Source organism: Rugosimonospora acidiphila (assembly GCF_039543385.1).
GTDB classification, from domain to species: Bacteria; Actinomycetota; Actinomycetes; order Mycobacteriales; family Micromonosporaceae; genus Rugosimonospora; species Rugosimonospora acidiphila.
In genome coordinates, this window is sequence record NZ_BAABJQ010000012.1 from 115,344 (window position 1) to 228,438 (window position 113,095).

The window sequence follows — 113,095 nt, forward strand, 5'->3', positions numbered from 1 at the left end:
GCGGCCAACGGGGCGTTTTCGGTCGACTCGACGGTCTTCGGCGCCCGTTTCAGGTACCCGCAACGCGCCGCCGAGGCAGCCGCGCATCAGGCCTTCTACGCCCGGCTGAGCTCGGAGGAGGCGCCGGGCGAGGACGCCGGGGGCACCCGCGCCGGGTGGCGATTCGTTGCGCCGACCGAGATCAACGAGGGCGAGGGCGACTTCACCTACGTACCGGGGCCGGGCCTGATCCTGGCCGGGTACGGCTTCCGTACCGAGCCGGCCGCGCACGCCGAGGCGCAGGAGGTGCTGGCCCGGCCGGTCATCTCGCTGCGGCTCGTGGACCCGCGCTTCTACCACCTCGACATGGCGCTGGCGGTGCTCGACGACACGACGATCGCCTACTACCCGGGTGCGTTCTCCGCGTCGGCGCAGGCGGTGCTGCGGCAACTGTTCCCCGACGCGGTGGTGGCGTCGGAGTCTGACGCGCTCGGGTTCGGCCTGAACCTGGTCAGCGACGGGCGCAACGTGGTGCTCAGCGCCGAGGCGAGCGACATGGCCGCCCGGCTCGTGGCGGCCGGGTACCTGCCGAGGCTGGTGGAGCTGACCGAGCTGAAGAAGGGCGGCGGCAGCGTCAAGTGCTGCGTCGCCGAACTCCGCGGCTGATCGGCATCGGTGCCGGTCAGGAGACCGGAGTCAGGGCCCGGGCGACCGGGTGGAACACGTACCCGAAGGTGGCGTCGAGGGTGGACACGGCCTTGGGGTGCCGCGCCTTGATCCAGAACCGTTCACGGATGCCGTCAATCGCCGTCGCGGCGAACTCCAGCGACGAGACCCGTGGATCGGGCGTCCAGGTGACGTACGACAGCTCGTGAATCGGTGCGTCCAGGTGCAGCCGGATCCGGCGCGCGAGCCGGCCCTCGTGGGTCACCACCAGCCGTTGCCGGCTCAGTACCAGCAGGTGCTCGCCGGCCAGCGGCCGGTCCGGGCGGATGCACCGGCTGACCAGCAGCACCGCGTCGTTGGCACCTATACAGCGCCGGAATACCGGGATGTGCCGACTGATGATCGGCATGGACAGGCCGGCGTCGCCGGCCGCGGGCAGGAACGTCCGAGTGAACAGATCCATATCCTTACAACGACACGCATCAACACTCTGGTGCGGCGTTCGGTGAAGAATTTCAAGGAGAAAGATCTCGGCCCGCCGTCCATCCGCCCGCCACGCCACGGACCTGGGGCGATGACCTGACTAGCGGGCGCTCAACGGGCCGGCAGGTTCTCGATGATGGTCGCGTTGGCCATCCCGCCGCCCTCGCACATGGTCTGGAGCCCGAATCGCAGCCCGCGGTCGCGCAGCTGAGCGAGCAGGGTGGTCATGATCCGGGCGCCCGAGCCGCCGAGCGGATGCCCCAGGGCGATCGCGCCGCCGCGCGGGTTCAGCCGGTCCGGATCCGCCCCGGTCTCGGCGAGCCAGGCCAGCGGTACCGGCGCGAAGGCCTCGTTGACCTCGAAGACGTCGATGTCGGCGATGCCGAGCCCCGAGCGGTGCAGCGCCTTCTCGGTCGCCGGGATGGGCGCGGTGAGCATGATCACCGGGTCGGCCGCGGCCAGCACCGCGGTGTGAATGCGGGCCAGCGGGGTCAGCCCGTGCGCGGCGGCCCAGTCCGAGGTGGTGATCGCCAGTGCCGCCGCGCCGTCGGAGATCTGTGACGACGAGCCAGCGGTGACCACGCCGTCCGGCCGGAACGGGGTGGGCAGCTCGCCCAGCTTCGCCAGTGAGCTGTCGCGCCGGATGCCCTCGTCCCGGCCCACCACCGCCGTCGCGGCGTCACCATCCGGTACCTCGACCGGCGCGATCTCGCCGTCGAACGCGCCCGCGTCCTGCGCGGCGGCCGCCTTCTCATGGCTGGCCAGGGAGTACTCGTCGAGGCGGGACCGGGACAGGCCCCAGCGCTCCGCGATCATTTCGGCGCCGACCCCCTGGTTGAACGGGATGGCCGCACCGTCGGAGAAGCCGTCCGCCCCGGCGTACCGGGCCCGGACCATCGGGCCGAACGGATTGCCGGCGCCGGCCGAGGAGCCCATCGCCACCCGGGTCATCGACTCGACCCCGCCGGCCACCACGAGGTCGGCCTGGCCGGACAGTACGGCGGCGGCGGCGAAGTGCACGGCCTGCTGGCTCGAACCGCACTGCCGATCGACCGTGGTGCCGGGTACCGATTCGGGCCAGCCGGCAGCGAGCACGGCGCTGCGCCCCACGTTCCAGGCCTGGTCGCCAACCTGCGACACGCATCCCCAGATCACGTCGTCCACGTCGGCGGGGTCGAAGCCGGCCCTGCCGGCCAGGGCTCGTAGCACGTGTCCGGACAGATCGACCGGGTGTACCGGCGCCAGCCCGCCCTTGCGCCGCCCGACCGGAGTCCGGACAGCTCCCACGATGACCGCGTCGCGCATCTGTTACTCCTCGGTAGCTTTGGGCTGTGCCCGATGCTACCCCGGTGCCCGATTCGGCCCCCGCCCGCGAATCGGTGCCCGCTCCGGCCCCCGCCGGCCTACCGGGCGCGGCCCATCGGCGAGCCCGCGCCGGCCCGCTGACCGGCCGGCGCCGGCGGCCGACCGGTACCCGGTAGGCCGAAGATCGCACCGCCACCGCGCGGCCCCACGGCTCACCCGCCGCGCGGCTACGGTTGGCCGGTGGAGATTCGTGGTGCGGCCATGCCGGACGAGCCCGGCCCCGGCGAGGGGCGGCGCGGTGAGGCAGGACGAGGCGGGTCATGGCGCGGTGAGGCGCGGCGCGACCGCGAAATCGGTGACGGGATCGACGGCGCGGGCCCGGACGAGGCCCCGGAGCCGGTCGACTCGGTGACCTACCGCGTGGACCGCCGGTTCTTCGCGGTCAAGGTGGTGGCGGCGCTGGTCTTCGCGCTGGTGGCGGCCGTGCTCCACAGCGACCGCGCGACCCTCGCGTTCGCCGGGATCGCCGCCCTGGTCGCCGGGGGCTACGCGGTTCGCGACGCGATCGCGCCCATCCGGCTCTCGGCCGACCGGGAGGGCGTGACCGTGATCGCGGGTTACGCCGGGCACCACCGGCTGTCCTGGGATGACATCGAGCGGGTGCGCGTCGACCGGCGTCGCCGTGGCGCCCGGTCGGGCATGGTGGAGATCGACAGCGGCGAGCGGCTGTACCTGCTCAGCTCCTACGATCTGAACGCCGACCCGCGGGACGTGGTCGACGCCCTCGACCAGCTGAGCCCGACCCGCCCGACGTCCACGGACTGACCCCGACCGCGACCTGAGGTGCGGCTCCGCGGCCCGGTGGAGAGCCGGCGGCGAGCCCCCCGCGGCCCGACCAGCCGGGCCGGCTCAGCCGGTGATCTGGGTGGTCTGCCAGAGGCTCAGGCCGCCCAGCACGACGACGGCACCGACAATTACCGCGATCTGGATGAGGCCGCGGTTCTTGCGTGGCGCGTACGCCAGCCCGGCGCCCACGACCGCGCCGGTCACGAAGCCGCCCAGGTGGCCGGCGATCGAGATGCCGGGCACGCTGAGCGTGAACAGCAGGTTGATCAAGATGATCGGGAGCACCGCCGTGGCGTTGAGCCCCAGCTTGCGCAGCACCAGGAAGAGCGCCGCGAACATGCCGAACAGCGCGGTCGACGCGCCGGCGGACAGGTCGGCGGGCTGGAACAGGTACGCGGCGACGTCGCCGCCGATCCCGGCGACCAGGTAGAGGCCGAGGAAGCGCAGCGGCCCGAGGAAGCTCTCCAGGGTCCGGCCGAGTACCCACAGCGCGTACATGTTCAGCAGCAGGTGAAGGATGCCGAAGTGCATGAACATGGCGGTGAACAGCCGGTAGTACTGACCGTCACTGATCCCGAACGGGAACACCGGGCCGTTCTGCCCGACCTTGAACTCGCCGATCACGCCGAGCTTGTCCAGCAGCGGCGTGTCGCCACCGATCAGGCCCGCGAAGCCCTGACCGCCCAGCGCCTGGGGGCCGTTCTTGGCCGACGCCAGCGAGATGAGCAGCATGAGCACGTTGATCGCGATCAACGTCATGGTGACGTAGCCCCGCCGACCGGCCACGCCTCCGCCGAAGGCGGTCCTGGTCGGACGCTGGGCGCGGCGGCCCTCGGCCACGCACTCCGGGCACTGGTGCCCGACCGAGGCGGACCGCATACAGTCCGGGCAGATCGGGCGGTCGCAGCGAGTACATCGGACGTACGTCTCCCGACCGGGATGCCGATAACAGACCGGCACCCCGGTCGGCAGGACGTTCGTCATGACACGAGGTTAGCGCTCCACCTCGACCCGCTCGATGACCACGTCACGCAGCGGGCGGTCGCCGGGCGCGGTGGGAGCGGTCGCGATCGAGTCGATGACCTTCTTGCTGTCCTCATCGGTCACCTCACCGAAGATCGTGTGCCTCCGGTTCAGGTGCGGGGTCGGGCCCACCGTGATGAAGAACTGCGAGCCGTTCGTGCCCGGGCCGGCGTTCGCCATGGCGAACAGGTAGGGCCGGTCGAACTGGAGCTCCGGGTGGAACTCGTCACCGAACTGGTACCCGGGGCCGCCACGCCCGGTGCCGGTCGGGTCGCCGCCCTGGATCATGAAGCCGCCGATCACCCGGTGGAAGATGGTGCCGTCGTAGTACGGTCCGCTGCCGGCCGCACCGGTGCGCGGGTCGGTGTACGCCTTGGTGCCCTCGGCGAGCTCAACGAAGTTGCGTACCGTCTTCGGGGCGTGGTTGTCGAACAGCTCGATCCGGATGGGACCGGCGTTGGTGTGCAGAATCGCGACGCTCACGCGAATGCTCCTCACTTCGTGATCTGATCTGTTGGCAATCCTGCCATCTGTCCGTTCCACCCGCGCGATGCCCTCGGACAGGGCAGTATGTCGTTTGAGGCACGGCCCTACGGCCATCGATGCCTATAGGAGGTGGATCACATGCCGCGACGGAGCCAGACTAGACGACAGACCGGCAACCACGGCGGGATGATGCGCGCCGAGTTGGGCGAGGGGATCGATCACCTCCGGCAGGCGGCCACGCACGCGGCGGGCGGCGTCGGCGCGACGGTCGGTCCGCGCCTGAGTTCGGCCATGGACCTCGTCGGACCCGGCACGGAGCGGGTGCGCGATGTCGCGTCGCAGGGGTGGGAGACTACCGTGGCGGCGTTGGCGCCATTGATGGACGCGGCCCGCCTCGGCGCCATCGAGGCCGGCTCGCAGACCGTTCGGGCAAGGAAGATGATGGGCAGTAACAAGAGGTCGAGGTCGTCCGGCAAGCGGACCGGGATGCTGATTGGCCTGCTCGTACTGGGCGCGGCCGCCGGCGCGGTGGGTGCGATGGCCGTGCGCCGCCGCGGCCGCGACCACTGGGAAGAGTACGAGGCCGGCGGGCGCGGCATGGCCGGCGACCAGGCCCAATCCGTGCTCGACTCGACCCGTTCCGCGATGGACATGGCGGCCGGCAAGGCGAGCTCCGGTGACGCGGCCTCCGGCGGGGCGGAGCGGGGCGACAACCGGTCCGGCGGGTCGGACCCGGCGTCCTCGTCGCGCCCGGACCGCTCCTCCCGAGGTGTGGAGACCGCCACCGACAAGGCCACCGCGGTCACCAAGAACAGCCACGGCTGATCCCGCCCGGGGCGAGACCGTGGCGGCCCCGCCCAGGGAGACCGCGACGGCGCGCTCGGGGCCGGGGGCTACAGCCAGCCGCTCTTGCGGAAGAAGCGGTACAGCGCGATCGACGCGATGAGGCACACCAGCAGCACTCCCGGATAGCCGTACCGCCAGTGCTTCTCGGGCATGAAGTCGAAGTTCATCCCGTAGATGCCGGCGATCGACGTCCATACGGCCGCGATACCGGCCCAGGCAGCGATCTTGCGCATGTCGTTGTTCTGCTCGACGCTGACCTGCGCCAGGCGGGCCTGGAGGATCGAGTTGAGCAGTTCGTCGAAGGACTGAATCTGCTCGACGGTACGGGTCAGGTGGTCGTTGACGTCCCGGAAGTACCGGCGGATCTCCTTCGGTACCTCGGGCAGCCGGCCGCCGACGATCGCCTGCAGCGGGCGCTGCAGCGGAACCACCGCGCGGCGGAACTCGACGAGTTCCCGCTTGAGCTGGTAGATGCGCTGGATGCGGCCCTGCCCCTGGCGGCCGAAGACGCTCTCCTCCAACGCGTCGATGTCCAACTCGACGGCGTTGGCGCAGTCCACGTACGAGTCGACGACCCGATCGTAGATGGCGTGCGCCACCGACCAGGGCCCCTGCGGCATCAGCTCGGGCTTGTCCTCCAGGTCCTGCCGGACGCTGTGCAGGGCGGCCGGCGCACCGTGCCGGACCGTGATCACGAACTGCTCGCCGACGAATAACATCACCGAGCCGGTCTCTACGACCTCGGAGAATTCGGTCAGTTCGGTGTGCTCGATATAACGTGTGGTGCGCAGCACAGCGAAGACCATTTCGCCGTACCGCTCGATCTTGGGTCGCTGGAACGCCTTGATCGCGTCCTCGACGGGCAGTTCGTGCAGGTCGAACACTGACGCGATGTTGGCGAACTCCTCCTCCTTCGGCTCGTGCAGGCCGAGCCAGACAAACGAGTTCGGCCGGCGCCGCGCCGCTGCCAGGGCCTCCGGGTAGTGCCAGTGCCCGGGTTCCCGGACACCGTTCACGTACAGGCCGCAATCGACGATGGCGCTGCTGTGAGGGTGCAGATGAGGTAGTTCGGTGTCGGAATGATTGTTGCCCATCACTCGCCTGGTCACGGCGTTCAACGCTCGGGACAGGCCACCGACTTCACGCTGCGCACGCTGATCCGTCATCACCAACCTCCAGGGCTTCCCGGGGCAAAGCTACGCCCAAAGAGGTGGCACCGGGCGGACCGACCGCAGGTGGGGGTGGGGGGAGCGGTCGGCCCACCCGGTGCCGTTGGGGGCGGGGGGTTATGCCTTGGGGCGAATAGATACGCCGGGTTGGATTTTGATCCATCCGGCGCTGAAGAGGGAACCTCTCCGGCGGGACGGCTTTGTGTCAGAAACCCGACAGTGGGCGCCCGCCTCGGGTCAGCCCTGCTTCGCTACCGCCCGTATCGCATCGGCCAGCCGGCGCACCCCTTCGTCGATCTGGTCAGTGGTCACGGCGGAGTACGCCAGTCGCAGAGAGTGATTGCCGCCCTCGAGCAGGAAGTCGCTGCCCTTGACCACCGCCACCCCACGAGCGGTCGCCTCCGGCACGACGAGGTCCACCTCGACGTCGTCGGGCAGGTCGATCCAGAGGAAGTAGCCGCCGTCGGGCTCGGTGAACCGGGCCGCCGGGATGTGCTCGCGCAGCGCGGCGGCGAGCACGCGCTCGCGCTCGCCCAGGGCGTCGCAGACGGTCTGGATCGAGCGGTCGATGTCGCCCGAGACGCAGAACTGGTGCACGATGCCCTCGGACACCTGTCCGGGCGAAATGTACAGGTTCGTCGCAGTACGCGCGATGCCGCCGATGGTCTCGGGCGCGCCGACCAGGTACCCGACCCGGACGCCGGGGCACACGGTCTTGGTGAAGCTGGACGCGTGCACGACCCGACCGTCGGTGTCCATGGACAGCATCGACGGCAGTGCCTCGCCCCGGAACCGGATGTCCGCGTACGGGTCGTCCTCGAAGATGGTGAACCCGAACTCGCCGGCCAGCTCCAGCAGCGTCCGGCGCTTGGCCAGGGACAGCGTCACGCCGGCGGGGTTCTGGTAGTTCGGAATGATGTGCGCGAGCTTCGGGCGTACGCCCGACTCGAGCAGGGAGCGCAGCTCATCGACGTTCAGGCCGTCCGGGTCGAGCCCGACCTGGTGCAGCTCCGCGCCGAGGTTGCGCAGGTTGAGCAGCGTCCGGTCGTACGTCGGCCGCTCCACCACCACGGCGTCGCCGGGCTTGACCAGGTGCTCGAAGAGGAAGGCGTCGGCCTGCAACGAGCCGTTGGTGATCAGGACCTGCTCGGGAGTGACCCCGTGCTTGTCGGCGATCCACTTACGCAGGGGAAGGTAGCCGACCGAGGTCCCGTAGGCGGTGACCCCGACCGGATCGGCGTCGAATGCCCGGCCGGCCGCGGCCTTGAGGCCCTCGACGTCGATGATGTCAATGGACGGCGCGCCGCGGGCAAACGAGATGAGCTGCTCCGGAGTCATGAGCCGTATGCTACGGAGGTGTTTGCCCCGGTTCGTCGGCGGGGCATGATATAGGGCTGCGTCTAACGGCCGCGCGCGGCCGGCCCCGGACGGCCCCGGGACGCCCCTGGCCAGCCCGGATGGGCCCGACCGCGCCGGCGGCCGGCGGGCGGCGGCGCTGCCGGCCACCTTCTCCTCAGACCACGTCTCCCCGAGAGACCCTAATCCCTTAGGAGACCGTGGCGGCCGGGGTGCGTTGCCGGGTCCAGACCCTGAGAATGTCGCGCACCGAGATCACCCCCAGCACGTCGCCGCGGTCCATCACGACCAGGTGGCGGAAGCCGCCCCGGACCATGGCCGCGGCCGCGTCCTCGAGCGTCCATTCCGGGGTCGCGTAGACCACGTCCCAGGTGAGGTGGTTTGCCGCCCGTTCACCATCCGGGTCCAGGCCGCGACCGATCGCGTAGAGGATGTCCCGTTCCGTCATGATGCCGAAGCCCTCGGCGTCCGGGTCGTGGACCACTGCCGAGCCCACCCTCCGATCCGCCATCTGCCTGGCGACCTGTCTGATCGTGTGTTCCGGCCCCACGACCAGTACCTGTTTGGTCATCGCGTCTCGCACCTGCACGGCGCACCACCCCTCGCAACGGACGATACGGACATCGTCCGCGCGCTCAAACAACTTCTCAAGACCCTCTTTCGATACCTTTCGCCGATGATCGCCCAGCTAGCGGATGGTGATCGAGCGTCGGGCTTCGATCTTCATCGGGCGGCGCGAGATCGGATCATGCCGGATGGGCGTGCGGCGAAAAGAGGCGTCGCCGGTGTCGCTTTCGGGGGACTGGCCGGCCCCGCTGCGGGTATCGGCGGTTGATGCGCGGCGACCGGGGGTGGACATCGACCCGATCGGACCGTGTACCTGGTGATTTGAGTGGAATGTCCGTGCAGGCAACCGGGCCTTGGGGAAGCGGTACCGAGAAATTAATCTCACGTACGCGCGCTATTCTGCGACGGTCCATATCCGCCGCCGGAAGGAGTATGGAAATCGTGAACGTGGTCGTGCTGGCCGCCGGCATGGGAACTCGGCTCGGTCGGCCGTATCCCAAGCCACTCACCCCGCTCGCCGACGGTCGGAGCATCCTGCGTCAACAGCTGGACCACCTGCGCGAAACCTTCGGGCCACAGGCCCAGATCACCCTGGTCGTCGGCTTCAAGATGGGCCTCGTCATGGAGGCCGCCGCGGACGACGCGTCATTCGTCTACAACGAGCTCTACGACCAGACCAACACCTGCAAGAGCCTGCTCAAGGCGCTTCGCCTGGTGCCGCCGGGTGGAGTGCTGTGGATGAACGGCGACGTGGTGTTCGTGCCCGGGCTGCTCAACGAGCTGGGCACCCACATCGCCGCGGATCGCAGCTTCGTCGCGGTGAACACCGCCAGCGTCGCCGACGAGGAGGTCAAGTACACCCTCGACGGCGACGGGTACATCAAGGAACTGTCCAAGCAGGTGGTCGGCGGACTCGGCGAGGCCGTCGGGATCAATTACGTGAACGAGGCCGACCGGGTGGCGCTCATCAAGCACCTGGACCGCTGCGCCGACCAGGACTACTTCGAGCGTGGTCTGGAGACCGCGATCGCCGAGGAGGGGCTGCGGGTGACCGCGGTGGACATCAGCAGCTACGACTGCGTCGAGGTGGACTTCGAACCGGACCTGGACCGCGCCAACAGACTCCGCGTGCGAGGGTGACGGTGGCCAGCATTCACAGCTCAGCCGACTTCCGGGCCAAGCACCGGTCCAGCGGACTGTTCACCGAATCGGTGAACCAGTATCTGGGCTCCTTCCTCGCGGTCGCCGCGTCGCGGCTCGGGCTGCCGCCCACCGCGCTGACCCTGATGAACCTGGTCCTCGGCGTGGCCACCTCGGTCGCCGTTGGGGCCCTCGCCGACGACCTGCATCGGGGCCGGGTACCGGCCGTGGCCATCGGGCTGGCCGCGCTCGTGGTCTGGCAGCTCGCGTACTCGCTGGACTGCGCCGACGGCCAGTTGGCGCGGGTGACCGGGCAGTCCAGCCCGGCGGGTGCCCGGGTCGACGTGCTGTGCGACGTCGCGCTGCAGATCTCCCTGGTCGCTGCGGTGGCCAGCGTCGCGCACGCGTACCGCCCGAGCACCCCGGTCTGGTGGTACGGCGTGTTCGCCGGTACCTGGATGGTCAACCTGGTCACCTCCGTGCTCCAGCAGGGCAGCTCGGCGCAGAGCCTGGTCTCCTCCTCCTCCCCGCTGATCCGCGTGGTCAAGCTGATTCGTGACTACGGGGCCGTGATCACCGTGATCGCGCTCGTGCTCGCCTTTGCCCCACAATGGACGGTTTGGGTGATGGTGGCCTTCGGGCTGGTGAACGGGCTGTTCCTGGCCGCCTCGATCGCGTCGGCGGCCCGGGCGAGCGTGCAGCCCAAAAGGCCCGCCACCATCACCGCCCCCGTCGTGACCGTGCCGCACGGAATGCCGGGACGGACCGGCCAGGGGGCCTAGAAGCCTATGCCGATGCGGGGGGCCCGCTGGGTCGGTGCGGGCCTGGCCGACCAGGTGGTGATGGCGGCGGCGAACGCCGCCAACACCCTGCTCCCCATCGGCCTGCTGGCCAGCAGGACCCGGGCCGGCGCACTGGTGCTCTCGGTCGGCCTGGGCTACCTCGTCCTGTCGGTGAACCGGGCGTTCATCGGCGACACGATGCTGGCCCAGGTGTCCCGCCTGGAGGGTGCCGAGCGCGCCCGCCTGGTCCGTCACGCACTCGCGGCGGCGGTCGCCGTGGGCTGCGTGGCCGGGGCGATCCTGATCGGCGTGTGGGCGTTCTGGCGGCATCCGTCGGGAAAGATCGATCTTCAGGATCTGATCTGGGTGGCGCCGTTCCTGCCGGTGATCCTGCTGCACGACACCGGCCGCTACACCTATCTCTCCGAGCGTGAGCCGGCGAAGGCACTGGTCATCGACCTGGTCTGGGCCGGAAGCCAGGCGCTGATCATCGTGCTGATGGTGGTGACCGGCGCTACCTCGCCCGGGCTCCTGCTGGGCAGCTGGGGGCTGGGCGCCTGCGCCGGGGCCACCACGTTCCTGCTGCGCAGCGGGGCCCGGCCGTGGCGGGGCGACCCGCGCCGCTGGCTGGCCGAGACCCGCAAGCTCTCCGGCTGGTTCACCGCCACCACCCTGGTCGGGCAGGTCCAGGTGCAGGCCGTTGGCTTCCTGGTGACGGGCCGGATGAGCGGCGCGGACCTGGCGGTACTGCGCTCTGGGCAGACCGCGCTGCTCCAGCCGGTACAGAACTTCGTGACGGCGATGATGGGCCTGCTGGTACCGCGCTCCTCACGGCTGGCCGCCAGCCGTGAGGCCGGCGGGCTGCGCCGCCAGACGCTGCGGCTGGCCGCCACGTTCGCCGGCCTGGCGGTCGTGATGATCGCCGTGGTGGTACCGGTGGCGAACGTGCTGCGGCCACACCTCGGCCGGTACGCGGCGATCGTCCCGTTGGCGCTGCCGATCAACCTGCAGGCCGGGATCTACCTGCTCCAGATCCCGTTCACCGCGGCGATCCGGGGCATGCAGCGGGCCCGGCTGCTGTTCGCCCAGTACCTGATCTTCTCGATCACCAGCCTCACCGGCCTGGTACTGGGCGCCGCAAAGGGTCATCTGCAGGGTGCGGCCTGGGGCCTCACCATCGGGTCCGCGATCGGCCTGGTCGTGATGATCGGGCTCTACAGCTGGGCCGCGGCCCGGTTGGCTCCGGTCACCGGCTCGTCGAGCCCGCTGTCGACCGAGGTCGGCGAGGCCTGATCCGGGCCGAGGATCAGGAACGCCTCGCCCGCCATCAGGAAGACCCACAGCGTGCCGCCGGTGCCGCCGAGCAGCCAGTCCGCCGTAGCGATGGTGATGACCGAACAGACCGCCGCGAGAGTGAACCAGGCCGGTGGTCGTCGCCGCCGGGAGCCGCGCCGGACCCCGATGAAGGCATGCCAGAGCATGAGCAGCAGGCCCAGCAGGAACGCCAGCGCGCCCAGGATGCCGCCCCGGCGCAGCGAGCCCACGGCCGCGTCGTCGGTGGTCAGATTCGGATTGTCCCCGGTCGTGCTGCTGTCGTCGCGCTTGACGTAGCCGCGCACGTACTTGGCGTCGCCGAAGACCTTCTGTGGCAGGTTGTCGGCCTTGAACTCGTCCCAGGCGACCTTCCAGGTGGCCGCCCGGCCGCTGGTGATGCCGCCGGTCTGGCCGGTGCCGTAGCGCGTCTGGTTCAGGAAGTGCACGCCGCCCGAGCCGATGATGATCGCGAACGCGAGCACGATCGGCAGCACCGCCGAGGCCCAGGCCCCGCGCCGGGTACGGAAGTTGTCCATGCCCTCGATGGGGCGCTTGAAGAAGCGCGAGTACGCGATCATGATCGCCCACAGGCCGGTCGCGAAGCCGAAGTATCCCCAGCCGGTACGCGAGTTCACCAGCAGCAGCAGGATCGTGGTCGCGCCTAGCGCGGCGTAGCGCTGCCAGACCTCGAAGGTCTTGTCGGCGGCGATCCGGATGGCGATCGTGACGGCCACGACCGCTATCGAGTTCGGGTGGTAGAGCAGGTGTGGGCCGCCCCAGAAGCGACTCTGCTGGTGGGCTCCCCACTCGTTGCCCGGCACGTCGTGCACGTTGTCGAAGGCGTTGCCGGAGCCGACCAGGAACAGGGCACCCGACGCGACCAGGAAGGCGGACACGATCCCGACGGACATGTCCCGCTTGGACTTCCGGGTGGCGGCCACCACGGCCAGCGCGCCGAGGCCGAACAGCCCGGCGTACACGATCCGGCCGGCGGCGACCTTGTAGTTCCAGACGAGCAGCGCACCGATGGCGCCGAGAATCCAGTAGGCGAGGCCGATCCAGGCCGAGCCGAGCCGCGGCAGCCGGGCCAGGTCCCGCAGCCACGGGATGGTCCAGATCGCGAACAGGATGCCCTCGACGGCCAGCAGCAACCAGACGACCCACCCCATGTCGGTGTAGGTCCAGCTGAGGATGCCGGCACCGATGAATAACCCGCCGAGCAGGAAACCGGGCAGGGTCAGGCCGCGCAGCGACAGCGCGAGCCCGATCATGGCCACCCCGATCAGGGCGGCGAGGAAGGCGCGCGTCGCCTCCGTGCCGGCGGTGTTGGAGTTGGTCTGGATGCCCTCGACGAGACCGGCCACTCCGGCGACGAGGAGGCCGACGATGAGGAACCAGCGGTGTCGCGAGGTCCATCGCCGTGGATCGAGGAGGGGCTCGCCCTGGCTGGCCGCGGTACCCGGGTTGAATATCCGGGCAATGACGCTGCCTGAGCCGGTGTTGGCGGGGCTGGGCTGGTCCGACAGGTCGGAATAGGGGTCTGGCCGTCGCGATTCTACGGTTGAGGAGTGGCCCATGGCCCTGAAGGGTATCTGTTCACCGGCTGCACTTCTTCCCGGCGCCCCCCGTTTACCAAGCCGGAGTAGACGGCGAGTAGCCGCTTCATGAGCACATCCGGCGTGAAATTCGCCTCATAACGGGCCCTTGCCGCCGCGGACAGGCCGGCAGCGCCCGCCGCGGCGACCGGAAGAGCCGCGGCCAGCTCGTCAACGCTCGGTGCGACAGTCCACCCGGCGTCGCCGATCAGGTACGGAATGCCACCCAAAGCGGTACCCAAGACCGGCCGTCCGTTCGACAGCGCCTCGATGATCACGGTGGGCAGCACGTCGTCCCAGGTGGACGCGGCCACCACCACCGCGGACTCGCGCATGGCCGCGCGTACCCCCGCCTGGTTCTGCGGGCCGAGGTAGACCACGTCGGAGCGGGCAGCCGCGGCGGCCTCGACCACCGGGCGCAGCGGACCGTCGCTGGCGACGCGCAGCACGCCGAGCGAGCCGACCGGGTGCCGGGACCACGCGTCGAGCAGCAGCTGCAGCCCCTTCTCCGCGGACAGCCGGCTGGCGAACAGGAAGCCGGAGCCGACCGGCACGGGAGTGCCGGGGTCGGCGAGGGCGTTCGGCTTGACCGTGATCCGCTCGTCCGGGATGCCGTAGTCGCGCAGATGGTCGGCGATGCCGCCGGTGAGTGCGAGGTAGTGGTCGACGCTGTGCCAGGTGCGCCGGTTCACGGCCAGCGAGGTCGCCATGATCGCGCTCTGCGCCTTCGAGCCGCGGTAGCAGCTGTGCCGGATCGCGGGCAGCGCGAAGGCCCGGCCCCGGCAGTCGTGGCAGATGTGGCCGTCCCGGAAGTACAGGCCCGGGGCGCAGACCTGGCGGTAGTTGTGCACGGTCTGCAGGACCGGGAGGCCGTGGGCGTGCGCGGTACGCACGATCCCCGGCGAGAGCAGCGGGTACGGGTTGTGCAGGTGCAGCAGGTCGGGGCGCTCGGCGCGGATCAGCGCGGCGAGCGAACGCTGGGCGGCCGGCGACCAGATCGGCGCCACCGGCAGCAGCGCCTTCTGCGCCAGCGGCAGGCTGCCGATCTCGTCCGAACTGCGCAGGAACGGCACCACCTCGACGCCCGCCGCCCGGAGTTGGGCGATCTCGGCGTCGACGATCACGTTCTCCCCGGACGGCGCTGCCGAGGAGTACTGGTTGTGCGCGACGACCACCTTCATGGTGCTGCAAGCCTCCGACGCGTACGGACTGGCCGCCGTGTCCGGTTCGGGCGCCGCCTGCTCCCCGGCGCTGTCCGTCTACGGCGTTGTCTGGTTGCGGCCGGGTGCTGTTTCCGGCCCTGTCTGCTTCCGTGCCTGTCTTCCCGTTCCGGTCGTCAACCTGAGCTGATGCCGGTGGATTGAGGTTAACTTGTCGTCATGCCGGAACTGCCCGAGGTCGAGGCGCTCGCCGCGTACCTGCGCGAGCGCGCCGCCGGCCACACCGTTGAGCGCATCGACGTCTCCGCGATCAGCGCCCTGAAGACCTACGACCCGCCCGTGTCGGCCGCCGCCGGCCTGCAGATCATCGGCGCCGGTCGACACGGCAAGTTCCTGGACGTGCGCCTGGGCCACGGCCCGGCCGCCGCCGGCGCGCCCGAGGCCGAGACCCCCGGCGGGGCGCCCGACGCCGGGGCTGCCAGCGGGGCGCCCGAGGCCGGTGCGCCGGGCGGCGCGACGGCCGGTGACGAGCTGCACCTGGTCGTCCATTTGGCCCGGGCCGGCTGGCTGCACTACCGGGACGCCTTCACCTCGACCACCCCGCTCAAGCCGGGCAAGGGCCCCATCGCCCTGCGGGTCAGGCTGGATGACGGCTCGGGATTCGACCTGACCGAGGCCGGCACCCAGAAGAAGCTGGCTGCGTACCTGGTCCGCGACCCGGCCGAGGTGCCGGGCGTCTCCCGGCTCGGGCCGGACGCGCTGGACGTGTCCCGGGAGGAGTTCGAGCGGCGGCTCAAGGCCCGCCGGGGGCAGGTCAAGGGGGTACTGACCGAGCAGGAGGTGATCGCGGGGGTGGGCAACGCGTACTCGGACGAGATCCTGCACGCGGCCAAGCTGTCCCCGTTCGCGATCACCGATCGTCTGTCCCCCGACGCGTTCGACCGGCTGTACGAGGCGATGCGGTCGGTGCTGGCCGGGGCCGTGGACCGGTCGGTCGGCCAGAGGGCGGCGACCCTCAAGGGTGAGAAGCGCTCGGGGCTGGCCGTGCACAACCGGACCGGCCTGCCCTGCCCGGTCTGCGGCACGACGATCCGGGAGGTGTCGTTCGCCGACTCCAGCCTGCAGTATTGTCCGGGCTGCCAGACGGCCGGCAAGCCGCTGGCGGACCGGCGGCTGTCCCGGCTCGTCCGGTGAGCGGTTCGGCGGTTCCCGTGGTCGCCTGAGCTGTCCGCCGATTCGACCACTCTTCACCTGTTCGCCGACTCGGCGACTCCTTGAGTTTGCCAACTTGACGCATAGATACACATTTGTCGCCATATTCTGGGCCCGTGCTCGCCGAGACTGGGTCGGGGCCTCACTCCCGCAGCGAATCCTTTGACCGAGCGACCCCCGGACGAGGGGGCCGATCCCGATGAGCGTGTCAGCGGCGGCACCCGCCGCCCCGACCGCGATGCGCCCGCCCCGGACCCGGCTGGCGGTGATCGTCGCCGTTCTCGCGTTCTTCTGCATGGGTGCCGGCTGGGCGCTGGCCCTGCCGACCAACGGCACGTACGACGAGGGTGAGCACATCATCCGGGCGTACGGGGTGGCCACCGGGCAGATCTACGCCAGCCACGGCGAGCAGGACGTGCCGCGCAGCCTGCTGCCGCCCAACCGCGGCTGCACGTTGGTCAACCGGGCGAGCGCCGGCTGCCAGACCGCACCGCCGGCCGACCACACGCGGGTTCCGATGAAGACCGGCGCGGCCGGTTACAGCCCGCTGTACTACCTGCCGGTCGGCATACCGATGGTGATCAGCCCGGGCTACGGCGGGATCATCGTCGGCCGGCTGATCTCGGCGTTGATGTCCGCCCTGGTGCTGGGCGCCGCGGTGGGCATCGCCGTGTGGCTGCGTAACCGGCTGCTGGTGGCCGGGTTGGTCCTGGTCGCGACCCCGATGTTGATGAATCTCTCCGGCGCGATCAACCCCAATGGGCTGGAGATCAGCGCCGGCGCGCTGCTGTGGTGCGCCCTACTGGCGCTGCTACGTCCAGATCCGGACAATCTGCCCAGCGAGACCGGAACGCACCGGCTGATCTGGATCGCCGGCGTCGGCTCGGCGCTGCTGATGACGATCCGGCACATGGGGCCGCTGCTGTTGCTCATCAGCCTGCTCGGCGCCGTGGTGATGGCCCGGCCGGGGCGGGTACGGGCGCTGGCCCGCCGTCGCGACATGTGGTGGGCCGCCGGCATTCTGTTCGTCCTCGGCCTACTGGCCGTGGCGTGGATTCTCACCTCCGGCGTCACGGACGTCACCCCGGTCGCCGCGTATGCCCGCCCGTACGGTTTCCTGCAGACCGCCAGATTGATACTCATCGAACGATTCCCGTTTTACCTGCAGCAGGTCGTCGGACAATTCAGCTATGGCGAGACCAGCCTGCCCAGCTGGGTCATCACGGGCTGGTATCTGCCGATTGCGGCACTTGTGCTCCCCGCCCTCCTGTTCGCCGGCCGACGGTTCCGACTGGCGATGCTCGGGATTTTCTGTGCGTGTCTGGCGATCCTGGTCGTACTCGAATTCTCGTTCATTCACACCGCCGGCTGGGCGGCTCAATCCAGGTACGTGATGCCCACCGGGGTGGGCCTGGTGCTCGCTGCCGCGTTCGTCCATCGCTGGCGGGCGGCGCTGGGTCCGGTGCCGACCGAGCGGATGGTCCAGATGGCGGTACTGGTGACCATTCCGCTGCAATGGTGGGCGTTGGCGACTGTCATGACTCGTTTTCAGATTGGCTCAAGCGGGCTGATTGATCCGTTCAGAGGCGGTTCTTGGCGACCTGTGGGAGGGCCCCTGCCAGCGCTCACCACGGAAGTGGTTGGCTCAGTTACTCTGGGTGTGTTGGCATGGCGGTTGACCCGAAGTTCAGAAAGATCGGATCGCACCGTAAAAAGCGCGTATCTGGACTCGACAGCCGTCCCTTCCACGCACTAATGTCAGCCGGTCGACATCGCGCGAGTGGCCGGCCCATGGCACACTGGGGACACCGTGGATGAGTGCTTTCCCAGGTGGGGTGGCTCGCTAGCTAGTTGGCCAGCCCGCACCTCGCGGGACCAAGATGGGCCGACGGGTGGGCGACACGCCGGTCGGAAACGTGTCACGTTCTGGCCGGTGAGCGTGGTGACATGCGTACCATCGCGGCGCGGGAGGACACACGAACAGTGACGACGAGCCTCCATCCACCGGCCACCGAGCCGACCCGGAGAACGATGACCGACACGCGTTACGGTGAGACCTTCGAGATCACGTCGAAGTCCAATGGCGTACCGCGCTCGGCATGGTTCCGGACCCGACGGCTGTCCACCTGGCACCGCGCGTACGCGGGGATTCTGCTGGTGTTGGACTGTGCCGGGGTCATCCTGGCCAATCTCACCGCAATCTCACTGCTGAACAAGGCCAACTCGGGCATCGCGCCGGTCTTGTTCAACCTGCTGGTCTACCTGCTGCTGCCGCTGGCATGGCTGATCGTGTTGTGGGGCAACGGCGCCTACGACCGGCGATACCTGGGCATAGGCACCGATGAGTTCAAACGGGTGTCCCGCGGCTCCCTGATGATGGCCGCGGTGGTCTCGTTCACCGCGTTCGCCGGCAAGGCCCAGCTGTCCCGGCTCTCGGTGGCGGTCGCGTTGGTGGGTGCGGCGGTCTACATCAGCATCCTGCGCTACATCGCCCGTCGGGTGCTCTACGTGGTCCGGCGCAAGGGTGTGGCCACGCACCGGGTGCTGCTGGTGGGCACCCTGCCGGAGGTGCTGGAGGTGCACACCGCGGTCAGCCGCAACCAGGGAGCCGGCCTGGTCCCGGTGGGTATCCACGTCACCGAGGGGTACGCCTCCGCCCGCGAATCGGACACGCCGGTCCCGGTCTACTCGAACCGGGAGGTCGTGCCTCTGGTCCGGGAGATCGGTGCGGACACGGTGGCGGTGTGCGGAGCCGCCAGCACCGAGTCGGGCGAACTGCGCCGGCTGGCGTGGCAGTTGGAGGGCACCGGCGTCGACCTGATCGTGGCGCCGCAGCTGACCGACATCGCCGGGCCCCGGGTGCACATCCGGCCGGTCGAGGGCCTGCCGCTGCTGTACGTGGAAGAGCCGACTCTCTCCGGAGTGGCCTGGCTGTTCAAGACCCTGATGGACCGGGCGGTGGCCGCGGTCATGCTGCTCGTCCTGCTCCCGGTGCTGGCCGGGATCGGGATCGCGATCCGATCCTCGGACAAGGGCCCGGTCTTCTTCCGGCAGCGCCGGGTGGGCCGGGAGGGCAAGACGTTCAAGGTGTGGAAGTTCCGCACCATGTACGTTGACGCCGAAGACCGCCTCGCCGCCCTGGTCGACCAGAACGAGAGCGACGGACTGCTCTTCAAGATCAAGAATGACCCCCGGGTCACCCCCGTCGGTCGGTTCCTGCGGGCCAGCTCGCTGGACGAGCTGCCCCAGCTGATCAACGTGCTGCTCGGCGAGATGTCGATGGTCGGGCCGAGGCCGCTGCCCGCCGAGGACGGCGACTTCCTGGGCGATGTCCGCCGCCGGCTGCTGGTTCGGCCCGGAATGACCGGCCTGTGGCAGGTCTCCGGGCGGTCGGACCTCTCCTGGGACGACGCGGTACGGCTGGACCTGTACTACGTGGACAACTGGTCGCTCACGTTCGACCTGAACATCCTCTGGCGCACCATCGGCGTGGTGCTGGGCAGCAAGGGCGCCTACTGATCGACGCGCCGTGGACCGCCGCACCGCGGTCCACACCGGTGGCTTGTGGCCGCCGCCCCTCCCGGAGTTCCGGAGGGACGGCGGCCCGCCGCGTTTCCGGGCCCGTCCCACCCCGCCATCCCGGGCTCGGCCATCCCGGGCTCGGCCATCCCGGGCTCGGCCGTCACCGCCCCACGGCGTCGGGCCCCAGTGCCACGAGGCGGCGGACATCCCAGATCCAGACCCCGTCCACGAAACGCGGCCGGAACCCGAACAGTTCGCTACCGGTCTCGTTCACGGCGTCGGTATGGAAGCCCGGCACCACGACCACCACCGAGGCCCGCCAGAAGCGCAGGTCGGTCAGCGCGTTGTCCTGCTCCCGCGGCCCGACCTCCGGTATCCGGCCGTTCAGGGCGACACCGTCGAGCAGCAGGGTGGTGGCCCTCGGCGTGGGGCCGAACGCGCCGTTCGGCGCCAGGAAGTACCCGGCCGGAATGGCGAAGCCGACGTTCGTGATCGCCGACCAGCGCTGCGGTTCCAGCCGGCCGAGCGCGGCCGACGGGATCCCTACCAGTGAATGTTCATGGTCCGCGTACTGGTGCCAGGTGCCGTCGGTGATGAACGGCGGTACCGGTGGCAGCGCGCTGGTGCGCAGCGGCACGGGTACCAGAGGTATCAGGACCGCGATCAGCGCGCCGTGCCAGACCAGGTTCCCCGGCCCGAGCGAGTCCCGGGCGTTGATCGTGGCGACCCGGTCGTACGCCAGCGCCAGCAGCACGGCGAGGACCGGCGCCACGTCCACCGCCACCCGGGTCGGCACCACCTGCCGGAACAGCGGCAGGTGCGCCACCAGATCCCAGGGGCCCTCGAAGGTGGTGCGGTGGCCCCCGATCGTCACCTCTGAGCCCAGCGAGAGCGCGGTCAGCACCACCGCCACCACGCAGCCGGACAGATAGACCCGGCTGCGGCGCATGAGCCAGATCATGATGGCGAGCAAGACCAGCAGCGGCCAGCCGAAGAAGGCGTTCTGCTCGGAGATGTTCTGGGCCAGCCGGCCGACGACCGAGGGGCTGCCGGCCAGCGAACTGCTGGAGAACGAGGTGAAGGAGAGCAGGTCCGCCGGGTACGGGCGGGGACCCGCGGTGTTCGCCCCGGTACCGTGCTGCGGACCGCGGAACTCCACCCACAGCGGGTACGCCAGGAGCGCCCCGGAGACGACCACGGCCACCCCGAGGCTGCGCAGGAACGGCAGCGCGTCCCGAGGCACCACCGACGGCCGCATGGCGGCGTAGCTGAGCACGAAGACGATGAGCCCGAGGGCGACGATCAGCAGCACCTCTTCGTTGATGAACGTCTGCCAGGTGACCAGCAGCCCGAGCAGGATCCCGTTGCGCAGCGCGTGATCCCGTTCCCGCAGTCGGATGGTGCGCCAGACGATGAACGGCACCAGGAACTGCGCCACGATGTTCGGATGCCCGTACGAGTGGGAGATCATCGCCGGGGCGAAGCCGGCCAGCCCGCCGCCGACGCCGGCCGCCATCCGTGATCTGACCAGGTGTCGGGAGAGCACGTAGTACCAGGAGGTCGCGGTGGCGGCCAGCGCCAGCACGGCGAACACCACATAGGTGACCGCGGACCCGAACAGCAGGGTGATCGGCGACAGCGGCACGCTGATGCCCAGCACCGAGGTGTTGGCGATCAGGTTCGCCCCGACCGGTGCGCCCAGCCGGGTGGTGAACAAGGGGTCGACGCGGGCGGTCACCACCCGGGCGCCGTACGCGAGTACCCACTGGAAGAACGTCTGGTCCGGGATGTTGGCCTGGACCTGGGTGCCCGGATCGGGCAGCAGCCGCTCCAGCACGTAGATGGCGCCGATCAGGTAGATGCCGGTCGCCAGGATGTCGGCCCGCAGCCGGCGCCGCCGGAGGCCGGCCTCCGCGGACCGCCCGCGTGGCGCCCGCCGGCCGAACCGCCGGCCCGCCCACGGCCCGGTCGGCGGCTGGCTCCGGACCGTCCCCGCCCCGGCGTGCCTCCGATCCGGCTGCCCGGCCCCGACCTGCCCCGCCCCGGCCTGCCCGCCCCCGGTCTGCTGCCCGCCCCCGGCCTGTCCGGCCCGGCGCCGACCGCCGGCCCGGGTACCCGCGCGGCCCGCCTGGTGCACGCCCGCCGCGGCGCCGGCCGGTGTCCGCGCCCTCGCCCGGGCCCAGGACGCCCGGGCCGGCTCGTCCGCCCACACCGTCTGGGACGCCGGGTCCTCGCCCCCGCCCGGGCAGGGGTCGAGCCGCCCGCTCCCGTGCGGCTCGGTGGGCAGTGGCGGCTCCGCGCCGTCCCCGCCCCCACCACCCGGATCGCTACCTGGATCGCCGCCCGGACCCCCGGGCCCACCGCCCGGCCCGGCCGGCCGGTCGCCGCCCGGGGTGCCCGCCGAGCCGCCGTCCCGGGGGCCTGCGCGGTCGCCGTCCCGGCCGTCGCCCCCACGGTCGCCGTCGCCCCCGTCGCCCCCGGCGCCCCCGGCGCTCGCGTCGTCGCCGTGGTCCCCGTCCGGGGGGCCTCCGCCCCATCGGCCACCGGCTCGGCGTCCGCCCGCCCGGGAGGGGCTCGACGGGCCCCAGTCGGGGTGGCCGGAGTCGGTGGGGTCGGAGGGTGCCTTCAGCCAGTCGAAGGGCGAACCGGAGTCTTCCTGCTCGACCCTCTCGCGCCGGTCGGCGTCCTCCCAGTCCGGGCCCACCTCGTCCGGATCGGTCGGTCCCGGGTTCGCCGGGTCGTGGTCCGCCGGATCGTGGCGGGCCGAATTTTGGTCCGCCGGATCGTGGTCCGCCGGATCGTGGTCCGCCGGATCGTGGTCCGCCGGATCGTGGTCCGCCGGCTCCGGGCTTGGTCGGTCTGGGCTCGGCCTGTCCTGCCCCGGAGGTTCGGTGCCTGGCCGATCTTGCCCCGCCTGCTCGGGGCCCGGCCGGTCCGAGCTTGGCCCGCCGGGGGCCGGCCGGGGTTGCCCTGTCTGTTCGGGGCCCGGGCGATCAGCGTTCGTCGGGTCGTGCCACTCGCTGGGCGGGATCGTCTCGGTCGGGCCGTCCGAGTCCCAATCGGGTCGTTTGTCCGAGTCCGCCGGGGTATTCGAGCCGCCGCGAGGCGGGCTGCCGCCGCCCGCGCCGTCCTTCGCGTCACCGCCACGTCCGGAGCGGTCATTGGGCCCGTCACCGTCTGGCTCGGGCGGTTTGCGAATCTCGGCGTGCCGGGCGCGCCGGGCCGCCTCCCAGGCCTCACGGGCGTCCGCCCCGCGGTCCCGCTCTCCGCGTGGCTTGCGCCCGCTGTGCCCGTCCACTCGCCTAATTGCAACAAACCGTCAGGTCCCTGTCTGGACATCCGGCCACCTGACCGAAAGGATTGTCCGCCGTGAGGGCGAACCTCTCGGCCGCGCTCGCCGTGCTCGCGCTGCTCGCCGCGCTCGGCGCGACGGTCTACGGGGTCGCCCGGCTGCGCGCCCGGCGCGGGATCGCCACGGCCACCCAGCGGGCCACCTACGACGTCCTGCACACCGTGGGGCTGGCCGCCGAGCCGCTGCGGGCCGGGCTCTCCCCGCCCAGCGCCGGAAAGGCTGTCCGGCACCTGCGCGCCCTGATCGGCGCCGCCGGCCTCGCGATCACCGACCCGAGCCGGGTCCTGGCCTTCGACGGCATCGGTGAGCATCACCGGGACCAGGTGCTCGCGGCGGCGGCGAGGGCGGCCAGCTCGGGCCGTCCGGCGGTCCTGGCCGGCCGCGATCTGCCCTGCGACCTGCTGGACTGTCCGATCCGGGGGGCGGTGGTGGTGCCGCTGCGGGGCGGTGCGCTCGTCGCGCTCGCCGATGGGCCGCCCGCGCCCGGCTTCGTGCAGGCCACCCGGGAGACCGGCCGGTGGGTCGCCGCTCAGTTGGCCCTGGCCGAGTTGGAGACCTCCCGGGCGCGGCTGGCCCGCGCCGAGGTACGCGCGCTGCGGGCGCAGATCAGCCCGCACTTCATCTACAACGCGCTGACCGCTATCGCATCGTTCGTCCGCACCGATCCGGAGCGCGCCCGCGAACTGATCCTCGAGTTCGCCGAGTTCACCCGGTACAGCTTCCGCGCGCACGGGGAGTTCACCACGCTCGCCGAGGAGCTGAGGTCGATCGACCGGTACCTGACGATCGAGCGGGCCCGCTTCGGCGAACGGCTGCAGGTGCGGCTGCAGATCGCGCCGGAGGTGCTGCCCGTGGGGCTGCCGTTCCTGTGCCTGCAGCCGCTGGTGGAAAACGCGGTCCGGCATGGGCTGTCGGCGAAGCCGGGAATGGGTACGGTCAGCATCGTCGCCCGTGACGCGGGCACGGAGTGCCACATCACGGTTGAGGATGACGGGGTGGGGATGGAGCCTTCGGTGCTGACCGGGGACGGCGGGCGGGCTCTCGCCGGGGCCGCCGGTTCCGTCGCCTTCGGTTCCGAGGCGGTCGCCGGTTCCGGGGTCGCCGCCGGTGCCGAGGCGGCCGCCGGTTCTGAGATCGCGACCGGTTCTGAGATCGCGACCGGTTCCGGGGCGGCGGCTGTCTCCGGGGCCGCGGCTGTCTCCGGGGCCGCGGCTGGCTCCGGTGGCGGCGACGAGTCGGCGGACGCCGGGCAGCATGTTGGCCTGTCCAATGTGGACGACCGGCTACGGGCCGCGTTTGGCGACCAGTTCGGGCTGGTGGTGGAGACGGCGCCCGGCGCGGGAACCAAGGTGAGCATGCGGGTGCCGAAGTTCCACCCGGGCGTACGGGCGGGACGGTCATGAGCGGGCTGCGCGTGCTGGCCGTCGACGACGAGCCCCCGGCCCTGGACGAACTGGCCTACCTGCTGCGCGCGGACTCACGGGTATCCACAGTGCACACCGCGCCGGACGCGACCGAGGCGCTACGGGTGCTGCGCGACGTCGAGGTGGACGCGGTGTTCCTGGACATCAGGATGCCGGGGCTGGACGGGATGGAGCTGGCCCGGGTGCTCGGCAGGTTTGCCAAGCCGCCGGCCGTCGTGTTCGTCACGGCGTACGACGACCGGGCGGTGGAGGCGTTCGAGCTGGCCGTCGCCGACTACATCCGCAAGCCGGTGCAGACCGAGCGGCTGGCCGAGTCGCTGCGCCGGGTGGCGGGGGCGCGCCTGGTGCCGGCGCATCCGGCCGTCGCCGGACGTCGTGAGCGATCCGACGATCCGACGATCCCGGTCGAGCTGGCCGGCGTCACCAAGTTGCTGCCCCGCTCGTCCGTGCGGTGGGTGGAGGCGCAGGGCGACTACGCCCGACTGCACACGGTGGAGGGCTCGCACCTGGTCCGGGTATCGCTGGCCACGCTCGCGGAGCGATGGGCGGACGCGGGGTTCGTCCGGATCCACCGCTCCTACCTGGTGCAGCTGCGGCTGATCTCGGAGCTGCGCCTGATCGGCGGGGCCTACGTGGTCGCGATCGACGATCAGGAGCTGCCGGTGGCCCGCCGTCACACCCGCGAGCTCAAGGACCGCCTGGTGCGCGCCGCCAAGCAGAGCTGGAACCGCTGACCCGGCCGCGTCACAGCACCTCGGCGGGGTCGAGGTCGATGGGGAACGGCTCCTCGACCCTCAGCCGCTCGCCGGGCTTGACGACCGCCGACTCCTCATAGTGCCGGCCGGACTCGTCCAGTCTCAGCACGGTGATCGCCGGTCGCTCCTGGTCGACGATCCAGTACTGCGGGATGCGCGCCGCCGCGTAGTCGTACCGCTTCATCACCAGGTCGCGCCCGGAGCTGCCGGAGGAGAGCACCTCGACGACGAGCCGCACGTCGGTCGGCTCGATGGCCTGGGCCCGCCGATCGAGGGCCGTGCGCCGGAAGACGATGAGGTCGGGAAGGTAGAGGGTGCCCGGGCGCACGCCGAGGCCGAACCCGACGCCGGAGACGTAGAGGTTCGTGGGTGAGGCGTGGTGCAGGATCCCGGCGAGCTCGGTCACGGTGCGGCAGTGGAACGTGTCGGGGGGTGGACTCACCAGCAGACTCCCGTCCAGGAGCTCGTAACGATTGCCGTCGTCGGGCAGGCTCGCGAGGTCATCGAGCGTCCACGGCGCGCCCCACTCATGGCGCACGAGCGGATTGGTCATCGTCATGGCGCCTATCTTGGCGGCGTCGACAGGCTCGTGGTCGGTTATCCACAGGCCGAGTTGACTATCCACAGGGTCAATTTCGAGCTTGACGGTCGGCGGCCGGACCGCTGGCGAGTGCGCCGAGCGGGCGGGGCGGTGGTCGGGGGCGTGCCGGCAGGGGCGTTGCGTCCGCGCCGGGATGGGGACACACTGCGGTCCATGCCCGCCGAGCCGCCCAAGCGAGTCCGCGTCGTGCTGGCCGACGCCGCCCCGCCGCGGGGCGGTGACCACACCCGGACCGAGCTGGAGGAGCAGACAGGCATCGGGGAGGCCCTGGTCAAGGGCCTGGTCCGCACCCAGCTGTCGCTGGCGCTGCGGTGCGCGGCGGTGGTCGCGGTCGGCCTGGGCAGCCTGCCCCTGCTGTTCACGGTCGCGCCGTCGGTCGCCGGTACCCGACCGTTCGGCGTGGTGCTGCCGTGGTTGCTGCTCGGCGTCGCCGCGTACCCGTTCCTGTTCGGGGTCGGCTGGGCGTATACGCATCTCGTCGAGCGCAACGAGCGCGACTTCACCGACCTGGTGGAGAAGCACTGAACGGGTACGCCATCCCGGCCATCGTCGTGGTCACGGTCGCGACGGTGATCATTGGCGCGTACGGCCTGCGGATGGCCCGGACCACCTCGGACTTCCTGGTCGCGTCCAGGGAGGTGAGCCCGGCCTGGAACGCCGCCGCGATCAGCGGGGAGTACCTGTCGGCGGCCAGCTTCCTCGGCGTCGCCGGCCTCGTGCTCAAGCAGGGCGTGGACGTGCTCTGGTACCCGGTGGGGTTCGCCGCCGGGTACCTCGCCCTGCTGCTGTTCGTGTCGGCTCCGTTGCGCCGGTCGCGGGCGTTCACCTTGCCGGACTTCTGCGAACTGCGCCTGGGCTCGGCCCGGCTGCGGAAGCTCGCCACCCTGTTCGTGATCCTGATCGGCTGGCTGTACCTGGTGCCGCAGTTGCAGGGCGCCGGGCTGACCCTGCGGACGGTCACCGGCGGCCCGTACCCGGTCGGGGTCCTGCTGGTCGGGTTGGTGGTGATCGCCAACGTGGCGCTGGGCGGGATGCGGTCGATCACCTTCGTGCAGGCGTTCCAGTACTGGCTCAAGCTGACCGCGCTGGCCGTACCGATCATCTTCCTGGTGCTGCACTGGCAGGCCGACGGCCGCCCCCAGCTGGCCCCGCCGGCCGGCCAGACCTTCGCGCACGCGACCACCGTCGAGTTTGACCACTCCGCGACCCTGGTGCGGCCGGACGGGTCCACAGTGGACGTGCCGGCGCACACCTCGATGGCCTTTCCGGCCGGAGCGCCGATCCCGCAGGTACGCGGCGCCGACGTGAGCACGGGCGCGGACTGGCTGCTGCCCGGCGCGACCGAGCACGGCGGCCGCCGCGACCGTGGGCTGTTCAACGCGTACTCGCTGATCCTGGCCACGTTCCTGGGCACCATGGGGCTGCCGCACGTGCTGGTCAGGTTCTATACCAACCGGGACGGTGCGGCGGCCCGGCGCACCACCCTGGTGGTGCTCGGTCTGGTCGGGCTGTTCTACCTGCTGCCGACCCTGTACGGGGTGCTCGGCCGGGTGTATACGCCACGCCTGCTGATGACCGGCGACACCGACGCGGTGGTGCTGGTGCTGCCCGGGGCGGCGCTGCCGGGGCTGACCGGGCAGCTGCTCGGTGCGCTGGTCGCGGCCGGGGCGTTCGCGGCGTTCCTGTCCACCTCGTCCGGGCTGCTTACCAGCGTGGCCGGGGTGCTGTCCACGGACCTGCTCGGCCGCGGCTCGGTCCGGGACTTCCGGGTCTACGCCGTCCTGGCCGGCCTGGTTCCGGTCGCGCTGGCACTGCGGGCGGACGGGCTGGACGTGTCCCAGGTGGTCGGGCTGGCCTTCGCGGTCGCCGCGTCGAGCTTCTGCCCCCTGCTGGTGCTGGGCATCTGGTGGCGGGGGCTGACGTCGGTCGGCGCGGCGGCCGGCGTCACGGTGGGCGGCGGGGCGGCGCTCGCGGCGGTGATCACCACCGTCGCCGGGCCGCGGCTGTCGGGCTGGCCGGCGGTGCTGGTCGGTCAGCCGGCGGCGTGGAGCGTCCCGCTGGCGTTCCTGGTGATGGTCTCGGTGTCGCTGCTGACCCGGCGAAGGGTGCCGGTGGACGTCGGGTTGACCATGCTGCGGCTGCACGCGCCCGACCCGCTCCGCCTGTGATCCCCGTCCGGACTGTGATCCCCATCCGGACGGCGCGGCCGGAGCGGAGCCTCGCGCTCAGGTAGCACCTGCTTGTCGCGGGCAGAACCCCATGAGCCGTGGAAGCCGGTAGCGTCAATGTCGTGCTCGACGGTACCCAGCCGGCCCTCGCGCTGCGAGGGCTGGTCAAGAGGTTCGACGCCAAGCTGGCCGTTGCCGGAGTCGACCTCGATGTACCCACCGGCTCCTTTTACGGGCTGCTCGGCCCGAACGGTGCCGGCAAGACCACCTGCCTGTCGATGGCCGTCGGGCTGCTGCGCCCCAGCCAGGGCAGGGCCCACGTGCTCGGGCACGACGTGTGGACCGATCCGGTGGAGGCCAAGCGGCGCCTGGGCGTGCTGCCCGACTCGGTCCGGATGTTCGACCGGCTCTCCGGGCCGGAGCTGCTGGCGTACCAGGGACTGCTGCGCGGCATGCCGCCGGCGCAGATCGATGCGCGGTCTCGGGAGCTGCTGGACGTGCTGGGGCTGGCCGACGCCGGCCGGACCCTGGTCGTCGACTATTCGGCCGGGATGAAAAAGAAGATCGGCCTGGCCTGTGCCCTGCTGCACGCCCCCCGCCTGCTGGTACTCGACGAGCCGTTCGAGTCCGTCGATCCGGTGGCGGGCAGCCTCATCCGGGACATCCTGCACCGGTACGTCGAGGGCGGCGGCACCGTGATCTTCTCCAGCCACGTCATGGAGGTGGTGGAGAAGATCTGCAGCCACGTGGCGATCCTCGCCGACGGCCGGATCAAGGCGGTCGGCACGCTCAACGAGGTGCGCGCCGGGCGCGATCTGGAGGACGTGTTCGTCCAGGTGGTCGGCGGGCGGGTGGCCACCGGTGAGGAGCTGACATGGCTGTGATCCCGAGCCGGCCGGTCTCGATCACCGTCTTCGTCCGGCTGAAGCTGCGCATGCTGGGCCACGGGCTGCGCGGCGAGCGCCGGCGGGTGATCGCCTTCGCGATCAGCCTGGGGGTCGGGCTCTGGCTGGCGGTCACCGGCTTTGTGCTGTTCGGCGTCAGCGGGGCGGTGCGCCACGACATCGGGTACCTGATGGCCGCGTTCGGCGGGGCGGCCCTGGTACTCGGCTGGCTGCTGCTGCCGCTGCTGTTCTTCGGCGTGGACGAGACCCTGGACCCGGCCCGGTTCGCCCTGCTCCCGCTGCCCCGGCGCACCCTGGCGGCCGGGATGCTGGCCGGCGCCATGGTCGGCGTGCCCGGGCTGGCCACAGCGCTGGCGATGCTCGGCCTGGCGGTCGCCGGCGGGCTGCGCGCCGGCCCGGCGGGTGCCGGCGTCGCACTGCTCGGCGGCGGGCTGAACCTGCTGCTGTGCATCGTGCTCAGCCGCGCCGTGACCAGCGGGTTCGCCGCGATGCTGAGGTCTCGCCGGGTACGCGACCTGGCCGGCGTGGTGATCGCCCTGCTGGCCGCCTCGATGGGCCCGTTGCAACTGGTGATCTCCTCGATGGTCGGGCACGCCAGCCTGGCTCCCGTGCTGCGGGTCGCCCGGGTGCTCGGCTGGACCCCGCTGGCCGCCGGCTTCGTGGCGCCGTACGACCTGGCGGACGGGAGGCCGCTGGCGGTGCCGGTACGGCTGGGCATCGTCGCCGTCACGGTCGCGCTGCTGGCCTGGTGGTGGGCGGTGACTCTGGAGTCCGCCATGCTGGGCGCGGCCGGCGCGCCGGCCGGCAGCCGGCCGGTGCGCGGCGGCGTGGTGCGCGCGCTGCTGCCCGCCGTGCTGCGGCCGGTCCGGGCCGGTCAGTTCGCCGCAATCGCGGCCCGGGAGCTGCGCTACTGGTCGCGGGATCCCCGCCGGCGCTCCAGTCTCATTTCGATCATCGTGGGCGGAGCCGTGGTACCGGTGGCCCTGCGGCTGACCCCGGGGCACTCGCCGGGCGTACCGCTGCCGCTGGCGGTGGCCTTCACCTCGGTGGCGGGCGCGGCGATCCTGGCCAACCAGTTCGGCTTCGACGGCACCGCGTACGCCGCGCACCTGCTGGCCGCCGTGCCGGGCCGGGTCGAGCTGCGCGGGCGCGCCGCCGCGCTGTCGGTCATCATGGTGCCGGTACTGCTGGTGATCGTGGTGGCGGTCGCGGTCTTCGGCGACGAGGACGGGCAGCTGGTACCGACCCTGGGCACCGCCGCCGCCATGTACGGCGCCTCGATCGCGGTCGCGTCGGTGCTGTCGGTGCTGATCGCCTACCCGGTACCCGACACCCGTAACGCCTTCGCCTCGGCCGGCGGCTCGGCCAGCGCCAAGGGGCTGCTGGCGTTCGTCGGCATGGTGGTGGCCGTGGTGAGCGCCTCGCCGGTGCTGGCCGCCGCCCTGGTCCTGCCGGGTGCGCTGGCCTGGGTGGTGCTGGCGGCCGGGCTGGCCTGGGGGCTGGGCCTGGTGCTGGTCACCACCCGGCTGGTCGGCGACGAGCTGGACCGGCGCGGCCCCGAACTGCTCGCCGCGGTTACCCTTCGGGTCTGATGACTATCCACTCGACCGACCCGTTCGCCTCGCCCGAGCAGGACCGTTCGCCGGTACGCCGGCTGCGCGGCCGGCTGCCGTCACCGGTGACGCTGTGGACCGCACCCGGCCCGGCCGGGCTGACCGTGTCCTCCGCCCTGATCGCCGACGGCGACCCCGGCCGGGTGCTGGGCCTGATCGACGACGAGTCGCAGCTGTGGACCGCGATCGAGCGGGAGGGGCGGTTCACGGTGGCCCCGCTGCGCGACTCCGACCGGCAGCTGGCGGACCGGTTCGCCGGCCTCATGCCGGCGCCGGGCGGGGTGTTCCGGTCGGAGCGGTCGCGGGACACGGATTACGGGCCGGTGATCGAGGGGCTGGACACCTGGGCCGGCTGCCGGCTGACCGGCAGCCGCCCGTACGGCTGGGGACTGTTGATCGAGGGCGTCATCGAGCACGTCGAGATCGGTCCCGAACCCGACCCGCTGGCGCACTACCGCGGGCGGTACCACCTGCTGCGCTGAGCGGCGACCGCCAGCGCCCGGCGGCGGTGCGGCACCACCCACCAGCGCCCGGCGGCGCCGGAGCCTCATTCGGCGCATGGCCGAGCCCGTTGGGCGCAGCCGGCCGACCGGTACCGTCGGTAACCGCGCGGTAGCCCATACGGTGCCGCCATGGCTACCGAGACCCCGGCCCCACCGGCCTCGCCGGACGAAGGTCGACACCGCTCCGTCCAGGATTCCGCCGAGTTCCGCGCGCTACGCAGGGCATTCCGCAGCTTCGTCTTCCCGACCACCGTCGCGTTCCTGGTCTGGTACGCGCTGTACGTGGTGCTGTCCGCCTACGCCCGAGGCTTCATGGGCACCAAGGTCGTCGGGCACATCAACGTCGCCCTGGTGTTCGGGCTGCTCCAATTCGCGTCGACGTTCCTGATCGCGTGGGGGTACGCCCGGTACGCGGGGCGCCGGCTCGATCCGGACGCCGCGCGGCTGCGCGAGGCGATCGAGGAGCGCGCCGATCTGGAAGGGGGACGGCAGTGAGCAGCACCGCCCGCACCCTGACCATCGTCCTGTTCCTGGTGCTGGTCCTGGTGACCCTGGGGATCACCATCTGGGCCAACCGGCACACCCGCGACGCCACGGACTTCTACGCCGGCGGCCGGTCATTCAGCGGATTCTCCAACGGCATGGCGATCGGCGGCGACTACATGTCGGCGGCCAGCTTCCTGGGCATAGCCGGGATCATCGCGCTGTCCGGCTACGACGGCTTCCTCTACTCGATCGGTTTCCTGGTCGCCTGGCTGGTCGCCCTGCTGCTGGTCGCGGAGCTGATGCGCAACTCCGGCCGGTACACGATGGCCGACGTGCTGGCGTTCCGGATGCGGCAGACCCCGGTGCGGACCGCCGCCTCGGTGTCCACCATCGTGGTGTCGATTTTCTACCTCCTGGCCCAGATGGTCGGCGCCGGCTCGCTGGTGGCGCTGCTGCTGGGCATCAAGGAGGGGCAGACCTTCATGGGTATGACCCCGACGACCGCGAAAACCCTGACCATCGTGCTCATCGGCATATTGATGATTGCGTACGTGGTGATCGGCGGCATGAAGGGCACCACCTACGTACAGATCGTCAAGGCCTTCATGCTGATGCTGGGCGCGATCCTGATGGCGCTGCTGGTGGCCGTCGCGTACAAGTTCAACCTGTCCTCGCTGCTCGGCGACGCTGCCGCGAAGTCGGGCAAGGGGGCGGAGTTCCTGCAACCGGGGCTCAAGTACGGCAAGGACATCGCGGGCAACTCCGGTGCGACGCTGGTCAGCAAGCTGGACCTGCTGTCGCTGGGCGCCGCGCTGGTGCTCGGTACCGCCGGCCTGCCGCACGTGCTGATCCGCTTCTACGCGGTACCCAACGCCAAGGCGGCCCGGCGCAGCGTCCTCTGGGCGATCGGCCTGATCGGGGCCTTCTACCTGCTGACCCTCGCGCTCGGCTTCGGCGCCGCGGCATTGGTTGGCAGCAAGGCGATCGCCGCCCAGGACCCGGCCGGCAACACGGCCGCGCCACAGTTGGCCCAGGTGCTGGGCGAGCGGTACCTCGGCGGTTCCACCGGCGGAGCCGTGCTGCTGGCGGTCATCGCCGCGGTCGCGTTCGCCACCATCCTGGCGGTGGTCGCCGGGCTCACCCTGGCCTCGTCGTCGAGCGTGGCGCACGACCTGTACGCCAACGTGATCCGGCGCGGCCGGACCAACGAACGCGACGAGGTCAACGTGGCCCGGTACGCCGCCTTCGGGGTGGGCGCGGTAGCCATCGTGCTGGCCATCTTCGCCCGCGGGCTCAACGTCGCGTTCCTGGTCGCGGTCGCGTTCGCCATCGCGGCCTCGGCGAACCTGCCGGCGATCCTGTTCTCGTTGTTCTGGAAGAGGTTCAACACTCGGGGCGCGGTCTGGGGCATCTACGGCGGTCTGGCCTCCGCCGTGCTGGTGGTGCTGCTCTCCCCGATCTGCTGGGGCGGCGCGAGCGACAACCTGCCGGCGGTCAAGCTGACCGCGGCGCAGGCGGCGGACTGCGGGGTGGCGGCGAGTTCGACCCGGGTCAACAACGCGACCGCGTTGTTCAGCTGCACCGCCACCGCGCCGATCCCGTTCAGTAATCCGGGCCTGATTTCGATCCCGATCGGCTTCTTGGCGGCCTATGTCGGTGCGCGCACGTCGCGCGAGCGGGACCCCCAGCGGTACGCCGAACTGGAGGTCCGTTCCCTCACCGGAGCCGGCGCGGTATAGCGCGACCGGTCTGGGTCGCGGCGCCAGCCGAGCCGAGCCAGACTGGTCGGAGCTGCCGACCGTCCCTCCGACAGGAGTCGGGAGGGCCGGTCGGCAGCCGATCAACTACCCTGACGGTATGGCGGTAGTGCAGCGGTATGGCGATGGTCAACGGGTATTGATCACTGGTGGCGCCGGCTTCGTCGGCTCTCATCTCGTCGACGCGCTGATCGCGCGGGGGGCCGAGGTGGTGGCGTTGGACAACTTCGTCACCGGTGCCAAGGAAAATGTCGCGCATCTGGCGGACAACCCCCGCTTCACCCTTGTCGAGGCCGACATCACCGAAGGGCTGCCGGATCACGAGCCGGCCCTGGCACGGCGTTTCGACGGGATCATGCATTTCGCCTCGCCGGCCAGCCCCACCGACTTCGAGCAGTTGCCCGTCGAAATCCTCCGGGTCGGCTCGGTGGCCACCATGCTGCTGCTGGAGCGGGCACAGGCCGACGGGGCGCGGTTCATCATGGCGTCGACCTCTGAGGCGTACGGCGACCCGCTCGTGCACCCGCAGCCGGAGACGTACTGGGGCAACGTCAACCCCAACGGCATCCGCAGCGTGTACGACGAGTCCAAGCGGTTCTCCGAGGCCGCGGCCATGGCCTACCACCGCTCGCGCGGGGTCGACGTGGGCATCGTCCGGATCTTCAACACCTACGGGCCGCGGATGCGCCCCGACGACGGTCGGGCCATCCCGACCTTCGTCCGGCAGGCGCTCGCCGGCGAGCCGATCACGGTGGCCGGCACCGGCGACCAGACCCGGTCGATCTGCTTCGTCGACGACCTGGTGCGCGGCATCCTGACGCTGCTCGACTCGACCGAGACCGGCCCGATCAACGTGGGCACCGAGGACGAGATGTCCATGCGGGAGCTCGCTGAGACGATCATCAAGCTGGCGGGGTCGACGTCGGCTGTTACGTACATCACCCGCAGCGCGGACGACCCGGAGAAGCGCCGCCCCGACCTCACGCTCGCCCGCACCCGGCTGGGATATCAGCCCAGAGTGGGTAGCGAGGAGGGCCTGCGCAAGACCATCGATTACTTTGCCAACAGGGGCCGTTAGTCCTATTTGTGCCATCGTCCGCCGTGGCTGCATGGGGGACTAGCAGGGCCTACGTACCCTGGGTTGCATGACGACACCCTCCGGTCGAGCGCATGTGCCCAGTTCGCAGGCAGGCGCCAGCGGTCGGGCCGGCGTGCCCACCACGCGCGGCACCACGATGGTGCCGCCGACCAGGCGCCGAGCCGATGAAGTCGGCAACGGGCCCCCTGGCGGTGGTGGTCGCGGCGGCAACGGCGGCGGGCGCGGTCCGGGCGGCCCGTCCGGGCCGGGCGGCGGCGGCCGGCAGTACCGGGGCCGCCGGCGGCCGCACTGGGGTCGCATAGCGCTGGTGATCGGCGCCGCCGTGGCGCTGGTCGCCGTCCTCTCCGGGTTTGGCATCTTCCTGTACTCCCGCCACCTGGACTCCCAGATCGCTCGGACCGACCCGTTCAGCCAGATCACCGGTGGTCGGCCGCCGGTGGTGGCCAAGGGCGCGATGAACATCCTGCTGCTGGGCAGCGACTCCCGTGATCCGGACGAGAAGGCGGACGCCGGTTCGCGTACGGACACGATCATCGTGATGCACATCCAGGCGGACCATAAGCACGCGTACCTCATCTCGATCCCACGCGACACGTACGTCAACGTCCCCGGCCACGGCGACAACAAGATCAATTCGGCGTTCGCCTTCGGCGGGCTGCCGCTGGTCATCGAGACGGTCGAGGGATTCACCGGCGTGCACATCGATCACCTGGCGTTGATCGACTTCGGCGGCTTCCAGCAGGTGACCGACGCGCTGGGCGGCGTGGATATGTACATCGACAAGACGATCACGTCGATTCACCCGCCGTACCGCACCTTCCAGAAGGGCACTCAGCACCTGAACGGTGCGCAAGCGTTGGATTATGTTCGGCAGCGGTACCAGTTCCCAGACGGCGACATCACCCGGGAAAAGCACCAGCAGGAGTTCCTGAAGGACATCCTCGACAAGGCGGCGAGCACCGGCACGCTGACCAATCCCAGCAAGCTGAACAGTTTCCTGTCGGCGCTCACCAAATCGATGACGGTGGACAAGGATTTCTCCGTCGCCGATATGGCCTGGCAATTCCGCAATCTGCGCTCCAGTGACCTAACGTTCATGACCAGCCCATACAGCGGCTTCGGTGAGCGGGACGGTCAAAGCGTGGTGCTCTCGGACCATGACAAGGCCTCGGCCTTGTACGACGCCGTGGCGAAGGACGACATGGCCGCGTACCTCGCCGGCGCCTCGGCATCACCGACCCCTGGCGAGTAGTTGTTCGTTAACCATCCGTAGTAATTGGTGAAAGGTGCGCCGTGCTTATGGCCCGGTGCACCTTTCACGATGGCTTGCGGCAAACTCGGGCTCGCATCTGCTCCGACCCATACGTACAGTGCATGTTGTTCTCGAATGTTTCTCGCGACAGGAGCCCCTAGTGGAGTACGCCTCTGGCGCGGTCCTCGACTCCTCGGGCGACGACCGGTCCTCCGGTGACCGTCGGCGCACCCCCGGACGCCGCGGCGGCGGGCCGCCGCGGAAGGGCGGCAGGGGCGGCCGCGGCAAGAACGGCGGTCGTAAGCGCAAGGATCCGTTGTGGGCGAAGCTGCTGGTGGGCTTCGGGGCGCTGCTGATGCTGAGCAGCGGTGGGCTCATCTTCGGCAGCAAGGTGATCCTGGCCGCGGCGACCAAGAGTGTGACGCAGCAGGACCTGCTCGGCGCGGCCAGCGGCAAGGACCGGGCCCACGCGACGATCAGCGGCGCGAAGAACATCCTGCTGATCGGTGTCGACAACCGGCCCGGCCAGAACCCGAACGACCTGGTCAGGTCGGACTCGATCATCATCCTGCACATCACCGCCTCGCACGACGTCGGGTACATGGTCTCGATCCCCCGGGACACCGAGGTCAGCATTCCGGCGTACAACAACGGGAAGCACAGCTACGCCGGCGGGCGAGACAAGATCAACGCCGCGTTCGCGTTCGGCAGCCAGGGTCTGACCGGCAATGCCGCGCGCCAGAACGGCGTCGAGTTGCTGGAGAAGACCATCCAGGGGCTGCCCGGCATGGCGGGGATGACCTTCGACGCCGGAGCCATCGTCGACTTCACCGGCTTCCAGCAGGTCGTCAACGTGCTCGGCGGGGTGACCATGTACGTCGACGAGACGACCACCTCGATCCACGTCGGCTTCACCAGCAACGGCACGGAAAAGATGCCGGAGCGCATCGACCCCGGTACCGGTGAGCTGCTGGGTCCGGTACCGGGCGTGACCCCGGAGGTCTACACCAAGGGCACTCACCACCTCAGCGCGTGGCAGGCACTGGACTACGTACGCCAGCGCGACAAGCTCGCCAACGGCGACGGCGACTACGGCCGCCAGCGTCACCAGCAGCAGTTCATCAAGGCGCTGTTCAAGGAGATCCTGAGCAGTGACACGCTGACCAACCCGTCGAAGCTGAACAAGGTGCTCGACACGGTTGGCCAGGCGATGACCATCGACACCGGTGGCGTGAAGCTCACGGACTGGATCTTCGCGATGCGCAACATCAGCGCGGACAGCCTGGTGACCATCAAGACCAACGACGGCCAGTACGACAACGGCGAGGAGAACGGGTCGAGCGTCCAGTTGCTCTCCGACACCAGCATGCAGTTGCTGCAGTGCGTGAAGGACGACAACGTGGGCACCTTCGTCCAACTCCACCCCGACTGGGTGGCCGCCAGCTAATCGACCCCGCTCGCCGTACGCATGCGCAGCACATCGATGTGCATGCGTACGGTGCATGCGGGGTCGCCGTTCGTGAAACCTCTTCGTACAGTTGGGTGACCCATCGGTCGCGGCGCCCCGGGAGGCACTACGTCCACCACCGGCTCATCCGACGTCACGCCCGCAGGTCAGCCCACGGAAGACACCGAACTGACGCCTGCGCCGGCCCTGGCCGCCCAGTCGCGGCCCGCCGCTTTGCCACCGGTGACATCGCGGCCCGCCGCCTCGGAGTCCGCGATCTCGCGGTCCGCCGTCTCGGAGCCCCCCGCGAACATCCCGGCGCCCCGCCGCCCGGGTGATGACCAGACGGCCGAGGACCCGTCGCGGCCCGCCGCCGAGTCCACTGTGGACGCGTCGGCGGGCGCGACCCACGAGTCGGCCATTGCCGCCTCCGTTCCCGAGCCTGCCTCCGTTCCCGAGCCTGCCTCCGTTCCCGAGCCTGCCTCCGTTCCCGAGCCTGCCTCCGTTCCCGAGCCTGCCGGGGCCTCGGAGCGCGAGAGCGGTGCCGCGTCCGAGAGCGGTGCCGAGGCCGGGTCCGCCGTCGAGTCCGCGGCCGACGATGCTCCCGCCACCGAGACCGGGTCTGCCGAGGCCGGGTCTGCCGAGGTCTTCTCCGCCGAGGCCGCCGAGATCGAGTCCGGGCCCGACGGTCGGCCCGTCGCCGAGGGCGAGCCCACCGAGGGCGAGTCCGTAGACGCAGGCTCCGCAGACGCCGGCCCCGCAGACGCCGGCCCCGCGGACGCCGAGCCCGCGAAGGGCGGGTCCGCGGACGGCGAATCCAACGGGACCGAGTCCGCCGAGGGCGAGACCGAATCCGTCGAGACCGAGCCCGGTCAGGGTGAGGCTGAGGCGACCGAGGGCGGTGCCGGAGAGGCGGCCGGTACCGAGGCCGCTGGCGGTACCGAGGCCGCTGCCGAGGCCGCTGCCGGTGCCGAGAAGCAGCCGGGCGGTGCCGAGGAGAAGCCGGGCGCAGCCAACGGCGGCCCGCGTGCCACCGGTACTCCGATCGACGTGCCGCCCCCGGCGAGCGGCCGGCGCACGCCGCGGTGGGCGAAGGCGCTCATCGCCGTGGGCGCGGTTCTGCTCGTGCTCTCCGGCGGAGGCGTGGTCGGCCTGCGCTTCCTCGCCGACCGGTACGACCGGTCCGTCCACAAGGCAACGTTGATCGACCCGGGGGCCCGGGTCGACGCGACCCCCGACGGGGGCGGGCTGGTGGCGCCGATTCTCGGGCCGACGATCACCGGGCCGCTGAACTTTCTGCTGCTGGGCTCGGACGCCCGGGACACCGACCCGAGCAACGGCCAGCGGTCGGACACCATCATCTTGGTGCACATCCCGGCCAGCCTCGACCGGGCGTATTTGATCTCGATTCCGCGTGACCTGCGGGTGAAGATCCCCGCTGACCAGGCGACCGGATACGAGGGCGGCCGGCAGAAGATCAACGCCGCCTTCAACTTCGGCGGCGGCGGGGTCGGCGGGTTCCAACTGCTGTCCAAGACGCTCAACCAGCTGGTCGATGTCAGGTTCGACGGCGCGGCGATCATCAATTTCGACGGGTTCCAGTCGGCAGTGAACCTGCTCGGCGGAGTGAACCTGTGCGTTGACGAGAAGACCAAGTCGATCCATACCGGCCACACGTACCAGGTGGGCTGCCAGCACATGCTTCCCTGGCAGGCGCTGGACTACGTGCGCCAGCGTGAGCTGCTGCCGGAGGGCGACTACGACCGCCAGCGCCACCAGCAGCAGTTCCTCAAGGCGGTCTTCCAGGAGGCGCAGGACCAGGGGCTCACCACGAACCCGCTCAAGCTGGATCAGCTGATCCGGGCGGTGGGCAGCGCGCTGACCGTGGACACCAATGGGGTGCCGCTGGCCGACCTGGTCTTCGGCCTCAAGAACATCAACGCGGGATCGATGGTCGGCATCAAACTGCCGTCGGCCCCGGAGACCATCGGTGGGGTCAGCTACGTGGTGGCGGACGATGATGCGACCTCTCTTTACCAGGCGATCTCCTCGGACACACTTGAAGATTGGGTGGCGGCCAACCCTAGTTGGGTGAACTCGATTTAGGCTGCGCAGATGCGCATCCCCGATGTGAGCTCTTCACAGCTGCCCGACGACGCCTATCTCATCGACGTCCGCGAGGACGATGAGTGGCAGGCGGGGCACGCCCCGACGGCGGTACACCTGCCGATGACGCAGCTGCCCGAGCGGCTCGACGAGGTACCGCGGGACGGCGACGTGGTGATCGTCTGCCGGTCCGGGCACCGCTCGTCCGAAGTGGTCCGTTTCCTCCTGTCCCAGGGGTACGAGAACGTCCGAAACCTCACCGACGGCATGTTCGGTTGGGTCGCGGCCTCCCGTCCGCTGGTCAGCGAGGACGGCGGCGACCCCGTCATCCTGTAGCCGGGGCCGTCGTGGCTGAGACGGGCCCGCTGGTCTTCGCGCACCGGGGCTCGTCCGAGGCCCTGCCCGAGCACACCCTCGGCGCCTACCTGCGGGCCGTGGACGAGGGGGCCGACGGGCTGGAGTGCGATGTCCGGCTGACCCGGGACGGGCACCTGATCTGCATGCACGACCGCCGGTTGGAGCGGACCAGCAACGGCCGCGGCGTGGTCAGCGCGCACACCCTGGCCGAGCTGAACCAGCTGGACTTCGGGTCCTGGCACCCGCCGTGGCCGGACAGCCCGGACGATCTGATCCTGGATCGGCGCGGCGGGCACGCCGCGGTGCTCACCCTCGAACGGCTGCTCGACGCCGCGCTGGCCGCCGGCCGGCCGATCCGGCTGCTGATCGAGACGAAGCATCCCGCCCGGTTCGGGCACCTGGTGGAGGTGCGGCTGGTCGCCATGCTGCGCCGGTACGGGCTGGAGCGACCCGGCGAGAGCCCGGTACGGGTGACGGTCATGTCGTTCTCGCCGGGCGCGCTGCGCCGGGTCCGGCAACTGGCGCCGGAGCTTCCCACGGTGCTGCTGATGGACCTGCTGCCGCCGTGGCTACGGGACGGGCGGCTGCCGTCCGGCATCCGCATCGCCGGCCCGGGCATCCGGGTGATCAGGAACCGTCCGCGGCTGGCCGAGCGGCTGCGCGGGCAGGGCAACGAGCTCTACGTGTGGACCGTCAACACGGCCGCCGACGTGGACCTGGTGCTCACGCTGGGCGCCGACGGGATCATCTCGGACCGGCCCCGGTTCGTGCTCGATCGACTCGGCCGCTGATCAGCTCAAATAACGCAGGGGAAACGCCGGGCGTATCGGGCGATGGGTACGCCCGGCCATCGATGGGGGTACGACGGGGGCGCCGACGGGTTCCTTTGCGCGACCCGATTGGGCACACTTCAACCGTGGCGTCGGACATGGAAGGGCTCCTCGCGGAGTTGACCGCGCTCACCGACATGGTCAACGCCGGCGCGCCCGGCCTGACCGTGGTGCAGCGGGCCGTCGAGTTCACCCAGTCCACCGCCGCCGACGCGAACGGCGCCGGGTTCGTCGAGTACAGCTCGGCGGGCGGTCGGGTGATCGCGGCGAGCGGCACGTCGGTGTGGGCCCTGGGCCGCTGCGTCGACCCGGGCCACCCGCTGATCGTGCGGCTCATGTCGGGCGACCCGATCGTCGAGGTCGACCTCGCCGACCTGCCCACCGGCCTGGCCGAGCACATGAAGGACGTCGGGGTCTGCCAGATGCTCGCCTCCAAGATCGAAGTGGCCGGGCAGGTGGTCGGGACGTTGCACGTCTACTTCCCTGACGCCGCGCCCGCCCACGCCGGCCGGCGTAGCGCGATGGCGCTGTCGGCCTCCCTGCTGCGGCACCTCTACATGGACGGCCAGGGGCTCCCGGTCTACGGCGACGAGCCGGTGACCGCCATGCCCGCCGACGCGATAGCGGTGGTCAACTCCGATGGCACGGTGCGGTCCTGGAACGAGGCGGCGGCCACGGTGACCGGCCGCCCGGCGGCGACGGCCCTGGGCCGCCCGATGCCGGTGCGGGTGCCGACCCACGGCCAGGTGCTCGACCAGCGCCTGCCGGACGGGCGCTGGCTCCAGGTGCTCGCCACCGACCTGCCGGGCACCGAGGACCAGCTGGTGACGCTCCGCGACGTCACCCAGGCGCACCGCCGGGAGCAGGCCCGCGACCTGTTCGTCACGGTCACCAGCCACGAGCTGCGCACGCCGGTGACGGTGATCAAGGGGTACGCGGACACGCTGGCCGACCACTGGGACGACCTGCCGGAGGAGGCCCGGCGGGACGCGGCGCAGCGCCTCGGGCAGCGCTCCGGGGAACTGGCGCGGCTGGTGGAGCGGCTGCTGTCGGCCGTCGGCGACGGCTCCGCCCTGGGCGGCCCCGCGGCCAGCCTGCCGTTCGACCTCGGCGAGTCACTGCGTGAGGCGGTACGGGATCTTCCTGTCGAGATTCGGACAACGGTCCGGATGGACCTGCCGGATAACCTCCCGAAAGCGCTCGGTGAACGTGCCACGATCGCTACCGTGCTGTCGGAGCTGGTGACCAACGCCGTCAAGTACGCCGACCCGGACAGCCCAGTCGAGCTGTCTACGCTGGCGGAAGCACGCTCCGTGGGCTTTCGGGTGTCGGATCGGGGCATCGGACTCGCCCCCGAACACGTGGAACGAGCGTTCGATAGATTCTGGCAGGCGGAGTCGGGTAATCACCGTCGGTACGGGGGCGTGGGCCTCGGGTTGTACCTCGTCAGACGGCTCGTTGAGCGACAAAACGGATGGGTGTCCTTACGCCCCCGCGAACTGGGAGGTACGGTCGCAGAAGTACGGCTACCACGTGCGGATCAGGGGCCAGGGGAGGCTAAAGCGTGGTGACGGCGGTAGCGGAGCGTGCATGGTGCGTCGTCGTGCCGCATCATGCCCGGGGGGCACGGCAGGCCCGGCACCGGATCGCCGGTGAACTCACCGGCGCGATCAGCTCCGAACTGTTGGCCGATGCCGTGGCCGTGGTCGCCGAGCTGGTCGGCAACGCGATCCGGCACGCGCGTCCGTTGCCCGGCGGCGTGATCCGGGTGGCCTGGCGGGTGCGGGCCGGGGTCAGCCGGCAGCTGCTGGAGGTACGGGTCACCGACGGGGGCGCCGCCGAGGAGCCGCGACAGCGTCTGGTGGGGCCCGACTCGGTGGACGGCCGTGGCCTGACTATTGTCGATGCGCTCTCGGATCGCTGGGGAGTCGAGCGGGACGGGCTCGGCCAGAGCGTCTGGGCGGAGCTGAGTTTTCCGCACCGTGCACCGCAGGCGGCGCCGGGTGTCTAAGCTGGACGCCCGTGAGCAAGCGTCGAAAGACTTCCCGGTCCGCGTCCCAGCGACCTGACGAAACCAAGCGGCAGAAGCTGCGTGACGTCTTCGTCCCCCGTCCCTTCCAAGGTCTGGCCGACGAGCCGGAGTGGATCGCCCTGCGCGAGCTGGTCCCGGCCGCGTCCGCGCCGCTGAAGCTGGCCCCGTCGCTGATCGAGCAGTACGGCGACCGCCCGGTGACGCTGTCCACCGTGCTGCCGATGGCGCTGCCGGCGATGACCAAGCCGGACGGCCGGGTCCTGATCGGGCTGCAGCGGCACGTGCAGTCCGGAGACGTGTCCCGGGACCTGTCGGTGGCGCTGCTGTGCGCGCTGGAGTCCGAGCCGGGCAGCCAGGTGTCGGTGCCGGCGCTGCCGGGCGAGGGGCCGCGCCTGCAGGACGTGCTGGACGACGGCCCGCTCGACGTCACGATGCACGACGGCTTCGGGTACTGGCTGGACGAGGGCGCGGACGAGGACCCCAACGTCGCGGCCTCGCTCGACCGGGCCAACGCCTCGATCTACCCGACCGTCCGGCTGTCCGCCGCCCATGCCGCCTACTGGTGCCGGGTGCCGGAGAAGTCGCACGTGCGCTGGGTGCTGGCCGAGGACGAGGACGTCGCCATGGACGCCCTGGCCCGGCTGTCGGCCGACGGCTCGCTGCTGCTGGGCGAGGGCACCAAGTTCGCCGGCATGTTCCGGGCGCACGGCCTGCTGGTGCCGGTCTGGGACCTGCCCCGGGAGCCGGAGGCGGCGGAGTGGGAGGCCCCGCTGACCGACTTTACGAAGCGGTACGCGGAGGCGGCCGCCTCTTCCGACCCGCTCACCCTGGAGCAGCGCCGGGCGCGCCAGGGCCTGCTGGGCCGCCAGGTCACCCTGCGCTGAGCGGCCGACCCGCGATCGGGTCGCGGCTGACCGGGCAGGACATGCACCTCGGGCCGCCCCGGCCGGAGCCCAGCTCCGAGCCGGGCACCCGGATCACCTCGATGCCGGCGCGCTCGAGCTGGGCGTTGGTGCACACGTTCCGCTCGTACGCGAGGCAGACCCGGGGCGCGATGGCCAGCGTGTTGTTGCCGTCGTCCCACTGTTCCCGCTCCGCCGTGACCGGATCGAGCCCGGTGTCGATCACCCGTAACTGGTCGATGCCCATCGCCTCGGAGGCCACCGTCAGGAACGGACCCGGTTCGTCGACCTGAGGTTCGTCGCCCTCGCGGCGCGTGATCCGGTACGCCATCAGCGAGTCGGCCAGGTTCGGGTACATCACCACGGCGTCGACGTCGACCATGGTGCAGACCGTGTCCAGGTGCATGGTCGCCCGCCGCTGGGCCACGGGTACGGCCAGCACGGTGTGTGCCAGCCCGGCGGAGAAGACGCGCCGGGCCAGGCGTTCCGCGCCCGCCGGCGTGGTCCGCTCGCCGACCCCGACCGCGATCACGCCGGGGGCGAGCAGTAGCACGTCCCCGCCCTCCAGGTGCTCCAGCCCCGGGTCGTAGAGCAGCGGCGTGCCGGCGAACCGGGGGTGGTGCCGGTAGATGGCCGCGGTCAGCGCGGTCTCCCGGCGGCGGGCCGGCATGGCGAGGCTGGTCACCGCCGCCCGATCGCCGATCCAGACCGACGAGTCGCGGGTGAACAGCAGGTTGGGCAGCGGATCGATGACGAAGTCGTGCCGATCCAGCATGGCGTAGACCAGCCCGGAGCCGGTGCGCAGCTCCTCGTGCGCGAGCCCGCCGATCAGGACGCCGGCGAGCCGGCCGGGGTCGAGGTGGCCGAGATATTCGCCGACCTCTCGGCGTAGCGTCTCGCCCAGCCTGTTGCCGGCCAGTACTTTGGTGGTCAGCTCGGCGCGGGCGGCCGGTATGGCCAGCGCCTCGGTGAGCAGGTCGGCGAGGTAGAGCACCTCGACGCCCCGCTCGCGCAGGGCGGCGGCGAACACGTCGTGCTCCTCCTGTGCCCGGGCCACCCACGGGATGCCGTCGAACAGGAGTGAAGTGTTGTTGCGCGGGGTCAGCCGCATGAATTCCCGACCCGGCCGGTGCAGCACGACGGTCCGGAGCCGGCCGACCTCAGTGTCCGCATTGTGGGCCACGGGCAAAGCCTAGGACCAGGACGGCCGCGTGAATCCCCTATTCATTCCCCCTCATCTGATGCTCACTCCGTGGGCTGATCTGTCTGTGTACCCGATCGAGCACGTACCGTAGTGATAAGACAACTGCATCGAGGCCTTTCGGAGGTAATTCCGATGACCGGATTCCTTGACGCCGGCCGCCCGCCTGGCTTGATACCCACGGACCGCGACTCCGACCACCTGCTCCAAGCGCCGCGCCCGACTCCACTTGAGTGGGCGCGGCGCCGTCGTAACGATCGGGAGGCCCGGCGCGCGGACGCCATCCGCGAGCGCGCGGTGAACAGGTTGTCCCGGCTGGGCGTGCAGTGGAAGGTGATCGACATCGCCGAGCTCGGGCTGCCGGCGAAGAACACCTTCCTCGCGATCGGGCCCGGGGGTGTGTTCTTGGTCACAATTAAGCAACATGGCCGCACCCGCGTCCGGCTGGCCGGCGACGTCGTCCAGATCGATGGCCGTCGCCTGACCTACATCGCGGAGGCCAAGAAGCTCGCCGACCAGGCGGCCAAGGCCATGTCCCGCACGGCGGGCAGTTCCATCCCGGTGACCCCGGTGTTGGCCTTCGCCGGTACCGGCGTGATCGACGTGCACGGGCTGCCGAAGGGCTGCGTGGTGACCTCGTACCGGGAGCTGGACTATCTGCTCGGAGCGTACGGGGAGCGGATCGCGCCGAGTACTGTCAGCAAGCTGTACTCGATCGCCCGGCACCCGGTGACCTGGGCGGATACGGCGCCGCGGGCGCAGGTCCAGTCCTACACCTGGTATTCGGGATTAACGGCCGCTGACAAGAAGGGGAACGGGCGGTAGCGTCTTCGGTGGTGCCCCCTTGACCGGTGCCCTATGGTCCATTGTGGACGGCGAACCCCCGTGCCCATCCCCATGCCCATGCACTGCGGGCAGCGGGTGCGGGCGACGCCTGGCCAAACCGAGGGTTATCGTGTTGGTGCGCAGCGTTGAGCGTGTCGGTGCGCAGCGTTGAGGAGGTGCCGTGGCTCATGTCGAACTTTCCGTCTCTGAACCGTTCGCTGGCGCGGACCGGGACGCCCCGTCCGATCCGGAAGGTTCACTGAGGCGATGGGGTCGCGCCGCGGCGGGAGCGAATGAACCCTGCCTGGTGATCGACGGCAAGTTCGAGATAGTGGCCATCTCGGCACCGGCGTGCCGGCTGCTCGGCTTCCCCGACGAGGAGTCGGCGGTCGGTCAGTCCGTGCGCAGCGGGGTGATTCCGCTGGTCGACTTCACGTCCCCGCCGGTCCCGCTGCCCGACGGCGATCTCGAGAAGATCCCGCTGAGGCTCGCGTACACCTCCGGACGGCTGGCTCGCGGGCTGCTGCGCGTGCAGACCGCCACCGAGGTGCACACCATCGACGCGGTCTCCACTCCGTTGTTCGAGGGCGACCAGCCGGTCGGCTCGCTGACGTTCTTCTCGCGAATCTGACGCCGTCCCCCGAGACGGATCGGGGCTCCGTTCGAGTCCGGGTGAGACGGGGCTCTCGTCGATCTGGGACCGGAGTACCGCGTAAAGGATCGATTGCGTACAGTCGCGGAATGTTGGATCTCGAGGTGTTGCCGGGCGACTACGCGATCTGTCGTCTGCCCGCGGGCAGCCCACTCCCCTCCGGGCTGGATCCGGGCTCCGGCGTCGTCTCGGTGACCTGGACGCCCTACGAAGTCTCGGTGATCTGTCCCCGCGATCAGGCGCCGGCCGAGGCGACCCTGGAAACGCCGTGGCGCTGCCTGAGAGTCGCCGGGCTGGTCGAGCTGACCCTCACCGGCGTTCTCAACTCGCTGACCGGGCCGCTGGCCGAGGCTCGGGTGAACGTCTTCGCGTTCTCCACCTTCGACACCGACTATCTTCTGGTGCCCGCGGTGCGATTGGCCGAGGCAATTGCCGCGTTGAGCGCCGCCGGCCATCGATTGGCGGCCTGATCCACCCTACGATGGGTCGCGTCCAAGAATGGGCTCGAGAGGGTTCACCATGACCGGCCGCACCATCGTCACCGTCCGCCGTGCGCTGACGCTCCTGCTGGCTGGATGCTGCCTGACGGCCTGCTCCCACCGGTCGGCGCCGCGCGCCGCTCCGAGCCTGGGTGCGGCGGCCGCCACGGCGGCCAGCGACGGCCCGGCCCTCTCGCCGACCCCGTCCCCCACGCTGCCCCCGCCCCCGCCGCCCCCTCCGCTGAGCTCCTCGCAGCCGGGCCAGGCGGGCTTCGCCGATGACACCGCGGTCAGCTGCGCGGGCCAGCCGTCGGCCGACCAGGTGATCGGCAAGGTACGCGGGGCCGGCCTGGTCACCGGGGATACGAAGCTGACCGTCCAACTCGGGCCGTTGTGCGCGGGCAGCTGGCAGTACACGATCTTCGAAGTCGCGGACCGGGAGCCGCTGCAGGTGGTGACCGAAGGGCAGCCGTCCGCGCTGACCCTGGTGACCGCCGGCACCGATGTGTGCAGCACGGTGGTGTTCGGCCAGGCCCCGCCCGGCATCATCAATGTGGCCCAGTGCGGCCAGGCCATGCCTCCGGGCTGAGGCGCAGCGCCTAGGCTTGTCGGCATGCCAGGCGTACCGCCGTCCCGCTTCGTCTACCTCGGGCCCGAGGGCACCTTCTCCGAGCAGGCGCTGCTGACCATTCCCGCCGCCGCCAAGGGCAACCGGGCGCCGGCCCGCAGCGTGCCGGAGGCACTGGACGCGGTCCGGGCGGGTGACGCCGACGCGGCCCTGGTGCCGGTGGAGAACTCGGTCGGCGGCCAGGTCGGGGTGACCCTCGACGAGCTGGCCAACGGCGAGCCCCTGGTCATCACCCGGGAGGTGGTGATCCCGGTGGAGTTCGTCCTCGGTGCGCGCGGACCGGTGGCCTTCGACGCGATCCGGTCGGTCGCCGCGCACTCCCAGGCCGCCGCCCAGTGCCGGCGTTGGCTGCGCGACCACGTGCCGGACGCCGTCGTGGTGGACGTGCTTTCCAACGCGACGGCCGCGATCGGCGCCGCCGCGGGCGAGTACGACGCCGCGATCTGCGTGCCGCTGGGCGCGAGCCGCAAGGGGCTGACCGTGCTGGCCGACAAGATCGCTGATCATCCCGACGGGGTGACCCGGTTCGCCCTGGTGGCCCGCCCCGGACCGCCGCCCCCGCCGAGCGGAGACGACGTCACCTCGCTGGCGGTCTACATCTCCCACGACCGGGTGGGCGCCCTGCTGGCGGTGCTCATGGAGTTCGCCGTTCGTGGGGTCAACCTGACCCGGATCGAGTCGTACCCGACCGGCGAGCGGCTGGGCCGCTACGTGTTCTTCCTGGACTGCTCCGGGCACGTCGGGGAGGCCAGGGTCGGCGAGGCACTGCAGGGGCTGCGGCGCATCTGCGCGGACGTGCGCTTCCTCGGCTCGTACCCGAGGGCACAGGCGCACTACGGCCCGGCAAGCCCGACAGTGTCGGCGGCGGATGCGGATTTCGCGGACTCGGCGGCGTGGCTGGCCCGGATCCGGGCGGGTGACCTGCCCTGATCGGCCGGCCGGTGACCGCGTCGGGTCGCGGCGGGCCCGTGCTGATCGCGCTCGGCGGGTCAGCCCCAGCCGAGCGCGTGCAGCCGGGCGTCGTCGATGCCGAAGTGGTGGGCGATCTCGTGCACCACGGTCACCGAGACCTCCCGTACCACGGTGGCCTCGTCGTCGCACATGTCCAAGGTCGGATTGCGGTAGATGATGATCCGGTCGGGTAGCACGCCCGAATAATCCCAGCCGCGGCTGGTCAGCGCGTACCCCTCGTAGACCCCGAGCAGATCCGGCTCGTCCGGCGGCGGATCGTCCTCGACCAGGATCACCACGTTGTCGAGCAGTTCGAGGAGCTGAGCCGGTACCGCGTCGAGCGCGTCACCGACCAGCTCCTCGAACCGCTCCCGGTCCATCCGGACCGGCATGGTCAGGAGGCGAGCTTGGCGGTCAGCGTGATCTCGATGGCCGCCAGCGCCTTGGACACCGGGCAGTTGGCCTTGGCGTCCTCGGCGTGCTTGATGAAGTCGGCCTCGCTCAGCCCGGGCACGTCGCCCACGGTGGAGAGTTCGACCTTCGTGATCCCGGCGGGCATGTCGAGGTGGATGGTGGCGCTGGTTTCGATCGAGTTGGGGGTCAGCCCGGCCTTGCCCAGAACGTTGGACAGTGCCATCGAGAAGCAGCCCGCGTGCGCGGCCGCGATCAGCTCCTCCGGGTTGGTACCTTCGCCCGATTCGAAGCGGGAAAGGTAGGAGAACGATCCTTCGTACGCCCCGGAGGCCAGGCGCATGTTGCCCGCGCCATCCTTGAGCGAGCCCTGCCAGCGGGCGGTTGAGGTACGAGTCGGCATGGAATCGAACCTAGCCGACCGGCGGGTGCCAGGCGACGATTGGGTCCCGCTCGCGAGACGCGTTCCGCGCTCGCGTCCACTGTTGGCGCCCCGGTTCGCGTCCCGGGCAAAGATCTATTCGCGAGCCTCGGCATGTTCAGCCTGGCGTGTCATGATGCGCCAGTGGACACGGTGGAGTGGGGCTCCGGCGACCCGGCCCCGAAACGTCCGGGTCGGGTGCGCTCGCTCGCGGCGGTCACCAGCCGTCGGCGGATGGCCATCGTGCTCGCGGTGCTCGCCATCGCCGCGCTGATCGGCGCGGAACTGCTGCCCTGGGCCACCTTGCATACCACCGCGAGGGCCGACAGCCTCGGCCCGTTGGCGCTCGGGCCCGCCTACGGTACTGGCGGTGACAGCGGGCGAATTCTTTACCAGAATCCGTCCTACTCCTCCCAGCTTGTCGCCCTGCCCGGCGTGCACAGCCTCGGGCTGAGTGAGATCTCCGGCGGCAGCACGCTTGTCTACCGGTTCGGGACCATGCTGCTGCTCGCCCTGGTCGGCGCCGTCCTGCTGGCCCGGCCCGCGCAGCGCCGGCTGGCGTCCGGGTTGGGTTTCGGCGTGCTGGCCGCCCAGCTCGTGGTGGTGGTGGGGATCATCCGTTCGTTCAACAGCACCCAGCTGCCCAGTGGCACCACGACCACCGGCACGGGGTTCCGGCAGTCAACCATCGAGGTTGCCAACAACGTGGCCAGCTCGACCATTGAAACGGGCACTCTGTTCGCGTTCGCCTCGCTCGTGCTGCTGGCTGGCGCGCTGGTCATGTCGGTGCTGCCCGACCAGGTCAGGGCGCGGCTGGTGACCGGGGCCGGCGGACCGGCCGAGCCGGGTTTCGCGGACGAGCCGGCGGACCTGACGGTGGTGCCGTCGCCGTCGCTGGATTTGACGGTCTCGCCGGTGACCCCCGTGGACGCGTCGTACTTCGGCCGGCCCGACAGCGATCCCCGGCAGAGCTTCAGTCGCCCCGACCCGGACGCCGGGAGCGCCTTCCGTCGGCCGGACCGCGACGCCGGCTGACGCCGCCGCCCGCTGAAGCCGGCGAGCGCGATGCCCACGGGACGGGAAAGCCGGGCGCGCGCCGCCCACCGCGGCGGGTAGTCTGCCACTCGTGATTGACCTGCGCCTGCTTCGTGAGGATCCAGACCTGGTACGCGCCAGCCAGCGGGCCCGGGGCGCCTCCGAATCCGTGGTGGACGCGCTGCTCGAGGCCGATGAGGCGCGCCGCGCGGCGGTGGGTGCCTTCGAGACGCTGCGGGCCGAGCAGAACCAGCTGGGCAAGCGGATCCCGAAGGCCACCGCGGACGAGCGGGCGGGGCTGCTGGCCCGCACCAAGGAGCTGTCCGCGGAGGTCAAGGCCGCCCAGTCGCGGGTCGACGAGGCCGAGGCCGGGCTGCGCGCGGCCCAGCTCGCGGTACCGAACCTGATCGAGAACGCGCCCCCCGGTGGCGAGGACGACTACGTGGTGCTCCGCGAGGTCGGCACGCCGCCCGCGATCGACAAGCCCCGCGACCACCTGGAGCTCGGCGAGGCGCTGGGCGCCATCGACATGGAGCGCGGCGCCAAGGTCTCGGGCAGCCGGTTCTACTACCTGACCGGGGTCGGCGCGCTGCTCCAGCTCGGCCTGCTCCAGCTGGCCATGCAGCAGGCGGTCGAGCACGGGTTCATCCCCGTGATCCCGCCGGTGCTGGTCAAGCCGGAGTCGATGGAGGGCACCGGGTTCCTCGGCGAGCATGCCAGCGAGGTGTACCGCCTGGAGGCGGACGACGTGTTCCTGGTCGGTACCAGCGAGGTGCCGCTGGCCGCGTACCGCTCGGGGGAGATCCTGGGCGACCTGGAGCAGCCCCTCCGGTACGCGGGGTGGTCGTCGTGCTTCCGGCGGGAGGCCGGCTCGTACGGCAAGGACGTGCGCGGCATCATCCGGGTGCACCAGTTCGACAAGGTGGAGATGTTCTCCTACTGCCGGCCCGAGGAGGCCGCCGCCGAGCATGAGCGGCTGCTCTCCTGGGAGGAGGAGATGCTCGCCAAGGTCGAGGTGCCGTACCGGGTGATCGACGTGGCGGCGGGTGACCTCGGTACCAGCGCGGCGCGGAAGTTCGACTGCGAGGCCTGGGTGCCGTCCCAGGGCCGGTACCGGGAGCTGACCAGCACCTCGAACTGCACCACCTTCCAGAGCCGCCGGCTGAACGTCCGGTACCGGGACGCGGAGGGCCGCACCCAGACCGCCGCCACGCTCAACGGCACCCTGGCCACCACCCGGTGGATCGTCGCGATCCTGGAGAACCACCAGCAGCCGGATGGCACGGTACGGGTGCCCAAGGCACTCCAGCCGTTCCTCGGTGGTCGCGATCTGTTGGGGTGATCACTCCCCTCGGTTAGCCAGACCGGAGTAACCTTGCTGGCCCACCCCCGGGAGCGGTTCCGGTCCCTACGGGAGCGGTTTCCCCTCTTCCGGAGGGAGTTCCGGCCCCCACGGGAGCGGTGGGGGCCGATGCTGAGCGAGGCCGGCGGGCGGGTCGAGGTCTGAGCGCAACCGCCGGTACGGAAAGTGAGGCGGTTGTGACGGTACGCCCGGGACTGCCCAAGCTGATCGCCACCGACCTGGACGGCACTCTCGTCCGCTCGGACGACACGGTCAGCGCCTACTCCCATGGGGTGCTCGACCGGGTCCGAGCCGCCGGGATCCCGATCGTCGGGGTGACCGGGCGCGGGCCGCGCCTGCTCGACCTGTGCCGGCACGACGTTCCGGAGGCGAGCTTTCTGGTGCTCGCCCAGGGCGGCTGGGTGGTGGACCTCACCGACCCGGATGAGCCGATGGTGCTGCGCTCCGAGACGGTACCGGGCCACCAGGTGCTCGGGCTGATCGAGGCGCTGGAGGCGGCGGTCGGGCCGTTGTCGATCATGGTGGAGGCGCTCGACGCACCGGGGGCTCCGCTGTGGGGCGAACCGAACGTGGTCTGGCGCTACCCCGAGGCGGTGGTGACCAAGTCCCGTACCGAGGCGCTGGCCGGCTCCGTGCTCAAGACGTTCGCGCACTCCGAAACGCACTCGACCGACGAACTGCTCGCGGTGGCCCGCCGGCTGGTCACCTCGGACGGCGTGGCGGTGACCCAGGCCGGGCTGGGATTCATCGAGATCTGCCCGCCCGGGGTGACCAAGGCCAGCGGGCTGGCGGTGGTCGCCGGGTCGCTCGGCGTCGACCCGCGCGACGTGCTCGTCTTCGGCGACATGCCCAACGACCTGCCGATGTTCGGCTGGGCCGGCTGGGGGCGGGTGGCCGTGGGCAACGCGCACGAGGAGATCCTCGCCATCGCGGACGAGGTGATCGGCGTCAACGACGAGGATGGCGTGGCCCGCTACCTCGACCGGTTGCTGTCCGCCCGATGAGCGATCGGATCGCCGAATTCGGCGCGGGCGAGCGCACCAGCGCCGAGCGCGGCGCCGTGGGGCCTGGTGGGGCCGGGCGCGGTGGGACCGGGCGTGGCTCGGCTCGGCTGCCGAGGTTGGTCGCCACGGACCTGGACGGGACGCTGGTCGGGCGGGACGACCGGGTGAGCGAACGCACCGCCGAGGTGCTGAGCCGGATGTCCGCCGCGGGTACCGCGATCGTGCTGGTGACCGGCCGCCCGGTGCGCTGGATGCCCACCGTGTACGCGCACCTGCCGGCCCCGTACCTGTCGGTGTGCGCCAACGGAGGGGTGATCTACGACCCGGCCTCGGACCGGGTGCGCGACTCCTGGGCGATCCCGCCCGCGCTGCTGTCGGAGCTGTGCCTGCGGATGCGCGCCGCCGTTCCGGGCGTGGTGTTCGCGGTCGAGGTGGACGACGGTCGGGCGATGCGCTACGAGCCGGCCTGGCCGGTGCGCTGGGATGTGGGCCTGCCGACCTCGGAATCCGCGCCCCTGGCCGAGTTGACCGAGCGGCCCGCCGTGAAGCTGCTGGCTCGTGCGCCCGGGGTCGGCTCGGACGAGTTCGTCGCGCTGATCGAATCCATAGTGGACGGTGAGGTGGTCCCCACCCACTCCTCGCGCAGCGGCCTGGTGGAGATGTCGGCGCGCGGGGTGACGAAGGCGACCGGCCTGGCGACGGTCGCCGCGGAGCTGGGCGTCGACGCGGCCGACGTGCTGGCCTTCGGCGACATGCCCAACGATGTGCCGATGCTCAAGTGGGCCGGCCGCTCGGTCGCGGTCAGCAACGCCCACCCGGCCGCCCGGGCGGCGGCCGGCGACATAACACTGTCCAATGAGGACGACGGGGTCGCGGCGTACCTGGAACGGTTGTTAGAGCCAGCCCCGTGACCGGGCCGCCTGCACCGCCTCGATGCGGTTGCGGGAGTTCGTCTTGCCGATCGCGGCCGACAGGTAGTTGCGCACGGTGCTCTCCGACAGGTGCAGGCGCTTGGCGATGTCCGCGATCGTCGAGCCGTCCGCGGCGGCGGCCAGCACGTCGCGTTCCCGTTCGGTCAACGGGTTCGGGCCGGCCGACAGCGCCGCCGCCGCCAGCGAGGGGTCGATCACCTGCTGCCCGTCGAGCACCTTGCGGATCGCCGCCGCCAGGTCCTCCACCGGCCCGTCCTTGACCAGGAACCCACTCGCCCCGGCCTCCATGGCCCGGCGCACGTACCCGGCCCGGCCGAACGCGGTGACGATCAGCACCCTGCAGCTGGGCAGCTCCCGGCGCAGGGCCGCGGCGGCCTCCAACCCGGAGCAGCCGGGCATCTCGATGTCCAGCAGTGCGACGTCCGGCTTGGTGGACAGCGCGGTGGGTACCACGTCGGTACCCGCGCCGACCTCGGCGACCACCTCGATGTCGGGCTCCAGGCGCAGCAGCAGGGCCAACGCCCCGCGCATCATGCCCTGGTCCTCGGCCAGCAGTACCCGGATCACCGCGCGCCCACCGGAACCGTGGCGACCAGCCGAAACCCGCCGTCCGGCGCGGCCGCGGCGGCCAGCGTCCCACCGGCGGCGGCCAGCCGCTCCCGCAGCCCACGCAGCCCGTTGCCGCCGGGACCCCCGTCCGTGCCCCCGTCACCGCTCCCGTCGTCGCGGATCTCCAGGGTCGCCGCCTCGTCGGCCCGCCGCACCGCTATCACGCAGTGCCTGGCGCCGCTGTGCCGGATCACGTTGGTGGTCCCCTCCCGTACCGCCCAGCCGAAGACGGACTCGACGATAGCCGGTAGCGGGGTGCCGGCCAGCTCGATGCTCACCTCGATGCCGGCGCCGGACAGGGCCGCGCGGGCGCCGTCCAGCTCGTCGGCGAACGCCCGTTCCCGGTACCCGGTCACCGCCTCCCGCACCTCGACCAGCGCCTGCCGCCCGATCTGCTCGATGTCGCCGCCGGCCGCCGCCGCGGCGGCCGGGTCGGCCTGGGCCAGCCGCCGCACCACCTGCGCCTTCACCACTATCAGGGTCAGCGTGTGGCCGAGCAGTTCGTGCAGGTCGCGGGAGAACCGCAGCCGCTCCTCGGCGACCGCGGCCTGGGCCAGCTCCGCCCGCGCCTTGTGCAGCTGCCCGATCAGCCACATGAACCGCTTCACCACGAGCACCAGCAGGCTGCCCATGATCGTGCCGAACGTGTTGCTCCAGCCGTCGCTCCACCCCTCGTGATACGCCACGGTGAAGCCCACCTGGAGGACGGTCGCGCCGACGATCCACGGAATGACGTAGGGCCGGTACAGCATCGAGGCGCCGGCCGCGCCGATGTACAGCGGCAGCACCAGCCAGTCGTGGTCGGAGCCGCCGTACGCCACCGCCAGCCCGATGCCCAGCGCCGCGAAGCCGAGCAGCGCGGACGCCTCGCGGCGGGCCACCGCGTGGAAGTTGTTCTCGAACCCGGCGCCGATGCAGTACAGGTACAGCACCACGAAGGCGGCCAACCCGATCGCGGCCGGCGCGACCGGGTGAACCTCTCCGCCAATCAGGGCGCCGGCCACACCGAACAGCGGCCACAGCCAGACCGCGGCCCACAGGTACTTGATGAACCCGGGCGGGTTCGGCATGTCGTAATCGGGTTGCACGGCGACCACCGTATGTCAGCGGGTGCCGGCGGAGCGACGGTAGGCGGCTGCGGCCAGCACCGCGAACAGCAGCGTCCAGCCGGCCAGTACGGCGCCACCCATCATCGTGGGCAGGTGCCCGCCCGCCGCGCGCCAGCCCAGCTCGGCGTACCGGTTGCTGGGCAACGCCACGGCGATGTGCCGCAGCCATCGCGGGAGCACCGCCACCGGGACCAGCAGCCCGCCGACGATCGACAGCATGAAGAAGGTGAGGAAGCTGGCCGGCTGCGCGATCTGCGGTGGCAGGCTGTACCCGATGGCCAGTCCGAGCAGCGCGAACGGGATGGTTCCCAGCCAGAGCACCGCCACCACCGCCAACCACCGGCCGGCCGGCAGGTCGACGTGGTGCTGGAGGTGTCCGGTGAGGCACACCGCGAGTACTGACGGGATGGCGATCAGCGTGGCGAGTACCCCCTTGACCACCACCACCTTCATCGGCGGCAGCGGGGTCAACCGGAGCTGGCGCAGCCAACCACTCACCCGCTCGTTGGAGACCCCGCCGCCGACCGACAGCACACCGGTCATGGCACCGTAGCCGGCCACGCCGACCGTCATCGCGGTCGCCAGCGACACGCCCTCGGTGCTGCCGCTCATGTCGCCTACCCCCGTGAAGACGACATAGGAGATGACCGGCATGAAGACTGTGAAGATCAGTAGCCGCGGTTCCCGGACCAGCCGGCGCAGTTCGAAGAGGAAGAACGAGAACATGGTCAGGCCTCCGCGGAAGTCAGGGCGAGGAATGCGTCCTGGAGGCCGGCACCGGTGACCTCCAGGTTGGCGAAGCAGCGTCCGCTGCGGACGAGGGCGGCCACGGTGGCGTCGGAGTCGTCGCTGCGCAGGCTCGCGCGGTCGCCGCGCACCTGCACCGCCCGAACCCCGGGCAGCTGGTCCAGGCCGGAGGTGGCCTCGCCGGCCAGGTCGAACGCGACGGTACGGCCGCCGGTCAGGGCCTTGATCTGTGTTCCGGAGCCGTCCGCGACCACCCGGCCCCGGGCGACCACCACCACCCGGTCGGCGTACTGGTCGGCCTCTTCCAGGTAGTGGGTGGCGAACAGGACGGTGTGCCCGGCCGCCGAGTACCGGCGCATGGCGTCCCAGAACTGCTGCCGGGTGGACACGTCCATGGCCGCGGTCGGCTCGTCGAGCACCAGCAGCCGTGGGTCTCCGGCCAGCGCGAACGCGAACCGGGCGCGTTGCGCCTCGCCGCCGGACAGCTTGTCCAGCCGGCGGTTGGCCAGCTCGGTGAGGCCGGCGGTGCGCAGGATCCGGTCGGTGGGCAGGGGGCCCGGATACAGGGCGCGGGCCAGTTCGACCAGTTCGCGAACTGTCGCGTTCGGCACCGTGCCGGCGTCCTGCAGCATCGCGCCGACCCGGCCGGCCGCCACCGCGCGGCGCGGCGCGGTGCCGAACAGCTCGACGGTTCCGGAGTCGGGGCCGGACAGGCCCAGCATCATCCCGATGGCGGTGGACTTGCCGGCCCCGTTCGGTCCGAGCAGGGCGACCGTCTCACCCTCGGCGATGGTCAGATCGAGCCGGTCGACGGCGCGTACGTCCCCGAAGCTCTTCGAGACTTCGTGGAGCCTCACTGCGTCACTCATGCGAGAGACGCTACGGACGGCGCCGCCGGCCGGGCAGAATCAGCGATCCGTGATTGGCCGGGACAATTGTCCTACGGCCGGGGGGTTACAAGTACTGGCCGGTGCGGCTGCCTCCGTCGGTGGGCTGAGCGCCGCCCGGACCAGCCAGGCCGGGGATGACGCCGGGCGGCAGGGCGGGCCGGCCGCGCATCTGCTCCAGCTGCACGCGGGCCGCCATCTGCTGCGCGACCAGCGCCGCCTGGATGCCGTGGAACAGGCCCTCCAGCCAGCCGACCAGCTGGGCCTGCGCGATCCGCAGCTCGGACTCCGACGGCGTGCCCTGCTCGAACGGCAGGGACAGCCGCTCCAGCTCCTCGCGCAGCTCGGGGGCCAGCCCGTCCTCCAGCTCGTGGATGGAGCGGCGGTGGATCTCGGTGAGCCTCTGCCGGCCCGCCTCGTCGAGCGGCGCGGCGCGCACCTCCTCGAGCAGCTGCTTGATCATGCTGCCGATGCGCATCACCTTCGCCGGCTGCTCGACCAGGGCCGACGGGTCCTCGTGGTCGACCTCGCCGTCCTCCGGCAGGTTCATCGTGCCGACCGGTTGGCCGTCCGGCCCGACCACCACGACGGTGTGCTTCTCTTCAGGGGCGTCGGTCATGCCCTCATCCTTCCCTACTGCCGCCACGCGGGTACGGGTCCTGTCCGGTCCCGTCGTGGAACCTCGACCAGTATCCGGTGTGACGGTCAATTCACACCGCCGACGTTGATTTCCGAATACGGACGTTGATTTCCGCCCACCGGCGCGAATTTCCCGCCTGAGCCATCGAATCGGGTTGCCCGCGGCCAAATTCGGGCATCGGCGCCGGTGCCGCCGCGCCCTGACGGGTGGCGGGAACGGGTCGCGCCGTTGAATTTTTCCGCACGTGGGCGAGGCTAGCGCGGTTGTCTCGGGGACCGGTGTCACGCGGATCGGGTGCGCGCCACCGTGGGGCGGTGATTGTCTGCGCCTGCGGTACGCTGCGGTCGGTTGACGAGGCCCACCAAAGGCGATAGGAACGCGAACGTGCGTGGTCCCCAGCGGTACCGCGAGAGATGATCACCGTGGTGGCGGAAGGGAACTGCGCAAAGTGGTCCAGCTAGCTCGACGAGATGTCCTGCGCTTACTCGCAGCCGCCGGTGCCGCCGGAATCGCCGCTCCCGCACTGGCCGCCTGCGGTTCGAATTCGTCATCGGCGGGCAGTTCCGCACCCATTCGGGTCGGGATGCTGGTGCCGCGGACCGGGGCGAACAAGGCGATCGGTGAGGACCTGACCAACGGTTTCAAGCTCTACCTCGCGCTCAACGGCAACAAGCTGGCCGGGCACCCGGTGAACCTGACGATCGCCGACGAGGGCGACGGCGGGGACGTGGCGAAGAACGCGCTCGACAAGCTGATCAAGCAGGACGGCGCCCAGGTGCTGACCGGGATCGCGAGCGCGGCCACGATGAGCGCGCTGCGCGACCAGATCGAGGCCGCGCAGGTGCCGCTGCTGGGCACCAACGGTTCACCGCTCAACCTGAGCAGCCCGAAGTACATCTGGCGGACCTGCTACGTGGACAACGAGCCGGGTGAGTCGCTCGGCGAGTACGTCGCGGAGAACGTCAAGGGCAACCAGAAGGTCTTCGTCATCTCCGACGATTCGCCCAGCGCACGCGACGAGGTGAACGGATTCGTCGGCGCCTACCAGGACACCCCCGACCAGTTCGAGCTGGCGGACGACCCGCTGGTGGTGCCGCTGTACAGCGCGCCGAAGACCAGCCTGAGCTCGGCCATGTCGAAGATTCGCGAATCGGGCGCGAGCGCCGTGTTCGCGTACTTCGCCGACGCGGGAGCGGCCGAGTTCATCAAGGCGTTCCACAGCGAGGTGCACGACGTCACGCTCTACTGCCCCGGATTCATGACGGAGACGGTGCTGCTGCAGCAGCAGGGCGGCTCCGCGGACGGCGTCTTCACGTCGCTGAACTACTCGCCGGACCTCGACAACGACGCGAACCAGCTGTTCGCCGCCCAGTACCGCAAGTCCTACGGCAAGGACCCGAGCACGTACGCGATGGCCTCGTACGACGCGGGCGCCGTGCTGACCAGCGCGCTGGGGCTGGCCGGGAACGACCTGAGCCCGCAGTCGATCAACGCGGCGATCGCCCAGATCGGTGAGATCGACAGCCCGCGGGGCACCTGGCAGTTCAACCAGAACCGCACGCCGCTGCAGACGTGGTACCTGCGCCAGGTCCGGCCCGACGGCGCGGTGCTGTCCAACGTGCTGCTCAGCGACCTGGCCACGCTGACCTGAGCCCCCTTCGCGGCCGGTCCAGGCGGGTCTAGCGGCCGTCGGGCAGGGCGTAGCCGATGTCGCCGCGCATGTGCAGCCGCCAGCCGGGCGGCACGTAGTACCCGCACACGGCCGGCGTCTCGACGCAGACCAGGGCGTCCACCTGGTTCGACCGCACCGGGGGCAGGTCGGGCACGAGGCTCTGCTCGGCCTCGATCCGGCGGCCCGGCAGCAGGATCCACCACGGGTACTCCCAGGTGTCCGAGTTCTGTACCAGTCCCACCCGGTGCGCGCCCGAGGCCCGTACAGCGGCGGCGGCCCACTCGTACCCGGCCCGCCAACCGGGTCGGCGCTGGAACCGGGCCTGCAGGTCGTCCACGGTGAACACCGAGCCGGTGCCGACCAGCCGGCGTGGCCACCCGTACCCGACGGTGAGCCAGCCGGCGCACCCGCTGACCACCAGCGCCGCGACCGCCAGCCAGGAGGCGGCGCGCCGGCCGGCGCCTCCCGGCCCGACGCCGCCCCGATCGGGCGAGCTGGGCCGATCCGGGGAGCTGGGCTGATCCGGGGAGCTGGGCCGATCCGGCGAACTGGGCCGATCCGGGGAGCTGGCCCGGCTTTTGGGGCTGGGGCGGCGCCGGAACACCGCGTCCAGCCAGAGCCCGGCCAGCGGCGCGCCCAGCACCAGCAGGTAAAGGATCAGCCGGTTGCCCCACGGCTGCCACTTGATCGTCGTCAGGTACAGGATCAGGGCCAGCCAGAACGCCGCCGCGTGCGCGCGCACCGCGACCGCGTACCGGCCCGGTACCCGCCTGGCCGGGCGGGCCACCAGGAAACCCGCGCCGAGCAGGACGAGCGCCCCCTCGACCGGGAATGACGCCTTGTCCTCGTCCGGGTGCCACGCACTGGTCGGGAAGGTCGAACCCCAGAAGGTGATCTCCGGATCGTTGGGGTTGACGCCCACCGCCCGGGAGAGCCGCTCGATCCCGTGCGCCACCGCGTCGTCCAGCGGGTCGAGCGGTGTGTTCAGCGCGGTGTGGCCGATCCGCAGCGCGTTGACCAGGACGGATGGTGCGTCGTGCCGCTGCATCGAGATCGAGTCGCGTAGGTAGACGGGGCCGAGCGGGTTGCCGTACTCGCCGGCGATCCGGGCCAGGAACGGGCCGGCGACGGCGCCGGCGAGCACCAGGATCACCACCGTGGCCGCGACGGTGCGGACCGGTACCCGCAGCCAACGCAGCACCGCCGGACCTATCCCGGCCCGCGCCGACCGGGTGCGCGGTGCGTCCTGACGCAGCTGGGCGACTCCCCAGATGATCAGCAGCGGCCCGGCCGCGAGCAGGCCGTTCTCCTTGGTCAGCGCCACCAGGCCGGTGGCCAGGCCGAGCAGGGCCACGCCGGTCGGGCCGGTGCGGCGGCGCAGCTCATCCAGGACCAGGGTGGCCACGCACGCGACCCAGGCGGCCACCACGAGATCGGTCTGGGTACTGGTCGACTCCAGCACGACGATCGGCGTGGTGCCGACCAGGAACGCGGTCAGCACCTGGGCACGCGGGGAGCCGCCCAACTGCCCGGCGATCCGCGAGGCGACCAGGGCACAGCCGAGCCCGGCCGCGTACTGCGGCAGGTTGTAGAGCGCGTCGCCGCCGGTGAGCAGCCTCAGGTGCAGCAGCAGGTACTCCGCGCCGGGCGCCAGGGTCAGCTGCCGGTGGATCCGGGTGGCGAACAGGTCGACGTCCCGCTGCTGCACCCAGTGCTCGATCCTGGGCAGGTGGTAGGTCTGCGAGTCGTAGTTGTTGGGCGGGGAGACCGCCGCGATCAGCAACTCGGCCACGAACACCACGGCCAGCGCCGCCACCATGATCCGTTCCGGGCGCCCGATGCCCGCCCAGGCCCGCCGTATCCGCTCGCCGAGGGCGGGCGGGTGGCCGTCCCGCAGATACCGTGTGGCCGCCCCCGCCAGGGCCAGCAGCGTCGCGATCGACCAGGTCAGCACCAGGTACCGCGGCCTCAGAGCGTGCGCCGCGCCGAGCCCCTCGACCAGGATCGCCGCCACGGCGCCGATGAGCACCGCCGCCCGTACCAGCGCCAGGCGCAACGGCGCGAAGACCTCGCCGGCGGGCCGCAGCGCGTACCCGGCCAGCACGTACGTCGCGGCCGGCAGCAGCCCCAGGAGCACGAGCACAGAAACGATGATTATGACGATCTGTCGTTGCGCCATGGCCTTTGGATGACCGGACGCCAATGAGGACGTAGTCTATTCCGAGCTTGTAACCGATACCCGGAGTTCGCCGTGAAGCTATCCATTTTGATGCCGGTGTATAACGAGGAGGCTCGACTCGCTAACGCCCTCAAACAGGCGTTGGACGTGGACTACCCCTGCGAGGCCGAGCTGGTGGTAGTGGACGACGGCAGCCGCGACGGCACGTCGGAAATCCTCGGCGCGTTCGATGACCCGAGAATCCGGGTGGTCACCCACCAGCGGAATCAGGGCAAGGGGGCGGCGATCCGGACCGCCGTGGCGAACGCCGTCGGGGAATTCATGGTCATTCTCGATGCCGATCTCGAATACGATCCGCAGGACATTCCCCGGTTGCTGGATCCGGTGCTCGACGGCCGGGCCGAAGTCGTTTACGGCAACCGTACCTTCGGCAGCCACAGCTCGTTCTCTTTCTGGTACGTGGTGGGCAACAAGGCGGTCACCACTGCCGCCAACATGCTCTACAACTGCTACCTGGGCGATCTCGAAACCTGTTTCAAATTGATGCCGGTGCGGCTGTACCGGTCGTTGGAGATCCGGTCCAACGGCTTCGGCATGGAGGCCGAGGTGACCGGCAAGCTGCTGCGCAGGCACATCCGCCCGTACGAGGTGCCGATCAGCTACCGGGCCCGCTCCCGCATGGAGGGCAAGAAGATCACTTGGCGGGACGGCGTGGAGGCGCTGTGGATCCTCGGCCGCGAGCGGGCACGCCGGCCGCGATAGCTGCGCGTGTATGCGCGGCGCGGGGCGAGTAATCTTCCGGACCATGTCCACCCCGATCTCCGACGTCGATCGCGAACGGGCCGCCGAACTGCTCCAGCGTGCCTGTGGGGACGGCCGGCTCACCCTCGAGGAGTTCACCGTCCGGGTCGGCGCCGTCTGGTCCGCCGACACGTCGACGGAACTGGAGCGCACGACCAGCGACCTGTCCCCGGCGCCGCTCGTGGGCTCCAACCAGACCGTCCAGCAGGTCACCTGCGTGTTCGGCGAGAGTAAGCGGATCGGCCGGTGGCGGCTACCGCGTTCGCTGCGGGCGGTCACCGTGTTCGGTGACTCCCTGCTGGACCTGCGCGAGGTGCAGACCGACGCCGATGTCGTGGAGATCACCGGGCGTTGCGTGTTCGGCAGCTTCAAGGTGATCGTGCCGGAGGGCGTCGAGGTTGAACTGCAGGGCTCGGCGGTGTTCAGCGCGAAGGCCATCGAACTGGCGCCGGTGCCGCGGCTGCCCGGCACGCCGCTGATCCGGGTGAGCGTCAACGGGTACTTCAGCGAGATCAAGGTGCGCAGCCAGGGCCCGAACTCCGAATCGCCGCTGGCGCGCTGGGCTCGAGACTTCTTCGGGCGCTGACCGCCCGGTCTCGCGAGGGCCCCGTGCCGTGGCGAGGTCATCGCGCCGCGGCGCCCAACGGGGAGGCGGCGCCGCGGCGCGATCGGAGGAGGCCCGTCCTCCGTTAGGGACTGGTCAGCGCCGCCGATTTGATCACCGGATCGGCCTCGTCCCAGCCGCCGGTGGCCACGTAGACGTGCGCCCAGATGGCACCGTCCGGCCGTCGCATCACCACCGACGTCATCAGGTATGGCCGCTCGTCTTCGCCCATGACCAGATGCTCCGCCGGCCGTCCGAGCAACTGCTCGAGTTCGCGACGCGACAGCCTGGACAGCGTGGTGATCCGCTCCTGGATGATCTGTCCGATCATTCGCCGTTGTCTGCGCACACAACCCCCTCCGGTGGACGTCGCTCGTACGTGGCCAGCACCTGCCTACCGTCACGTACGCGGGGCGGTACGGGTTCACTCGGGCGCCACCGGTGGCTCATGGTGCCGGTACCTCCGCCTCCTCCGCCTCCGCGACGGTGCCGGTCGCGCCGGGGGCCGCCTCGACGGCCGTGCGCTTGGCGGGTCTGGCGGTCGTCCGGGCCGGCTCGGCCGGGGCCGGCTCGCTCGTGCCCAGGAACGACCTCGCGGCGGCCATGCCGACTCGGGTGATGACGGAGTTCTCCTCGACCGGGTCCGGCACGGCGTCGGGGAACACGATGAACGTGACGGGCCCGGCGGTGCCGCCGACGCTGGGATCGGTCTCCACGCCGAGGGCCTCCGCCGTGGCGTACGAGGCCTCGCCGATGATGTCCGCCGGACCGAGGTCGGCGAAGACCGCGTACACCACCTGGTTCTGGTAGATGACGGCGGCGACGCAGCCCGGCTCGATGCCGGCCTCCTCGTAGTCGAAGCGGTAGCTGGGCAGCGGGATCACGAAGTAGCGCGTGAGGTCGGCGGTGAAGTAGTCGCCGGTCGAGGTCTCGAAGTTGGTTCCCTCGGAGAACGACGAGTCGGTGTCCGGATTACATTCGTCTGTCGGCACCCCGTCGCAGTCGATGGCCATATCCGACGTCCAGTAGTAGACCGAGTCGGTCTGGCACACCGCCACCTTCTTGCGCCCGCCCTCCCGCATCGCGTACCGGCCGCGCGAGACCGGATCGCAGTCGCGCGTCTTGGCCAGCAGCTGGGCGGCGGTCGGCACGCCAGGGGCTCCGCGACCCGGTGCGGAGGGCGCGCCCCGATCGGGTCGGTCGGCGCTGTGGCTGGGATGCGACAGCGGGCCGTTGGGCGACATCGCGATGCCCAGCGCCATGCCCGCGGCCAGCACCGTCGCGGCGGCGCCGCAGGCGAGCAGTCTCAGGTGTAGCGGTTTCACGAGGGACTCTCCAGGTGTCGGTCGATCTGTGCTCGTCCGGGGCGTGGTCCGGTCGGAGCGAGGGTCTCCCAGGCGACGGAGAGGTGGCGGATGCGGAAGGGGCGACACTCTACGTGAAATAGGAACGCTTGACGCGTTTGGTCTTGAGCACAGAGTACAAGGTCGGAGGCACGCGTTTGGGCGGTTCCGGGGACGGAAGTCGCGGCCTGGATCCCTTACGCCGCACGGGTGACGGCCCGGTATCCGTCCCCCGAGGGGAGTAGCGCGGCCCGCTGCCGCCGGTGCGGTCGGGTGACGGTACGGGGGAATGGGGATTACCAGTCACTACGGTGGGTAGCTGCGATGGGGCACCGTATACATGAGGGGGTCTCGTGATCAAGAAGTTGCAAGAGATGGGTGTTACCAGCTCGATCGCGTACATGGCGGGAGCTGCGTCCATCGCGATGTCCATCGGGTCCTGGATGGTCTCCAAGAAGGCGGAGCGCGCCGGCACCGACCGGGCCGACCGTTGGGGAATCTACGTCGGGCTCTGGGCGCCGACCTTCTTCGGCATCGGCAACGCGTTGAAGCTCGAGGAGACGCACAAGCACTGACCCGGTACCCCCGAAGGCTTCTCCGCCTTTTCGCGACCGTCGTCGCGCCCGGCCTCCACCCGTGGGTGGAGGCCGGTTTCCATCCACGCTCCGGCGCTCTCCCATGCCCATGACCAGTACCGTTGCTGGCGTTGGCGAACGAGGTTGGGGAGTGTTTCCGACATGAACGGGTTGCAGCAGGGACTGGTCGACGGCATCATCGCGCTGCTCGTGCTGGTCTGGGTGATCCGCCGACAGATGGCGGAACGGCAGCTGACCACGCGACGGATGCTGGCCATGCCATTGATCCTGATCGTGATCGGGCTGGTCACGGACAAGACGCTGTTCCATCGGCTGGACTCGGCCACCGCGCTCGTCCTGCTGGCGACGGGTCTGGTGATCGGTGCGGTCTCCGGTGCCGCCAGGGCCGCCACGCAGCACATCAGCTGGCGCGGCGGGGTGGTCTACACGCGGGGTACCCGCTGGACGATGGTGTTGTGGCTGGCCACCGTGCTGGTACGGGTGGGCATGGCCGCCCTCGGCTCCGTGCTGCACGCCCCCGAGGGCAGCGGCGAGGTGTTGATTTTCCTGGCGGTCACGCTCGGGGTGCAGAACCTTTTGCTGGCGCGCAGGGCCGGCCTGACGCTTTCGGGCGCGCCGGTGGGCCGGCCGGACCCGGCGACGACCGGCGCCCAGTCCTCGAATTTCCCCGGTAACTGAACACCCGCCGCACCGATGGCGGACGCCTCCGGGCGGCCGCCATCTCCGTGTCGTCCGACCCTCTAATGTGGACGATGCAAATCGATCATTGGAATTGCGGACCGGGCCTACCATGGCCGCATGTCCGCTATCAAGCCGTGGCACTTGAGTCTTCTCGGCTGCTGCTGCCTGCTCGTCCTGCTGGTGGTCACCGGGGTGGTGGCGTTCATCGTCCGCCAGAACAACCAACGCGACCAACGCGACCAACGCGACCAACGCGACCAACGCAACCAACCACCGCGGTAACCTCCCCGACCGGATGCCCGTGACCGGTTCGCGGCCGGCCCGCCGAGCCGCGCGGTGATCGGCTCGGCCCGCTTATCGCCGGAATTTGCTTCCACCCCGCCCGCGCGTGATGCGATGAGCGTATGGAGTTGCGGGAGCTGCGGGCGTTCGTCGCGATCGTGGAGGAGGGCGGGCTGTCCGCCGCGGCGCGCCGGCTGCACGTGAGCCAACCGGCCCTCTCGCAGACCGTCAACGCGCTGGAGCGCCAACTGGGCGTCCAACTACTGATTCGCAGCAGCACCGGAGTGCAGGTCACCGATGCCGGAATGACCCTGCTCACCGAGGCCCGTGCCGTGCTGGCCCGACACGACCAGGCCGTGGCGGCGGTGGCCCGGCACACGCCCGCCGCCGGCAGCGTGCTGCGGCTCGGGATCCCGCTGGAACTGCCGTCCGACCTGCTCACGGGCCCGCTCGCCGAACTCGCCGAGAGCTATCCAGCCACCCGGGTACAGGCCCGCCACCTGTCCACCTCCGCGCAGTTCGCCGCCCTGCACGCCGGTGACCTGGATGTCGGCCTCGTACGCGAACGGCCGCCCGGCCAGGAGTTCGACGCGGTACTGGTCGTCGCGGAGCGGCTGGGGGTGCTGCTGGCGGCCGATCACGCCGCCCGGCTCGCCGGCCCCGACGGGGTGCGGCTCGACGCGCTGGCCGGGCTCGACTGGCTCAGCTTCCCGCGCTCCGGCAGCCCGGCCTGGTACGACGAGCTCACCGCGATCCTGCGCAGCCACGGCCTGGACCTGGGCCCGGCCGCACCCGAGGGGCAGGCGTTGATCGCCGAGGTCAAACTGGCCGCGGTGAGCGCCGGGCAGGCCTTCGCCCTGGCCCCGCCGGACTGGCCGCAGCCCCTGCCCCCGACCGTGGTCTGGTGCCCGCTGGTGGGCCACCCGATCGTCCGGCGCACCTGGGCGGTGTGGCCGGCCAGCTCTACCCGCCGGGATCTCGGCAAGCTCGTCGCCTGCCTGGAGAGCCGCGTAGCACGGTAGTGCCGATTGTCCTTATGGCGACCATAAGATGCCTGAATCGCCGATTCGGAAGCCTTTGATGCCCGCGTGGCTTACACCCACCGGTCGATCCGCCGCCCAGTGCCAAGGCCGTGGCGGCGCCGGCCGAAGTAGCTGGTCATGCGACAGAACGGTGAGTAAAGAATCATGACGTCAGAATTGACGGGGACCTCGGCGCTGGTTACCGGCGGCACCAGCGGGATCGGCAGGGCCGCGGCCGTCGCGCTGGCCCGGCTCGGGGCGCACGTGGTGCTGTCCGGCCGCGACGCCGCCCGGGGCAACCGGGTGGTCGAGGAGATCCGGGCTGCCGGTGGCCAGGCGTCGTTCGTGGCCGCCGACCTGAGGGATGAGGCCTCCGCTCGCGAGCTGGTTACCCGCGCCGAGAGACTGGTCGGGCAGGTGGACATCCTGGTGAACAACGCCGGCGTCTTCCCGTTCGGCCCGACCGACCAGATGGCTGAGACGGACTTCGACTCGGTGTTCAACCTCAACGTGAAGGTGCCGTACTTCCTCGTCGCGCGGCTCGCGCCCGGGATGGCCAAGCGCGGCAAGGGCGCCATCATCAACGTCACGACGATGGTCGCCGAGTTCGGCAAGGCCGGCATGGGCCTGTACGGGGCGAGCAAGGCCGCGCTCGTGCTGCTGACGAAGTCCTGGGCCGCCGAGTACGGCCCGTCCGGCGTGCGGGTCAACGCGGTCAGCCCGGGGCCGACCCGTACCGAGGGCACCGCGCCGTTGGGTGAGAACCTCGACCACCTCGCGGCGGAGGGGCCGGCCGGGCGCCCCGGCAGCCCGGAGGAGATCGCTGACGCCATCGCGTTCCTCGCCAGCGACCGGTCGAGCTTCGTGCACGGCGCGGTGGTACCGGTGGACGGCGGGCGCATCGCGGTGTGAGCGGCGCCGGTTGACGCGGGCGGTCTCGCCGAGGACCTCGGCGAGACCGCCCCTCTCGGCGTCGCGCGGTGCGTGGTGTTCGGCCCGCCTGGTGCTGTGGCGTTCGGCCCGGCCTCGTGCTGTGGGTTCGACCCGCCCTCGTGCTGTGGTTTCGATCCGCCCTTCGTGCTACGGCGCGGTCGCGACCTCCTTCGCCTGAAGCACGTCGAGCGCGGGCTCGGGCAGCGGGTTGGCGGGCTGTGGCCACGGCACCATGGGGCAGGTGGGCTTACCGGACGCGCGACAGCCTTCGCGGTGACGGGCCTGCGTCCATTCGTGGTAGGCGGCGTAGATCCTGGCCAGGCCGTCGGGTTCCTGGCGCAGGGCGAGGAATTCGTCCAGGAGTTGGCAGAGTCCATCGACGGCGAGGGCATCGAGTTCGGGCTCCAGCTCAAGGAAATTCTTGGGGCCGACCGGCTCGGTGAGGTGAGCGGCGAGGCTCCACCAGACCAGGTTGTTGCCGCAGCCGATGCGGGTGACCAGCCATTCCCGGAAGCCGGTGAGCAGCGTGCGGGCGTTGCCCTGGTCGCATCCCTCCAGAAACGCGACGACGCTTGGATAATCGGCCCTCGGTAGGTACAGCAGCGGGCTCTTGCGGATCGATGCGAACAACTCCCGGTACTGCTCCAGCATCTTCGCCTCTACAGCCGATCGGTCAGCGGGATTTGATGAACGCATCGTGGCATAGAGGCCGCCATTGGCTCAAATCTTGTGAAACAGGGCACGTGATTATGTGTCCACAGTGGATCGCCAATGGGTTGGGCGTGGTCCGGGGTGTGCTCGTCCGTCAAGGTGGGGCGAAAGCCTCAGCGGGACCAAGCGAAGCACGAGTTGATATGGTCGCGGTGAGGGGAGGTGGACGCGGTGTCGACGAGCGGTTCTCTGCGGGTCGTGGTCCGTCCACATTGGGTAAACGCCTGCCTCCTGGTTCCCTTCGCGCGGCCCTACGCGCGCATCGACGGCCAGGAGTACACCTTGCGCTGGAAGCGGCCCCTGCGGGTCGACGTGGCCGCCGGGCGGCACGCGGTGGAGACCTTCACGCGTTACCGGGGTGCATCCACCGCGTTGGGCACCGGCCGCATCGAGGTCGAGGTCGGCCCGGACCGCGAGGTCGGCATCGTGGCCCGAAACGGCTGGATGAACCACGAGCCGTTCCGGCCCGAGGTGCGGGCGACCGGCGCGTAGCGCTTCCCGGCCCTACGACCCGGATCCAGCCCACCGGGGCCCCGGGGCCGCCCTCCCGCTGGTCCGACGCTGAGCCCGGTTCCATCGACTGCCCGGCACGCCGACGGGGCCGCACCGGCCGATCGGCCGATCGGCCGGAAAGGCCACCTCGACGCGTGGCGCGCCGCGTAGGGCATCGACCCGCCGCCGCGCATGACGCCAATACGCCCCCGAGAACCTTGACGACGGCTCAGCGCCTGATGGCAGGAGGCCGATCAAGGATGGCCTGAATCCGCTTCCCCCTGATACGCCCCGAACAGCGAGCGACCGCAAGCTCCAGTGAGACGTAGCGAGACGTACGACCGTCGCGACGACACCGCCTGCGGGAGCCGTTTGCGCTGGTCCGAAGCCTGATCGAGGAGGTCGGAGCGGAGGGTGTGGGATTCGAACCCACGATGAGTGTCACCACCCATAGCGGTTCTCAAGAGCGCAGTCACTAGCGCTGTGACCTGCACGGAGGCCTTGGCCGGCGCTGGTGACGACACGTATTCGACTCGGCGGACCGGTGCTCTGAAGGCTGGATAGTTCGACGTTGGGCAGGGCTACGACCTCCCGCTTCGGGGCTGTCATTGCCGCCGGGACACTCAGCCACTGCCGCCTGAATGCCTCGCGACATGCCATCCCTGATCATGTCGCAAAACGCCGGAGGGATGTTCATCGCCGTCAGGCGGCGGCACCTGGCCAGACAGTAACGCGGATTTTCCAGCCGCCGTCTGTCGGTTCGACGAATTCCACGAGGGCAACGTGCCGGTTGTCTCGTGTTCGCACGCAGAACTGGCTACCTTTGATATAGGCGGCGCTGACGGTCGCGAAGCCGTTGAGCAGAGTCAAGCAGTCGGCGCGGCCAGGGTTTCCCGGCTGGGTCCACTTCGCCAGGCCGGACCAGATGGGGTAGCTCTGGATCGACCCGGCGCCGTCGTAGATGTCGATGCTCGGATCGGACCCGCCGGCTACGCTCGGCGGGTCGGCGTCGAGGTCCACACCGTTGTTATTGAACAGCACCGTAAACGGCCCGGAACCGGCGTCGTCGGTGGCGATAGGTGCCGACGCAGTATCGGTGCTGGGTGCGATCGCTGGCCCGGTGGCGGCTGCCGGAGGCACGCTGGCCGGGGCGGGACCGGTCGTGGCAGGCTGACCGGTGTTCGAGCCGCTGACCTGGTAGATGAAGGCAGCGACGCCTACCAAAGCGGTGATTAGCGCGGCCCCGGCGGTCATCATACCGGCCATCGATCGCCAGAACGGCTCGCGCGGCGCCTGCGGCGCTCCCCGTTGGACAGGCTCCACACTGCTCCGATCGATCGGGGTCGTGGCGGCATCGATTGTTGCACATCGGTGACACCGATAATCAGGGGCCGTTTCGCGAACTGGTGGCGGGTTGGGGGTTCGAATCTCCCGTAGCTCTCGCGACAGATTTACGAAGAGCGCGAGCGCAACGCGCCGACCAGGAGGTTTTCCAACCGTGCCGCGATCAACGACACGCATCCGACCGGCCTTGTGGTCAGGGGTGTCGCGTCAGACATCCGGCGTGTAGAGGAGCTGACGTGAGACGGAGGCGCAAGCATCGGCGCCTTGCTGTAGGCCGGCATACGTTTGCGAACCGGCAAACTGCATCTCTACGGTGAGTATCCAGTCAGGGTTGATGGCGAGACAGTTGATGTGCCAGCGTGAATCGGCATAGATGTACGTCCAGCCGTTCTTGATTGCGGTCTCCTCCGCGAGCGACTCCGGCAGAGCGTCGACGATCCCCCAGTGCCCGCCTTGCATCGTCACGTTCGACGGCGTGTTGTCCTTCACGCTGCCTTCGACGTGCCTCATCTTGTCCAGCAGCCAAGGCGTCCATGTCGGACCCGCGGCCGTGTCGTCGGCGATGCACTTGCCGTAGCGCACCGCGTCGGCCGGAGTGATTCGGGTTTCGCTCCAGCTCGCTCCGAGTTCGGTCTCCGTCAGTTTGCACGTGGCAATGAGTCGCTTGATCGATGCCAGGCCGCCGTCTGCTTTGTAGACGGTGTTCGCGGCCTCGTCGTTGCTGTCCTCGATCATCGACGTGATCGTTTGCCGCATCGCGGCGCTCAGTTGTTCGTTGCCCAGACGACTCAGATAATCTGCAGCAAGCCAGGGCTTGATCATCGACTCAGTCGTGTTGGGCATGGTGTCCTTGTTGCTCGACCCGGCCAACTGGTTTGTGCGTAGGTCCATGAACGCCCAGCCGAATCGCTCGAAGGCCGGTGTGGCCGGGGCCGTTACCGGGCCAGCCCTCAGGGTCGGTGGCGGAGGCGCGGCCTGCATCGCCATCTTGGCGCGTGGACTCGATGTCGCTTTTGCCTGCGCAGCGTTGCCGAAGAGCTTGGCGCTGGTGCCCGGCATCAGGACTACTATCGCTCCGAACGTAACTGCCACTATCAGGCTGATAATCAAGAGCAGGCGAGATCGCGTCAAGCCAGACTCCAGGGCGGGCGGAAAAGGAACGGACGCTAGGCACGGAATCCTAGCGGATGTCCGCCACACCAAGACATGCCCGGAGAGCACCCGAGGCGGTCGGGGTTTTGCCCGCTTGGTGTGGGAGCGGCTGACGAGTGGCGCCCTGGCAGCAGATTTAAAGAGCCGATCGGAATCCGTTGACCAGCAGAAGGTCTCCGGACGGCCATCGCCAACGCGCATGCGACACGGGCGCTGCTGAACGACCCGGGGACCGGGGATTGGCTGGACCTGGACAAGCATCGGATGCGGCAGACGTCGTGGCGGTGGTGGGGTGACCGGGGCCGCGACCGCGGCACCGGCCTACGCCTACGCGCGGGCCGCTGGATGTTCAACCACCTGTACCGCCTGCACCGGGGCGCCCGATATTGCGGAACCCGCGCAAGCACCCCGACTGGTGCGCCGGGGCAGGCGACCGGGTCACCCACCTGTGCCAGCCCGACCTCGGCGAACGCCGGCGCAGCCAAGGGACGAGCACCCGGAAATCCCGACTGCGCGATTTCCTCACCCCGAACCCGTCGACTCTGTGCCCAACACCGTCCACAGTGGAGGAACCATCGACATGAGTGACACCACGCGAATGTTGGCCGCCGCGTTGGACGCCGCCGGTCAAGGCTGGCCGGTGATCCCGCTACGCCCCGACGACAAGCGACCCGCGTTCCCGACCACACCCCCGACACCTGCACCGGCCGCGACCCGCGCTGCCCGGCCGCCGGGGGACACGTCGGGTGGGAGCCGCGGGCGACCACCGACCCCGACCGCATCCGCCGCGCGTGGACCGCCACAGCGGATATTCGACTTCGTCGACCTAGCGGGGGAGTAGCGGCCCGCCGACACGCATCCGACACGGTAAGCGAGTCTGAGCGGGTACCGGTGAGACTGTATGGGACTCGCAGACCTGAACCGGAGATGGCCTCTGTCCGGCATTTTGGCTGGTCAGTGGCCATCTCCGCTGCTCCCGGGCGGAGGGTGTGGGATTCGAACCCACGATGAGTGTCACCACCCATAGCGGTTTTCAAGACCGCCGCCATCGGCCACTAGGCGAACCCTCCCAGGCCGGGTGAATACCTCGATCGATCCGAGGCGCCCACGCGGCGGGCACCCGTACCGGTCGAGCCGGCGCGATGCCCGGCACCAGTGTGCCAGACGTGCCGCTCCGGGTGAGAACGGCGGGCGCCCGCGGCCCATCGACGCCGCGGACCGGCCCGCCCGTCCGAAATCCGGGATCGCTCAGCCGACCGGCAACTCCCGCCACTTCTCAAACGGAGAATTGCTGATCAAATTGCGTGCACAGTCCAGCGCAAGGTCTTCATCCCGGAACTCGAACCAGCGGCTGCGGCCCTCGGCCCCGCCCTCCCGGGCCTCCACCCACCAGATGCCCGCGTCCTCCGAGAGCAGGATGTCTTCCCGGGCCAGCCGTCCCCACTTGCCGTTCCACCAGTGCTTGCGCCGTTCCATGGCCTCCGACCGTAGTCGAACACATGTTCGACCGGGAAGTGATCCCCTCAAACCGGTGGCCTTGCTGCCCGAGAATCCCCGGTGTCCGTTTCCCTGACAGGGTAGGGGAGGCGGTCTCCGGCCGATGCCGCATGATGGAGCGATGCACGCCATCATCATCCGAGAGCCGGGTGGCCCCGAAGTCCTCACCTGGACCGAGGTGCCCGACCCCGAGCCCCGCCCGGGCGAGGTCATCGTCGACGTGGCCGCGAGCGCGGTCAACCGGGCCGACCTGCTGCAACGGGCCGGCGGCTACCCCCCGCCGGCGGGTGCCTCGCCGTACCCGGGCCTGGAGTGCTCAGGCACCATCAGCGCGCTGGGTGAGGGGGTCACCGGCTGGCGCGTCGGGGACCGGGTGTGCGCCCTGCTGGCCGGCGGCGGGTACGCGGAGAAGGTGGCCGTACCGGTGGAGCAGTTGCTGCCCGTACCGATCGACCTCACCGAGGCCGCGGGGCTTCCGGAGGTCGCCTGTACCGTCTGGTCGAATCTTGTTCCGGTCGGCCGCCTGCGGGCCGGCGAGACCGTGCTCATCCACGGTGGCGGCAGCGGCATCGGCACGTTCGCCATCCAGTTCGCGAAGGCCCTCGGCGCCCGGGTGATCACGACTGCCCGCCGGACCAAGCACGCGGCGCTCATCGCGCTGGGCGCGGATCAGGTCATCGACTACACCGATGAGGATTTCGTCGAGGCGATGATCGGCAAGGCCGACGTGATTCTGGACATCCAGGGCGCGTCCTATCTGGACCGTAATCTCCAGGCGCTGGCCCCGAACGGGCGGCTGGTGATAATCGGCATGCAGGGCGGCCGGCGCACGGAGCTGGATCTGGGCAAGCTGATGGCGAAGCGGGCGAGCGTAGCGGTCACCGCGCTGCGGTCGCGGCCGCCGGAGGAGAAGGCTCAGATCGTCCAGGGGGTACGCGACGAGGTGTGGCCCCTGCTGGAGTCGGGCGCGATCCGGCCGGTGGTGGACCGGACGGTACCGATGGATCAGGCGGCCCACGCGCACGAGATCGTGGCGCAGAACCTACACATCGGCAAGGTTCTACTGGTCGTCGGCCAGTAGCCGGCGCGGGCCGGCGCCGCTTTCGGCCAGCCGGTCGGCGGGGTTGAACATCGTGCAGCTGGCCATCGACAGGCAGCCGCAGCCGATGCAGCCGGCGAGCCGGTCGCGCAGCCGTTCCAGCAGCTGGATCTGTTCGTCCAGGCGCCCGCGCCACTGCCGGGACAGCCGGGCCCAGTCGGCCTTGGTGGGGGTGCGGGCGTCGGGCAGGCTGGCCAGCGCGGCGCGGATGTCCTCCAGGGGCACGCCGACCTGCGCGGAGACTCGGATGAAGGCGACGCGGCGCAGCTCGGCCCGCTCGTACCGGCGCTGGTTGCCGCCGGTCCGGGTGGACCGGATCAGGCCCAACCGCTCGTAGTAGCGCAGCGCGGAGGTGGCCACGCCGCTGCGCGCGGCGAGTTCACCGATGGTGAGGGGCTGCATCTATCGATTCCCTTGACCTAAAGTTAACTTAAAGTTGCACGCTACCTACATGACCGAGATCAAGACAAGCGCGGAGCGGCAAGCGCAGACCGAGCGGTTGCTCGCGCTGATGAGTCGGCTCACCGGGGACGAGAAGCACGCGCCCAGCGCCACGTCCACCCTGGACGCGCTGTGGGTGCTCTACGACCGGGTCCTGCGGGTGAGCCCGCAGACGGTGGACGATCCGGAGCGGGACCTGTTTCTGCTCTCGAAGGGGCACGGGCCGGCCGCGTTCTACGCGGTGCTGGCGGCGAAGGGGTTCATCCCTCTGGACTGGCTCGACGACGTCGGCGATGCCGGCAGCCGGCTGGGCTTCCATCCGGACGGCACGCTGATCCCGGGGGTGGAGATCGGTTCGGGCTCGCTGGGCCACGGGCTCGGCCTCGGCGTCGGGATGGCGCTCGGGTTGCGGGCCCGGGGCCTGTGGCGGCCCAGGGTCTTCGTGCTGCTGGGCGACGCGGAGCTGGACGAGGGATCCAACCACGAGGCCATCGCGTACGCGGGGGCCACCGGCCTGGACTCGTTGACGGCGGTGGTGATCGACAACCAGTCGGCGACGCACGGGTGGCCGGGCGGGATCGCCTCGAGGTTCGCGATGAACGGCTGGGATACGTCCACAGTGGATGGACGGGCCTGGGACGCGCTGGAGCACGCGTTCACAACGCCGCATCCGGGTGCGCCGAGGGTGGTCGTGGCGACGGTCGAGAGGAAATGGTGAGTCCGATGCGTGAGGAGCTCGTCAACACGGCGACCGCACTGCTGGACGAGGATCCGCGGGTGGCGGTGGTGCTCGCGGACATCTCGTCGGACCTGTTCGACGGGGCTGCGCGCCGGCACCCGGATCGGGTCATCAACGTGGGCATCCGGGAGCAGCTGCTGCTCGGGGTGACCGGGGGGCTGGCGAAGACCGGGCTGCGCCCGATCGCCCACACCTACGCGCCGTTCCTGGTGGAGCGGGCCTTCGAGCAGATCAAGCTGGACCTCGACCACCAGGGCGGCGGTGCGGTCCTGGTCAGCGTGGGCGCGTCGTACGACGCGGCCCGGTCCGGCCGCACTCATCAGGCGCCAGGGGACGTGGCGCTCATCGACACGCTGTCGGACTGGACCGTGCACGTGCCGGGGCACCCGGACGAGGTGGGGCCGTTGCTGCGCGAGGCGGTGGGGCGGGACGGGTCGTCGTACCTGCGGCTGTCGACGGAGTCGAACGCGGCGCCGCACGACGGGTACGGGCTGGTGCCGATCCGGCACGGGCGCGCCGCCACGGTGGTGGCGGTCGGGCCGATGCTGGATCCGGTGCTGGCCGCCGCCGAGGGGCTGGACGTGACGGTGGCGTACACGCACACGCCCCGACCGTTCGACAGGGCCGGCCTGCGCGCCCTGGTGTCGGGTACGGACGCGGCGACGGTGGTGCTGGTCGAGCCGTACCTCGCGGGTACCTCGGCGAGCCAGGTGGCCGACGCGTTGGTCGCGGTGCCGCACCGGCTGCTGTCGCTGGGGGTGGGCCGCACTGATCCGCGGCGCTACGGCACGCCGGCCGACCACGCCCGGCTACACGGGCTGACGCCGGACCAGTTGCGCCGAGCGATCGGTGAACTGCTTCCGGCCTGAGTACCCGCATGCTCCGGTGCGGTCGCGGTCCGCGTGGGGCCTTACGGCGTCACGCGGATCGCTCGGGCACCCGGGCGACCGCGAACACGGACTGGCCGAACGGCGGCCGGACCAACCGCTCGGCGCCCTTGGTCAGGGGCAGCACGAAGCGGTCGTAGAACTTCACCATCGGACCCTCGGACGGGGTCAGCTTGAACACGCTGGTCGCCATGTAGTACCCGAGAAGACCGAGGGCATTCGCGTACTGGACACGTTCGATGCGCAACCCGGCGGCGTGCAGCGCCTCGGCCATCGTGCGCTTGGTGTAGCGGCGCACGTGTCCGGTGGCCACGTCGACGGGGCTCATCGCGAACGGGAACGCCGGCACGATCAGGACGATCGCGCCACCGGGGTGGACCAGCCCGCTGATGCTGCGTAGCGCACCGACGTGGTCCTCGATGTGCTCCAACACGTTGTAGGAGACGGCTCCGGAGTAGGTGTTCAACTCGTCGGTGGGCAGCAGCATCTGCCGTACCTCGATGTTGGGGTGTCCGGTCAACCGCTCCTTGAGCGCTACCAGCCGGTCCGGGTCGGCCTCGGTGGCGGTGAACCGGGTGAAGTGCGGCGCCCATTCCAACGCGTAGTCGCCCAGTCCGCTGCCGATCTCGATCGGGTCGTCGCCGAGATAGTCCAACGCGAACTCAACGAACCATCGTCGATGGTTCACCGCCGTCGCAAGCCCCTCCAACACCTCCGACTGAACCTGCTGGTCTCCGGTGATCTCAGACATGGAGCGAACTCCTCTGACTGCTCGGCAGGTCACCTACCAAGCACTCTACGGGATGAATACGTGCCCTCACGACAACACAAGGATTTGCCAGATAGAAGGATGGGAGAAGGGGGACCTCCTATTTCTGAAAATCACCGGAACAGTGATTATGACTGACTTGAGTCCGGGCGAGCCGAGGTTCGGAACCGCCACGGGGCGGGCCAAGTCGCGGCTCCGTCATGTCCGGGTGAGCCAGTCCGACCTCATCGCCTGCGCCCTCCTCCTGCTCGGTGCGCTGTGGACGACCGCACATCTATGGCGTCACGTGACGGGCAGAGTACTCGCCAGCAACCGGGGAGACCACACCCTGTTCGAATGGATGCTGGCCCACGGAGCCCTGCTGGTGACGCATCCGGAGAACCCATTCTTCACCCACAAGATGAACGTGCCGGACGGCGTGAACCTGATGGCGAATACGGCCGCACTCGGCCTGACCATCCCGCTCGTACCGGTGACTCTCCTCTGGGGTCCGGTGGTGTCCTTCGCGGTCCTGCTGACGCTGTCGCTGTGGTTGACCGGGCTCGCGTGGTACTACGTGTTCAGCCGCCATCTGGTCGCCTCTCGCTTCGCCGCGTTCGTCGGCGCGTTGCTGTGTGGGTTCGCGCCGGCGATGGTGGCCCACGCCAGCGGCCAACCCAATCTGGTGGCGCAGTTCGCCATCCCGTTCATGCTGCTGGCCACGCTCCGGTTGGCCGGGAGGCCGGTGTGGCGCGGGGTGTTGCTCGGGCTGCTGGTCACCTATCAGGCCTTCGTGAACGAGGAAATCCTCTTCCTGGCGGGCCTGGCGATCGGCGCCTTCGTGCTGCTGTACGCCCTGTTCGACCGGCAGCGGGCGCGGCGCGAGGCGAGACGGTTCGGGGCCGGCCTGGGCGTCGCCGCGCTGACCGCGGCGGTGCTGCTGGCCTACCCGGTGTACTGGCAGTTCCTCGGTCCGAGGGCGTATCACGGCCTGCCCTTCCCGCCCGGCTCCTACACGCTGGACCTGGTGGCGTACGTGACCTACGCCCGTGAATCTATCGGTGGTCGCGTCGCGGCGCCCGCGCTGGGACCCAGCCCGAACGAGGACAACGCGTCGTTCGGCTGGCCGTTGATCGCGCTTGGTGCGGCGGCCGCCGTGTATTTGTGGCGGCGTAACCCACTGGTGCGCGCCGGAACGGTCACGGCGCTGATCTTCGCGGCGCTGTCGCTGGGCCCGACGATCCGGGTCGGTGGGCACCGGGTCGGGGTGCCCGGCCCGTTCACGCTGTTCCTGCACGTGCCGCTGGTCGACCTGACGGTGCCGGGCCGGTACGCGTTCGTGGTGATAGTGGTGCTCGGGGCGCTGCTCGCCCTGGGGATCCAGCGGGTACTGGACCTGACCGCGGCGTCCCGACGCACCCGGCGACACTGGGCCCCGCTGTTGCTGATCGTCCTGTTGGGCGCCCTGATTCCGGTGCTGCCCACGCCGATACCGACGGCCGACCGGGCGCCGGTGCCGGCGTTCATCACGAGCGGGCAGTGGCGCGGGTACGTGCCGGCCGGCCGGACCGTGGTGTCGGTGCCGTTGCCGGCGTACCGGGTTCCCGACCCGATCCTCTGGCAGGCCACGGCCGGCCTGGACTACCAGATCCCGCGCGGGTACTTCCTCGGACCCACCAGCGCCACCGACCAGTCGGCCCGCTTCGGGGCGCCGCCGCGGCCCACCGCCACCAAGCTGTACGCGGTATACGTGCTGCCCTACGAACCGCGCCCGTACGCGGGTGGGGACACGCCCCTGGGCAGTACGGTGCGTCCGCGCGACGCGCAGGCGGCGCGTACCAGGGCGCTCACGGTCAGCGCGGCGGACCGCCGGGCGGCCCTGGCCGATCTGCGCTACTGGCGGGCGGCGATCGTGATCCTGCCCCCGACCCGCAACGAGACGCTGCTGCGACAGACCACCAGCGCCCTGCTCGGCTTCCAGCCGACCCGGGTCAACGGGGTCTGGTTGTGGGACGTCCGAAAAATCGTTGACTAGCGGCTAAGCTCGCGGCCGATGACCACCTCCACGCCGGAGCCCGCCTCCCCGGGCCGCCCGCCCAGCGCCGCCCCGCCGGCCGACGCGACCGCACCGGCCGCACCGGCCACGTCGGCCGCACCGGCCACGCCGGCCGCACCGGCCACGCCGGCCGCACCGGCCACGTCGACCGACCTGGCCGGGGACAAACCGGCCGGGCAAGATCCGCGGCGGCTCGACGCGTGGGCCGGGCGGTACCTGGACCTCGCGGTCATCCTGATTTACTTCGCGCTCGCCATCACGGTTCTTGGCCGGCTCTGGCACGATCCCGGATCCGTCAACCCCGCGGCGAACAGCTCCGATCCGCCGTTCTTCGAGTGGGCGCTGCGGCACGCCGTTCGGATCTTCACGCACGGCGAGAACCCGTTCGCCACGCCGCGGCTCAACGCGCCGCTCGGGGTGAACCTGATGGCCAACACCGGCCTGCTCGGGCTGACCGTGCCGTTGATCCCGATAACCGTGCTGTTCGGCCCGTCCGTCGCGCTCGTCCTTATGATCACGCTCGGCATCGCCGGCACCGCCGCGGCGTGGTACCTGGTGCTGTCCCGGCACCTGGTGCGCAGCCGGGTCGCGGCCGCGATCGGTGGGGCCGTCGCGGGGTTCGCGCCGGGGATGATCAACCACACCAACGCCCACCCGAACCTGGTCGCCCAGTTCCTACTCCCGTTCATCGTGTGGCGGGCGCTGACCATGCGTACCGTGCGCCACGGCATCGTGCTCGGGCTGCTGGTCACCTGGCAGGCGTTCCTCAACGAGGAACTGCTGTTCCTGGCCGCCCTCGCCGCCGGGCTGTTCGTCGCCGGGTACGCGGTGTCGCGGCCGGGCCAGGTACGCGCGGCGGTACGGCCGTTCCTGCGCGGGGCGGGCGCGGCGGTGGCGGTCGCGGCCGTGCTGCTGGCGTACCCGCTGTGGTACCAGTTCTTCGGTCCGCAGCACTACTCCGGGCTGCCCGACTTCGTCCTCGGGTACGGCGCCGACCTGGCCAGCTATCCGGCCTTCGCGAAGCTGTCGCTGGTCGGCCAGTCGGCCGCGGACGGGCAGCTGGCGCCACAGCCGGAGGAGAACACGTTCCTCGGCTGGCCGCTGCTGCTCGCGCTGTTGGTGATCGTCGTCTGGCTGTGGCGGCGGGTCTCGGTACGCGCGCTGACCCTGGTCGCGCTGGTCTTCTTCGTGCTGTCGCTGGGCGCCACGGCCACTTACCGGGGCCGCACGGTGGTCTCGCACGCGCCGTGGAGCTGGGTCAACCGCCTGCCGCTGTTCGACTCGGTGGTGCCGACCCGGCTCGGGCTGGTGCTGATACCGGTGGTGGCGGTGCTGCTCGGGTACGCGTTCGACGAGCTGTTCCGGCGCCGGTACGGGTGGGTGGGCGCGCTGGCGCTGGCCGCCACCCTGATACCGGTGATCCCCCGCCAGCTTCCGGTATCCCCCCGTCCGGCGGTACCGGCCTTCTTCACCAGCGGCGACTGGCGGGCGCACCTGTCCGGCGACCGCTCGGTGCTCTCGGCCGACACCACCTGGAACGGCAACATCGAGGCGATGAGTTGGGACAACGCGACGGATCAGGGCTACCGCGCGGTGGGCGGGTACTTCCTCGGTCCCGACTCGTCGGGCCGGGGCGGGTACGGGCCGCAGGCCCGGCCGACGTCGGGGCTGCTGGCGAACGTGGGCTACAACGGCGGGGTGCCGGCCATCGGTGACCAGCAGCGGGCGCAGGCCCGGCAGGACGTCAAATTCTGGGACGCCGGGCTGGTGGTGCTGGGGCCGGACGCGCCGCACGCGACCGACCTGCACGCCACGCTGGACCAGCTGTTCGGCCCCGGTCAGCGGGTCGACGACGTCTGGCTCTGGGACGTCAGCGCGCTGGGCTGACCGCCGGCGTCGTCTCGATGCAGCAGCCCCGGCAGACCTTCGGCTCGGGCAGCGTGAAGGCCAGGCAGCAGGTGTGCCGCCGCACCGCCGGCCGCTCGGACACCTCGACCAGGTCCTCGAGCCCGAGCGCGGACAGCAGCGTGTGCGCCGTGCCCGTTATCGGCTCCGGCAGCGCGTGCTGCGCCCGGGCCAGCGCGTACCCGATCCCCGAGGCGAGCGAGCCGAGCAGCGCACGGCGGCTGAGCCGCACCGAGCCGGCCAGCGCGTCGAGTACCGGCGTGAGGTGCCGGTCGACCAGGGTGGTCCGCAGATATCCGGGGAGGTCCTCGACCACCCGCACGTCCGTCCCGCGCAGCGAGGGCCTGCCCGCCCGGCCGCCCGGCTCCCGCCGCACGAGGTGGCCGGCCAGTGGATGGCCGGGCAGCACCGCGATCTGCGGCCGGCGCAGGCCGATCTCCAGGAACGGCGGGTCAACGTGCAGCTTGACCAGCGTGTTGTCGGCCGTCATGGCGGGCACCCGGCGGGCGTAGGCGTAGCCGAGCACCGCCGGCAGGGCCAGCCAGTAGGTGTAGGACTTCCAGGCCAGGGCGGCATTGGCGTGCGGGCTGCCGCCCCACCGCCGCGCCGCGGCGTCGAACAGGTCGGGCAGGGCGCTGCCGTCCGCCAACCAGGTGGCCGGTAGCCAGCCGGTCGGGTCCTCGACCAGGAGGCCGGGTGCGATCCCGTGCACCGGGGCGTCGCCGTGCCGGCGCCGTACGGCGTCGAGGCAGTCCAGGATCGGTGCCAGGGTGGGTGCGGGATTCGCCGTGGTCAGGGAACGTGTGGCGGGCACAAGCGCGGTCAACGGTCCCCTTCCCGACCTGGGCAACTCGCCCACCCTAGCTGGCTAAGGGAAGCCTAACCAATCCGGCCGGTCCGCGCGTCGGCGCACGCATGACCAAATGTGTTACGTGAGTAACTGTCAGGTAGCTGACAGTTATGGTAGATCGACGGATGGCCGACAGAAACTGGAGGCCCGGTGTCAACAACTGGAGCCCGGTCTATATGAGGCGATCGTTCGGATGACCACCTCACCCCTTGACAGGGCAGCTGGTGCCTTCGCTGCCGAACTCGCCCAATGGCGGGCTGAACGAGGGCTGTCGAAGAAGCAGCTGGCTGCCAACATGGGTTTTGACCCGTCCTACGTCAGCCACGTCGAGGGTCGCCGGCACCGGCCGACCGAGGACTTCGCCCGACGGGCCGAGGCCGTGCTGCAGGCCGGCGGCGCGATCTGGGCGCGCTTCACCGAGTACAACGAGCTGCGCCGCAACCGCGCCGGACCGCGGCCGTCAAGCGGCGCACCGGGGCAGTGGCTGCCGCCCGGCGCGGGGCTGGTGGTCGAGCACGAGATCGCCACTCTGTCCTATATGGACGGCGTGTACCACTGTACGATCCGGCGCCACCTCTACAACGCGGGTACCGAGCCGGTCACCCGATACCCGGTTCGCGTGTCCGTGGACAGGTACCCGGGCGAGCCGGAGCGCTCCAACCAGTTCTACCGGGAAAACCCGCTGACCTGGGACGAGCTGAACCTCTCGGCGTTCCATGGCGAGGGACCGGAGAGCCCGGGCGAGCCGATGGAGTGGCGGGCCACGCACGACCGCGACTCGTTCAAAGAGGCGTGGGTGCTGTTCGAGAACGACCAGTCCCGTTTCCCGCTGTACCGCGGCCAGCGCGCGGTCATCCGGTACTCGTACCAGGTCGGCGAGGACAAGTGGGGGCGCTGGTTCCAGCGGGCGGTCCGGCTGCCCACCCGGCGGCTGACCATCCAGCTGAGGTTCCCCACCGCCGTGGCGCCCGCGGTGTGGGGAGTGCAGACCTCGCTGACCGCCGAGTCGCCGCTACGCACGCCGGTGCAGGAGATGAGCGACGGCGACAGCACCATCTTCGAGTGGAACACCAGCAATCCGCCGCTGTCCGCGCGCTTCCGGCTGCAATGGCGCTTCCGCGCCCCGATCCCGGCGCCGCGCGTGTCCATCGAGAACAACCAGTCCAGCCGCATCCGGGCCAGCGAACGGATGCGCGCGGTCGGCATCGTGCAGCGCGGCAGCGACCAGCTGCGCCAGCCGGCCCGGCAGTTCGACCTGCCGGCCGAGGAGCCGATGGCGCGCGAGGTGGTCAACCGGCTGCTGACCGCGCTGGATCGGATCTGTGAGCTGCACGTGTTCGGCAAGGGCATGGGCCTCGCCGCACCGCAGCTGGGGCTGGACTGGGCGGCGGCGGTGGTGCGGACGCCGGAGCCCGACCTGCCGCCGGTGGTCCTGCTCAACCCCAGCGTGGTGGGCGCCTCGTCCGAGGCCGACGAGCAGTTCGAGGGCTGTCTGTCGTTCTTCGACGTACGCGGACGGGTGCGCCGGCCGATGTGGCTGGAGGTCAGGCACCTCACCTTCACCGGCGCCGCCACGATCACCGTGTTCGAGCAGGGGCTGGCCAGGCTGGTGGCGCACGAGATCGACCACCTCGAGGGCAGGCTGTACGTCGATCGGATGCCGCCGGACGGCTCGCTGGTGCCGGTCGAGGAGTACCGAGGAACGGGCAACCCCTGGCGGTACGGCGACGGTTAGCGCGTGTACGGGTCGTACTTGACCCGTACCGAGGGGACCTGCAATTCGGTGAGGCCACGCAGGGTGGTCTTGACCATCGCGGCCGGTCCGGACACGAAGAAGTCGTGCTCGCGCCATGGCCCGTACCGGGTCACCACGTCGCAGATGTTGCCCTGCTCGCCGGTGTACCCGTCGTCCTCGCTGCACGCCGGCACGACCGACAGCCACGGGTGCTGGGCGGCCAGCCGGTTGAGCTCGTCGAGGTCGTACAGATCGTCGCGATTGCGCGCGCCGAAGAACAGGTGTACCCACCGCGTGCGGTTGTATTTGATCAACTCCTGTATCAGCGCCTTGATGGGTGCCAGCCCGGTGCCGCCGGCGACGCACACGATGTCTCTCGTGGACTTGCGGTCCAGGGTCATGGTGCCCATCGGCGCGGCCAGCCGGATCATGTCGCCCGGCTTGATCCGGCGCACCAGCGCCCCGGAAACCCAGCCGGCGCCCAGCGCCCGGACGTGAAAGTCCAGCTCGCCGCCGTCGCTCGGCGCGTTGGCTATCGAGTACGTGCGCCACACCCGGGGCTGGTATTCGCACTCCACGCTGACGTACTGCCCGGCCCGGTAGGGCAGCGGCTGCAACGGGCGGCAGGTGAACACGGCGATGTCGCGGGAGCGGCGCTCGTGGCGCAACACCTCGGCGTGGCACAGCGGCGGGTTGCCGCTGTCGGCCTCGGCGCCGGCCATCATCCGCTCCGCCATCGCCTGGTACGCGTCGCGCCACGCCTGGTCGTACTCCGAGCACCACTGATCGCCCGCGACGATGCGCAGCGCCTCCACCAGCGCGTCGCCCACACCGTCGAAGTGCGCGGGTTCGACCTGGAATTTGCGATGATCCCGACCCAATGAGCCGAGATATTCGTTGAACCGATCGGGGTCCTCGATGCTCTGCACGGCCGTGACGATCGCGCTGAGCAGCCGGGTCCGCTGCACGTCCATCTGCACCGGGAACAGATCGCGAAGCTGGGGGTTGGAGAGGAACACGCGGGCGTAGAAGTAGCCCCCCACCTTGTCCTGCCGGTCCTCGACTATGGACCAGCTCTCTTTCAATAATCGTGACAAGTCGCTCATGACACCCTCTGCGCTCGGGGAAGAATAGCGCTGCGTTCGCGCACGGTCATGCTGCGTAGGTATGTGGTACCAGGGTGACTACTTTGAGTTGACCTCTATCGCACAGTGTGTGCGATCACCGAGTATTCGCGACGGGGTGGCCCCGGTAGGGGTCCAGAGTTGATCTCGGCGGTCCCCCTGGCGGTACCGTGATCGCCGGATAATCTGGCCGCGTGGAGACAGGTTTGCCGGGCCGGACGGCGCCGGACTCGTCCGGCGAGGGTGGGTCGGCCTCGGTCGGCGGCCTGCCGGCCGGACGGGCCGTCCTGCGCAACGAGATCCTGCTGGTACTCGGCGTCTCGCTCGGGTACAGCGCGATCTACGCCATGATCGAAATCGTCGGCCGGCTGACCGCCCGACAGGCGCTCGACCAGCAGTCCGCCACGCTCAACGGCTCCCAGGCGCCTGGCCGGCCGTGGCTCGACCTGGCCCTGCAACTCGCGCAGATCCTGTTCGCGGTGGTACCGGCGCTGCTCGCCGTGCACCTGCTCAACCGGGACCGCGGCGACGCCCAACGGATACTCGGGATCTCGCCGCGCCGGCCCGGCCGCGACCTGGGCGCGGGTGCCGGCCTGGCCGCCCTGATCGGCATCCCCGGCCTGGGGCTCTACCTCGCCGCGCTGGCGCTGGGCATCAACGCCAAGGTGGTGCCCGAGGCGCTGCCCAAGGTGTGGTGGGCGATCCCGGTGCTGCTGCTGTCCGCCGCCCAGAACGGGCTGCTGGAGGAGCTGATCGTGGTCGGGTACCTGGTGACCCGGCTGCGCCAGCTCGGCTGGGCGCTACCGGCGGTGGTGCTGACCAGCGCGCTGCTGCGCGGCTCGTACCACCTCTACCAGGGCTTCGGCGGCTTCCTCGGCAACGCCGTCATGGGAGTGATTTTCGCGCTCTTCTTCATCAGGTTCCGACGGGTGCTACCCCTGGCGATCGCGCACTTCCTCATCGACTCCGTGGCGTTCATCGGCTACGCCACGCTGCACCAGCACCTGTCGTTCCTGCACTGATCCCGCGTCGACCGGTGCCGGTCACTCCGCGGCGGTGCCGGTCGGGACGGTGGCCCGCCGCGGCCGGTACATGGCGACGGCCCGGCGGGTCAGGCCCTCGACCAGGGCGTCGTTGACCAGCACGTCGAGCAGTACCCCGGCACCCGGTACCAGCCGGGAGGCCAGCCGCCGGCCGGCTCCGCGCAGCCCCACGGACAGCAGCCGACCCGCCGACCGGCCCGGTGCCACCCCGGTGTCGCGGGTCGCCGCCAGCGCCTCCCGGGAGCCCGCGAGGTCGGCGCGTACCCGCAGCAGGACCAGCAGCTCGGCGGCCCGGTCCGGGGCGCACGGGTCTTGCCCGTAGGCGGCGGCGATGTGCAGCACCAGCCGGGCCTGCAGCCAACCGAGCGCGGCGGCCTGGCCGATTTCGCGGGCGATGACCCCGGCGAGCGCACCCTGCCTGGCCTGGCTGCCGAACCGGCGCCCGGCGGCCCGGGCGATCCCGTCGTCGGTGGCGCCCGGGTAGGTGGCGCGCAGCCACGCGGTGTGCCGGGCGGCCTCGGGCCCCAGCCGCTCGACGGCGGCGAGGGCGAGCAGTTCGGGGGCGTGGGTGGGGTCACCCCGCAGCCGGTCCCAGAGCAGGATTTCGAGCGGGGTGCCGGCGGTACCGGCGCCGGACCCGGATTGGGCCGCTTGCTGCCTTTCGGCGTCCTCGGGCCCGGCGGTGGTCCCCGGCGGGGCGATGCTCCCGGGCGGGGCGATGGTCCCGGGCGGGGCGTCGTGCCCCGGTCCGGTGTCGGTCGGCGCGGCGGTTGCGGAGGCGGCCCTCCGGGGCGCGGCCTTCTTCGCCGCCTTCCTGGCGGTCGCCTTCTTCCCCGGCGCCTGTGCCGGTGTCGGCGCCTGCGCCTGCGCCGATGCCGGTGTCGATGTGGCGGCGGGCTCATCCAGCCCGGCGGGCTCATCCTGCCCGGCGGGGTTGCCGTCGGCGAGGCTTGGAATGATTTCCGGCTTATTATCCGGAACGACCGGATTGGTGCGGGTGGGCCGGTAGTCGGGGTCGGAACCGGAGCGCTGGCCGGGGATGTTCGCCCGAGGCACGGGGCGATCGCGCGGGGGCTCGGCGTCCGCGGGGTGGGCACGCGGGGGTTCGGCGTCCGCGGGGCGGGCGCGCGGGGGTTCGGGGCTGATCGGCCGGGTGCGTGGGGGTTCGGCCCCCGTCATGCGGGTGCGCGGGGGCTCGGGGCTGGTGGGGCGGGTGCGCGGGGGTTCGGGGCTGGTGGGCCGGGTCTGCCGCGGGGCGGCCTTCGCCGGCGGGGTGCGGAAGGGCTGGCCGGTCGCGCGGGCGCGCGGTGTGGGGCGCCGAGCGGGCGGCTCGGGGTGCTCGGCCGGCGGCTCTGGGCCCTCGGCCGGCGGCTCTGAGCCTTCCGCTGACGGCTCCGGGCCTCGGCCGGGCGGTTCGGGGCGCCGGGCGGGGGATCCGGGGTGCTCTGCTGGCGGTTGAGCGTGCTCGGCGGGCGGTCCGGCGTCTGCGGCAACCGAGTCCGTGCCGGCGGCCGCCACCGCATTGCCCTCGGCGTCCGCCGCGCCGTTCGGCCGAAGACCGTTCGGGCCGAGGTCATCCGGGCCGAGGTCATCCGGGTCGAGATCGTCAGGACCGAGATCATCCGGGGTGAGCGTGGCGGGATCAGGGTCGCCCGGGGTCAGGTCGTCGGGGGTGAGGTCATCGAGCTCGGGCGGCGGGAGCGGGGGTGGGATCACCGGCTCCATGAAGAGGGCCGCGGGGGGCGTGCGCCGCTCCGGAGGCTTGGCCTGCTCGGGCGGCTTGGTCCGTTCGGGGGACGTGGCCTGCTCGGGAGGGGTGGCCTGCTCGGGAGGTGTGGCCTGCTCGGAGGACGTGGCCCGCTCGGGGGGTGTGCGCCGCTGGGGAGGCACGGGCCGCTCGCGGTGGCCCGGTTGCGCCGGGGGCACGGATCGCGCGGGACGCTTGGCCGCCGGATCCCTGGGCGGGTTTTCGCGCCGCGGTGTCCTGCTGTCGTCCTCCATGCGCCCCGAGGGTAGCCGTCCTCGGCGCGGTTCGCGTGCTGGCGAGCGGGCCGTTCGGCAATTGCCTGAGGTTCTGTTTTGCCCGGGACGGCAGCCGCCCTGTATCCTCGACCGGCGACGGTCCTAGGGCCGTCCAGGAGGCTTCGCCTAGTCTGGTCTATGGCGCCGCACTGCTAATGCGGTTGGGGTCTTAAAGCCCCTCCCGGGTTCGAATCCCGGAGCCTCCGCGCAAAACCCAGTATGTACACTGGTTCAGGTTCCAGCGCCCGTAGCTCAACGGATAGAGCATCTGACTACGGATCAGAAGGTTGGGGGTTCGAGTCCCTCCGGGCGCACAAGACTCAAAAAGCCCTCTCACCTGCGGGTGGAGGGCTTTTTTGATCAGCGGTCACCCCTGCCGGCGACCCGGGCTGCGGCTCGCGGGTCATCCTCACCCGTTACCTCGACGAGGCCTTGGCCATGCGCCCGAACCTCAGGGCGTTACGGCCGGGTGGGACCGAGCAGATCCCACCGATTGCCGGCGATGTCGAGGAACACCGCGACCCGGCCGTACGGTTCGGTGCGCGGGGCTCCCACGAACCGCACACCGGCCGAGACCATCCGGGCGTACGCCGCGTCGAAGTCGTCGACCCTCAGGAACAGCGCGACGCGCCCGGCGACCTGATTGCCGACGGCCGCCACCTGGCGCTCACCGTCGGCGCGGGCGAGCAGGATGCCCGTCTCGGCGCCCGGTGGCCGCACGACCACCCAGCGCTTCGAGCGCCCGTCGGTGGTCAGCGCCGGCGAGTCCTCGACCAGGTCGAAGCCCAGCGCGCCGGTGAAGAACGCGATGGCCGGGTCGTACTCTTCCACGACGATGGTGACCAGGTCGATGCGCATCCGCCCAGGGTAGGTGGTGGAGGGCCGGGACGAGAGATCAGACGAGCAGCCCACCGGTCGCTCGGATGTTCTGACCGGTGATCCATTGCGCGTCGGGCCCGGTGAGCAGGAGCACGACCCCGGCGATGTCGTCCGGCCGGCCCAGCCGGCGCAGGGCGGCCAGCGCGGCGGTCTGGGCCGCCGCCTCCGGTGGGTTGCTCGCCCGGAACAGGTCGGTGTCGGTGGCCCCGGCCGAGACGGTGTTGACGGTGATGCCCCGAGGACCGAACTCCCGGGCGGCCACCGCGGTGAACTGTTCGAGGGCCGCCTTGCTGGCGCAGTACAGCGCCAGCCCCGGCCCGGGCAGCACGGTGTTGAGGGTGGACACGTTGATGACCCGCCCGCCGTCGCGCAGCACGGTCGCGGCCTCCCGCATGGCCAGCAGCGGAAACTTGGCGTTGACGGTCATCACCCGGTCGAACTCCGGCCCGGTGATGTCGGCGATCGGCGAGAGCGGGTTGATCGCGGCGTTGTTGACCAGGATGTCGAGGCCGTCGCGGACCGGCTCGAACATCGCGTGGAGGTTGGACAGGTCGGCCTGGTCGGCGCGGACCGCCGTCACGCCGTCGAACCGGCCGGCGAGGTCGTCGGCCTCGGCCCGGCTGTTGACGTAGGTGAAGACGACGCGGGCGCCGGCCTCGGCGAGCCGGGTCACGATGGCCCGTCCGATGCCCCGGGAACCGCCCGTCACCAGCGCGGTCTTGCCCGAGAGTGCCGTCTTGCCCGAGAGCGCCGTCCTGCCGGAGAACTCCATGCGGCCGGACGCTACGCGTGGGCGGCCCGGACGTCTTGAAGGAATGCGCACAGCTGCCGAGGGGTGACGCCGGCCATCGCTCGCGTCTCGCGGGTGAGGTGCGGCTGGTCGGCGTACCCGCTCTCGATCGCCGTGCGCGGCAGGTCCGTACCCGTGCCGAGCAGGTGCACGGCGCGCTGGAACCGGGCGACCCGCGCCACGGTCGCCGGGGACAGGCCGATCCGGCGCCGGAAACCGACTTCGAGGTAGCGGCGGCTGACGCCGAGTTCGCCGGCGACGGTGCCCACCCGTGGCCGGCCCGTGCCGCGCTGCAGCCGCCACCAAGCCTCGGTGATCAGCTGGTCGCGCGGCCGGTCCTTCGCCGCCCACCGGGCCGAACGGCCGGCGACGGCCCAGGCGGCCAGCCGGTCGTCGAGCAGCGCGAAGCGGCTGGGGAAGTCCGGTGCGGCGGCCAGCCGTTCGGCCAGCTCGGCGGCGCGGTGACCGAGGACGTCCGCCAGTCGGGCGGTCCGGCCGGCCAACTCCGGCATGGGCACGCCGAGCAGGGCGGACACCCCGGCCGGGGTGAGGCCGACGGAGACCCCGTGCCCCCATCCGGTCTGCCCCTGAGTCGACGCGGTGCCGCGCGCCCCGGTGACCAGCCCGTACGGGCCGTCGAGGTCGATGATCAGAGTGGTGAGGTTCATCGGCAGGATCCGGTGCCGTACGGGCTGTCCGGAGCCGGAGCGGAATCCGCCGTACCCGAGCACGTACGGCCGCAGCCGCGGATGGGGTGGCCGGACGACCGACTCGCACGGCGCGGGCTGCGGCCCGGCCGGTACGGAGTGCAGGTGCGTCAGCGTGGCCACCGTCGTCGACTACTCGGTGTCGGTCGCGACCCTCCCCGGCTCCGGGCCCCGCTGCGCGGGGATGCCGCGGTCGGCCTCGAGTCCGGAATGGAGGGTGACGCCGGCCGGCACCCACGGGTTGAACTCGGGCGCTGCCGCGCCGGGCTCGGGGTGGCCGACCGGGGACTCGACGGCCTCTCCGGCCGCGTGCTCGATGCCCGCCTGCGCGATGCCGGCCGGCTCGTTGCCCTGGTGACCGTTGCCGTTCTGCTCAGCGGCCAGCTGCTCGGCCGCGGAGCCGGCGGCCTGCCGGGCGGCCAGCAGCACCTGCGGGTACTCGCCGGTGTCGGCGCCATGTGCGGCGGCGGCCATCACGGCGGCCGCGGCCAGGTCGGCCACCCGCTTCGCCTCGGCCTTCACCCGGGCCCGGGTCTCCTTGGCGTGCCGCTCCGCCGATTCGGCCGCCCGCCGAGCCTCCTCCAGCCGGTTGAGCTCGGAGGTCAGGTCCTGACGGAGCTCGCCGAGGCGCTGCTGCAACTGAATGACCTCTTGCTCGGCCGTTGCCGACTCCTGGCGGGTCTGGCCCAGCCGGGTGGAAGCGGACTCCAGCTCGCTCTGCACCTGGGTCAGGGTCTGCTGCCGGGTCTGGATCTCCTGCTGGACGATGCCGAGCTGCTGCTGGTGGGTCGCGTGCTGCTCGTCGGCGCGGCGGCGCAGGTCGGCCGTGTATTGCTGGGTCTCGGCGTGCATCGCGGCGGTCTTCTGCTCGGCGACGGTGCGCTTGTGGTTCAGCTCCCGTTCGGACGCCGCGTGGCGTTCGGTGATGTCCCGCTCCACGGCGGCGCGCCGCTCACCGACCTCCCGCTCCACGCTGGCCTGCCACTGGCCCAGGTCCTGCTGCGTCTGGGCGCGCATCGCCTCGACCTCCTGCTGGGCCTGCGTGCGAGCCGCGTCGATCAGACCGGCGGCATCGGTGCGCGCCTGCTCGAGCTGCTGGGCGCTCTGCTCGCCGATCCGCTTCGCCTCCTGCAGCGCGCCCTCGTGAACGGCCTCGCCGTCGGCGCGCAACCGGTCGATGAGCTCGCGTACCTCGGCGAGCTCGGCCTGGTGGGCGTTGCGGCGCTCGTCGTGTGACTTGTCGTACTCGGCGCGCTGAGCGTTCAGCTCGGTCTCGAGGTCCTGCAGCGCCTGGGCGGCACGGTCGCGGGAGTCGGAGAGCACCTTCTCCGCCTCGGCCTGGTGCTCGGCCGCCCGCTGCGCGCTGGTGTTGGTGATCGCCTCGGCCTGCTTCTCGGCCAGGGCCAGGATCTGGTCGACCATCGGACCCAGGTGCCGGAAGGACGCCCGGTCCACGTGCGCCGGCCGCTGGTGCAGCTCGATCAGCTCCGACTGCATCTGCTGGAGCTGGTTGGCCATGTCCTGCACCTGGGCGAATGCCTGCTCGCGTTCGGTCGCCAGCGTCGCGATGTCGCGCTCCACCTGCGCGACGAACCGGTCCACCTGCTGCTTGTCGTAGCCGCGCCGGACCATCTCGAAGCTCGGACGCGGGGCAGCGTCTTCCCGAACCGCGAACAGATCTCCGCCGTGGGACATGCGTCATCCTCCATACCGTCGCCGAGCGCTGCCGGCGGATGAGCCACGCCGCGGGCATGAGGTGGGCGCGGCCGACGGACAATGCCGTCCGCCTGCACGTGCGCCACGCTACCGCCGAGGAGGGTCCGTCCATAACCCCGCCCCGCGTACCAGTCAGCGACGATCGCGTCTGGGTGAACCTCGCGTATCCGGGCGGACTACTCGCCGTGGCGAGCGGGCCGTTCCAAGCAGGCGATGCGGCCCCTACTTCGCGGCGTCCGGATGGCCGGGCGTACCGGAGGTCCCACCGGTACCGCCGGACGAGCCGCCGGACAGGCTCGAACCGTCGTCCTCCACGACGCTGTCCCCCTCGTCCCGGGCGACTCCCTCGGGCCGCCGGTCCACCTCGACCTCGGTCCGGGTCAGCGGCGGATCGTCCCCGGCCGCCGGCCGCTCGGCGGGCTGCTTCCCGGCGCGTACCCCGTCACCCACCACGACTCCCCTCGACATGTTCCGCACCGCCCGCTACCCGGGAAACGACCCGTCAAACCGCGGACTCCCGGCTGGTGGCGGCCGGAGGTGTGGTCGCGTCGCGCCCGAGTCGGGCGGAATTAAGCCGGTACCCCGCTAAAGTGTCTTTCTCGATTTCTCCACGCGGCGAAGTCCTCCGTAATAGGCGTGATTCCTCGCGCCGCCCGAGAGCCGAATTCGGCGACCCTCCGGCTATTAACGCCGAGTCTTCCCGCGATTTCGGACGGTGATCGCCCCCGGCTTTCCCACCCCTGAAGCCGGGGTGCGCGGGTGAATGGCGGGGGAACGTCCGGTTAGCGATCACTCCCAGTCATCTCCTTGCGCGCGAACGGCTGCGGCGGTCCCGCGAGCGGTCCGGCCGCAGTCGATCGGCGGCCACTCCGTCGTTCAGCCAGCTTTCCGTCAACCCGGTTGCTGGCCGATTGTTGAATCGAATATCGTCAGCCGGTCCTATTGACACTTGTTCCAGAATCGGGGGTTCAATGCGCGCATTTCGCGTAGCAATCGCCGGCATTGCGGCCATCGCCGCCACGCTGGCAATCCCACCCTCTATCAGCCTCGCGGCGGCCGCGGACCCGCCGACGGCGCCGTACGACGCGTTCACCATCGACGGCGCTGGCAACTCGTGGCTGTCGCCGGCGGGCCAGAGCTACACCGTCGATGACAGCGCCAGCACCTTCTCGCTGACTACGTGGAACACCGGACTGTGGTTCCAGGTCACCGGGGGACCCCTGTCCGTCGACGCCCCCATCCTGCCGCCGACCGGGGGCACGCTCGGGGTCGGCTCCTACCAGACGGCGGCCACGGCTGACGCCGATCACGCGATGTTTGGTCTGGGTGTCGGCAGCCACGGCTGCGACCAGGAAGACGGCACCCTGAACATCACCGAGTACACCGTCGACGACTCTGGTGCGGTCACCGCGCTGGCGGCGACCTACAGCGTCGACTGCGACGCCGAGGTCCTGCCGGTCACCGGGGAGATCCGGTGGCACTCGACCAAGGACTACGTCGCCGCCACCCAGACCCCTACCAACGGCTTCGCCTTCGGCAACCTGGACCTCGGCCAGACGAGCGCGCCGAAGACCGTCACGGTGACCGCGACCGGTAGCCAGCCGGTCCACTTCCAGACCGCGTCCCTCGGCGGGAAGAGCGGCGCGTCCTTCAGCCTCGGCGCGGACACCTGCTCCAACGCGACCCTCTCGTACGGCGACACCTGCACGGTCACCATCACGGCCAAGCCCGTCGCGAGCGGCGCGCTCCAGACCGACCTGGTGATCCCGGACGACACCGCCGCTGGCAACCGGGTCATCCCGGTCACGGCGACCGGCGTCGTGGGCGCGGCGGGCACCTACTTCCCACTGCCACCCACCCGCATCCTGGACACCCGCAACGGCAACGGCACGCCCGCCGGCATGCTCGGCGTCGGCGGCATCATTCACCTGCAGGTCGAGGGCCGGGGCGGGGTACCCGCGAACGGCGTCTCCGCCGTCGTGCTCAACGTGACCGTGACGTCCGGCACCGTCGCCAGCTTCCTGACGGTGTGGCCGGAGGGCAGCGCCCGCCCGGGCGTGTCGAACATCGACTTCCCGGCCGGGTGGACCGGGGCCAACAACACGACGGTGGCCATCGGCAGCGGCGGCAAGGTTGACATCTACAACCTCACCGGCAGGGTGACCGTCATCGCCGACGTGATCGGCTACTACGCCAAGGACGACACCAATCTGAGCACCCAGGGGGTGGGCGGTCAGCTGATCCCGTACGAGCCGCAGCGGCTGTACGACACCCGCGAGGATGCCCCGACCGGTGCGATCTCCGGTGGCTCCTGGGACTGGTTCTGGCTCGACTTCGGGGAGTTGAACGGGCACATCAAGGCGCTGGCGCTGAACATCACGGCCGTCAACCCGGCCACCGCCGGCTTCCTGACCGCCTGGAACGGGCAGGGCGACCCGCCGACCGGGACCTCGACGCTCAACTACGACCCGCACAAGACCGTGCCGAACATGACCATCGTGCCGACCTCGGTCTGTCACAAGACCGACGACCTCCCCGCCAGCTGCGAGGGACAGACGATGTTCGCCGTCTACAACTCGGCCGGCAGCACCGACGTCCTCATCGACCTGTTCGGCGCTTACGCCGACACCACGGCAAAGGGTGGGCTGCGGTACCGCCCGGTCACGCCGGTGCGCATCACCGACAGCCGGAATGGTCAGGGCCTGAACGGAGCCCTCGGCTCGGGCGCCACGGGCACCGTCACGGTGCCGAACACGGTGGTCAACAACCTCACCGAGTCGGTGGCGCTGAACGTGACGGCGGTCGCCCCGACCGTGGACACCTACCTGACGCTCTACCCCGCGGGCGACACCCGCCCGCTCAGCAGCAACCTCGACCCGGCGAAGGGTACGACCGTGGCGAACACGGCCAACATCCCGCTCGGCGGTGTCCCCGGGCTGTACAACAGGTTCAGTGTGTACAACCACACCGGCACCATCAATGTGCTGGCCGACGTGCAGGGCGCGTTCGACGTGTATCCGTACACGGCCGTGGACGGGCAACTGCCCCCGACCGACGGGGTGTCACCGAACACCGCGTTGAAGAAGCAGAACGATCACCTGGTCACGGGCATCGCGCACGGTACGCGCTGAACCGCCTGACCCCGATCCAGGGGCCACCCCACAGTCCGCGGGGTGGCCCCTGGCCGTTTCGGATTCGGGACGTTACTCGGTACGCAGGCCCTCCGGGCGCATCAGCCGCCACAGCGCCGGCATGCTCAGCCCGGTCACCAGGAGCACCATCAGGGCGGCCGCCCCGGCGATCCCGCCGACGCTCGACCAGTTCATCACGACCCGGGCGTGCACCAGGCGCAGCAGCACGGCCCCCAGGCCGACCCCGACCAGTACGGCCAGCACCATGCCGAGCAGCACCGGAAGTGCGGTCTGCCAGAGCACCGAGCGGCTGAGCGTGGTGCGTCTGGTGCCGAACGCGACCAGCACCGGCAGCAACCGGCGCCGGTCGCGCAGCTGCTCCAGGGTGCCGATCAGCAGGCTGGCGCCGACCAGCAGCAGGATGACCAGCGCCCCGATGAACAGCCCCTGCCGGATGGTCGCGAACCGGTGGTCCACCCTGGCCGGCTCCCACGTCTTGACGGTGGCCGTCGGGTCCACGCCCGCCGCGGCGTCACCGATCCGCTCGATGGTGTCCGGCGACGTCAGATCCGCGCTCAGCTCCACGTAGAAGTTGTGCGGCAGCGCCGCCGGGCCGATGGCACCGGGCGTCGCGACCAGACCCGATAGCGCCCCGTCGGAGCCGGGCCGGAGGGACACCTGAGGGATCGTGGTCGGGACGGTCCACACCGGTGGCTTGGGGTCGGACGGATCGGCGACCCCGACGGTCACCCGCTGGCCCGGGCTCGGCACGGCGGGGCTGGCCGGTCCGACCAGGAACACGTCGCCGTCCGCACACGCGCTCAACGCGAGCACCTGGCGCAGGGACGCGCAGTCGCTCACGGTGAGACCGTACAGGCCCGGCTGATCGCCGTTGACGTGCTTCGTGGGGCGGCCCAGTGCGGCCAGGGTGCCGGAGCTGAATCCGTAGCCGCCGCGTACCCCGGACGTGCTCAGCAGCCGGTGCAGCAGCGTCTGGTACTCCGCGGTGCCGGCACCGAGCAGGCTCACCTGGACCCGGCTGCCGTTGGCGTCCTGCCCCGTCGGCGCCGTGTAGGTGCGCGCGGCGGCGCCGAACAGCATCTGCAGCGCGATCGCGCCGGCGGCGGCGACCGCCACCCCGCTGACCGCCCGGGCCGACGCGCCGCTGCTGAGTTGGAGCCGGCGCACCGCCAGCTGCCAGGGCACCCCGCCGCCACCGAGCCGGGCCACCACCGCATCGATCAACCAGGGCAGCAGCGCGGCGACGGCGAGCAGAAGCAGCACGGTACCGGCGATCACCCGTACCTGCGGGAGCGTGCCGCCGCGCAGGTCGATGCGGTGTGACAGCGGGTTCAGCAGGACCAGGCCGAGTACCGGCAGCACCAGCCGCCACCACAGCCGGCGCCGGGTGCCGGGCGCCCGGCGGACCACGCCCAGCGGCTCGATGACCACGCGGCGCAGCGCGAGCAGGCTCGCGCTGACCGCCATCGCCGGCACCGCGAGCACCACCAGCAGGCCGAGCGGAAGGCTGGGCCGGATGTCCGAGGCGTACACGCTCTGATCCCACAGCGTCACCGACTGGGCCAGCTGGCGAACCACCAGGAATCCGGCGATCCCCAGCACGAGCCCGAACGCCGAGCTGACCAGCGCCTCGCCCGCCGCGATCCGCCGCGCCATTCCCGAGTCGGCGCCGACCAGCCGCAGCGCCGCCAGCCGGCGATCGCGCTGCTCGCCGCCGAACCGCACGGCGGTGGCGATGAACACGACGACGGGCAGCAGCAGTACCACGAAGATGATGAGCACGAGCAGGATCAGCGTGGTGTCGAGCGGGCGCAGCTGCCGGGCGTCGCCGAAGCGGTCGAGCCGCTGGATGTCGAAGTTGTCCGCCAACTCGCCGGAGAGCTTGTCGTCGCCGAGGTAGAAGGCATATTCCCCCGGGCCGACCAGCCCGGCGGGCCCGATCGTGCCGACCACGGGATAGTCCAGCCGGGGGCGCAGCAGCGCGCCGTCCGGCGAGCGGAGCAGCCGGGCCAGCGCCGGGGACACCACCAGCCGCCCCGGGGCGGGCAGGCCGGACAGCCCGGGCGGCACCGGTGCCTTCGGGCCCTCGGCCTGGACTATCCGGCCGGTGATGGGGACGCCCCGGTAGGTGGTGTCGACGTCGGCGACCAGCTCCGTGTCGTCGCCCGGGGTGAGCTGCGCCGACCAGTTGGCGAACAGGCCGCGGGCGGCCTCCCGTTGGGCGTGCGCCCGCGAGATCGCCGGTATGGCGGCGCAGCCCAGCAGCAGCACCACGCCGAGCGCGATACCGATCGAGGTCAGTGCCGTGCGCAGCCAGCTCTCCCGGCCGCCGGCGAACGCCAGCCGGGCGCCGAGTGCCAGGTCGCGTGCCCACCGTCGCGGCGTCGTCGATCCACCCGGCCTCGACCGGGCCGGTGCCGCCCCCATGCCGGCACCGGCTCCGCTGTCGTGGTTCATCGAACCAGTTCCTCGGCCCGGGTGCGGCCGTCCCGCACCACTACCTCCCGGTCGGAGTACGCCGCCACCCGCGGCTCGTGCGTGACCAGCACGACGGCCACCCCGCTCTCCTTCGCCGCCCGGGTGAACAGGCGCATGACCCGCTCGCCGTTGAGCGAGTCGAGCGCACCGGTGGGCTCATCCGCGAAGATGACCCGGGGGCCGGTGACCAGGGCGCGGGCCACGGCCACCCGCTGCCCCTGACCGCCCGAGACCTCGCCGGGTCGCTTGCCGCCCACCTCGGTCACCTCCAGGCGGTCCAGCCATTCGGCCGCCCGGCGCTGCGCCTCCCGGCGCCGTACGCCGCCCAGCCGCAGCGGCAGCGCCACGTTCTCCAGGCAGGTCAGCTCCGGTACCAGTTGGCCGAACTGGAAGACGAAGCCGAACTCGCCGCGGCGCAGGGCGCTGCGCCGCCCGTCGGACAGCGAGGTCAGCTCCCGGCCGCCGTACACCACCTGGCCGGAGTCCGGCCGCACGATGCCGGCCAGGCAGTGCAGCAGGGTCGACTTGCCGGACCCGGACGGGCCCATCACCGCCACCACCTCACCGCGCCGCACGCGCAGCGTGGCGCCGTCGAGCGCGGGCGTGGTCCCGAACGACTTGCGCAGGTCGATCGCCGCGAGCAGCGGCCCGTCGGCCGGTGCGGGCGCAACCGGACCGGGCATGCCTGGCATCTGCGTGCCCGGGACGGGCATGCCGGGGATCGGCACCGTCGATTCCGACCGGTCCGCGCCCCACGGGAACTGGCCGCTCACGAGTTCACCGCCGAGGCGAGCTGGTCCAACCGTGCCGAGGTCAGCTCCAGCCAGCGCAGGTCCGCCTCCAGGTGGAACAGCGCGTGGTCGCAGATGAGCGCGACGGCCAGGTCGCCGTCGAGCTTGCGCTGGGTCAGCTCGCGCATGAGGCGCAGGTGCTCGGTCCGCTGGGTGTCCAGGATCTCGGCCGCCGGGCGACCGGTGAGCAGGGCGAGGACCACCTTGGCGTACAGGGTGTTCTGCAGGTACAGGTCGGGCCTCTCCGGCTGGCCGAGCCACCGCTGCACGTCGGTCACGCCCGCGTCGGTGATCGCGTAGCGCTTGCGCTCCGGTCCGCCGCCCGGCTCCACGCCCTCGACCTCGATCAGGCCGTGCTTGAGCAGCCGGGACAGCGTCGCGTAGACCTGCCCGAAGTGCAGCGGGCGATCCTGGCCGAATCGCTCGTCGTAGGACCGTTTGAGGTCGTATCCGTGCGAGGGCCGGGACTCGAGCAGCCCGAGGAATACCTGTCCGATTGACATGACCGCGACTCTACATCACAGGTATACATCCTGTGTATAGAGGCGGTGGATACTTCCCGGGCCGGGCGGATGGCTCCGGGCGGATGGCTCCGGTTCAGAAGGAGCGGTCGGGCTCCTCGCGGTCCGGACCCCAACTGCGGTGCGCGTCCGACCCGGGCTCCGGGGCGCCCCCGACCTGCCCGGTGGAGTTGGCGTCGCTCGTGCTCATCTCGGTCGGGGTGTTCATCCCGCCGGTGGTGGCGTCGCCGGTGGTCGTGGGCCCCGAGCCGGGTCGCGGCTTGCGCCCGGTCGGGGCGGGCCGCCCCGGCCCACCGGCGGCGGCGCTCCTGTTCAGGGTGGTGCCGGCCGCCGTCGAGCGGCCACCCGGGGCCCGGATCGGGCCGCCGTCGCTCAGCTCGTCGAGGTCGGTGTCCCGGTCGATGGTCGCGTTGAGGTCAGGATCCCGGTCGATGGCCTCCGTGTCGAGCTCGGGATCCGGCTGGTCTGGGCGCTCGTCCATACACCGGGCTTGCCCGGGCCGGCGGCGATCAAACGGCACGAAAATGGCCCGGCCCGGCGGTGGTGAGCCGCCGGGCCGGGCCGGTGCGAAAGGGATTTGGCTTTATCGGTACGCCAGGGGGATCGGTACGCCGGGAGAACCCCGGGTCAGGACGAGTAGCCCCGGGTGCCCATCCAGTTGGCGAAATCGGTGGTGTGCACCCAGTACGAGCCGTCGGCCACGGTGTCGGCCGGGTCGGCCACCAGTACGCTGTTCCCGTTGTCCTGGTACCCCACCACCGTCACGTAGTGCCCGCCGTCGTAGGAGTGCATCCCACCGAGGGTGTCCGTGGCGGTACCGGCGATGTTGGCGACGATCGGGTTACCGGCATTGATGGCCTGCACGACATCCGACCGGAACTTGGTCGCCTGGGCCGGGGTCGCGTTCTTACCCGGGATCGACGTGGTGTGGTACGACTTGTTGCCATCGACGGCGTTCAGCACGCGGGTGGTGTCCACGGCCGAGTTGGTGCCGTTGATCGTGGTGCCGAGCTTGGTGGCCAGCTCGTCCTGGCTGGGCGAGTGCCCCTGCACGCTCACCGCGATCCGGGTCGCGGCCGGGCCGCAGTAGAAGAAGTTGCTCTGCAACTGGTACTGGTAGTTCAACTGCTTCGCGACGGGCATCGGCGGGGCCGGCGCGGTGTGCGGCTTGGTGTTCGCGCCAGGCTTGCCGTTGTCCTTGCCCATGCCTGACTTGCCCATGCCCGACTTGTCGTGCGGGGCCTGCTTGTCGTGCGGGGCCTGCTTGTCGTGCGGGGCCTGCTTGTCGTGCGGGGCCTGCTTGACGACCGCGGCCGTCGTGTAGTCCGCCGCAGCGGGCGCGCCGGAGGCGGCCGCCGCGGGGCCGGCGATGCCGCCGCACACGGCGGCGAATCCGGCCGCGCACAGCGCGGTCTTGCGAGCGGGCATCTTGCTGATGGGCGGCAGCCATCGAGTGAGATTGGTCTTCAAAGGGAGGACCTTTCCGGGATCAGGGCGCGCGTCCTCAAGCCTTGGATGCCTGGGTGGGATTTCGGGTACGCGCCTCGCGACGATGTCGGCGTACCTGATTACAACCGGCCGGGCCGGCCAGACATTCCGGCGCGCGGACCCGGTTGACCAGCCCGCGGGCGGCTCCGAAAACCCGACACCGGGCCGGAAATCACCGGGACATCCGCGCTGGATCGGCGGCAACGACGCGGATGGCTCAGGCGGGGAGGTTCCGGTCGCCCGACGCGTGATAGCGCAGACCGTCCATCAGCAGATCCAGCAGGCGGCTGGCCTGGTCGCGACGCGCCGGCTCACCCGCCGCGAGGGTCACCCCGCTCAGTCCCGCGAGCACATCGGCGGGGTCGACGTCCGATCGCACGGTGCCGGCCTCGGCCCCCGCCGAAAGCAGCGAGGAGACCGCCGCACTCATCAGATCTCGGCTCTGCGCGTACGGATTGCCACCGGATGCGATGACCGCGCGCAACGCGTCGGCCATGCCCCGCTTGGCGGTCATGTAGTCGACGAACCGATCCATCCAGGTGCGCAGGGCGGCGTCCGGCGGCATGGCCACGAGCAGGTCGGCGGCGGCATCGCACAGCCGGGCGAGCTCGTTGCGGTACGCCGCCTCGATGAGCGCCTCGCGGGTGGGGAAGTGCCGGTACAGCGTGCCGATCCCGACGCCCGCGTCCTTCGCGATCCCGTCGAGCGTCACGTCGGGACCGTCCTGCGAGAACGCCCGCACGGCGGCATCGAGCAGCCGCTCGCGGTTGCGCGCAGCGTCGGCACGCAGTGGTCGGGTGCCGGGGGCCGACACGAGCCCTCCTCGTCAGTAGCCAGAATGCCCATGGTACCCGCCTGACCTCGGTCATCGCCGTGGTCGGTGCCCGGGCGCGATTGTCCCTAGACTCTGGCGGGTGTCCGAATGGCGCAACCTGACCAGCGTCGAGGCGGCCGAGCGGGCCCGCCTGCTCGACGTGTCGAGCTACGACATCACCCTCGACCTGACGGACGGCTCCGGCGGCCCGGGCGCGGGTACGTTCCGCTCGACCACCCGGGTGTCGTTCGGCTGTTCCGAGCCGGGCACGTCGACCTTCATCGAGTTGGCCGCGGCGCGCGTGCGCTCGGCCCGACTGGGCGGCGTGGGCCTCGACACCTCGGCGTGGTCGGCCAGGGCCGGGCTGGTGCTGCCCCGTCTGGCCGCGGAGAACCGGCTGGTGATCGACGCCGACTTCGCGTACTCCACCTCGGGCCAGGGGCTGCATCGCGGCGTCGATCCGGTGGACGGCGAAGTGTATCTCTACACCCAGTTCGAGATCGCGGACGCCCAACGGGTCTTCGCCTGCTTCGACCAGCCCGACCTCAAGGCCGCATACGCGTGGCACGTGCTCGTCCCAGCACCTTGGACGGTAGTGTCGAACGCACCGGTGGAGCGGGTTGAGCCGGGTCGCGTGCCGGGTACCAAGACCGTCCACTTCGGAGCATCGGTGCGGATGAGTACGTATGTGACGGCGCTGTGCGCTGGCCCGTACCACGAGGTGAGCGAGCACCACGACGGGATCCGGCTGGGCCTGTTCATCCGCGACTCGATGCGGCGGCACCTGGACGCCGATGAGCTGTTCCTCATCACCCGGCAGGGCTTCGACTTCTTCCACCGCCAGTTCGGCCCGCGCTATCCGCTGCCAAAGTATGACCAAGTGTTCGTGCCGGAGTTCAACGGTGCGGCCATGGAAAATTTCGGCTGCGTCACGCTCGGCGAGGAGTACTTCATCTTCCGGTCCCGGGTGACCGACTTCGAGCACGAGAAGCGCGCCAACCACATCCTGCACGAGCTGGCGCACATGTGGTTCGGCAACCTCGTGACGATGCGGTGGTGGGAGGACCTCTGGCTCAAGGAGGCGTTCGCCGACTGGGCGGCGTACTGGTGCAGCGCGTCGAACACCCGCTTCACCGACGCCTGGACCACGTTCCTGTCCATCCGCAAAAACTGGGGCTACCGGCAGGACCAGCTCTCCTCGACCCACCCCGTCCACTCCCGGATGCCGGACGTCGACTCCGTGGAGGCCAACTTCGACGCGATCACCTACGCGAAGGGCGCCTCGGTCATCAAGCAGCTCGTCGCGTACCTGGGCACCGACGCCTTCCTGACCGGGCTGCGGGCGTACCTGTCGGCGCACTCGGAGGGCAACGCGACCTTCGACGACCTGCTGACCGCCCTGGAACGGGCCAGCGGCACGGGACTGCGCGAGTTCGCCGCCCAGTGGCTGGAGACCGCACAGGTGAACACGCTGCGCCCGGCCGTGTCCGTCACGGCGGACGGCAGGTACGAGTCGGTCGCCATCGAGCAGGAGGCGCCGGCGGAGCACCCGACCCTGCGCGCGCACCGGGTCGCGATAGGACTGTACGACGTGGACGGTCGACGGCTGCGCCGTCGCGAGCGCGTGGAGCTGGTGGTCACCGGGCGGCGCACGGCGGTTCCCGGACTCGTCGGCGTGCCCGCCGCCGATCTGCTGCTGGTCAACGACGACGACCTCACCTACGCCAAGGTCCGGCTGGACCCGCGCTCCCTGGCCACCGTGCTCGACCGCCTGCCGGGCCTGGAGTCGTCGCTGGCCCGGGCGCTGTGCTGGGCCGCGTGCTGGGACCTGACCCGCGACGCCGAGTTGCCCGCCCGCGAGTTCGTCCGGCTGGTCTGCACGGCGCTGCCCTCCGAGACGGATATCAACCTCATCACGAGCGCGCTGCGGCAGGTGCAGGCCGCCATCGACCAGAGCACCCTGCGCCAGGTGCAGACCGTCCTCGACCACTACGCGGACCCGGCCTGGGCACCGATCGGGCGGCGGCGGATCGCCGAGGCGGCCCTGGCGGCGCTCACCGTGCCGCCGGCGGGCCGGCCTAGCGAAATGCCGCCGGCGGGCCGGTCCAGCGACATGACGGCGGCGGGCCGGCCCAGCGAGGTGACGGCGGCGGGGCCGACCGCGCGCCGCGACGGTGGGCGGCGGCTGGCCTGGGCGAGGGCGTTCGTCTGCGCCGCGCGTGCCCCGGCCGAGTTGGCGGTGCTCCGGGGCTGGCTCGCCGGCGACGGGGTGCCGGACGGCCTGGCCGTCGACACCGAGCTGCGCTGGGCCATCGTGTCGGCGCTGGTCGCCGAGGGCGCGGCCGGCACCGAGGAGATCGACGCCGAGCTGGCCCGGGACCGCACGGCCAGCGGCGAACGGGCCGCCGCCACCGCCCGGGCGCTGATCCCCACCCCAGAGTCGAAGGAGCTCACCTGGCGGCGGCTGGTCGGCGAGGACCTGCCGAACTGGCTGCGGCGGGCACTGCTGTGTGGCTTCTACCATCCGTCGCAGCTCGCGCTGACCCGGCCGTACGTGCCGGCGTACTTCGCCGCTATCGGGCCGTTCTGGAACACCCACGACAACCAGGCCGGGCAGGAGTTCGTCGTGTCCGGGTACCCGACCATCCACGTTGAACAGTCCGTTGTGGACGCGACGGATGCGTGGCTCGCCGACCCGGGCCGCCCGGGGCCGGTGCGCCGACTGGTCGGCGACGGGCGCGACAACCAACTGCGGGCAATGGCGGCCCGGGCCAGGGACGCGGCCGGGCGCTAGCGGCCGGCCAGGTCGCGCTTGTAATACGTGGCCGACCCCTGGTAGCCCAGGGCCCGGTAGAACGGCGCGGCCCGCCGGGTGGCCAGGGCGAGGTACGCGGCGCCGATCGGATCGCGCGCCCACGCCTCGGCGGCGGCCATCAGTGACCTGCCGGCACCGAGCGCCCGGCTGGCGGGACCAACGACGATCTCCTCCAGCCAGACGACGGGTCCGTCCGAGTGGAACGCCCGGTGCGCGAACGCCAGGGCGTAGCCGACGATCGCGGGCTCGCCGGGCGCTCCGGTCTCGGGGGGCTCGGCGGTCTCGGCGACGAGGAGTAGCCGGTCGGGCGCGTCGAGGAGCCCGTCGAAGGTCTCGTTGAATGCCTCCCGGGTCGGCACCCTGGAGGTCGCGAGCGCCCGGGCGAGCGGCCAGACCGCATCCCGGTCGCCGGCCCGCCCGGGCCGGACGGTGAACGACGGTGGGGGTACGGCCGGCTCGGCAGTGAAGTTCATCATTGTTCCCTACCAGGCATCACCGAAATTCGCCAATCCGGCACCCCCGCCCCCGCCCCCGCCCGCCGCCCTCCCCGCCCGCCGTCTGCTGAAGAGGCGACGGGCGAGGGCCACCGCTTGTTAGAAGGTGCCGAGGTCCAGCGTTGTCATCCCGCCCCAGCCGGTGCCGAGTTCGCTGCGCCCGGCCAGGGTGTGGACACCGTTCCCGCCCGCGTTCGGGTACAGCCAGAGCACCCCGGCGCTGTCCCGGGCCATCAGATCCGGGCGGCCGTCGCCGTTCATGTCGCCCAGCGCTATCGCGTTCATCCCGCCCCAGCCGACGCCCAGCTGCACGTGGCTGGCGAAGGTCGAGGTGCCGGTGCCGCCCGTACCCGGGTACATCCACAGGTTGCCGGAGGAGTCCCGGGCGATCAGGTCGACCTTGCCGTCGCCGTTCAGGTCGGCCAGCTTGACCGTGTTCATGCCGCCCCAGCCGACGCCCAGCTTGACGCCCGGGTGGTAGGTCGAGGTGCCGGTGCCGCCCGCGTTCGCGTACTCCCAGAGGTTTCCGGAGCCGTCGCGGGTGACGATGTCGTCGCGGCCGTCCCCGTTGACGTCGCCCGTCTCGATGAGGTTCATGCCGCCCCAGCCGACGCCGAGCTTGATTTTCGCGCCGAACGTCGAGGTGCCGGTGCCGCCCGCGTCCGGGTACTCCCAGAGGTTTCCGGAGCCGTCGCGGGTGACGATGTCGTCGCGGCCGTCCCCGTTGACGTCGCTGGTGTCGATGGGGTTCATGCCGCCCCAGCCGAGGCCGACGGTCGTCGACGGGCTGAGCGTGGAGGCGCCGCGTCCGTGCGCGTTCGGGTACACCACCAGAGAACTCTGCGGGGTCCGGGCCAGTACGCTCTCGAAGGCCGGATGCGGGGTCACCTGACCCACCCCGGCGAGTGCGGCCAGCCCGGCGAGCGTGCCGTTGAACACGTCCTTGTCGCCCGGCCAGGGGGAGTCGGCGTACTGCCAGAGGGCGAACTGGTTCCATCCGGCCGGCAGGGTCGGCGGCGAGGCGCTGTACCCGGCGATGTCCAACGGCAGGTTCGCGGAGGACGCGTCGTTACCGGTACAGGGGTTCCACCAGCCCGTGCTGGTGTAGATCATCGGTGCCCGGCCGATCTTCGCCTGCACCTCGTTGACCCAGCTCGCGATCCACGACGAGATCTGTGTCGGCGTCAGCCCCCAGCAGTCGGGCAGCCCGATGGCGGCGTAGGGCCACTCGATGTCCAGCAGGGGCACCAGGGTCTGCCCGTCGTTCGCCCACTGCGCGTTGGCGAGGAAGTAGTCCGCCTGTTCGACCGGGTCGTCGGAGTCCGGCCGCGCGTAGTCGTACGCGCCGACGTAGAGCCCCTGGTTTTTCGCGGCCTGGTAGTCGGAGGCGAAGTACGGGTTGAGGTAGTCGGAGCCCTCGGTCGCCTTCACGTAGGCGAACCTCACCCCGGCGGCGGCCTGTCCGGCCCAGTCGATGGTCTGGCCGCCGGAGTGGTCGTTGCTGGACACGTCGATCCCGGCGACCGTATAGCCGGGCGGTGTGGCGGCCGGACCGGACGCGCGTGCCGCGCCGCCGGCCGACGGTGTCGCACCGGGCGGAGATCCGGCGTGTGCCCAGCCGCCCCCGCCGACGACCGCCGCGCGGTCGCCGGGGGCCGCACCGGTGGCGGCCGGACCGGTGCCCGAGGGCGCGGCGAGTGCGGGCACGGATGCTGTTTGCAGGGTCGCGGCCGCGACCAGCGCGACCATCGCGAACTTGGCCAAGAGTCTGGGTGACATGGGAACCTCTCGGGTCGGTGTCACGCAGCATCCTGCCGGAAGGCTCTCGGCGGGCGCAGCCCCCTTCGACGCGAGCGGTCGCGCACCCAACCGCCGCGCGACCGAGCCACCGCGCCGTGGGTGTGGTGTGGGTGTGGTTTTCCGCAGGTCAGGTTGGCGGCGCACCGCATGGTCCGGTACTGGCCGGATCCGTAGCGTCACCTGCGTGATCGAAATTGCCGGCCTCGTCGCGGACTGGGCCACCAACCTGATGGACACCCTGGGCAGCGCGGGCGCGGGCGTCGCGAATGCCATCGACAGCATCGTGCCGGTGCTGCCCAGCGAGGCGATCCTGCCGCTGGCCGGGTTCGCCGCCAGCCGGGGAGACCTGAACCTGCTCGCCGTCATCGCCTGGACCACGGTCGGTTCGGTCGCCGGGTCCCTGGTCGTCTACTACCTCGGTGCCGCGCTCGGACACGATCGGGTGCGGGCCCTGGCCGCCAGAGCGCCGCTGGTGCACCTGACCGACGTCGACCGGGCGGAGGCGTGGTTCGCGCGGCACGGCGCCAAGACCGTGCTGCTGGGCCGGATGCTGCCGGTCTTCCGGGTGCTGATTTCGGTGCCGGCGGGGGTCGAGCGCATGCCGGTGCGGAGGTTCGTCACGTACACGGCGGCGGGCAGTCTCGGGTGGAATACGATTTTTGTCATGGCGGGCTACCTGCTCGGAGCGAACTGGACGGTCGTCGAGACGTACGGCGGGCTGCTCACCAAGGTCGTTCTGGTGCTGGCGGTGGTGGCCGCGGCCTGGTTCGTGCTGTCCCGGATGCGCCGGCAGCGGCGGTCGGTGCGCCGGCACGCCGTCTCCCGGCGCCGTTGAGGTTGCCCGGATGGCAGGCGACCGCTGGCACCGCCCGACGAGTCCGGGCCGCCCGACGCGTGGGGCCCGCCCGACGCGTCGGGGTCGGCCGCCCGCGGCGCAGCCCGGCACGGCCGCGCCCCCCTGGATGCCGCTGCGCTGGGCGCGGATGGTGGCCGGTCTGCTGCTTGGCTGCCTGTCCGTGCCGGTCGAGGTCGGGTACCTGGTCGCCGCCGGCCTGTGCGTCGCCGCCCTGTCGGGGTGGCCCGCGGCCCGGCGGACCGCCGTGCGCGGGTCGCGGTCCGGGCTACGCGGGCTCACCGGGTTCGAGGGCTGGCGGATGGCCACGTTCTTCGGCGAACCGACACCCCGGGAGTACCCGGACCGGCGGGCGCTCGGCTTCCTGTCCCTGCGCCTGATGACCGGCCTGCTCGGCGGCGCGGTACTGGCGCTGCTCGGATACGGTGCCCGGACGGTCGCGCTGGCGGTCTGGGTCTGGCTGCACGGCGGGCGGCCGGACGGGATAGCGCCGCGAGGGTGGATCGTCGCCTACCTCGTCGTGGCCTGCGCGGTGCTCGCCTTCCTCGTACTGCAGGGCATCCACGCGGTCGCGAACCTCGAGCGGCGGCTCGGCCGTTGGCTCGCGGCGCCGAACGAGCGCGAGGCGTTCCGGCGGCGGATCAGTGAGCTGGCCGCCACCCGCGCCGACGTCGTCGCCGCCATCGACGACGAGCGGCGGCGCATCGAGCGGGACCTGCACGACGGTGTCCAGCAGCGCCTCGTCGCGCTCGGCATGCTGCTCGGCCGGGCCCGGCGCGCGCAGCAGCCGGAACGGATTGACGCGCTGATCCGCCAGGCGCACGACGAGTCCCAGCGGGCGCTGGAGGAGCTTCGGGAGGTGGCCTGGCGGGTGTACCCCACCACGCTCGACAACGGCGGCCTGCCCGCGGCGCTGGAGACGGTGGCCGAACGGTCGGCCCTGCCCGTGCGCATCGACCTCGATCTGCCCGGGGCGCTCGACCGGGCCACCGCGACGGTCATCTACTTCATCGTCTGCGAGTCGGTCACCAACGCCGTCAAGCACTCGGCCGCGCGTCAGGTCACGGTCCAGGCGACCCGGGCGGCCGGCGTCATCGAGGTCCGCGTCAGCGACGACGGTGTCGGTGGTGCCGACCCGGCCGGTGGCGGGCTGACCGGGTTGGCCCGGCGGGTGGCCGCCCTCGACGGACGGCTGCGGGTGGACAGCCCGGCCGGCGGACCCACCAGCGTGATCGCGGAGCTGCCGTGCGGGTGACCCTGGCCGAGGACTCCACGCTGCTGCGAGAGGGGCTGGTGCGGCTGCTGGCGGAGGAGGGCCACGAGGTCGTCGCCGCCGTGGCCGACGGGTCCGCGCTGCTGGCCGCGGTCGACGCGGACCGCCCGGACGTAGCGGTGATCGACGTCCGGATGCCGCCGACGCACACCGACGAGGGATTGCGCGCCGCGCTGGAGATCAGGCGCCGGTGGCCCAGCGTCGGGGTGCTCGTGCTGTCGCAGTACGTGGAGCGGCGGTACGCGACGGAGCTGTTGAGCTCCGACCCCACCGGCGTCGGGTACCTGCTGAAGGACCGGGTCGCCCAGGTCGGTGAGTTCCTCGACGCGATCAGCAGGGTGGGTGACGGTGGCGCCGCGTTCGACCCCGAGGTGGTACGGCAGCTGATCTCCCGTACGAGCCACCACGACCCGCTGAACCGGCTCACCGCACGCGAGCGCGAGGTGCTCGCCAGGATGGCGCAGGGGCACACCAACGCCGGCATCGCCGGCCAGCTGCACGTCTCGCAGAGCGCGGTGGAGAAGCACGTCAACGCGATCTTCGACAAGCTCGACCTGACCCACACGACCGGTTACAGCCGCCGCGTGCTGGCCGTGCTGCGCTACATCGGCTCGTGAGGCGGGCGACTGGGGCTGTGGCGCGTGGCTACCGGGAGAGGAGCCGCTCGAAGCGGACCAGCCGATCCTGCATCGCCGGATACGGCGTGGCGGTGGGCACCTCGCCGCCGTCGCGTACGCCGCGCGCCACCCCGACCGCCGCGTCGATGGCGGCCCGGTACGGCAATGAGCCGGTGCTGACCCGTCGGACACCCAATTCCCCCAGCTCGCGCAGGGACAGCGCCGGGATCACGAGCACGTTGACCGGTACGGGAAGCTCCGAGGTGATGGCGCGAAGGTCGGCCGGATCGGACGCACCGGGTACGAAGACGCCGTCGGCGCCGGCGGCCACGTATGCCCTCGCTCGGTCCAATGTGGACTCGACGTCGGCGTCCTGGCCGAGCCAGTAGGTGTCGACCCGGGCGTTGACGTAGACATCGGGGTTGGCCCGCTTGATGGCGGTTATCTTCGCCGCGTGCCGAGCGGGGTCGATCAGCTCGTTCGCCGAGCTGTCCTCGATGTTGATCCCCGCTACCCCGAGCCCGGCGACGAACTGCGCGACCCGCTCCGGTTCGTCGTCGTAGCCGTCCTCGATGTCGGCCGAGACGTAGGCCGGCAGGACCGAGAGCCGGCGGGCGAGGTCACGGGTGGCGTCCCTGGAGGATCGCCCGCCGTCGGCCCGTCCGGCGCTCGCGGCGACGCCGAAGCTCGTGGTGCCGATGGCGGGGAATCCCGCCTCGACGAACGCGAGTGCGGACGCGACGTCCCAGGCGTTCGGCAGCAGCAGGGGGAGGTCCGCGTCGTGGAGGTCGCGGAAGGTCATCGTCGGCACCCCGTTCCGTCCGTTTCGGAAGTGTGGACTCTAGGGTGCCCCGGCCGTGGACGGCGAAGGTGGGCGGGTCCCCTCGGTCGAAAGACCCCGTCGACCCGTGCTGACGGGGGCCCGACCCCACGAGACCCGGGCCGCACGGAACGAGGCCCAACGGCCGACCGCCTCTCGCCAGAGCCGGTCGTCGGGCATTCGATCGGAGCTGGCGAATAATCGCGGGACGGTCGAGCGGGCTGGGCCGTACAGTGCGACCGTGGCTCCAGTCGCCGGGTCCGGCGCACGCGCGGTCCGCCGCGCGATGTTCCCGCTCGGCCTGCTGTTCTTCGCGACCGGCATCGCCGTGGCGCTGGTGTCGCCGTTCCTGTCGCTGTTTCTGAGCACGGCGGTGCGCGCCGGCCCGGTCCGGGTGATCGTCTTCCTGTTCGTCGCGCCGCTGTCGGGGGTGCTCGCCGCGACCCTGATCGGGCGGCTGTCCGATCGGCGGCCGGTGCGCCGCGCGTTGCTGATCGGCGCGGCGGTGGCGGGCGTGCTCGGCGCGGGGTTCACCGCGTTCGTGCGCGACTACTGGGTGCTGCTCGGTCTGGCGGTGACCATGACCGCCGCGGCGGGGTCGCTGTTCCCGCAGTCCTTCGCCTACGCCCGCCAGGTCCTGTCCGCCGCCGGAAGCGGCCGGGCCGCGATGGGCATCAGTTCGCTGCGGACCGTCTTCTCATTCGCCTGGGTGACCGGACCGCCGCTGGCCGCCGCCCTGCTGTCCTGGGGCGGCTTCGACTACCTGTACGGGACGGCGGCGGTGATGTACGCCCTCGCCGCGCTGGTGGCCCTCACCGCCCTGCGCGAGGTCGCTGCACCAGTGCCCGCTGCACCAGTGCCCGCCGTACCCGGGCCCGCCGTACCCGGGCCCGAGCAGCCCTCGGCCGCCGCCCAGCCCGCGACCGGACCGCCCCCGGCGTCCCGGTGGACGCTGCTGCCCAGCGCCGCGGCCTTCACCATGCTGCAGTGCCCGCTGACCCTGGCCGTGCAGGCGCTCCCGCTGTTCATCGAGCGGGACCTGGGCGGGCGGGCCACCGACGCCGGCCCCATCCTCGGCCTCTGTGCCGCCCTGGAGATCCCGCTGATGCTCGGCTTCGGCGTGCTGGCCGCCCGGATCGGGGTGCGTGCCCTGTTGCTCGCCGGTGCAGGCTGTGGCGTCGCCTACTACACGCTGGCCACGGCGGCGCCCGCCATCTGGGTGCTGGCCGTCGGGCAGGTGGTCGACGCCGCCTTCATCGCCGCCGTGTCCGGCCTGGGCATCTCGTACATGCAGGACATGTTGCCGGACAGCCCGGGGCGGGCCACCACCCTGTTCACCAACTCGTTCCCGGTCGGCGCGATGCTGGCCGGTCCGCTGTTCGGCCTGGCCGAACGGTTCGGTCTGCGCCTCGCGTACGGCATGTCGGCCGCGCTGTGCGCGTGCGGGCTGCTGGCGCTGCTGGCCGTGCGGCCTCCGGGTCGCCCGTCCGGCGACCCCGCCGCCGGGCCGTCGCCGGCCGCGGGTTCGGCGCCGGTCGGCGAGCGGGCCGGCCGGTATGGCGAGAGGCCGCCCCTGCTCCCCGACCGTTAGAGTGCTGGCCGGAACGCTGGGAGGCCACGTGATCATCCTTATGCACAGCTCGAAGACCATGCGGCCGCCGACGTCCGGCACGAAGCCGACCGGGACGCCGGTGCTGCTGGATCGCGCCAAGGAACTCATCGATCACCTTCGGACGCTGTCGACCACCCAGCTGGTCAAGATCATGACCGTCTCCGCCGACCTGGCCGAGAGGACGCACGACCAGTACGCGCGGTGGAGCACCGACCCGGACGACCAGGCACCCGCGGCGGAGAGCTTCGTCGGAGACATCTACAGCGGCCTGCGCGTCGACTCGTTGCGCGCGGCCGACCGGCGGTACGCCGACACCCACCTGCGGATCCTGTCCGGCCTGTACGGCATCCTGCGCCCCTTCGACGGGATCAGCCCGTACCGGCTGGAGATGGGGTACCGGGTCCGCCCGGACGGGTACGCCAACCTGTACCAGTTCTGGGGCACCGCGATCGTGGAGCAGTTGCCGGGCACGGGCCGGATCGTCAACCTGGCGGCCGGCGAGTACAGCAAGGCCGTGACGGCCCACCTCGACGCCGACCGGGTGGTCACGCCGAAATTCCTCACCGTCGACCCGGCCACGGGGACGCCGAAGTTCGTGGTGGTGCACGCGAAGATCGCCCGTGGTGCGTTCGCCCGGTGGCTGGTCACCGGGCGGGTCAAGGACACTCCCGCCGCCCTGCGGAAGTTCGACGACATCGGGTACCGGTACGACGAGGCGTTGAGCTCCCCCGGCGAGCCGGTGTTCGTGTGCCAGGAGTTCGGCGGCAAGGGCCTGTCCGTCCGGCTCACCTGAGCCCCTGACGCCAACGGGGCGGCGCGAGACGCCGGTCGGCCGCGAGGCCCCCGTACGGGCGCCCCGCGGCCGGGTCCGGCCGGGCCTAGGTCAGGACGGGAGCTGACCCGCGTTGTCGACGATCGCCGTGTCCAGCGTGGCGAACATGGCGGAGCCGAGGAACGCGTGGCTGTGCCGGTCGAAGATCAGGTCCGGAACCTTGGCCTGCGGTGCGGCGGTCGGCGCGACCCCGGGCGCCGGCTTCGTCGTCGCGGGCACCGCCGAGGGCGGGAACACCGCGATCCCCTGCCGTCCCGCCAGATCCGTCGCCTTGTCCCGCACGGTGAGCCCCGGCAGCTGCGCGAGCGCCTCGAACAGAGCGGACTCCTGAGGCCCGGTCAGGTAGTAGTTGTCCAACAGGTTCACCGCGTCGTTGAACGCCACGACATCGGACTGGGCGCCGCCCGCCCCGGAGCCGTCGGCCTGGGCCGCCCCGTTGGCGATGGCCTTCGGATCCCTGAGCCACTTCGACATGTCCCCGGGGTTCGTCGGCAGGTTCGGCAGGTACTCGGGATTCGGCTGGCACGGCATCGACTCGTACTCGCCGGGGACGACCGTGCCGTCCGGGCCGACCTTGGCCACCCGGCCGTCGCGACAGGCCGGCACCGCGGAGGTGAACTGGGCACCGGTCCCCTTGAGCGGGCCGCCCTTGAGCACGCCGTCGCGGCCGCCGTCGACCGAGCGCCAGACCTGCCGCAGCTGCGCCCCGTCGGCACCGCCGTCCTGGGCCCCGGCCGGCCCCGCCGCCCCGAGCGTGACCTGCTTGACGTACACGAACTGGTTCGCCCGCGGCGCGGTCGCGCCCTGCGGCACCACCATGGCCGCATCCCGCAGCACCTGGGCGCCGGTGACGGCGGACTGTGCCGATGCCGGGCCGGTCCCGCCCTGGGCGCCGGACCCCGGCGGATCCTGCGACCAGGCGACACCGCCGACGACGACGACCGCCAGCCCCGCCGAGAGCCCCACGGACCAGGCCAGCCGGGGGCTCTTCGCCCGCCGTCGCGGCGCCTGGCCGGTCAGTGCCCGAACCCGAACCTGCGCCGACGGAGTCTCCGACGACACCTGCGCCGCGTGCCACTGACGCAGCAGATCAATGTCATTCATCAGAAAACCTCTACGTGGTAAGTCTTCAATGTCTCGCGCATCTTGCGGCGGGCCCGGTTCAGCCTCGACCGCACAGTTCCCACCGGGATCTCCAGGGCCCGCGCGATCTCGTCATAGGTCAGCTCGACCCAGGCGGAAAGCAACAGCACATCTCGATCTCGCGGTGCCAGCGCCGCCAACGAGGCGGCCAGCGCACGACCCGCCGCACCGGCACTCACGTGGCGGTCCACAAGTTCGGCGAACTCGTCCTCCGCCGGTTGCGACGCGGCCTTGACCAACGCCCGGTACCGGGCCCGTTCCTTTCGGTGGTAGCGCGCCAGTTCCTTGGTGGCGATGGCGAACAGCCACGGACGCGCGTCGGTCCGGCTGGTGTCGTACCGACCGATCGCCCGGAACGCCGCCAGGAACGTCTCGGCCACCACGTCCTCGGCGGCCTCGCGACCCACCCTCGGATACGCGTACCGGTACAACTGAGTCGCGTACCTGTCGTACAGGACGGCGAACGCGTTCTCGTCCTGGCCGACCGCGGCTATCAAATCCGCGTCGGTCAAATCTCGCGTCAGCACCTCAGCGCCGCGCTCTGCCATGATTTCACCGCATGACCCCCTTCTCCCAGCCGACGACGACCTGTCACTGAGGTATCTCCA

106 protein-coding genes, 3 tRNA genes and 2 pseudogenes (1 of these 111 running past the window's edge) are annotated in these 113,095 nt (G+C 71.0%); 62 read left to right on the forward strand and 49 right to left on the reverse strand.

All coding sequences use genetic code 11. The features are described from left to right. A protein-coding gene (ddaH, locus tag ABEA87_RS20920) for a dimethylargininase (RefSeq protein ID WP_345631908.1) crosses the window boundary here: on the forward strand, positions 1–645 show its 3' portion. Its footprint begins 198 nt before the window's first position; the window shows 645 of its 843 coding nt (coding positions 199–843); its start codon lies off the left edge, out of view; it ends in the stop codon at positions 643–645. A gap of 16 nt (positions 646–661) precedes the next feature. Here the strand turns inward: ddaH and ABEA87_RS20925 are convergent, their stop codons facing one another. Next, positions 662–1,108, reverse strand: coding sequence for a hypothetical protein (locus ABEA87_RS20925; RefSeq protein ID WP_345631909.1), 447 nt, complete (start codon positions 1,106–1,108; stop codon positions 662–664). A 131-nt stretch (positions 1,109–1,239) separates the two neighbouring features. Then, the gene (locus ABEA87_RS20930) at positions 1,240–2,433 is read right to left on the reverse strand and encodes a thiolase family protein (RefSeq protein WP_345631911.1); all 1,194 of its coding nucleotides are present in this window, start codon (positions 2,431–2,433) and stop codon (positions 1,240–1,242) included. A gap of 240 nt (positions 2,434–2,673) precedes the next feature. Between ABEA87_RS20930 and ABEA87_RS20935 the strand changes: the two genes are divergently transcribed. Beyond that, positions 2,674–3,258: a PH domain-containing protein gene (locus ABEA87_RS20935; protein WP_345631912.1), complete on the forward strand. Its 585-nt coding sequence runs from the start codon at positions 2,674–2,676 to the stop codon at positions 3,256–3,258. 84 nt (positions 3,259–3,342) lie between these two features. Here the strand turns inward: ABEA87_RS20935 and ABEA87_RS20940 are convergent, their stop codons facing one another. Then, positions 3,343–4,263, reverse strand: coding sequence for a rhomboid family intramembrane serine protease (locus tag ABEA87_RS20940; RefSeq protein ID WP_345631914.1), 921 nt, complete (start codon positions 4,261–4,263; stop codon positions 3,343–3,345). Between the two features lie 9 nt (positions 4,264–4,272). Continuing rightward, entirely contained in the window at positions 4,273–4,785 is a 513-nt protein-coding gene (locus ABEA87_RS20945) for a peptidylprolyl isomerase (protein WP_345631916.1), read from the reverse strand. Between the two features lie 141 nt (positions 4,786–4,926). On the opposite strand from ABEA87_RS20945, the gene ABEA87_RS20950 reads away from it, so the two are divergent. Further along, positions 4,927–5,613, forward strand: coding sequence for a hypothetical protein (locus tag ABEA87_RS20950; protein WP_345631918.1), 687 nt, complete (start codon positions 4,927–4,929; stop codon positions 5,611–5,613). 68 nt (positions 5,614–5,681) lie between these two features. On the opposite strand, the gene corA is transcribed toward ABEA87_RS20950, so the two are convergent. The 4 genes from corA to ABEA87_RS20970 form a co-directional block, all read right to left on the reverse strand. After that, a complete protein-coding gene (gene corA / locus ABEA87_RS20955; protein ID WP_425570928.1) occupies positions 5,682–6,806 on the reverse strand; it encodes a magnesium/cobalt transporter CorA in 1,125 nt (374 codons plus the stop codon). Between the two features lie 234 nt (positions 6,807–7,040). Beyond that, on the reverse strand, positions 7,041–8,141 hold the full coding sequence (locus tag ABEA87_RS20960; protein ID WP_345631920.1) for an aminotransferase-like domain-containing protein: 1,101 nt from the start codon (positions 8,139–8,141) through the stop codon (positions 7,041–7,043). A 208-nt stretch (positions 8,142–8,349) separates the two neighbouring features. Next, positions 8,350–8,748, reverse strand: a complete 399-nt coding sequence (locus ABEA87_RS20965) for a CBS domain-containing protein (protein ID WP_345631922.1) — start codon at positions 8,746–8,748, stop codon at positions 8,350–8,352. A 99-nt stretch (positions 8,749–8,847) separates the two neighbouring features. After that, positions 8,848–9,018, reverse strand: coding sequence for a hypothetical protein (locus ABEA87_RS20970; protein ID WP_345631924.1), 171 nt, complete (start codon positions 9,016–9,018; stop codon positions 8,848–8,850). A gap of 140 nt (positions 9,019–9,158) precedes the next feature. Here ABEA87_RS20970 and ABEA87_RS20975 point away from each other — a divergent pair, with 140 nt between their 5' ends. From ABEA87_RS20975 to ABEA87_RS20985, 3 genes and pseudogenes are all read left to right on the forward strand, one after another. After that, entirely contained in the window at positions 9,159–9,866 is a 708-nt protein-coding gene (locus ABEA87_RS20975; RefSeq protein WP_345631926.1) for a phosphocholine cytidylyltransferase family protein, read from the forward strand. Continuing rightward, positions 9,863–10,567 (forward strand): annotated as a pseudogene (locus ABEA87_RS20980) (CDP-alcohol phosphatidyltransferase family protein); the annotation flags it as partial. The gene ABEA87_RS20975 and the pseudogene ABEA87_RS20980, both read left to right, overlap by 4 nt. Before the next feature lie 93 nt (positions 10,568–10,660). Then, the gene (locus tag ABEA87_RS20985; protein WP_345631928.1) at positions 10,661–11,941 is read left to right on the forward strand and encodes an MATE family efflux transporter; all 1,281 of its coding nucleotides are present in this window, start codon (positions 10,661–10,663) and stop codon (positions 11,939–11,941) included. Here ABEA87_RS20985 and ABEA87_RS20990 read toward each other — a convergent pair. Continuing rightward, positions 11,863–13,539, reverse strand: coding sequence for an O-antigen ligase family protein (locus tag ABEA87_RS20990; RefSeq protein WP_345631930.1), 1,677 nt, complete (start codon positions 13,537–13,539; stop codon positions 11,863–11,865). The genes ABEA87_RS20985 and ABEA87_RS20990 overlap by 79 nt on opposite strands. Beyond that, positions 13,518–14,738 (reverse strand): glycosyltransferase, encoded by a 1,221-nt coding sequence (locus ABEA87_RS20995; protein WP_345631932.1) that lies wholly within the window; start codon positions 14,736–14,738, stop codon positions 13,518–13,520. The genes ABEA87_RS20990 and ABEA87_RS20995 overlap by 22 nt, the downstream gene beginning before the upstream one ends. Positions 14,739–14,936: 198 nt before the next feature. Here ABEA87_RS20995 and ABEA87_RS21000 point away from each other — a divergent pair, with 198 nt between their 5' ends. From ABEA87_RS21000 to ABEA87_RS21010, 3 genes are all read left to right on the forward strand, one after another. Beyond that, positions 14,937–15,911, forward strand: coding sequence for an Fpg/Nei family DNA glycosylase (locus ABEA87_RS21000; RefSeq protein ID WP_345631934.1), 975 nt, complete (start codon positions 14,937–14,939; stop codon positions 15,909–15,911). 313 nt (positions 15,912–16,224) lie between these two features. After that, positions 16,225–17,685 (forward strand): DUF2142 domain-containing protein, encoded by a 1,461-nt coding sequence (locus ABEA87_RS21005; protein ID WP_345631936.1) that lies wholly within the window; start codon positions 16,225–16,227, stop codon positions 17,683–17,685. 275 nt (positions 17,686–17,960) lie between these two features. Next, positions 17,961–19,448 carry a sugar transferase gene (locus tag ABEA87_RS21010; protein ID WP_345631937.1) on the forward strand — a complete coding sequence of 496 codons (1,488 nt, stop codon included), beginning with the start codon at positions 17,961–17,963 and terminating at the stop codon, positions 19,446–19,448. A 163-nt stretch (positions 19,449–19,611) separates the two neighbouring features. Here the strand turns inward: ABEA87_RS21010 and ABEA87_RS21015 are convergent, their stop codons facing one another. Further along, positions 19,612–22,155: a hypothetical protein gene (locus ABEA87_RS21015; protein WP_345631939.1), complete on the reverse strand. Its 2,544-nt coding sequence runs from the start codon at positions 22,153–22,155 to the stop codon at positions 19,612–19,614. Positions 22,156–22,820: 665 nt separating this feature from the next. Here ABEA87_RS21015 and ABEA87_RS21020 point away from each other — a divergent pair. Together ABEA87_RS21020 and ABEA87_RS21025 are read left to right on the forward strand one after the other, a co-directional pair. Next, complete coding sequence (locus ABEA87_RS21020) at positions 22,821–24,206, forward strand: sensor histidine kinase (protein ID WP_345631941.1); 1,386 nt, start codon at positions 22,821–22,823, stop codon at positions 24,204–24,206. Continuing rightward, positions 24,203–24,961: a LytR/AlgR family response regulator transcription factor gene (locus tag ABEA87_RS21025; RefSeq protein WP_345631942.1), complete on the forward strand. Its 759-nt coding sequence runs from the start codon at positions 24,203–24,205 to the stop codon at positions 24,959–24,961. The genes ABEA87_RS21020 and ABEA87_RS21025 overlap by 4 nt, the downstream gene beginning before the upstream one ends. A gap of 10 nt (positions 24,962–24,971) precedes the next feature. Here the strand turns inward: ABEA87_RS21025 and ABEA87_RS21030 are convergent, their stop codons facing one another. Further along, the gene (locus tag ABEA87_RS21030) at positions 24,972–25,541 is read right to left on the reverse strand and encodes a Uma2 family endonuclease (protein WP_345631944.1); all 570 of its coding nucleotides are present in this window, start codon (positions 25,539–25,541) and stop codon (positions 24,972–24,974) included. 195 nt (positions 25,542–25,736) lie between these two features. Between ABEA87_RS21030 and ABEA87_RS21035 the strand changes: the two genes are divergently transcribed. From ABEA87_RS21035 to ABEA87_RS21110, 16 genes are all read left to right on the forward strand, one after another. Then, on the forward strand, positions 25,737–26,108 hold the full coding sequence (locus tag ABEA87_RS21035; protein ID WP_345631946.1) for a DUF485 domain-containing protein: 372 nt from the start codon (positions 25,737–25,739) through the stop codon (positions 26,106–26,108). Next, positions 26,105–27,751: a sodium/solute symporter gene (locus ABEA87_RS21040; protein WP_345632145.1), complete on the forward strand. Its 1,647-nt coding sequence runs from the start codon at positions 26,105–26,107 to the stop codon at positions 27,749–27,751. The genes ABEA87_RS21035 and ABEA87_RS21040 overlap by 4 nt, the downstream gene beginning before the upstream one ends. 122 nt (positions 27,752–27,873) lie before the next feature. After that, on the forward strand, positions 27,874–28,635 hold the full coding sequence (locus ABEA87_RS21045) for an ABC transporter ATP-binding protein (protein ID WP_345631948.1): 762 nt from the start codon (positions 27,874–27,876) through the stop codon (positions 28,633–28,635). Continuing rightward, a complete protein-coding gene (locus ABEA87_RS21050; protein ID WP_345631950.1) occupies positions 28,626–30,248 on the forward strand; it encodes an ABC transporter permease in 1,623 nt (540 codons plus the stop codon). Before ABEA87_RS21045 ends, ABEA87_RS21050 begins: the two co-directional genes overlap by 10 nt. Further along, complete coding sequence (locus tag ABEA87_RS21055; protein WP_345631952.1) at positions 30,248–30,751, forward strand: flavin reductase family protein; 504 nt, start codon at positions 30,248–30,250, stop codon at positions 30,749–30,751. Before ABEA87_RS21050 ends, ABEA87_RS21055 begins: the two co-directional genes overlap by 1 nt. Before the next feature lie 150 nt (positions 30,752–30,901). Next, positions 30,902–31,267, forward strand: a complete 366-nt coding sequence (locus tag ABEA87_RS21060) for a DUF485 domain-containing protein (protein ID WP_345631954.1) — start codon at positions 30,902–30,904, stop codon at positions 31,265–31,267. After that, complete coding sequence (locus ABEA87_RS21065; RefSeq protein ID WP_345631956.1) at positions 31,264–32,997, forward strand: solute symporter family protein; 1,734 nt, start codon at positions 31,264–31,266, stop codon at positions 32,995–32,997. The genes ABEA87_RS21060 and ABEA87_RS21065 overlap by 4 nt, the downstream gene beginning before the upstream one ends. Before the next feature lie 118 nt (positions 32,998–33,115). After that, entirely contained in the window at positions 33,116–34,093 is a 978-nt protein-coding gene (locus tag ABEA87_RS21070) for an NAD-dependent epimerase/dehydratase family protein (protein WP_345631958.1), read from the forward strand. Positions 34,094–34,160: 67 nt separating this feature from the next. Then, positions 34,161–35,366: an LCP family glycopolymer transferase gene (locus ABEA87_RS21075; RefSeq protein WP_434062849.1), complete on the forward strand. Its 1,206-nt coding sequence runs from the start codon at positions 34,161–34,163 to the stop codon at positions 35,364–35,366. Positions 35,367–35,526: 160 nt separating this feature from the next. Next, entirely contained in the window at positions 35,527–36,813 is a 1,287-nt protein-coding gene (locus ABEA87_RS21080) for an LCP family protein (protein WP_345631962.1), read from the forward strand. 243 nt (positions 36,814–37,056) lie between these two features. Beyond that, entirely contained in the window at positions 37,057–38,919 is a 1,863-nt protein-coding gene (locus ABEA87_RS42865; RefSeq protein ID WP_345631964.1) for an LCP family protein, read from the forward strand. Between the two features lie 9 nt (positions 38,920–38,928). Next, the gene (locus ABEA87_RS21090) at positions 38,929–39,255 is read left to right on the forward strand and encodes a rhodanese-like domain-containing protein (RefSeq protein ID WP_345631966.1); all 327 of its coding nucleotides are present in this window, start codon (positions 38,929–38,931) and stop codon (positions 39,253–39,255) included. An 11-nt stretch (positions 39,256–39,266) separates the two neighbouring features. Further along, on the forward strand, positions 39,267–40,067 hold the full coding sequence (locus ABEA87_RS21095; RefSeq protein WP_345631968.1) for a glycerophosphodiester phosphodiesterase: 801 nt from the start codon (positions 39,267–39,269) through the stop codon (positions 40,065–40,067). A 137-nt stretch (positions 40,068–40,204) separates the two neighbouring features. Next, positions 40,205–41,677: a sensor histidine kinase gene (locus ABEA87_RS21100; RefSeq protein ID WP_345632147.1), complete on the forward strand. Its 1,473-nt coding sequence runs from the start codon at positions 40,205–40,207 to the stop codon at positions 41,675–41,677. Then, positions 41,674–42,117, forward strand: a complete 444-nt coding sequence (locus ABEA87_RS21105) for an ATP-binding protein (protein WP_345632149.1) — start codon at positions 41,674–41,676, stop codon at positions 42,115–42,117. Before ABEA87_RS21100 ends, ABEA87_RS21105 begins: the two co-directional genes overlap by 4 nt. An 11-nt stretch (positions 42,118–42,128) precedes the next feature. Further along, positions 42,129–43,022, forward strand: coding sequence for a DUF5926 family protein (locus ABEA87_RS21110; RefSeq protein WP_345631970.1), 894 nt, complete (start codon positions 42,129–42,131; stop codon positions 43,020–43,022). On the opposite strand, the gene ABEA87_RS21115 is transcribed toward ABEA87_RS21110, so the two are convergent. After that, entirely contained in the window at positions 43,009–44,223 is a 1,215-nt protein-coding gene (locus tag ABEA87_RS21115) for an arginine deiminase (RefSeq protein ID WP_345631972.1), read from the reverse strand. The two genes, ABEA87_RS21110 and ABEA87_RS21115, sit on opposite strands and share 14 nt — an antisense overlap. A gap of 153 nt (positions 44,224–44,376) precedes the next feature. On the opposite strand from ABEA87_RS21115, the gene ABEA87_RS21120 reads away from it, so the two are divergent. The 5 genes from ABEA87_RS21120 (at position 44,377) to pheA (ending at position 47,755) form a co-directional block, all read left to right on the forward strand. Then, a complete protein-coding gene (locus ABEA87_RS21120; protein WP_345631974.1) occupies positions 44,377–45,066 on the forward strand; it encodes a hypothetical protein in 690 nt (229 codons plus the stop codon). A 307-nt stretch (positions 45,067–45,373) separates the two neighbouring features. Beyond that, positions 45,374–45,697, forward strand: a complete 324-nt coding sequence (locus ABEA87_RS21125) for a hypothetical protein (RefSeq protein WP_345631976.1) — start codon at positions 45,374–45,376, stop codon at positions 45,695–45,697. Between the two features lie 110 nt (positions 45,698–45,807). Beyond that, positions 45,808–46,188 carry an ACT domain-containing protein gene (locus ABEA87_RS21130; RefSeq protein ID WP_345631978.1) on the forward strand — a complete coding sequence of 127 codons (381 nt, stop codon included), beginning with the start codon at positions 45,808–45,810 and terminating at the stop codon, positions 46,186–46,188. A 49-nt stretch (positions 46,189–46,237) separates the two neighbouring features. Beyond that, positions 46,238–46,786, forward strand: a complete 549-nt coding sequence (locus ABEA87_RS21135; protein ID WP_345631980.1) for a hypothetical protein — start codon at positions 46,238–46,240, stop codon at positions 46,784–46,786. Between the two features lie 24 nt (positions 46,787–46,810). Further along, entirely contained in the window at positions 46,811–47,755 is a 945-nt protein-coding gene (gene pheA, locus ABEA87_RS21140) for a prephenate dehydratase (protein WP_345631982.1), read from the forward strand. A gap of 59 nt (positions 47,756–47,814) precedes the next feature. Here the strand turns inward: pheA and ABEA87_RS21145 are convergent, their stop codons facing one another. Together ABEA87_RS21145 and ABEA87_RS21150 are read right to left on the reverse strand one after the other, a co-directional pair. Further along, positions 47,815–48,168 (reverse strand): metallopeptidase family protein, encoded by a 354-nt coding sequence (locus ABEA87_RS21145; protein ID WP_345631984.1) that lies wholly within the window; start codon positions 48,166–48,168, stop codon positions 47,815–47,817. Positions 48,169–48,170: 2 nt separating this feature from the next. Further along, positions 48,171–48,590: an OsmC family protein gene (locus ABEA87_RS21150; protein WP_345631986.1), complete on the reverse strand. Its 420-nt coding sequence runs from the start codon at positions 48,588–48,590 to the stop codon at positions 48,171–48,173. 162 nt (positions 48,591–48,752) lie between these two features. Here ABEA87_RS21150 and ABEA87_RS21155 point away from each other — a divergent pair, with 162 nt between their 5' ends. From ABEA87_RS21155 to ABEA87_RS21170, 4 genes are all read left to right on the forward strand, one after another. Continuing rightward, positions 48,753–49,643, forward strand: coding sequence for a hypothetical protein (locus tag ABEA87_RS21155; protein WP_345631988.1), 891 nt, complete (start codon positions 48,753–48,755; stop codon positions 49,641–49,643). Between the two features lie 91 nt (positions 49,644–49,734). Continuing rightward, the gene (gene serS, locus ABEA87_RS21160) at positions 49,735–50,985 is read left to right on the forward strand and encodes a serine--tRNA ligase (protein WP_345631990.1); all 1,251 of its coding nucleotides are present in this window, start codon (positions 49,735–49,737) and stop codon (positions 50,983–50,985) included. Between the two features lie 197 nt (positions 50,986–51,182). Next, positions 51,183–52,010, forward strand: coding sequence for an HAD family hydrolase (locus ABEA87_RS21165; RefSeq protein ID WP_345631992.1), 828 nt, complete (start codon positions 51,183–51,185; stop codon positions 52,008–52,010). After that, a complete protein-coding gene (locus ABEA87_RS21170; protein ID WP_345631994.1) occupies positions 52,007–52,921 on the forward strand; it encodes an HAD family hydrolase in 915 nt (304 codons plus the stop codon). Before ABEA87_RS21165 ends, ABEA87_RS21170 begins: the two co-directional genes overlap by 4 nt. On the opposite strand, the gene ABEA87_RS21175 is transcribed toward ABEA87_RS21170, so the two are convergent. The 5 genes from ABEA87_RS21175 to ABEA87_RS21195 form a co-directional block, all read right to left on the reverse strand. Beyond that, the gene (locus ABEA87_RS21175) at positions 52,904–53,509 is read right to left on the reverse strand and encodes a response regulator transcription factor (protein ID WP_345631996.1); all 606 of its coding nucleotides are present in this window, start codon (positions 53,507–53,509) and stop codon (positions 52,904–52,906) included. The two genes, ABEA87_RS21170 and ABEA87_RS21175, sit on opposite strands and share 18 nt — an antisense overlap. Then, complete coding sequence (locus ABEA87_RS21180; RefSeq protein ID WP_345631998.1) at positions 53,506–54,639, reverse strand: histidine kinase; 1,134 nt, start codon at positions 54,637–54,639, stop codon at positions 53,506–53,508. Before ABEA87_RS21180 ends, ABEA87_RS21175 begins: the two co-directional genes overlap by 4 nt. Positions 54,640–54,654: 15 nt before the next feature. Beyond that, on the reverse strand, positions 54,655–55,386 hold the full coding sequence (locus tag ABEA87_RS21185; RefSeq protein WP_345632000.1) for an ABC transporter permease: 732 nt from the start codon (positions 55,384–55,386) through the stop codon (positions 54,655–54,657). 2 nt (positions 55,387–55,388) lie between these two features. Further along, complete coding sequence (locus ABEA87_RS21190) at positions 55,389–56,276, reverse strand: ABC transporter ATP-binding protein (protein WP_345632002.1); 888 nt, start codon at positions 56,274–56,276, stop codon at positions 55,389–55,391. A gap of 85 nt (positions 56,277–56,361) precedes the next feature. Then, complete coding sequence (locus ABEA87_RS21195; protein WP_345632004.1) at positions 56,362–56,913, reverse strand: bacterial proteasome activator family protein; 552 nt, start codon at positions 56,911–56,913, stop codon at positions 56,362–56,364. A gap of 469 nt (positions 56,914–57,382) precedes the next feature. Here ABEA87_RS21195 and ABEA87_RS21200 point away from each other — a divergent pair, with 469 nt between their 5' ends. Further along, positions 57,383–58,585 (forward strand): ABC transporter substrate-binding protein, encoded by a 1,203-nt coding sequence (locus tag ABEA87_RS21200; RefSeq protein WP_345632006.1) that lies wholly within the window; start codon positions 57,383–57,385, stop codon positions 58,583–58,585. Positions 58,586–58,613: 28 nt separating this feature from the next. Here the strand turns inward: ABEA87_RS21200 and ABEA87_RS21205 are convergent, their stop codons facing one another. Further along, positions 58,614–60,785 (reverse strand): hypothetical protein, encoded by a 2,172-nt coding sequence (locus ABEA87_RS21205; RefSeq protein WP_345632008.1) that lies wholly within the window; start codon positions 60,783–60,785, stop codon positions 58,614–58,616. Positions 60,786–60,857: 72 nt separating this feature from the next. On the opposite strand from ABEA87_RS21205, the gene ABEA87_RS21210 reads away from it, so the two are divergent. Beyond that, entirely contained in the window at positions 60,858–61,547 is a 690-nt protein-coding gene (locus ABEA87_RS21210; protein WP_345632010.1) for a glycosyltransferase family 2 protein, read from the forward strand. 43 nt (positions 61,548–61,590) lie between these two features. Beyond that, positions 61,591–62,172 (forward strand): DUF1707 SHOCT-like domain-containing protein, encoded by a 582-nt coding sequence (locus tag ABEA87_RS21215; RefSeq protein ID WP_345632012.1) that lies wholly within the window; start codon positions 61,591–61,593, stop codon positions 62,170–62,172. A 103-nt stretch (positions 62,173–62,275) separates the two neighbouring features. On the opposite strand, the gene ABEA87_RS21220 is transcribed toward ABEA87_RS21215, so the two are convergent. Both ABEA87_RS21220 and ABEA87_RS21225 read right to left on the reverse strand, forming a co-directional pair. Then, positions 62,276–62,521: a hypothetical protein gene (locus ABEA87_RS21220; RefSeq protein ID WP_345632014.1), complete on the reverse strand. Its 246-nt coding sequence runs from the start codon at positions 62,519–62,521 to the stop codon at positions 62,276–62,278. Between the two features lie 115 nt (positions 62,522–62,636). After that, entirely contained in the window at positions 62,637–63,515 is an 879-nt protein-coding gene (locus ABEA87_RS21225; protein ID WP_345632016.1) for a glycoside hydrolase family 75 protein, read from the reverse strand. A gap of 371 nt (positions 63,516–63,886) precedes the next feature. Here ABEA87_RS21225 and ABEA87_RS21230 point away from each other — a divergent pair, with 371 nt between their 5' ends. The 5 genes from ABEA87_RS21230 (at position 63,887) to ABEA87_RS21250 (ending at position 67,026) form a co-directional block, all read left to right on the forward strand. Then, complete coding sequence (locus tag ABEA87_RS21230; protein WP_345632018.1) at positions 63,887–64,108, forward strand: hypothetical protein; 222 nt, start codon at positions 63,887–63,889, stop codon at positions 64,106–64,108. A 162-nt stretch (positions 64,109–64,270) separates the two neighbouring features. Continuing rightward, positions 64,271–64,807, forward strand: coding sequence for a hypothetical protein (locus ABEA87_RS21235; protein WP_345632020.1), 537 nt, complete (start codon positions 64,271–64,273; stop codon positions 64,805–64,807). A 120-nt stretch (positions 64,808–64,927) separates the two neighbouring features. After that, a complete protein-coding gene (locus tag ABEA87_RS21240; protein ID WP_345632022.1) occupies positions 64,928–65,092 on the forward strand; it encodes a hypothetical protein in 165 nt (54 codons plus the stop codon). Positions 65,093–65,214: 122 nt separating this feature from the next. Beyond that, positions 65,215–66,114, forward strand: coding sequence for a LysR family transcriptional regulator (locus ABEA87_RS21245; protein WP_345632024.1), 900 nt, complete (start codon positions 65,215–65,217; stop codon positions 66,112–66,114). Positions 66,115–66,279: 165 nt separating this feature from the next. Further along, positions 66,280–67,026, forward strand: coding sequence for an SDR family NAD(P)-dependent oxidoreductase (locus ABEA87_RS21250; protein WP_345632026.1), 747 nt, complete (start codon positions 66,280–66,282; stop codon positions 67,024–67,026). 168 nt (positions 67,027–67,194) lie between these two features. Here ABEA87_RS21250 and ABEA87_RS21255 read toward each other — a convergent pair whose 3' ends face one another. Then, positions 67,195–67,698, reverse strand: a complete 504-nt coding sequence (locus tag ABEA87_RS21255; protein WP_345632028.1) for a hypothetical protein — start codon at positions 67,696–67,698, stop codon at positions 67,195–67,197. 222 nt (positions 67,699–67,920) lie between these two features. On the opposite strand from ABEA87_RS21255, the gene ABEA87_RS21260 reads away from it, so the two are divergent. Then, on the forward strand, positions 67,921–68,250 hold the full coding sequence (locus ABEA87_RS21260; protein ID WP_345632030.1) for a hypothetical protein: 330 nt from the start codon (positions 67,921–67,923) through the stop codon (positions 68,248–68,250). Between the two features lie 702 nt (positions 68,251–68,952). On the opposite strand, the gene ABEA87_RS21265 is transcribed toward ABEA87_RS21260, so the two are convergent. Together ABEA87_RS21265 and ABEA87_RS21270 are read right to left on the reverse strand one after the other, a co-directional pair. After that, positions 68,953–69,573, reverse strand: a complete 621-nt coding sequence (locus ABEA87_RS21265; RefSeq protein ID WP_345632031.1) for a hypothetical protein — start codon at positions 69,571–69,573, stop codon at positions 68,953–68,955. 228 nt (positions 69,574–69,801) lie between these two features. Then, positions 69,802–70,653 carry a hypothetical protein gene (locus tag ABEA87_RS21270; RefSeq protein WP_345632033.1) on the reverse strand — a complete coding sequence of 284 codons (852 nt, stop codon included), beginning with the start codon at positions 70,651–70,653 and terminating at the stop codon, positions 69,802–69,804. 595 nt (positions 70,654–71,248) lie between these two features. Between ABEA87_RS21270 and ABEA87_RS21275 the strand changes: the two are divergent. Further along, positions 71,249–71,550, forward strand: a pseudogene (locus ABEA87_RS21275) (bifunctional DNA primase/polymerase); the annotation flags it as partial. Between the two features lie 177 nt (positions 71,551–71,727). Here the strand turns inward: ABEA87_RS21275 and ABEA87_RS21280 are convergent. Next, positions 71,728–71,816, reverse strand: a tRNA-Ser gene (locus ABEA87_RS21280). A gap of 178 nt (positions 71,817–71,994) precedes the next feature. Continuing rightward, entirely contained in the window at positions 71,995–72,222 is a 228-nt protein-coding gene (locus ABEA87_RS21285) for a hypothetical protein (protein WP_345632034.1), read from the reverse strand. Positions 72,223–72,364: 142 nt separating this feature from the next. Between ABEA87_RS21285 and ABEA87_RS21290 the strand changes: the two genes are divergently transcribed. After that, positions 72,365–73,324, forward strand: coding sequence for an NAD(P)H-quinone oxidoreductase (locus ABEA87_RS21290; RefSeq protein ID WP_345632036.1), 960 nt, complete (start codon positions 72,365–72,367; stop codon positions 73,322–73,324). Here the strand turns inward: ABEA87_RS21290 and soxR are convergent. After that, positions 73,304–73,744, reverse strand: a complete 441-nt coding sequence (gene soxR, locus ABEA87_RS21295) for a redox-sensitive transcriptional activator SoxR (protein ID WP_345632038.1) — start codon at positions 73,742–73,744, stop codon at positions 73,304–73,306. The two genes, ABEA87_RS21290 and soxR, sit on opposite strands and share 21 nt — an antisense overlap. A gap of 49 nt (positions 73,745–73,793) precedes the next feature. Between soxR and ABEA87_RS21300 the strand changes: the two genes are divergently transcribed. Together ABEA87_RS21300 and ABEA87_RS21305 are read left to right on the forward strand one after the other, a co-directional pair. Next, positions 73,794–74,501 (forward strand): transketolase, encoded by a 708-nt coding sequence (locus tag ABEA87_RS21300; RefSeq protein ID WP_345632040.1) that lies wholly within the window; start codon positions 73,794–73,796, stop codon positions 74,499–74,501. A gap of 5 nt (positions 74,502–74,506) precedes the next feature. After that, positions 74,507–75,391, forward strand: coding sequence for a transketolase family protein (locus ABEA87_RS21305; protein ID WP_345632042.1), 885 nt, complete (start codon positions 74,507–74,509; stop codon positions 75,389–75,391). A gap of 49 nt (positions 75,392–75,440) precedes the next feature. On the opposite strand, the gene ABEA87_RS21310 is transcribed toward ABEA87_RS21305, so the two are convergent. After that, positions 75,441–76,160, reverse strand: coding sequence for a class I SAM-dependent methyltransferase (locus tag ABEA87_RS21310; protein ID WP_345632044.1), 720 nt, complete (start codon positions 76,158–76,160; stop codon positions 75,441–75,443). 226 nt (positions 76,161–76,386) lie between these two features. Between ABEA87_RS21310 and ABEA87_RS21315 the strand changes: the two genes are divergently transcribed. Together ABEA87_RS21315 and ABEA87_RS21320 are read left to right on the forward strand one after the other, a co-directional pair. Continuing rightward, positions 76,387–78,192, forward strand: a complete 1,806-nt coding sequence (locus ABEA87_RS21315) for a glycosyltransferase 87 family protein (protein WP_345632046.1) — start codon at positions 76,387–76,389, stop codon at positions 78,190–78,192. 18 nt (positions 78,193–78,210) lie between these two features. Further along, positions 78,211–80,100 (forward strand): hypothetical protein, encoded by a 1,890-nt coding sequence (locus tag ABEA87_RS21320; RefSeq protein ID WP_345632049.1) that lies wholly within the window; start codon positions 78,211–78,213, stop codon positions 80,098–80,100. On the opposite strand, the gene ABEA87_RS21325 is transcribed toward ABEA87_RS21320, so the two are convergent. Continuing rightward, positions 80,084–80,944 carry a ferric iron reductase gene (locus ABEA87_RS21325; protein ID WP_425570929.1) on the reverse strand — a complete coding sequence of 287 codons (861 nt, stop codon included), beginning with the start codon at positions 80,942–80,944 and terminating at the stop codon, positions 80,084–80,086. The two genes, ABEA87_RS21320 and ABEA87_RS21325, sit on opposite strands and share 17 nt — an antisense overlap. 217 nt (positions 80,945–81,161) lie before the next feature. Between ABEA87_RS21325 and ABEA87_RS21330 the strand changes: the two genes are divergently transcribed. Then, the gene (locus ABEA87_RS21330; RefSeq protein WP_345632051.1) at positions 81,162–82,703 is read left to right on the forward strand and encodes a peptide deformylase; all 1,542 of its coding nucleotides are present in this window, start codon (positions 81,162–81,164) and stop codon (positions 82,701–82,703) included. Here ABEA87_RS21330 and ABEA87_RS21335 read toward each other — a convergent pair. Further along, the gene (locus ABEA87_RS21335) at positions 82,700–83,809 is read right to left on the reverse strand and encodes a globin domain-containing protein (protein ID WP_345632053.1); all 1,110 of its coding nucleotides are present in this window, start codon (positions 83,807–83,809) and stop codon (positions 82,700–82,702) included. The genes ABEA87_RS21330 and ABEA87_RS21335 overlap by 4 nt on opposite strands. Before the next feature lie 284 nt (positions 83,810–84,093). Here ABEA87_RS21335 and ABEA87_RS21340 point away from each other — a divergent pair, with 284 nt between their 5' ends. After that, complete coding sequence (locus ABEA87_RS21340) at positions 84,094–84,849, forward strand: CPBP family intramembrane glutamic endopeptidase (protein WP_345632153.1); 756 nt, start codon at positions 84,094–84,096, stop codon at positions 84,847–84,849. 21 nt (positions 84,850–84,870) lie between these two features. On the opposite strand, the gene ABEA87_RS21345 is transcribed toward ABEA87_RS21340, so the two are convergent. Then, positions 84,871–86,760 (reverse strand): hypothetical protein, encoded by a 1,890-nt coding sequence (locus ABEA87_RS21345; RefSeq protein WP_345632055.1) that lies wholly within the window; start codon positions 86,758–86,760, stop codon positions 84,871–84,873. Positions 86,761–87,007: 247 nt separating this feature from the next. Between ABEA87_RS21345 and ABEA87_RS21350 the strand changes: the two genes are divergently transcribed. Further along, positions 87,008–87,098, forward strand: a tRNA-Ser gene (locus ABEA87_RS21350). Between the two features lie 35 nt (positions 87,099–87,133). Then, positions 87,134–87,206 (forward strand) — tRNA-Arg (locus ABEA87_RS21355). A 145-nt stretch (positions 87,207–87,351) separates the two neighbouring features. Here ABEA87_RS21355 and ABEA87_RS21360 read toward each other — a convergent pair. From ABEA87_RS21360 to ABEA87_RS21380, 5 genes are all read right to left on the reverse strand, one after another. Further along, entirely contained in the window at positions 87,352–87,750 is a 399-nt protein-coding gene (locus tag ABEA87_RS21360; RefSeq protein WP_345632056.1) for a VOC family protein, read from the reverse strand. 37 nt (positions 87,751–87,787) lie between these two features. Then, entirely contained in the window at positions 87,788–88,543 is a 756-nt protein-coding gene (locus ABEA87_RS21365; protein WP_345632057.1) for an SDR family oxidoreductase, read from the reverse strand. Between the two features lie 11 nt (positions 88,544–88,554). After that, positions 88,555–89,391: an AraC family transcriptional regulator gene (locus ABEA87_RS21370; RefSeq protein ID WP_345632058.1), complete on the reverse strand. Its 837-nt coding sequence runs from the start codon at positions 89,389–89,391 to the stop codon at positions 88,555–88,557. 9 nt (positions 89,392–89,400) lie between these two features. Further along, complete coding sequence (locus tag ABEA87_RS21375; protein ID WP_345632060.1) at positions 89,401–90,963, reverse strand: DivIVA domain-containing protein; 1,563 nt, start codon at positions 90,961–90,963, stop codon at positions 89,401–89,403. A 243-nt stretch (positions 90,964–91,206) separates the two neighbouring features. Next, positions 91,207–91,452 (reverse strand): hypothetical protein, encoded by a 246-nt coding sequence (locus tag ABEA87_RS21380; protein WP_345632062.1) that lies wholly within the window; start codon positions 91,450–91,452, stop codon positions 91,207–91,209. A gap of 503 nt (positions 91,453–91,955) precedes the next feature. Here ABEA87_RS21380 and ABEA87_RS21385 point away from each other — a divergent pair. Then, complete coding sequence (locus tag ABEA87_RS21385; protein ID WP_345632063.1) at positions 91,956–94,115, forward strand: hypothetical protein; 2,160 nt, start codon at positions 91,956–91,958, stop codon at positions 94,113–94,115. Positions 94,116–94,187: 72 nt separating this feature from the next. On the opposite strand, the gene ABEA87_RS21390 is transcribed toward ABEA87_RS21385, so the two are convergent. The 6 genes from ABEA87_RS21390 to ABEA87_RS21415 form a co-directional block, all read right to left on the reverse strand. Then, a complete protein-coding gene (locus tag ABEA87_RS21390; protein WP_345632064.1) occupies positions 94,188–96,593 on the reverse strand; it encodes an ABC transporter permease in 2,406 nt (801 codons plus the stop codon). Further along, positions 96,590–97,297: an ABC transporter ATP-binding protein gene (locus tag ABEA87_RS21395; RefSeq protein ID WP_345632155.1), complete on the reverse strand. Its 708-nt coding sequence runs from the start codon at positions 97,295–97,297 to the stop codon at positions 96,590–96,592. The genes ABEA87_RS21390 and ABEA87_RS21395 overlap by 4 nt, the downstream gene beginning before the upstream one ends. Positions 97,298–97,383: 86 nt before the next feature. Then, positions 97,384–97,908, reverse strand: coding sequence for a PadR family transcriptional regulator (locus tag ABEA87_RS21400; protein WP_345632066.1), 525 nt, complete (start codon positions 97,906–97,908; stop codon positions 97,384–97,386). 94 nt (positions 97,909–98,002) lie between these two features. Continuing rightward, on the reverse strand, positions 98,003–98,407 hold the full coding sequence (locus tag ABEA87_RS21405) for a hypothetical protein (RefSeq protein ID WP_345632067.1): 405 nt from the start codon (positions 98,405–98,407) through the stop codon (positions 98,003–98,005). A gap of 146 nt (positions 98,408–98,553) precedes the next feature. Beyond that, complete coding sequence (locus ABEA87_RS21410; protein ID WP_345632068.1) at positions 98,554–99,354, reverse strand: C39 family peptidase; 801 nt, start codon at positions 99,352–99,354, stop codon at positions 98,554–98,556. Positions 99,355–99,631: 277 nt separating this feature from the next. Then, positions 99,632–100,228 (reverse strand): TetR/AcrR family transcriptional regulator, encoded by a 597-nt coding sequence (locus tag ABEA87_RS21415; RefSeq protein WP_345632069.1) that lies wholly within the window; start codon positions 100,226–100,228, stop codon positions 99,632–99,634. Positions 100,229–100,328: 100 nt separating this feature from the next. Between ABEA87_RS21415 and pepN the strand changes: the two genes are divergently transcribed. After that, positions 100,329–103,022 carry an aminopeptidase N gene (gene pepN / locus ABEA87_RS21420; protein ID WP_345632071.1) on the forward strand — a complete coding sequence of 898 codons (2,694 nt, stop codon included), beginning with the start codon at positions 100,329–100,331 and terminating at the stop codon, positions 103,020–103,022. Here pepN and ABEA87_RS21425 read toward each other — a convergent pair. Continuing rightward, positions 103,019–103,516, reverse strand: coding sequence for a GNAT family N-acetyltransferase (locus ABEA87_RS21425; RefSeq protein ID WP_345632073.1), 498 nt, complete (start codon positions 103,514–103,516; stop codon positions 103,019–103,021). The genes pepN and ABEA87_RS21425 overlap by 4 nt on opposite strands. 120 nt (positions 103,517–103,636) lie before the next feature. Next, positions 103,637–105,316, reverse strand: coding sequence for a GH25 family lysozyme (locus ABEA87_RS21430; protein ID WP_345632075.1), 1,680 nt, complete (start codon positions 105,314–105,316; stop codon positions 103,637–103,639). Positions 105,317–105,521: 205 nt separating this feature from the next. Here ABEA87_RS21430 and ABEA87_RS21435 point away from each other — a divergent pair, with 205 nt between their 5' ends. From ABEA87_RS21435 to ABEA87_RS21445, 3 genes are read left to right on the forward strand one after another with little or no spacing between them, the layout of a single operon-like run. Beyond that, on the forward strand, positions 105,522–106,172 hold the full coding sequence (locus ABEA87_RS21435) for a DedA family protein (protein ID WP_345632077.1): 651 nt from the start codon (positions 105,522–105,524) through the stop codon (positions 106,170–106,172). Positions 106,173–106,182: 10 nt separating this feature from the next. After that, positions 106,183–107,445, forward strand: a complete 1,263-nt coding sequence (locus ABEA87_RS21440; protein ID WP_345632079.1) for a sensor histidine kinase — start codon at positions 106,183–106,185, stop codon at positions 107,443–107,445. Then, on the forward strand, positions 107,436–108,080 hold the full coding sequence (locus ABEA87_RS21445; RefSeq protein ID WP_345632081.1) for a response regulator transcription factor: 645 nt from the start codon (positions 107,436–107,438) through the stop codon (positions 108,078–108,080). Before ABEA87_RS21440 ends, ABEA87_RS21445 begins: the two co-directional genes overlap by 10 nt. 28 nt (positions 108,081–108,108) lie before the next feature. Here the strand turns inward: ABEA87_RS21445 and ABEA87_RS21450 are convergent, their stop codons facing one another. Next, positions 108,109–108,882 carry an isocitrate lyase/PEP mutase family protein gene (locus ABEA87_RS21450; RefSeq protein ID WP_345632083.1) on the reverse strand — a complete coding sequence of 258 codons (774 nt, stop codon included), beginning with the start codon at positions 108,880–108,882 and terminating at the stop codon, positions 108,109–108,111. 259 nt (positions 108,883–109,141) lie between these two features. On the opposite strand from ABEA87_RS21450, the gene ABEA87_RS21455 reads away from it, so the two are divergent. After that, the gene (locus ABEA87_RS21455) at positions 109,142–110,491 is read left to right on the forward strand and encodes a sugar efflux transporter (protein ID WP_345632085.1); all 1,350 of its coding nucleotides are present in this window, start codon (positions 109,142–109,144) and stop codon (positions 110,489–110,491) included. A 28-nt stretch (positions 110,492–110,519) separates the two neighbouring features. Further along, the gene (locus ABEA87_RS21460; protein ID WP_345632087.1) at positions 110,520–111,305 is read left to right on the forward strand and encodes a YaaA family protein; all 786 of its coding nucleotides are present in this window, start codon (positions 110,520–110,522) and stop codon (positions 111,303–111,305) included. A gap of 90 nt (positions 111,306–111,395) precedes the next feature. Here the strand turns inward: ABEA87_RS21460 and ABEA87_RS21465 are convergent, their stop codons facing one another. Both ABEA87_RS21465 and ABEA87_RS21470 read right to left on the reverse strand, forming a co-directional pair. Then, complete coding sequence (locus ABEA87_RS21465) at positions 111,396–112,448, reverse strand: CU044_5270 family protein (protein ID WP_345632089.1); 1,053 nt, start codon at positions 112,446–112,448, stop codon at positions 111,396–111,398. Then, the gene (locus ABEA87_RS21470) at positions 112,448–113,035 is read right to left on the reverse strand and encodes an RNA polymerase sigma factor (protein ID WP_345632091.1); all 588 of its coding nucleotides are present in this window, start codon (positions 113,033–113,035) and stop codon (positions 112,448–112,450) included. Before ABEA87_RS21470 ends, ABEA87_RS21465 begins: the two co-directional genes overlap by 1 nt. Between the last annotated feature and the right edge of the window lie 60 nt (positions 113,036–113,095).

Bases quoted from the DNA above. Each gene is read 5' to 3' on its own strand.
- ABEA87_RS21290 (WP_345632036.1), top strand. From the start codon at position 72,365: ATGCACGCCATCATCATCCGAGAGCCGGGTGGCCCCGAAGTCCTCACC.
- ABEA87_RS21195 (WP_345632004.1), bottom strand. From the start codon at position 56,913: ATGACCGACGCCCCTGAAGAGAAGCACACCGTCGTGGTGGTCGGGCCG.
- ABEA87_RS21240 (WP_345632022.1), top strand. From the start codon at position 64,928: ATGTCCGCTATCAAGCCGTGGCACTTGAGTCTTCTCGGCTGCTGCTGC.
- ABEA87_RS21385 (WP_345632063.1), top strand. From the start codon at position 91,956: ATGCGCGCATTTCGCGTAGCAATCGCCGGCATTGCGGCCATCGCCGCC.
- ABEA87_RS20985 (WP_345631928.1), top strand. From the start codon at position 10,661: ATGCGGGGGGCCCGCTGGGTCGGTGCGGGCCTGGCCGACCAGGTGGTG.
- ABEA87_RS21470 (WP_345632091.1), bottom strand. From the start codon at position 113,035: ATGGCAGAGCGCGGCGCTGAGGTGCTGACGCGAGATTTGACCGACGCG.
- ABEA87_RS21070 (WP_345631958.1), top strand. From the start codon at position 33,116: ATGGCGGTAGTGCAGCGGTATGGCGATGGTCAACGGGTATTGATCACT.
- ABEA87_RS21185 (WP_345632000.1), bottom strand. From the start codon at position 55,386: ATGTTCTCGTTCTTCCTCTTCGAACTGCGCCGGCTGGTCCGGGAACCG.
- ABEA87_RS21170 (WP_345631994.1), top strand. From the start codon at position 52,007: ATGAGCGATCGGATCGCCGAATTCGGCGCGGGCGAGCGCACCAGCGCC.
- ABEA87_RS21285 (WP_345632034.1), bottom strand. From the start codon at position 72,222: ATGGAACGGCGCAAGCACTGGTGGAACGGCAAGTGGGGACGGCTGGCC.
- ABEA87_RS21055 (WP_345631952.1), top strand. From the start codon at position 30,248: ATGACTATCCACTCGACCGACCCGTTCGCCTCGCCCGAGCAGGACCGT.
- ABEA87_RS21465 (WP_345632089.1), bottom strand. From the start codon at position 112,448: ATGAATGACATTGATCTGCTGCGTCAGTGGCACGCGGCGCAGGTGTCG.
- ABEA87_RS21060 (WP_345631954.1), top strand. From the start codon at position 30,902: ATGGCTACCGAGACCCCGGCCCCACCGGCCTCGCCGGACGAAGGTCGA.
- ABEA87_RS21075 (WP_434062849.1), top strand. From the start codon at position 34,161: ATGACGACACCCTCCGGTCGAGCGCATGTGCCCAGTTCGCAGGCAGGC.
- ABEA87_RS21135 (WP_345631980.1), top strand. From the start codon at position 46,238: ATGACCGGCCGCACCATCGTCACCGTCCGCCGTGCGCTGACGCTCCTG.
- ABEA87_RS20995 (WP_345631932.1), bottom strand. From the start codon at position 14,738: ATGAAGGTGGTCGTCGCGCACAACCAGTACTCCTCGGCAGCGCCGTCC.
- ABEA87_RS21000 (WP_345631934.1), top strand. From the start codon at position 14,937: ATGCCGGAACTGCCCGAGGTCGAGGCGCTCGCCGCGTACCTGCGCGAG.
- ABEA87_RS21025 (WP_345631942.1), top strand. From the start codon at position 24,203: ATGAGCGGGCTGCGCGTGCTGGCCGTCGACGACGAGCCCCCGGCCCTG.
- ABEA87_RS21360 (WP_345632056.1), bottom strand. From the start codon at position 87,750: ATGCGCATCGACCTGGTCACCATCGTCGTGGAAGAGTACGACCCGGCC.
- ABEA87_RS21430 (WP_345632075.1), bottom strand. From the start codon at position 105,316: ATGTCACCCAGACTCTTGGCCAAGTTCGCGATGGTCGCGCTGGTCGCG.
- ABEA87_RS21215 (WP_345632012.1), top strand. From the start codon at position 61,591: ATGTCCACCCCGATCTCCGACGTCGATCGCGAACGGGCCGCCGAACTG.
- ABEA87_RS21220 (WP_345632014.1), bottom strand. From the start codon at position 62,521: ATGATCGGACAGATCATCCAGGAGCGGATCACCACGCTGTCCAGGCTG.
- ABEA87_RS21320 (WP_345632049.1), top strand. From the start codon at position 78,211: ATGACCACCTCCACGCCGGAGCCCGCCTCCCCGGGCCGCCCGCCCAGC.
- ABEA87_RS21365 (WP_345632057.1), bottom strand. From the start codon at position 88,543: ATGGAGTTCTCCGGCAGGACGGCGCTCTCGGGCAAGACGGCACTCTCG.
- ABEA87_RS21120 (WP_345631974.1), top strand. From the start codon at position 44,377: ATGACCGGATTCCTTGACGCCGGCCGCCCGCCTGGCTTGATACCCACG.
- ABEA87_RS21010 (WP_345631937.1), top strand. From the start codon at position 17,961: ATGACCGACACGCGTTACGGTGAGACCTTCGAGATCACGTCGAAGTCC.
- pheA (WP_345631982.1), top strand. From the start codon at position 46,811: ATGCCAGGCGTACCGCCGTCCCGCTTCGTCTACCTCGGGCCCGAGGGC.
- ABEA87_RS21400 (WP_345632066.1), bottom strand. From the start codon at position 97,908: ATGTCAATCGGACAGGTATTCCTCGGGCTGCTCGAGTCCCGGCCCTCG.
- ABEA87_RS21305 (WP_345632042.1), top strand. From the start codon at position 74,507: ATGCGTGAGGAGCTCGTCAACACGGCGACCGCACTGCTGGACGAGGAT.
- ABEA87_RS21375 (WP_345632060.1), bottom strand. From the start codon at position 90,963: ATGTCCCACGGCGGAGATCTGTTCGCGGTTCGGGAAGACGCTGCCCCG.
- ABEA87_RS21270 (WP_345632033.1), bottom strand. From the start codon at position 70,653: ATGCCGGGCACCAGCGCCAAGCTCTTCGGCAACGCTGCGCAGGCAAAA.
- ABEA87_RS21050 (WP_345631950.1), top strand. From the start codon at position 28,626: ATGGCTGTGATCCCGAGCCGGCCGGTCTCGATCACCGTCTTCGTCCGG.
- ABEA87_RS21205 (WP_345632008.1), bottom strand. From the start codon at position 60,785: ATGGCGCAACGACAGATCGTCATAATCATCGTTTCTGTGCTCGTGCTC.
- ABEA87_RS21405 (WP_345632067.1), bottom strand. From the start codon at position 98,407: ATGGACGAGCGCCCAGACCAGCCGGATCCCGAGCTCGACACGGAGGCC.
- ABEA87_RS21300 (WP_345632040.1), top strand. From the start codon at position 73,794: ATGACCGAGATCAAGACAAGCGCGGAGCGGCAAGCGCAGACCGAGCGG.
- ABEA87_RS21150 (WP_345631986.1), bottom strand. From the start codon at position 48,590: ATGCCGACTCGTACCTCAACCGCCCGCTGGCAGGGCTCGCTCAAGGAT.
- ABEA87_RS20975 (WP_345631926.1), top strand. From the start codon at position 9,159: ATGGAAATCGTGAACGTGGTCGTGCTGGCCGCCGGCATGGGAACTCGG.
- ABEA87_RS20925 (WP_345631909.1), bottom strand. From the start codon at position 1,108: ATGGATCTGTTCACTCGGACGTTCCTGCCCGCGGCCGGCGACGCCGGC.
- ABEA87_RS21335 (WP_345632053.1), bottom strand. From the start codon at position 83,809: ATGAGCGACTTGTCACGATTATTGAAAGAGAGCTGGTCCATAGTCGAG.
- ABEA87_RS21245 (WP_345632024.1), top strand. From the start codon at position 65,215: ATGGAGTTGCGGGAGCTGCGGGCGTTCGTCGCGATCGTGGAGGAGGGC.
- ABEA87_RS21425 (WP_345632073.1), bottom strand. From the start codon at position 103,516: ATGAACTTCACTGCCGAGCCGGCCGTACCCCCACCGTCGTTCACCGTC.
- ABEA87_RS20960 (WP_345631920.1), bottom strand. From the start codon at position 8,141: ATGACTCCGGAGCAGCTCATCTCGTTTGCCCGCGGCGCGCCGTCCATT.
- ABEA87_RS21310 (WP_345632044.1), bottom strand. From the start codon at position 76,160: ATGTCTGAGATCACCGGAGACCAGCAGGTTCAGTCGGAGGTGTTGGAG.
- ABEA87_RS21100 (WP_345632147.1), top strand. From the start codon at position 40,205: ATGGAAGGGCTCCTCGCGGAGTTGACCGCGCTCACCGACATGGTCAAC.
- ABEA87_RS20950 (WP_345631918.1), top strand. From the start codon at position 4,927: ATGCCGCGACGGAGCCAGACTAGACGACAGACCGGCAACCACGGCGGG.
- soxR (WP_345632038.1), bottom strand. From the start codon at position 73,744: ATGCAGCCCCTCACCATCGGTGAACTCGCCGCGCGCAGCGGCGTGGCC.
- ABEA87_RS21090 (WP_345631966.1), top strand. From the start codon at position 38,929: ATGCGCATCCCCGATGTGAGCTCTTCACAGCTGCCCGACGACGCCTAT.
- ABEA87_RS21130 (WP_345631978.1), top strand. From the start codon at position 45,808: ATGTTGGATCTCGAGGTGTTGCCGGGCGACTACGCGATCTGTCGTCTG.
- ABEA87_RS20970 (WP_345631924.1), bottom strand. From the start codon at position 9,018: ATGTCCACCCCCGGTCGCCGCGCATCAACCGCCGATACCCGCAGCGGG.
- ABEA87_RS21035 (WP_345631946.1), top strand. From the start codon at position 25,737: ATGCCCGCCGAGCCGCCCAAGCGAGTCCGCGTCGTGCTGGCCGACGCC.
- ABEA87_RS20940 (WP_345631914.1), bottom strand. From the start codon at position 4,263: ATGACGAACGTCCTGCCGACCGGGGTGCCGGTCTGTTATCGGCATCCC.
- ABEA87_RS21450 (WP_345632083.1), bottom strand. From the start codon at position 108,882: ATGACCTTCCGCGACCTCCACGACGCGGACCTCCCCCTGCTGCTGCCG.
- ABEA87_RS21005 (WP_345631936.1), top strand. From the start codon at position 16,225: ATGGGTGCCGGCTGGGCGCTGGCCCTGCCGACCAACGGCACGTACGAC.
- ABEA87_RS21190 (WP_345632002.1), bottom strand. From the start codon at position 56,276: ATGAGTGACGCAGTGAGGCTCCACGAAGTCTCGAAGAGCTTCGGGGAC.
- ABEA87_RS20990 (WP_345631930.1), bottom strand. From the start codon at position 13,539: ATGGGCCACTCCTCAACCGTAGAATCGCGACGGCCAGACCCCTATTCC.
- ABEA87_RS21410 (WP_345632068.1), bottom strand. From the start codon at position 99,354: ATGCCCGCTCGCAAGACCGCGCTGTGCGCGGCCGGATTCGCCGCCGTG.
- ABEA87_RS21030 (WP_345631944.1), bottom strand. From the start codon at position 25,541: ATGACGATGACCAATCCGCTCGTGCGCCATGAGTGGGGCGCGCCGTGG.
- ABEA87_RS21390 (WP_345632064.1), bottom strand. From the start codon at position 96,593: ATGAACCACGACAGCGGAGCCGGTGCCGGCATGGGGGCGGCACCGGCC.
- ABEA87_RS21395 (WP_345632155.1), bottom strand. From the start codon at position 97,297: ATGCCCGGTCCGGTTGCGCCCGCACCGGCCGACGGGCCGCTGCTCGCG.
- ABEA87_RS21255 (WP_345632028.1), bottom strand. From the start codon at position 67,698: ATGCTGGAGCAGTACCGGGAGTTGTTCGCATCGATCCGCAAGAGCCCG.
- ABEA87_RS21440 (WP_345632079.1), top strand. From the start codon at position 106,183: ATGGCAGGCGACCGCTGGCACCGCCCGACGAGTCCGGGCCGCCCGACG.
- ABEA87_RS20930 (WP_345631911.1), bottom strand. From the start codon at position 2,433: ATGCGCGACGCGGTCATCGTGGGAGCTGTCCGGACTCCGGTCGGGCGG.
- ABEA87_RS21330 (WP_345632051.1), top strand. From the start codon at position 81,162: ATGACCACCTCACCCCTTGACAGGGCAGCTGGTGCCTTCGCTGCCGAA.
- ABEA87_RS21145 (WP_345631984.1), bottom strand. From the start codon at position 48,168: ATGCCGGTCCGGATGGACCGGGAGCGGTTCGAGGAGCTGGTCGGTGAC.
- ABEA87_RS21250 (WP_345632026.1), top strand. From the start codon at position 66,280: ATGACGTCAGAATTGACGGGGACCTCGGCGCTGGTTACCGGCGGCACC.
- ABEA87_RS21235 (WP_345632020.1), top strand. From the start codon at position 64,271: ATGAACGGGTTGCAGCAGGGACTGGTCGACGGCATCATCGCGCTGCTC.
- ABEA87_RS21380 (WP_345632062.1), bottom strand. From the start codon at position 91,452: ATGTCGAGGGGAGTCGTGGTGGGTGACGGGGTACGCGCCGGGAAGCAG.